Genomic DNA, 112,621 nt, shown 5'->3' on the forward strand with positions numbered 1-112,621 from the left:
GCGCCTGGAGTTCGAACCGGCCGGCCAACTCGGGCAGGATCCGGTAGAGCGCGTTGACGGTGCCCTGCCGGTCGCCGCCGGCGTCGTGCAGCAGGACGATCGATCCGGGTCGTACCTCGGCGACCACCATCGAGGCGATCTGGGTCGCGCCGGGCATCTGCCAGTCCGCGGGGTCGAGGGTCCAGTGCAGGGGCGTCATCCCCAGGTCACGGGAGACGGAGATGACCGGGTACGTCCAGGCGCCGCCAGGCTGCCGGTACCAGACGATGGGCGCGTCGGGCACCGCGGCGCGGATCGCGGCGTTGGTACGCAGCAGGTCGTCCCGGATCCGTTCCGGTGACCGCGCGCCCAGGCCCACGTCATGGTCCCAGCTGTGGTTGCACAGCGTGTGGCCCTCGGCGACGATCTGCTGGACGAGCCAGGGGTAGGCCTGGGCGTTCTGGCCGACTACGCAGAAGGTGGCCTTGACGTGGTACTCGCGCAGGATCGCGAGGACCTGCGGGGTGTAGTCCGGGTTCGGACCGTCGTCGAAGGTGAGTGCCACCTCCCCGGTGCCGGTGCTCAGCTGGGTGCCCATCGGACCGAAGTTCGGATCCGATCCGGGCCCGTCGGTGCGGTCCGGCGTGGGGGACGGACTCACCGACGGGCGGTCGGGGACGGCGTCGGCCCCGGACGGCGCGGATTGATCGGCGTACTCAGGATGGTCGGCGCCGGTGGCGGTGACCGCAGAATCCTTCTGCGACGGATCGGGCACCAGGTTGCGGCCAAGCAGGTACGCCGAGCCGAGTACCGCTGTCACGACGAGCGTGATGATGCCGATCGTTCGCCCCGTGCCCCCGTGGTAACCGCCCACCGCTACCCCTCCCGTTGGTCAACTCGGCAGTCACCATAAAACTGACGAGTTGCCCAAAACGGGCGTATGTGGGGATTAGCCCTCGATGGTGAGAGGTCGCATTGCGAGAGCTGCCGGCTCGGTGGCGTCGCTCAGCGCGGCCCGCGAGGATGGGACGACGAACTTGTAGCCCACCTGCCGCACCGTGCCGATCATCGACTCGTACTCGGAGCCGAGCTTGGCCCGCAGCCGCCGGACGTGCACGTCCACGGTCCGGGTGCCGCCGAAGTAGTCGTATCCCCAGACCTCGCGCAGCAGCTGGTCCCGGGTGAAGACCCGGCCCGGGTGCTGGGCGAGGAACTTGAGCAGCTCGAACTCCTTGTAGGTCAGGTCGAGCGGGCGGCCCTTGAGCTTCGCCGCGTAGGTGTCCGGGTCGATCATCAGCTCGCCGGCCCGGATGGAACCACCGACCCCGGCCGTCGCGTTGCTGAGTCGGCCGACCGCGAGCCGCAGTCGGGCCTCCACCTCGGCCGGACCGGCGGAGGCGAGGATGACGTCGTCCACTCCCCAGTCGGCGTTCAACGCGATCAACCCGGCCTCGGTCACCACCGCCACCAGCGGTACGCCCAGCCCGGTGGCGTGCAGCATCCGGCAGGTGGCCCGTGCCTCGCTCAGCTCGGAGCGGGCGTCGACCAGGACGGCGTCCGGGCTCGGGCCGGCGACCAGCGTGCGGACGTCGCGGGGTGCGGTGCGCACCGAGTGTGGCAGCAGGTCCAGTGCCGGTAGCACTGCGGATGGTTCGCCTGCCCGTGCGGTCACCAGCAGCAGGATCTCCACGATCACCTCCGTCCCGGCGGCCCCGTGCGGCCGCTCGCGACCAGCGGCACTCCGAACCGGTGTGGCGCTGGGAACATCCGTGGGTCCCGGCGTCGCTGACGGGCGGGTTTCGTCGTTGAGCGTAACCGATTGCCTGCGCCGGACCAGGACGTGATTTACCGTTTGCCCTATCTGCCCCTGATCGCGGCCCAGGTTTTAACCTGACGGAAACTGTGACACCCGCGATTTGCGGTCGGTCTGGCACGATCGGTGGGTGTTTCCCTCCAGCTCATCCGAGACCAGCCGCGACCGGTGGGCCGACGAACCGCCTGCGGCGGGTGGTGCGGCACCGTCGGCCGGTCCCGCCGTGGAGAACGACGAACGGTCCCGCTCCGGCGGCCCGCGACGCCTGCGTCGCGGCGGCTCGCCACGACGCCCCGACGAAGCCCTCGACGGTGACGACGAGGAGGAGACCGAGCCACCGGTCGAGGTACGCCGGCAACTCTCGCTCGCCATCGCCGGATTCGCCGCGTTGCTCGGCCTCGGCCTGGTGCTCGGAGCGCATACCTCCGGGCCCGACCACCGGCTGCCCTTCACCGTCGTGGTGCTCACCGTGCAGGTGCTGTTCGTACTGGCCTGGACGATGGTCACTCGGCCACCGGCCCTGGCGGTGGTGCTCGGCGTCGGCGCAGTGACCGCGCTGGTGGCCGACGTGGTGGCCATCCGCAGCGCCGAGGCGCGGCTCGGGCCGCTGCTCTACGTCGCGATCGGCGGGGTGCTCGTCGCGATCCTCGGTCAACTGGTCCGCCGGGTGGACCGGGTCCGGGTGACCGACTCGCTGCGCACCACCGCCACCATCGTGTTCGGGGTGGTCGCCTTCGCCACCCTCATCGTGCTCAGCCGGATCCCCGCCGGCACCCAGGCCATCGCCGTCTGTCTCACCGCCGGTGCGGTCGCCATCGCGGTGGCCCGAGCGACCGACGCCGTGGCCGCCTGGCCGCGACTCGCACCGCAGGTGCCCCGGGGCGCAGCGGGTGTGGTCGGCGGCGCGATGGTCGGTACCTTGGTCGGCGCGGTGCTCGGCAGCTACCTGGTCACCCCGTTCACGCCGACCCGGGCCGCGATCATCGGTCTGGCCGCGGCGGTCGTCGCCGTGCTGGCCGACCTCGCCGTCAGCTACGCCGAAGCCGGCCGGCTGATGGCCGGCGAACTGCCCACCGTGTGGGCGGCCCGGCACGTACAGGGGCCGCTGGGCGGGTTCGCGTTGGCGGCGCCGGCCGCGTACCTGATGTGCCGGCTGTTGCTGTGACCGGCCGCCCGCCGGGTGGTGATTGAGGAATTCGGACTCCGGGTAACACCGGTGCGCCGGAATCGGCGTACGACAAGACAGGAGACGGCGTGGACCACGAGCAGACGTACGGACGGCGACCGCGGCGACGGGGCCGCAAGATACTGATCGGGTTCGTCGTCCTGCTGCTCGTCCTCGCCGGGCTACTCGTGGTCGCCGACCGGGTGGCGGCCAACGTGGCCGAGCGCACCATCGCCGACGAGGTGAGCCAGCAGGTGGCCCGGCAGAACGCGCAGTCCTCGCCGCCCGAGGTCGAGGTCGGCGGCTTCCCGTTCCTCACCCAGGTCCTCGACGGTCGATACGAGCGCATCACCATCCGGATGCGCAACGTGCAGGGGGCGGTGCAGGGCGACTCGGTCTCCCTGCCCAGCCTCGACGTGGATGCCCGCAACGTGCGCGCCTCGCTGGACACCCTGCGTACCGGCCAGGGCGACGTGGTGGCCGAGACGGTCAACGGCACCGCCACCATCAGCTACCAGAGCCTGGCCGCCCTGCTCGACCGGGAAGGGCTGTCCCTCGGCGAGCGGGACGGGCAACTCGCCGTCACCGCGCCGGTGGACATCCTCGGCCAGCAGCTCACCGTCACCGGCCTGGCCGAGATCGTGGTCAGCGACCAGGGCCAGATCTCGCTGCGCTTCGAGGACCTGAACGCCGAAGGAATGCCCAACGTCCCGCTGGCCCGTACCCTGCTGAACAACTTCGCCCGCAGCATCTCGGTCGACGTACCGCTGCCGGAGTTGCCGTTCCAGCTCACCGTTCGGGAGGTCCGCCCGCAGCCCGAAGGGTTGACGGTGACCGCCGACGCGCGGGACGTACCGATCAACTCGGTTGGCTGACCTCGGGGCCGGCGTCTCGGATGCTGGTCGGCCCGGTGGAGAAAACTGGGATCGCTGGTAGGCTCCCTGCTCATGGGGACGCTCCTCACCAAACGGCGCGCGGTCGACCTGTGCCGCGTGGCCACCTGCCTGTGTCGCCCCGTCATCTGACGGCGGGGCTGCCTCCGGCCGCTTGACGGCCATCGGCACTCGGGGTTCGCGTACCTACATCCCGGTGCACCCACCGGACGCCCGGCAGCGGCGCCGTCGCACAAACCCGTGATCCGTTCCTAGCTATGGGTCCCGCGCGTGGTGCGACAGCTCAACACCCAACCACCTCCGCGCGCTGGCTCACCATCCATCCTCACCAGGGAGTGATCTGATGAGTCGCGACACCGCACTCGTCTCGGCCGACTGGGCCGAGAAGAACCTCGACGCCCCGGGCGTCGTCTTCGTCGAGGTCGACGAGGACACCTCGGCCTACGACGCCGGCCACATCGCCGGTGCCATCAAGCTCGACTGGAAGACCGACCTCCAGGACCCGATCCGTCGGGACTTCGTCAACAAGGCCCAGTTCGAGGCGCTGCTCTCCGAGCGGGGCATCAGCAACGACGACACCGTCATCCTCTACGGCGGCAACAACAACTGGTTCGCCGCGTACGCGTACTGGTACTTCAAGCTCTACGGCCACGGCGACGTCAAGCTGCTCGACGGTGGCCGCAAGAAGTGGGAGCTGGACGCCCGGCCGCTGGTCAAGGACGCGGTGACCCGCCCGGCCACCCAGTACGTCGCGAGCGAGCCGGACACCAGCATACGGGCCTTCCGGGACGAGGTCGTCGACGCGATCGGCACCAAGAACCTGGTCGACGTACGCAGCCCCGACGAGTACGCCGGCCGGCTGCTCGCCCCCGCCCACCTGCCGCAGGAGCAGGCGCAGCGCGGTGGCCACATCCCGACCGCGATCAGCGTGCCGTGGTCCAAGGCGGCGAACGAGGACGGCACCTTCAAGTCCGACGACGAGCTGCGCAAGATCTACGGCGAGGCCGGGCTGGACGACGGCAAGGAGACCATCGCCTACTGCCGGATCGGCGAGCGTTCCTCGCACACCTGGTTCGTGCTCCAGGAGCTGCTGGGCCACGCCAACGTGAAGAACTACGACGGATCCTGGACCGAGTACGGCTCGCTGGTCGGCGTGCCGGTGGCGCTCGGCGATGAGCCGGGGGAGGCCTGAGATGACCGCACCCACCGCCGCCGGTTGCGCCGCCCCGGACCAGGCCGCGCCGCTGCCCGCCAGCATCGACCTGGAGAAGGAAACCGTCATCACCGGTGTCGTCCACGCCGCGCAGGGCGAGGTGGTACCGGGCGCGTACGTCCGCCTGCTCGACTCGACCGGTGAGTTCACCGCCGAGGTGGTGACCTCGCCGGCCGGTCAGTTCCGGTTCTTCGCCGCCCCGGGCAACTGGACGCTGCGGGCGCTGTCCCGCCACGGCAACGGTGACGTCGCCGTGACGGCCGGCCGGGGCATCACCGAGGTGACCCTCACGGTCGCCGACTGACCCACGCTCTGATGGCCTCGTGGCCCGGATCCCCCGTTCCGTGGGGGATCCGGGCCACGAGCCGTCTCAGGACCCGGGCCGCTTCCACCGGGCTTGCGTCCACCGGCTGCGAGGCCGCCTTGGGTGCGGTTGTTGTCGTCAGGGCAGCGAGAAACGCACCCAAAGGGTGCTGGTTCGACTGGTGGCCTGCCCGGCGCGATGGTTACTGGGGCAGCGGGCGGAGCGGGTGGCGGGCTGTTCCCGCCACCCTGGGCGGGGAAGATCTTGGTACGAATCTGCCCCTTGAGGGGCGCACTCGTACCAAGATCTCGGATGCCTTGGCGTGGCAGCGAGCCTGCCAGATGGTTGCCTGGGGTCAGTGACGGGCCCCTGGGCATGTGCCCGGCCGCTCGACCTCCCGCTGCGTCACCACTACCAATTGCCGGCCGCTCTTAGATCAGCTGAGCTTGCGGCGGGTCTTGGCACCCCAGTTGGCGACGGTCACCAGCAGGGCGCCGAGCCCCAGCAGGATGCTGCCGACCAGGCCGACGGCGGCGGTCGAGGCGCCGGTCAGCGGGAGGTCCTGGTTTGCGGACATGTTTTCACCTCCCTCACCCCTTCGCGCCGACGGCGATGCGGGCGGGGGAGTCCCAGACGCACCGGTCGACCGTGGGCTGGCGGACCGCCTTCACCAGGGCGTGCACGAGAATCACCCGGTACAGCAGGTCAGCGACGATGATCACGGGTAGGAAGAGTGGGAGCTGCGGGTGGCGTAGCCGCCAGGCGGCGATGCCCACCCAGACGCCCTGACCGGCCAGCATGAGCAGCAGCCCGACGAGCAGGCCGGGACCGGCGGTGGCGAGCAGCCAGAGGGTCAACGGGCCGCCCGCCACGTACAGCACCCAGTGCAGCATCAGCAGGCCGTACGCGTAGTCGAAGCGGCTGACCTGTCGGCCGACGCGGTGGCCGATGATGCCCTGGAAGGTGCCCCACATCCAGCGCAGGTTCTGCCGGTACCAGTCGGGCAGCGTGGTCGGGTCCTGTAGGTGTGCCAGCGCGCGGGGCGCGTAGACGACCCGCCCGAGGTTGCGCCGGTGGGTTTCCAGCACCCAGTAGGTGTCGTCCACGATGTAGGGCGGCTGCTGGGGCAGCACGATGTCCAGCAGTTCCGTGCGGTAGACGGAGTTCGAGCCGGAGATGCAGTTCATCACGTTGAAGTGGCTCTGGATCCGGCGGATCACCGCCTGGTACATCCAGTAGCTGTACGCCCGCTTGGCCAGCCACGGGTTCCAGCGCCGTTCGGGTGGCCACCAGGTGACGTTGTGGCCCACCACGATGCCGACCTCGTCGGTCAGCTTGGCCAGGGCGGCGGTGACGAAATCCGGCGCGACCACCACGTCGTCGTCGAGGATGGCCACCGCGCGGTAGTACCTGCCGAGTTCGAAGCCTTCGTACGCGGCGTGCAGGGCGGCCGGCTTGCCGACGTTGCGGGACAGCGGCAGTACCCGGGCGCCGGCCGACGCGGCGAGGTGGACCGTGTCATCGGTGCTGGCGTCGGAGACCAGGTACACGTGGCTGCCGGTGGCCCGGGCGGCGCGTACCGTCTCGGCGATGGTCGCGGCGCCGTTGCGGCAGGCGATCAGGATGGCCACCTGGTCCGGGCGTACCGGCCCGTAGCGCGGGGGTCGGACCGCGTGGCGGGGGCGGTGGGTCGCTTCGGGGCGGAGGAAGCCGTATCCGAAGGACCCGACGACGAGGAGCAGTACGACACCACTCACGGTAATCGATGCGGTCAGAAATGCTTCCGGCATGGCAGGCCAATTCGCAGGCAGGAGGGGGTGCGAACGCCGCTCACGTTGAGGCGCGCCGATAACGCTAAGTGGTAGCCGGTAGATCGCCAAGGCTCTTGATCAAACTCGCCCGATCGGCCTATCCGCAGTTGGCTCGGCGGTCTGGCCAGCGGCGCGAACCAGCAGCCAGGGCCGGCCCGGCGGTCGGCCCCGGGGTCCGAGCAGCTCACCTGCCTGCCCAGGTGATCGGCTCGTCGGCGGTCAGTCGCAGCCGAACGGTGGGTCGGCCCGGGGCCAGGACTCGACCTTTCCGGACGCCACGTCCACCAGGTAGGCGGTCCGCTCTGCGTCGCTGTCGGCCAACCACAGCGCCATGCCGTCGCGCTCGTACCCGGTCGCCGCCGCATCCGGCGGAAGCGTCGCCTCCGCCTCGAAGGACTGTTGCAGCGCGGGCCGGTCCAGCGCGCCCTCCGGGTCACGGACGTACTGCCGCTGGCCGGGGGTGCCCGAGCCGGGTGGCCACGACAAATCCAGGAAACGGACGGACTGCCAACCGCAGTGGGCGAGGCCGGCATAGGACTCGATCTCGTTCATGTCGACCTGTCGCCCGTCGCGCGACCAGCGTTCGACCGGCGGCTCCGACGGCTCGCGGGCGCAGCCGCCGGTTGCCACCACGATGGCGACCGTGGCCGCGACGACCGCCATCATCCTGCCCGTCACCAGCCGCATGGCATCGCCTACTTTCGATCAGTGTGTCGTCAGCCAACCCGGTGATGTGCGGTCCGGTCAAGGACGGTGGTGGCCGCCGATCCGGAACGGACCGGCGGCCACCAGCGTGTCGGATCAGATGCCGGTTGCTCTGGTGCAGTTGGAAACCGGATCGAGGGCGAAGTCGAGGGTGCCCACGATCCCCGCCTCGATCTGGTGGCGTTGCACCTGCGGCACCCAGCCGTCCTTGGCCACGATCACCTCGTACCGGCCGCGCGGCAGCCACCAGGCGTACTTGCCATTGGCGTCGGCGGTCAGGGTGGTGCCGGTACCGGCCGAGATCAGGTTCACCCGGACGGTGGCCGGTATGCCGACCCGGACGCCGCCGCAGGTGGTACCGATGACGGTGCCCTGGATCTTGCCCCAGCTGGCCGGTGGCGACACGTTCATCTCCACCGACACCGGGGTCACCGGATAGGGAGTGTCCGAGGCGATGGCCAACTCACCGGCGTACCGGCCCGGTTGGGCGACGCCCGCCGCGGCGGTGGCGTCGAGCGTGACGGTCACCGTCCGAGACGCGCCCGGGGCCAGGGTGAAGGTGCTCGGAGAGCTGCTCAGCCAGGGCAGATCCGCCTCGGCCGCACAGCGCTCCAACCCACCGAGCCGCTCGCTGTCCGGGCTGCCCACGAACGAACTGGGCGAACCACCGATCTTGTACGCGCCGCACGCGGCGGCACCCCGGTACCGGCCGAACCGGGCGTTCGGCAGGTCACGCCAGGCCCCGGTGACCGGATCGAAGCCGACGGTGCGGTTGGTCACCGCCGTCGACCCGGCGGTCACCCCGCCGGCCAGCACCAGCAGCCCGCCGGCCGCCGCGTACTGCGAACCCCACAGCTCCAGCGGCAGGTCCGGCAGAGGACTCCAACTGTCGGCCGCCGGGTCGTACCGGTAGGCGTCGGTGTACTCGGTGCTGCCCGTACCACCGGCGCAGTAGACCGCGGCACCGATGCCGCCGCAGGACAGCCAGGACACCGGGTGCGGGTAGGCGGCGCCGGTGCGGAACGCGCCCGCAGCGGGGTCGAACACCACCAGCCGGTTGCTGTCGGTGCAGGTGGCGTCGGCGCAGCCACCCACCAGGTACACCTTTCCGCCGAGCACCGCCGTGCCGGCCGCCGCGACCGGCGCCGGGTTCGTCGCACCCGGCACGGTGCTCCACGTTCCGGCGGCCGGGTCGAAGACGTCGACCGTGGCGACCGTGCCGTCGTCGGCGCCCCACCCGCCGATCGCGTAGAGCTTGCCGCTGACCGCCGCCAGGCCCGGCTTGGACCGCGCCGTCGGCAGGTCGGGCAGGGCGGCCCAGGTGTTGGCCCCCGGGTCGTACGCCCATGCCTTGCGCTCGGTGCCGGTGCCACCGCCACCACCGACCGAATAGATCTTTCCGTCCAGCCACGCCGCCGCGTTGTCGTAGATCGACGCGGGCAGCTTGGCGATCTCGGTCCACGCGTCGTCGGCGGCGGTGGTGCCGGACTCCGGCGCGGCACCGCCGTACGCGATGCCGGTCCGTGCCTTGCTGATCCCCTTCATCTTCTGTTCACGCAGCGGGGCGCCACCCTGCTTGAGCAGCTCGAACTGGCCGGACCGCTCCAGCACGTCGACCATCGCCGGGGCGCTGCCGGTGTTGCGTACCGTCACCCGGGTGGTGCGGGTGCTGCCGTACGGCTGGTGCGCCTCGATGCTGGTCGGGCTGACGGTCAACCGCCCGGCGCCGAGCGCGAAGTTGGCCCGCTTCGCCCCGTCGGCGGCCACCGCGACGTCCTTGCTGACCGGTTGGTACGGCGTCCGGCTGGCGGTGAACGACCGGGTCCCGGTCAGCGTGGAGTAGAGCCAGTAGAAGCCGTCCGGCTCGGCGCTGTCCTCCGGGGTGGCCGCCGACACCGCGCGGTCCTCCGGCCGGTCGTCGCTGACCACCGTCACCCCGTTGACCGGCTCGCCGGTGTTGCGGTCGGTGGTGGTGCCCACCACCAGCCCACCCGGCACCGGCGTGCACTCCCGGTTGACCAACTCCACGTCGTCCACCTGCCACCACCAGGCAAAGGTGCCCTTGAACCGGAAGCGGACCAGTGCGGACTCGGCGTTCGCGGCCGGGGTCAGCGGGACCTCCTCGACCCGGGGGCCGCGCCGGCTGGCCGTCTGGTGCCAGACGTTGGTCCAGGTGGCGCCGGCATCGGTGGAGACGTCGATGTCGGCGGTGTCGCTGACCCCGACCGCCCGCCAGTCGCTGCGGAAACGCAGCACCGGCGCGGCCGAGCCGGACAGCTCCAGCGGCGGGCTGATCAGGTCAGTGTCCTGGGTGTTGCCGCTGCCGAGGGCATCGCTGTCGATGATGGCGAACCCGCCCGAGCCGCCGGTGAGGTTGCCACGCGAGCGTGGATCGTTGAAGACCCAGCCGCCGGAGGCGGTGCGGTTGGTGACCGTCCAGCCCGACGGCGCGCTCGTGCCGTCGAAGCTCTGGGTCAGCAGTGGCGGGCCGAACCGTCCGGTGTAGCCGGCGGCGACGCAGGCCGCCTCGACCGGTACCGCCACGTTGACCGTGACGTCCGCACCGGCCACCGGCACGTCGCGGGTGATCGTCCGGTAGCCGGGATACCGCGCGGTGACGGTGAGCCGGTACGACGTGCCACCCGGGACGGTGAACGAGTAACGCCCGGTGGCCGGGTCGGTGAAGACCGGCGCGCCGGGCCGACCGGCCACCTCGATCTTCGCGTACAGCGGCCAGCCGTGGCCGGAACCGTCGGTGACCTTGCCCTGCACGGTGACCGTCGGGTTGGCGGTCAGGGCGAAGTTGCGGGTGACGGCGCCGCCCTCGGCCACGGTGACGGTCGCCGACTGGCCGGCGTAGCCGTACGCGCTGACCGTCAGGGTGCTCTCGCCGGCCGGCACGCTCAACGCGTACCGACCGTCGGCGCCCGTGGTGGCGGTGCGGGTGCCGTCGGTCACGGTCGCCCCGGTGACCGGGTCGCCGTCGCCCGCGTCGGTCACCACGCCGGTGACCCGGCCGACCGAACCCCGGGGCGCGTCCCGCACCGCCGCGTACGCGTCGAGCCGGCCCTCACCGAAGACGTTGTTGTCGGCCGGGGTGCCGCCGCAGTTGGTGGCGTCGACGTCGCGTGCGGTGCGGTCCAGCAGTTCCTCGGTGCCGGCGATGTCCCCGCGCAGGCTCGGCGCGGCGGACCAGACCAGCGCCACCGTGCCGGCCACGTGCGGGGCGGCCATCGAGGTGCCGCTGAACGAGGCGTACCCGCCGTTGCGGACGCTGGAACGGACGTTGCTGCCGGGCGCCGCGATGTTCGGCTTGATCAGGGTGGTGCCGGAGCCGCGACCGGAGAAACCGGCGATGGTGTCGTTCACGTCGTAGGCCCCGACCGCGTACGCGTTCGGGTTGTCTCCGGGCGAGCCGGCGCTGCCACAGGCCGGGCCGTCGTTGCCGGCGGAGAAGACGGGGAACATCCCGGCGGCCCGCCACGCGGCGACGGTCTGCTGGTACCAGGGGTCGCCGCCGTCACCGCCCCAGGAGTTGTTGACGATGTCGGGGCGCAGGTCCGGCCGGGGGTTCTGACCGCTGGCGTCGGTGGGCGCGAGCACCCACTGACCGGCGGCGAGCAGGGAGGCGTCGGAGCAGGTCCGCGCCTCACAGCCCTTGGCGGCGATCCACTTCGCGCCCGGTGCGACGCCGATCTGGTTGCCGGCGCCGTCGTCGCCGACCATCGTGCCCATGGTGTGGGTGCCGTGGTCGTTGTTGTCGCAGGGCGCGGCGCCGGTGCAGACCCCGGCCGGATCGAACCAGTTGTACGCGTGGTCGAAGCCGCCGCCGAGGTTGCCCCGATAGGAGGCGACCAGGGCCGGATGGTCGTACCGGACACCGCTGTCGATGTTGGCCACCACGATGCCCTCACCGCGGTCGCCGAAGTCCTCCCAGACCCGGGGTGCCCCGATGTTGCTCAGTCCCCACTCGACGGCGGCGGTACGCGCCCGGGCCGCCTCGGCCGTCGCCGGCAGCACCAGCGGGTAGCTGCGGCTCGGCGCGATCCGGTCCACCTCGGGCCGGCGGGCGATCTCGTCGAGCAGCGCCTTGTCGCCCTCGACCCGTACCGCGTTGGCGATCCAGTACGCGGTGTGCGGCGCCTTCCGCTCGTCGAGCAGGGCGCGCAGGTCGCGCTGGGTGCGGGTGGCGGTGCTGGTGAGCAACCCGTGCACCGCGCGGGCCCGGTCGTCGGCATCGCGCATCTTGCCGGTCTCGGCCAACGCGGCGGTCTCCCGCAGGTAGACCAGGAACGCCGTGGTCGGGGTGGTGGCGAACTGGTCGAGCAGTGCCTGGTCGACGGTGGCCCGGTGCGGCGCCGGCTGCGGTGCCGGCGCGGCGACTGCGGGCTGGGCGGTGCAGGCCAGCAGGGCGACGGTCGACACCGCCACCGCCCGCCACCATGGCGACCGTGCGGATGGTCGTGTGAACAAAGGTTCCTCCCCCACGTCGTCGGTCCCGATCGGCTCGGGCCGGGCATCCGCGCGTCGGGCGCTGACGTCGCGGAGCGGTCGGACGATGTGGGTGGCTGGTGGTGGTGCCCGCCCGCTGAGAGTCATGCTCTTGCCCCGGCGATCGGTGATCAATGGACGGCGTCGGTCAGTACTCGGTCAGTGACGAGGCGCAATCCTGACCGTTAGGCTGAGTGGGGGGAGCCATCGGTGACCGTCGTTGTCGATTGCTGGGAAGTCGCAGGTCAGTGCAGGCTCTCGGGGAGGCAGCGTGTCCGGTGTGGAGATCCCGATCCTGGTCTGCGTCAGCTCCGACGCCACCGTCCGGCAGCGGGTGGTGCAGCGGCTCGACGGGGTGGGTCCGGTGGTGATCTGCGCCGACCTGGCCCAACTGCGGGCGGTGTTCCCCGAGCCACCGGGCGAGCCCGGCGGGCCGGACGCCCGCCCTCCCGACGGGCCGGTCGAGCGGCCGGGAAACTGGGGTGATCTCGCCATCGACCGGGCCGGGCACCTGGTCACCTGGCGGGGCGTACCGCTGGGGCTGACCCGTACCGAACGGGAACTACTCGCCCGGCTGGCCAGCTCGCCGGTCAGCCTGTGGAGCTACGAACGGCTGTTCGCCTCCGTGTGGGGTGGCGCCTACCTCGGTGACACGGCGATCCTGCACTCGGCGGTCAAGCGGCTGCGGCGCAAACTCCGCGCCCTGCCCGGCGGACCTCAGGTGCAGACCGTCCGTGGCGTCGGCTACCGCCTGACCTCGTCGCCGGAGCCGCCCGACGGCCTGCATCCCGCGCCCGACGGCCCGGCCTGACCTTCTGGTTTACCGCGCGTGACACCATGGCCCGGTGAGCAGTGCAGCCCAGCCGGGATACGCCCCGCCCAGCGGCCCCCAGCCACCCGAGCCCGGCCGTCGCTGGCCGCGGTGGTTGGTCGTGTCGACCGTGGCCTGGGCGGTGTTGCTCGCCGGCCTGACCTGGTATTCGGCGCGCAACGATCCGCCGACGGTGCGCGAGCAGCGCAGCATGGCCCAGGCCGCACCACGGGTCAACGGGGCCGTCGGCGAGCTGGTCGCGGCGGCCTCCGGCACGGTGTACGCGCTGCTGCCGGAGGAGTTCGAGCAGGGCTGCCGGGTCACCCCGTTCTCCGAAGGTGCGATCCTGCGCCGCCACGTCGAGTTGGCCGTACCGCCCGGTGAGGAGCGGGCCGCGCTGGAGCGGGTCGCCGACGGGCTGCCCCCGGCGTGGCGGGCCGGCGTCCGGCTCACCCCGGAGGGCCCCCGGCTGCGCGCCGACGCGGGGGAGTTCGTCGCCGTCCAGGGGCGGTCGGTCGCGGACGGCCGGATCCGCCTGACCGTCGAGACGGGCTGCCGCCCGAACGACGCCGACTCGGTCACGCTGCTGCCGCTGTACTCGCCGGGCGTCGAGTCCACGGCCCTGAACGACGCGCTGACCGCCCTCGGTGCCCCGCTGGCACAGGCCGAGACGGTGATGCAGGTGTCCTGCCCCGGCGGCGCGGTGGCCCGAACCGTCCGCGTCACCGCCGGTCCGGCGACGACGTCACCACAGGCCGCGCTGGCGCCGCTGGCCGGCGGCACACCGGCGGTGGCCACCCCTGAGCTGTACGCCTACCGGCGCGACGGCGTGTCCGTGCTGGTCGAGGTGAACCCGGACGGAATGGTGCTCTCGGCCACCACCGGGTGTGCGGGCTGAGCCTTCCGGTCGACCCGGCCGCGGCTACTCCTCCTCGCGGGTGCGGCTGCGGCCCAGCGCGTCCACCCGACCCCACCGGCCCGGAATGTCCAGCAGTTCCATCCGGCCCATCCCGTGCGGCACGTACGGGTCGATGATCAGATGCTCGCCCTCCGGTTCGAGCCCGAGCATCACCCGCAGCAGGAGCAGCGGAGTCCCCGCCGACCAGGCCTGCGGGCTGCACGCCGTCGGGTACTGCACCGGGTACTCGGTGAGGCTGCGCTCGTAGCCGGCGAACGCCTCCGGCAGCCGGCCGGCGAAGTAGCGCGAGGCGGCGAGAATCGACTCACAGATCTGCCCGGCCTCCTGCCGGAAGCCGTACTTCCACAGGCCCCAGGCGATGAGCGAGTTGTCGAACGGCCAGACGGTGCCGACGTGGTAGCCGATCGGGTTGTAGCGTCCCTGGTCATCGGCGAGGGTGCGGACGCCCCAACCGGAGAACAGGCGCGGCCCGAGCAGGTGTTCGGCGACCCGGGCCGCCCGCGACTCGTCGACGATGCCGCTCCACAGCAGGTGCCCGATGTTGGAGCTGAGCGCGTCCACCGGGGTGCCGTCGCTGTCCAGCGCCAGCGCGTAGTACTCCTTCTCCGGCAGCCAGAAATCCCGGTTGAACCGCTCCTTCAGCTCGGCGGCCTCCCGTTCCAGCCGGTCGGCGTACTGCGGGTCGTTCCAGAACAGCCGGGCCATCCGGGCGCCGCGTAGCTTCGCGTCGTAGGCGTAACCCTGCATCTCGCAGGTGGCCCGGGGGAAGCTCGGCAGGCGCCCGTCGGAGTAGGAGATCGCGTCCCAGGAGTCCTTCCAGCACTGGTTCTCCAGCCCGTTGCGGCTGTTGCGGGTCTGGTACCAGAGGTAGCCGGTGCCGAGCAGATCGCCGTACGTGTCGATCCAGGCCAGCGCCGCGCGGGCGGCGGACTCCAGCTGCTCGACCAACTGGCGGTCGCCGGTCCACCGCTCGTACTCGTCGAGCAGGATCACGAACAGCGGTGTCGAGTCGGCGGAGCCGTAGTAGGGCGAGTGTGGCTGCTCCTCGAATCCGGCGGTCTCGCCGTAGCGCAACTCGTGCAGGATCTTGCCGGGTTCCTCGTCGCGGAAGTCGTCGAGCCGGTGGCCCTGGAGACCGGCCAGCATCGTCAACGTCGGCGGGATGATCTCCGGCAGGAACGGCAGCACCTGGAGCGAGGTGATGATGCTGTCCCGCCCGAACAGCGTCATGAACCAGGGCAGCCCGGCGGCCATCAACCGGACGCCGAGGGCGATCGACTCGTACCGGAGCGCGGCCAGGTCCTCCAGGCTGCGCCGGTACGCACCGGCCAGGGGCTCGCAGTCGCAGCCGAGTTTCGGCGCGTTCGTGACGAACTCCGCGTGCTCGGCCTGGATGGCCGTCGTGCTCCGGCTGCCGGCCAGCGGCAGCCGGGTGCGTACGTCCTCGCCACGCGCGCCGTAGATGACCGTGGAGACCTTCAGCCGGGTGGTCCACTCGCCGTGCGGCCCGATCCGGACCGAGAAGGTCATCCCCATCTTGTCGACCGCGGCGGGTGCGCTGCTGCGCACCACCGTCTCGCGGTGGAACGCCTCCCGTCGGTACGTCAGGCGCAGCGCGTCCTGCTCGATCCGGACGGTGTGGTGGCCCTGCTTGCGCTGGGTGTCCTTGATCTCGAACAGGTCGGCGAAGTCCGCGCCGATCTCGACCCGGACCGTGAACGTCATCTCCTGACCGGAGTGGTTGAGCACGGTCAGTTCCTCGTCGAAGCTGTCGCCGATGGCCCGACTCCGGATGACCGAGACCTTGGTGTCCAGGAAGTGGTTGGGTTCGCCCGGTACGAGGAAGTAGCGGGTCCGGTAGGACTCGGCATCGTCGATGGACAGGGCATGCAACCGCTCGCCGTCGAGCATCAGCAGCCAGCTGGAGAGGAACCGGGTGTCGAAGGCGAACAGGCCGGTGGGGAAGTCCAGGGACGGTTCGATGTCCCCCCGGCGGTCACTGACCAGGAAGGTGTTGCCGTCCAGGATGCTGACGAGTTCCTTCACCGCGCTCGCCTGACGTGCTCGCGGGCCACCTCGCGCGGGTCCCGGGTCCCGGGCGCGGGCGGGAAGAACCGCCGGAACGCCAGGAGCAGCACCACGTTTCCGGTGTACGTGCTCTCGTTGCGAAACAGCGCGGCCAGCGCCTGCGCCCGGCCGGTCACCAGCCGTTCGAAGAGGTCCACGCCGCAGTACCAGATGGCATCGGCCTCGTCCGGCCCCTGGCTGACCTCGGCGTTGCCCGGACGCATTCGGATCACCCAGTGTGCGGTGCTGTGACCGTCGGAGAGGTCGATCCGCAGCGTGCCGCCGACCGGGGCGCGCAGGACCTGCGGGGCGCGGGCCGGCAAGGTCTCGAAGAACTGCTCGGTCGCCTCGGTCACACCCGAATCGTAGGCATTGGTCCGACTTGCCGGGCCGGTTCCGCCGCCTTGCCGAAGCCGATTCGGCTACCGGACCCGCAGGCTCTCAGTAGACGAGCGCCTGTGCGCCCTCGGCCATCGTCTCCTCCACGAACACCGCCGCGCCGGCGATCCGGATTCCTGGGATCACGTCGTCGGCGCCGATGTCCCGGCGGGCCGCGCACTGCGTGCAGGCGGTCACCGTCCCGGTGGCGAGGATCACGTGCAGCAGTTCGGCCAGCGGCGCCGAATGCGGCAACTCGAAGTTCTGCGCCCGCCCCGGCAGGGCGAACCAGGTCGATTCGCCGGTCAACCAGAGCGAGACGGGTACGCCAGCGGCGGCTGCGGTGGCCGCCACGGTGAACGCCTGGGCACAACGCTCGGGCGCATCGGCGCCAGCGGTGGCCTTGACGACGAGAGTGCGGGCCATGCCGCCCAGCATAGGATGGTGCCGATGGTCACCGAGATCGGGTTCGTCAGCCTGCTGGTCGCCGGCTTGGGCGCGCTCGCCGGTGGCCTGGTCTATCTGGCCGTCCGCATCGCAAGAGGCAAGTGGTGAGCCGGTTTTGCGAGCCCCGCAGTCGTGAGCAAGGGTGATTCCGTGAGCGCGAGGAGTGAGCCGGTTTTGCGAGCCCCGCAGTCGTGAGCAAGGGTGATTCCGTGAGTGACGACAACCCGCTGGCACCGCCGCCGTGGCTGAACGCCCCGCCGGTCGACCCGTACCCCTTCGAGGAGAGTCACGACCTGCGGGTGGGGCCGAAGCTGCACCCGGCGCTGGACGGCCTGCTGCCGTACATCGGGGTGTGGCGGGGCCGAGGCCGGGGCGGCTACCCCACCATCGAGGATTTCGACTTCGCCCAGGAAATCCGGATCAGCCACGACGGCCGGCCGTTCCTGTCCTACGAGTCGCGGGCGTGGATCCTGGACGAGCAGTCCCGCCCGGTGCGCCCGGCGGGTCGGGAGGTCGGCTGGTGGCGGCCGGTGCTCGACGGTGACCGGGCCACCGACGAACTGGAGGCGCTGCTGAGCACCCCGACGGGGGTGATGGAGCTGCACATCGGTCGCCGTAAGGGCACGCAGATCGAGTTCGTGACCGACGCGGTGGTGCGTACCGCCACCGCCAAGGAGGTCACCGCCGGGCACCGGCTGTTCGGCATCGTCGAGGGTGCCCTGCTGTACGCGCAGGACCTGGCCGCTGTGGGCCAGCCGCTGTCGCCGCACCTGTCCGCCCGGCTCATCCGGGTCGCCGGCTGACCCCGCCCGTCAGGGCAGCGGGAAACCGAGCAGTTCCCGCAGCGCGTCGGTACGCGCGCTGCGGGGCAGCGGCTCGCCGTCGAGGGCGCGTACCTCCACCAGGCCGCGTACGGACGAGGTGAGCCAGACGCCGTCGGCGTCCCGCAGCCCGGCCGGGGTGATCATGCGTTCGGCGGCGTGACAACCGATCTCGGCGGCGTTGGCGAGCAGCCAGGCGACGGTGGTGCCGGGCAGGATGCCGGTGCGTCGGGCCGGCACCGTGCAGAGCGTCTCGCCGGCCAGCCAGACCACGTTGGCGGTCGGCCCTTCCAGCACAAAGCCGTCGGAGGAGATCCAGAGCACGTCGTCCACCCCGGCCCGGGCGGCCCAGCGGCGGGCGGCGGTGCTCGCCCCGTACGACGTCGACTTGATGCCGGCCGGGAGCCAGTCCAGTTCCGGGCGGGCGTCGGCGGGCACGCCCAGGCTGAGCGTGGCCACCCGTACCCCGTCGCGCCGGGCCTGCCGGGCCGTCGTCGGCACTGCGGCGAGGGTCGCGTACACGGTGGGCGGGCCGCCGCCCTCGGGCCCCCGGGTGCAGACCAGCCGCAGCGCGCCCTCCACCTCGGCCGGCCAGCCGGCGGCGACGGTGTCCAGCAACTCGACCAGCGCCGCGTCGTCGGGCAGGGGCAGTTCCACGGCCGCCGCGCCGGCCCGCAGCCGGGCCAGATGCGCGTCGCGCAGCCATGGCCGCGCCGCACGCAGGTGCATCGTCTCGAACAGTCCGTCACCGCGCAGTACGCCGAGGTCGTCGGCGCGCAGCACCGGCTCGGTGGCCGGCAGCAGGCCCCGACCCAGTACGCCGATCCGGGTTGCCTCCACAACTGGGCAGAATAGTGCGTACCGTCGCCGCCGGACGCCCCCGAGATGGCCGAACTATGATCGGAGGGTGTCCGACTCCTCCCTCGCGGAACTGCTCCGCGCCCGTGGGCTGCGGCTGACGGCGCAGCGGCAGCTGATCCTCCAAGCGGTGCTGGATCTGGGGCACGCCACGCCGGAACAGGTGCACACGGCCGTACGCGAAGTGGCTGCCGGCGTCAACATCACCACCATCTACCGCACGCTGGAGCTGCTGGAACGGCTCGGCCTGGTCACCCACACCCACCTGTCGCACGGGTCGCCGACCTACCACGCGGCCGGCGAGGACCAGCACGTCCACCTGGTCTGCCGGGACTGTGGTGCGATCGACGAGATGGACCCCGAGCTGATGCGTCCGCTGGCGGAGCAGTTGGCGCGGGAACGCGGCTTCCGGGTGGACATCGGCCACGTCTCCTTCTTCGGCCACTGCGCACGCTGCGGGAACGGGAGCCAGGAATGATCGATATCGCGGGTGCGGTGGCCGTCGAGCGGATCGACGAGGCCAGCCGCGACCAGCCGGAGCCGGCCCACGCGGCGGCCGGGGTACGCGGCGTGGCCGCCCACTACGGCGACCCGATGCGCGAGCAGCGCCTGCTCGACACCGAGGTCGGCCTGGTGGACCGGTCCCACCGGGGCGTCATCGCGGTGCCGGGCGCGGACCGGATCACCTGGCTGCACACCGTCACCACCCAGCACCTGGCCGAGTTGAGCCCCGGGCAGGGCACCGAGTTGCTGGTGCTGTCGCCGCACGGGCACATCGAACAGCACGCCATGGTCGCCGAGGACGGCGTCACCACCTGGCTGGACACCGAACCCGGTGCCACCGGGGATCTGTTGACCTACCTGGAGAAGATGCGTTTCTTCAGCCAGGTCGAGCCGCGTGACGCCACCGCCGACCAGGCGCTGCTGTCGCTGGTCGGGCCCCGGGTGACCGAGGCGCTGGCCCTGCTCGACGTGCCCGCCCTGGCCGAACCGGACGTCACCGGCGTGCCCGGCCCCAAGTTCCGCACCGGCGAGGTGCCGGCCCGGCCGACCGCCCGTTACGACGTCACCGCGCTGCCGCTGGGCGGGTGGGCGCGGCGCGGGCCGCTGGGAGTCGACCTGCTGGTGCCCCGGGCCGCGATGGATCAGGTCGTCACCCGGTTGCGCGACGGCGGGGTGCCGCTCGCCGGGCTCTGGGCGTACGAGGCGGTGCGGGTGGCCGCCCGACGGGCCCGGGTGGGGGTGGACACCGACCACCGCACCATTCCCGCCGAGGTGAACCTGATCGCCCCGGCCGTACACCTGGACAAGGGCTGCTACCGGGGGCAGGAGACGGTGGCCCGGGTGCACAACATGGGTCGGCCACCCCGTCGGCTGGTCATGCTGCACCTGGACGGGGTGACCACCGACCAACTGCCGGTCGCCGGCACTCCGGTCGTCCTCGACGGCCGTACGGTCGGCTTCGTCGGCACCGCCGTACACCACTACGAGCTGGGCCAGATCGCGCTCGCGGTGATCAAGCGTTCGGTACCCGACGACGCCGCCCTCCGCGTCGCCGACAGCGCCGCCGCCATCGACCCGATGTAAGGAAGGGCACCTTATTAACGCCTGCGGTAGAGCCGGGGCCCCCTGTTAACACCGGCACCCCGAGCAGGCGTTCTAGGATCGCCGGCATGACAACAGGGACGTTGATCACGGTTGCCCCCACCGGCGCGGAGTCGGCCAAGACGGAGGTGCCGGCGCTGCCGGTGACCCTGGACGAGCTACTGCTCACCGCGAAGGAGTGCGAGGCGCTGGGCGCCTCGGTCATTCACGTCCACATCCGTGACGACGAGGCCCGGCCGACCCTCGACCAGGGCCGGCTGCGGGCGACGGTAGCGGCGTTGCGGGAGAGCACCGACCTGATCGTGCAGCTCTCCACCGGTGGCGCGGTCACCGACCCGGAGGGCCACCGGCTCGCCGTACTGGACGCGCAGCCGGACATGGCCTCCTGCACGATGGGCACCGTCAACTTCGGCGACGACGTCTTCCTCAACCGCTGGGAGTTCATCGTCGACCTGCACACCCGGATGCAGGAACGCGGCATCGTGCCCGAGTACGAGATCTTCGACCTCGGTCACCTGACCGCGCTGCGGCGGCTGCTCGACCGGTACGGGCTGCCGCACGGCGGCCACGTGCACGTGGACTTCGTGATGGGCGTACCGGGTGGCATGCCCGGCACCACGGCGACCCTGGTCGCGGCCCAGCAGATGCTCCGTGACCTGCCGGAGGGCACCACCTTCTCGGCGACCGGCATCGGCCGCAGCAGCATCCCGGTGATGCTGGCCTCGCTGTCCGCCGGGGGCCACCTGCGCGTCGGCATGGAGGACACGGTGACGTACGCCAAGGGGCGCCCGGTGGAATCGAACATGCAACTGGTGGCTCGGGCCGTCGGCTTCGCCCAGCTCGCCCAGCGTCCACCGCTGAACACCACGCAGGCCCGCGAACTGCTCGGCCTGTAAGGGCTGACCCCGCCGGGCGTTGCTTTACACCCGGAGGTGGAGTACCTGCTCACCCCGGTGCCGGCGCGCCGACGATCGTCGGTACCGTCCACCTCGTGGGAAAGACGTACGAGGGCGGCACGCCGCTTGCCGAGGTTGTCCGGTCCGGCTTCGTGGAGGGCATGCACCGCGGCTCGGTGGTGGTGCTCGACGCCACGGGTGCGCTGGTGGCCGCGGCCGGTGACGTGAGTTCGCCGATCTTCCCGCGCTCCTCGAACAAGCCGATGCAGGCGGTCGGCATGGTGCACGCCGGGCTGCCGCTGACCGACCCGGCCGATCTGGCGCTGGTGGCGGCGAGTCATGCCGGGGAGGCGTTCCACCTGGCCCGGGTCGCCCGGCTCCTCACCGGGGCCGGGCTCGGCGAGGAGGCGCTGCACTGCCCGCCGGAGCTTCCGGTCGGCGAGCAGGCGCGGACGGCGGTGCTGCGGGCCGGCGGTGGTCCCACCCGGATCCAGATGAACTGCTCCGGCAAACACGCCGGAATGCTGCTGACCTGCCGGGCGGCCGGCTGGCCGGTGGACGGGTACTGGCGTGCGGAACACCCGTTGCAGCAGCGGCTGCGGGGCGCGATCGAGGAACTCGCCGGAGAAGAGGCGGCGGCGGTCGGTGTGGACGGGTGCGGCGCCCCGGTGCTGGCGGTTTCCTTGACCGCGCTGGCCGGGGCGTACCTGCGGTTGGTGCAGGCCGAGGTCGGGACGGCGCCGCGCACGGTGGCCGACGCGATGCGGGCGTACCCGGAGATCGTCGGCGGCACCGAGGCCGACGACACCCGGCTGATGCGTGGCGTACCCGGATTGCTGGCCAAGGTGGGCGCGGAGGGTGTGATCGCCGCGGCGCTGCCCGGCGTCGGCGCCGTCGCGCTCAAGATCGACGACGGCGCTACCCGGCCCCGTATGCCGGCCCTGGTCTCGGCCCTGCGCCGCCTGGACATCGACGCCCCGGTCCTCACCGAGTTCGCCGAGACCCCCCTCTTCGGCGGCGGCCTCCCCGTCGGCATCACCCGCCCCGTCTGGTAACCACCCACCCCGCCGCGTCTCCCGCTCAACTCCGCCGCGCCGCGTCCGCGCTCAATCCCGCCGCGCCGCGTCCGCGCTCAATCCCGCCTCGCCGCGTCCGCGCTCAATCCCGCCTCGCCGCGTCCGCGCTCAATCCCGCCTCGCCGCGTCCCTGCTCGACCTCGCCGCGCCTCGCCGCGTCCGCGCTCAACCTCGCCGCGCCCTGCCCTGCCGCGTCCCGCTCAACCCTGCCGCGTTCTCGCTCAACCGCGCCCCGCCGCGTCCCCGCTGAACCTCGCCGATCTTGCACTTTTGGTCGCCGATTCGCCCCTTATTAGGGGTATTGCCCCGACAGAAAGTGCAAGATCGGCGCGGCGGGCGGGGTCGGCGCGGCGGGCGGGGTCGGCGCGGCGGGCGGGGTCGGCGCGGCGGGCGCGGTGCGGCGGGGCGGGGGTGGCGGGGCGGGGGTGGCGGGGCGGCGAATGCGGCGGGTGGGGCGGGCGTGACGGGTGGGGTGGGGGTTAGGGGAGGAAGGTGAGGAGGGGGGTGTTGATGAGGGTGGGGCGTTCGAGGGGGAGGAGGTGGGCGGCGTTGGGGGTGTCGGGGAGCCGGAGGGCCTGGGGGGCCTCGGTTGCGATGCGGTCGGCAAGGTGGCGGATGTCGGGTACGTCGGCGGCGCCTGCGGCGACCAGTATCGGCAGGTTCAGCTCGTTGAGCCGACCGATGGCCGGCGGGTCCAGTTCGGTCACGTCTACCGCGCTGAGTGCCAACTCGGCGGCGAGGGCACGCTCGTCCATGGCGGTGGCGAAGGCGACCAGGTCGCTGTCGACCTCCTCCGGAGTGCGTTCCGGGCCGATCACCCAGAACCGCACCTCGGCGGCGGCGGTGGCGGCGAAGTCCTCCGGGTCGACGTCGCCAACCAGGTTCTCCCACAGGTCGTTGGTCTGGTCGGACCAATCGTGGCCGGACACCGCCGTGCCGAACAGGGCCAGCGCGCTCACCCGGCCCGGGTGGGCCAGCGCCGTGTCGATCGCCACCGCCCCACCGAACGAGCAGCCGACCAGGGCGGCGCGGTCCAGGCCGAGCGCGTCGAGCAGGCCGACCACGTCGTCGTGGTGTGCGAACGCGGTGGGCGGCAGTTCGGACTCGCCGTAGCCGCGCAGGTCGACGGCGATCACCCGGTGCTTGGTCGCCAGTATGTCGACCTGCTCCCGCCACATCCGGCGGTCGGCGATGCCCGCGTGCAAAAGGACGACCGGGGATCCGCTGCCGGCCTCGTCGTACGCCAACAGTGCGCCATTTACTTCGATCTTGGTCACCGCAGGACCGTACGACCCGGTACGAGTGGCGCGCAACCGGACAGTGAGACGCTGCTAACTCCGGCAAGCACTTCGCTTGCAGCTGCTAGCACACCGAGCTAGCGTTGAGTCATGGCCACTCCCAAAGACCTTCCCGACGTCGGCGGGTTCATTCGTGACCTGCGGCGGAACGCGAAGATCTCGCTGCGCCAGCTTGCCGACCAGGCGGGGGTCAGCAACCCCTACCTGAGCCAGATCGAGCGAGGGCTGCGCCGGCCCAGCGCCGAGGTGCTCCAGCAACTCGCCAGCGCGCTGCGGGTCTCCACCCCGGCGATGTATCTGCGGGCTGGCCTGCTCGACGACAAGGAGGGCCAGGGGGTGCTGGCGGCCATCGCGGTCGATCCGGACCTGACGATGGCCCAGAAGCAGTCCCTGACCCAGATCTACGAGACGTTCCGCCGGGAGAACGCCCGGCTCGCCGAGGCGACCGCCGCCGCCGAGACGGCGACCGGACGGGCCGGTGGGGCCGCGACCGAACCAGCCCCGGGTGGTACGGACACCGCGACCGAGGCTGACGTCGTCACGCCGGTCACCGCCCCCGACCTGGCCAACCTGGCCGCGACGGGGCCGACCACCACCGAAGGCACCCCGACCGAGGCCGTCCTCGAATCGGTCGCCGTGACCGAGGCGGGTGCGGCTCCAGCGCCGACCCGCGCCCCTGCCAGGAAGGCCGCCCGCAAGGTGGTCCGCAAGGCCGCCACTGCGGCCGAAGAGGAGAAGTGATGACCCAGCCGAAGACCAACCGCATCCCCGCTCCGATCTATGCCGCCGCCGGTGCCGGCGAGTTGGCCCTGGAGCAGTTGCGCAAACTGCCCACCGTGGTCGGTGAGCTGCGCGACCGGGTAGTCAGTGACGGTGGCCGGGTTGTCAACGAGTTCGGCGGCAAGGCCGTCGTCACCGGCTTCGAGCTGCGCCAGAAGGCCAACGACACGCTGCGCGGCGCCAACCTGACCGCCGAGTCGCTGCGGCGCAACGCCGATCTCAACCGGCTCCGCGAGGCGGCCGACCTCAACCGCCTGCGCGAGGCCGCCGACCTGGGAAAGCTGCGCGAGGCCGCCGACCTGAACCGCCTGCGCGAGGCCGCCGACCTGGGAAAGCTGCGCGAGGTGGCCGACCTGAACCGCCTGCGCGAGGCGGCCGACCTGGGGAAGTTGCGCGAGAGCGCGGAATTCAACCGGTTGCGTGAGGCGGCCGACCTGGACCGGCTGCGTGGTCTGGCGGTCCGCAACGCGGCCGTGGTCGTCGCCGGTGCGCAGGCCGCACAGGAGCGGGCCCTGGCTGTGTACGGCAAGCTCGTCACGCGCGGCGAGCGGGTGGTCGGCGCGGGTGTCCTGGAGGCCGCCGACACGGTGAACGCCGACATCGAGGCCACCGAGGCCACCGCCGAGCCGGCCGCCACCAAGTCGGCCGCCACCGAGCCGGCCGCCACCAAGTCGGCCGCCACCAAGTCCGCCGTCACCGAGCCGGCCGTCACTGAGCCGGCCACCACCGAGTCGGCCGTCACCACCGAGTCGGCTGAGGTGCCGAGCCCGGCCGAGGTGGCCGAGATCGTGCAGGCCAAGCCGGCTGCCAAGAAGGCCACCCGGGCCAAGGCGACGACCCGGCAGCCCGCCGGCAAGCGGACCGCGACCCCGTCGGCGAAGCTGCCCGGGGCCACCAAGCGCCGCCGCCCGGCCGCCGAGTGACCAACAGCCGGCGATCCCGGTCACCGTCCTGACGGACGAATCCGGGGTCGCCGGCATAAGCTTGCCGTCATGGCCCACGCCGCGCCGATCTTCGCCTTCGATGTCCGCACCGTGATCGACCTGATCCTGTTCGTGTTCGCACTGATCGTGCAGGGGGTCGCTCTCGTACACGCCATCACCCAGCGCTCCGACGCCTTCCCTGCCATCGGCACCCTGCCGAAGGGCGGCTGGATCGCCATCCTCGCGGTCACCCTCCTGCTGACCCTGCTCACCCAGACATCGCTCAGCATCTTCGGGCTGATCGGCATCGCGGCGGCTCTGATCTATCTGCTCGACGTCCGGGTCGGCCTGCGTGAACTGGGTGACAACAGAGGGTCGTGGTGAGGGCCTTCCGCTGGCCACCACCACCCGACGGCGGGCCCCGGACGTGGGGTCCCGGCCCGGGTGGCCCGCGCAACGGGCGACCCGCACTACCTGAGCCGGACACCGAACTGGTCGCCACGCCACACGGCGTACGGCTGGAGCGGCTCGTCACCGGCGCCGGTGACCCGGTGACCGTGTTCGCGCACGGGCTGGGCAACGGCATCGCCGTCACCCGACCCTTCGGCAGCGGCGTCACCGGCCGGAAGGTCTTCTTCCAGTTCCGTGGCCACGGCCGCTCGGAGGCGCCCGACGGCCCGTGGAACTACCTCGATCTCGCCCGGGACCTGCGGGCGGTCGCCGACCTTTCCGGTGCGACCCGTGCCTTCGGCGCCAGTCTCGGCGCGGGCGCGCTGTGCCGGCTGCTGGTGGAGAGCCCGGAACGCTTCGACCGGCTCGTCTTCTTCCTACCTGCGGCGCTCGACCAGCCGCGCGGCCCGGCGGCCCGGACCCGGCTGCTCGAACTGCTGTCCGCAGTGGAGAGTGGGGATGCCTCGGCGGTGGCCGAGGTGGTCTCGGTCGAACTACCGCCAGCCGTACGCAACACTCCGGCCGGGTGGGCGTACCTGCGGCAGCGGCTCGACCATCTGCTGCGCGACGGCCTCGCCGCCGGGCTGGCCGACCTGCCCGAGCAGGCGCCCGTGCCCGATGCCGGGGCGCTCGCCGCGGTCACCGCCCCGGCCCTGGTCATCGCCGCTGAGGGAGACGACCTGCACCCGGTGGAGGTCGCCGAGCAGCTTGCCGCCGCGCTGCCCCGGGCGACCCTGCACCGGTACGCCCGGCCGGGTGTGCTCTGGACGGAACGCGCCGACATCCGAGGGCGCATCTCCGAGTTCCTCAACGTCGGCGTCTCGTAGCAGTCGTCGGGCAGCTCGGCAAAACCTGACTTCGACTGTCAGGTATTGCTGGCAGCGTGGCAGCCATGACGAAATCACTGACCGGCAAGGTGGCGCTGGTGGCCGGGGCAACCCGGGGCGCCGGCCGACAGATCGCCGTCCAACTCGGCGCCGTGGGCGCCACCGTCTACGTGACCGGCCGCAGCAGCCGCGCCGGCCGCTCGGAGTTGGACCGGCCGGAGACCATCGAGGAAACCGCCGAGTTGGTGACCGCCGCCGGTGGCACCGGCATCGCCGTCCGGGTGGACCACCTGAACCCCGACGAGGTACGCGCCCTGGTCGCCCGGATCGACGCCGAGCAGGGGCGGCTCGACGTGCTGGTCAACGACGTGTGGGGTGCCGACCCGCTGATCACCTGGGAGAAGCCGGTCTGGGAGCAGCCGCTGGACCCCGGCTTTCGTACGCTGCGGCTCGCGGTCGACACCCACATCATCACCAGCCACTTCGCGATGCCGCTGCTGATCCGCCAGCCGGGCGGGCTGGTGGTGGAGATCGGTGACGGCACGCAGGCGTACAACGAGAAGAACTACCGCCTGTCGGTCTTCTACGACCTGGCCAAGACCTCGGTCAACCGGCTCGCCTTCAGTTGGGCCCACGAGCTGAAGCCGTACGGCGGCAGCGCCGTCGCGCTCACTCCCGGCTGGCTGCGCTCGGAGGCGATGCTGGAGCACTTCGGCGTCACCGAGGCGAACTGGCGCGACGGCGCGGCGAAGGACCCGCACTTCCTCATCTCGGAAACCCCGGCGTTCGTCGGTCGGGCGGTCGCCGCACTGGCCGCCGACCCCGACCGCGACCGGTGGAGCGGCCGGTCCGTCTCCGCCGGTGATCTGGCCAAGGTGTACGGCTTCACCGACGTCGACGGCAGCCAACCGGACGCCTTCCGCTACATCACCGAGGTGGTCGACGCCGGCAAGTCAGCCGACGTCACCGGCTACCGCTGACCGACGCGATCGTCGCCGGCCACAGCCCTCGCCGGGGCCGGCGCCTGCGGGGTCAGGGGCCGTCGGGGTCGGTGTAGAGAGCGGCGGCCCGGGTCGCCGCCTCGGCCAGCCGGGCCCGCAGCTCGGGCGGGTCGAGCACCGCCACCTCCGGGCCCAGCCCCAGCAGTTGGGTGTACGCCACGTCGACGGACTCGACGGGCAGCCGGGTCGTCACCCAGCCCTGCCCGTCGGGTTCGCTGGCGGCGGCGACCGCCTCGGCGTACCCGAAGGGGATTTCGGTGTGGTGTCTGAGCTGGCGCAGACCGGCGGGGCTCAGCCGGATCCGCACCTCGGCCCGCAGCATTCCCCGCAGGAACGACTCCGCCTGCGCCCGCCAGTACGCCGGCAGGTCGAACTCCGGCTCCCGGTCGAAGGTCTCCTCGTGCTGCTCGACCCCGGCGATCCGGTCCACCCGGTAGGTGCGCATGTCCTCGCCCACCCGGCCGACGAGATACCAGATCCCACTCTTGAGGACCAGGCCGTACGGACGGACCTGGCGGACCACCTCGTCGTCCCCGCGCCGGTACCGCAGGGTCACCACCCGGTCCCGCCAGACCGCGCCGGCCAGTTCGGCCAGCCACGGCGGCGGCGTGCTCTGCGCGTACCAACCGGGCACGTCCAGGTGGAACCGTTGGCCGGTGCGGGCCGGGGCGTCGCGCAAACTCGGCGGCAACGCGGCGAGAACCTTCAGTTCGGCCGCCGCGACCGCGTCGGCCAGCCCCATGTCACCGGCCGGTCCGGGCAGTCCGGTGAGAAAGAGTGCCTCCGCCTCGTCCCGGGTCATCCCGGTCAGCCGGGTGCGGTAGCCGCCGAGCAGCCGGTAACCGCCGGCCCGCCCCCGGTCGGCGTAGACCGGCACCCCGGCGGCGGAGAGCGCCAGGATGTCGCGGTACACCGTGCGCTCGGAGACCTCCAGCTCGCGGGCGAGTTCCGCCGCCGTCATCGCCTCCCGCGCTTGCAACAGCAGCAGCAACGAGATCAGTCGCGCGGCCCGCATGGTCAGCGTCCGCCGGGGGTGAGCAGGCCCCGGTCGTACGCGACGGCCACCGCGGCGGCCCGGTCGTTGACCCCGAGCTTGGCGTAGACGTGCAGCAGGTGGGTCTTGACGGTGGCCTCGCTGATGAACAGTTGGGCGGCGGCCTCCCGGTTCGACGAGCCACGGGCGACCAGGGTGAGCACCTCCAGTTCGCGTTGGCTCAGCGGCTCCTCCGCCGGGGCGCGCAGTCGGCCCATCAGCCGACCGGCCACGGCGGGGGAGAGCACCGACTCACCCCGGGCGGCGGCCCGCACCGCCCGGACCAACTCGTCGCGGGGCGCGTCCTTGAGCAGGTAGCCGGTGGCGCCGGCCTCGATCGCGGGCAGCACGTCGGCGTCCGTGTCGTACGTGGTCAGCACCAGCACCTTCGCCGGGTTGCCGGAGCGGACCAGCCGGCCGATGGCGGTCACCCCGTCCATGCCGGGCATCCGCAGGTCCATCAGCACCACGTCGGGGCGGCAGTGGGCGGCCAGGGCCAACGCCTCGGCTCCGTCCGCGGCCTCGCCGACCACCTCGAACCCGGGGTCGCCGGTGAACATGCCGCGCAGCCCGTCCCGGACCACCGGGTGGTCGTCGACGATCAGCAGTCGTACCGGGTCGGTCAACCGGCACCTCCCGGCAACGCCGGCACGGAGGCCGAGATCGCGGTGCCGCCACCCGGCTCGGACTCCACGGCGAGGCGCCCGCCGACCCGGGCGACCCGCTGCCGCATCGCGGTCAGCCCGTAGCCGCCGTCCGGCTTCGGCGCCACCGCCCCGTTACCGGCGTCGAAGCCAGTGCCGTCGTCCCGAACATCCAGCGTGACCACATCCGACATGTACGACAGGGTCAGCCCGACCCGGGACGCCGCAGCGTGCCGGGCCACGTTCGCCAGCGCCTCCTGAGCCGCCCGTAGCAGGGTCACCTCGACCTCCGGATGCAGCGGCCGGGGCGTGCCGGTGGTGCTGACGTCGGCCCGTACGCCGTGCAGCGCCGACCAGCGTCCGCCCAGTTCGGCCAGGGCGTCGGGCAGCCGGGCGGTCTCCAGCGGCTCCGGGCGGATGGCGCGTACCGAGCGGCGGGCCTCGGTGAGGCTCTCCCGGGCCAGGGCCAGCGCGTTGTCCACGTGCCGCCGCCAGTCGCCGGAGCGGTCGCGGGTCTGCTCGGCCGCCTCCAGTTGGGTGATGATGCCGGTCAGCCCCTGCGCCAGGGTGTCGTGGATCTCCCGGGCCATCCGCTGCCGCTCGTCCAGCACGCCCGCCTCCCGGGCCTGGGTGACGAGCTGGGCGTGCAGCCCTTCGTTCTCCCGTACCGTCTCGGTGAGTTGCCGGTTGGCGGCGGCGAGTTCCGCGACCAACCGCTTGCGCTTGGCGTCCTCCCGCTCGGCGACGATGCTGAACCAGATCACCGCACCGGCGACGAGCATGTTGAACAGCACCAGCACCAGCCAGAGCTGCCAGTCCGAGCTGGCGGCGGCCACGCCGCCGCCCTGCGCGGTGGCGACCAGCACGGCGGTGACCGCCACCCCGGCGATCCGCCAGCGCCAGGACAGCACCGGAAACGCGTGCAGGTAGCCGATCCAGGCGAAGTAGCCGTACCACGGGCTGGCGACCACCAGCACCGCGCCGAACGTGAGCAGCCCCGCGTAGTAGACCGCCATCCGCACCCGGTGGACCTGCCAGCCGGGATGCAGGGTGATGAACCAGGCGACCCAGCCGGCGGCTGCCGCGACGACGGCCAGGGTGAGCGACAGCGGGAGGCCACGCGGCGCCGGGGTGACGACGGCCAGCAGGGTGCCCACGGCCAGCCCGCCGTAGGGCAGCACCCGGTAGAGAGCCGCCTCCCGGGCCTTCCAGGCGCTCAGGCGGTCGTCGCTTTCGCCGCTGCTGGTCATCGTGTCCCCGCTCACTGCCAGCGGAACAGTCTCGCCGCGCCGGCACCGGCGGCCACCGCGATCACCGCCATTATGACCAGGTGCAGCGGGTGCGGTGCGGTGCCCGTCCAGGCGTCCAGCAGAGCCTGCACGCCGGGCGGGGTGTAGGCGCCGACCTCGGCCAGGAAATCGGGCAGCAGAAACCTCGGCAGGTACACGCCGCCGAAGAACATGACCACCATGAACACCGGTACGGCCAGCGCCTGGGCCGACTTGGCGGTCGGCGCGACCGCCGCCACCAGCAGCCCCAGGGCGAGCAGCGCCGCGGTGCCGAGGACCAGGGCCGCCGCGAACCCGAGCGGGTGTTGCGGCAGCGGTACGCCGAAGGCCAGCCGGGCCACCACGGCGAGCAGTACCGCGCTGGCCAGGATGCCGGCCAGCGCCAGCACCAACTGGGCGACCAGCAGGGCCAGCGGGCTGGCCGGGGTGGTCGCCAGCCGGCGCAGGATGCCGCGTTCCCGGTAGGTGGCCAGCACGGTGGGCAGGGCGTTCACCCCGACCATGGCCAGCGTGACCACCAACAGCGACGGGGTGAAGTAGGTGACGAAGGACTGCTCGCCGAACTCCGGACTGGGCTCCCGGAGCGCGGGAATGAGCCCGAGCACCACCAGGATCAACGTGGGCAGTGCGACGGTGAGCAGCAGCGTCGGGATGTCCCGCAGGTGCAGCTTCGCCTCAGTCTTGAGGATCTGGCCGAAGGCGTGCATGGTGTTCCCCCTTCAGTCGGTGAGCCGGTGCCCGGTCAGCTCGACGAACGCGTCGTCCAACGTGGCCTGCTCCAACCGCAGGTCGGCGGCGATGATCTGGTTGCGGGCGAGGACCGAGGTGACCGCGTGCAGCACGTCGCCGGTGCCGGTCACCACCACCTGGGCGCCGCTGCGGGTCACGGCGGTCACCTGCGGTAGCTCGGTGAGGAGCCGGTCATCGAGGGGCGTGGACGGCCGGAACCGGATGCGCTGCTCGGGCGCCACGGCCGAGACCAGGCCCGCCGGACTGTCCAGCGCCACCACCCGGCCGCTGTCGATGACGGCCAGCCGGTCGCAGAGCCGCTCGGCCTCCTCCATGAAGTGCGTGACCAGCACGATGGTCACCCCGCTGTCGCGTACCCGTTCGATCAGGCTCCAGGTGTCCCGGCGGGCCTGCGGATCCAGCCCGGTGGTCAACTCGTCCAGGATGGCGATCTTCGGGTTGCCGACCAGTGCCAGCGCGATCGACAGCCGCTGCTTCTGGCCGCCGGAGAGCTTGTCGTACGGGGTGTTCCGCTTGGCGCCGAGGCCCAACTCGTCGATCAGCCGGGCCGGGTCGGCCGGCTCGCGGTAGAACGACGCGTAGAGGTCCAGCGCCTCCGCCACCCGGAGCCGGTCGGGCAGCTGGCTCTCCTGGAGTTGCACCCCCACCAGTTGGCGGAGCCGGGCGGCGTCCCGGCGAGGGTCGAGCCCGAGGACCGACACCTCGCCCCCGTCAGGGACGCGCAGCCCGGCGACGCACTCCACAGTGGTGGTCTTGCCCGCACCGTTCGGGCCGAGCACGCCGAAGATCTCGCCGGCCGCGACGTCGAACGACACGTCGTCCACCGCCACCGTCTCGCCGTACCGCTTGTGCAGGTTGGACACCTCGATGACCGGCATCGCCTCGCCTCTCGCGTCGCGTCTACGGTTACCCGCACAGCGTCGCCCCGGCCGGGCCGGCGGCGGATCGACCAGCCGTAGACGATCTTCATGGGCGCCGGTTGACCCGAACGGTCCATCAATCGGTTGATGCGGCGGGCGGTGACTAGGCTCGGCGACGTGAACGCATCCGGCATCTCCGGCACCGCGACGAGCACCGCACGGCGGTTCGCCGGTGGGGCCGCGTTACTGCTGCGCGGCATCGCTCTCTACGTACGCAATCCGGGTCTGATGCTGCTCGGCGTGGTGCCGGCACTCATCTCCGGCGTGCTCTTCCTCGCCGCGTACGCCACCCTGGTCGTCTTCGTCGGTGACCTGGCCGCCGTCGTGACGCCGTTCGCCGACGACTGGCCGGCGGCGGCCCGCAGCGCCGTCCGGGTGATCGCCGCGCTGGCCTTCCTCGGCCTCGGTGGCCTGCTCACCGTGCTCACCTTCACGGCCGTCACCCTGGTCATCGGGGACCCGTTCTACGAGAAGATCTCCGAGCGGGTGGAGCAGCGGTACGGCGGCACCCCCGACGCGGTCGAGGTGCCGTTCTGGCCGTCGCTACGCCGCAGCACCGTCGACTCGCTGCGCCTGGTCGCGCTGGCGGCGCTGTTCGGCCTCCCCCTGTTCGCGGCCGGGTTCATCCCGGTACTCGGCCAGACCGTGGTCCCGGTGATCGGCGCCGCCGTGGGGGGCTGGCTGCTCGCCGTGGAACTGGTCGGTGCCCCCTTCTACCGCCGGGGCAAGGGGCTGCGGGACCGTCGGGCCGTGTTGAAGGCCGACCGGCCCACCGCCCTCGGCTTCGGCGTGGCCGTGTTCGTCTGTTTTCTGATCCCGCTGGGCGCCGTCCTGCTGATGCCGGCGGCGGTGGCCGGTGCCGCACTACTGACCCGCCGCTCGCTGGGCCAACCGATCACGGAGGCATGACATGGACGGTAGGCAGGACAGCTGGGTGGCGACCTGCCGGTAGCCGAGCCGGGCGTTGATCGGTCCGCCGCCGGCTCCGCCCCAGGTTTATCGGGCAGGTGGGTACGTTTGTCGTCGGTGGGACGACGACAAACGTACCCACGTCAGTCTTGCCAGCCGGCGGCCTTCAGGGCCGCGCGGAGCTGTGCCGCGACCTCGGTCGGCCGGTGCCGGACGTCGAAGGCGGTGAAACGGAGGATCCGGTCGCCCTCGATCCAGATCCGGTTCTGTCGGCGAAGGTCAGCCGCCCAGTGCCGGACGTCCATGTGGTGTCCGCCGTCGACCTCCACGTGCAGCCGCCATCGGGGCCAGTAGGCGTCCAGGTAGCGCATCCGCCCGTCGGTGTCCCGGCGGCGCTGTTGTGCCTGCGGCGCCGGCAGCCCGTGTCGCCGGCACAGCCGGGCCAGGTCGATCTCGGAGAGGGCCTGCGCGCCACCGGCGATGTCGTCGAGCGTCTCTCGGATCAGCGCGCCCCGGTGGGCCTGGGGCATCCGGTCCAGCACCGCCCCGATCTCCGCCGGGGTCACCCGCCGCTGTTGGCAGCCGGCGGCGAGGATCTGTTGCGCCTCGTCGTCGGTACGCATCCACTGCGCCGCGTCGACCAGGGACCGTGCCATCGAGGTACGGTCGGGCCGGCCCCGCTGGCGGTCGCTGTCGGGCAGGTGCCGGGCTCGGCGTACCCGGACCGCCGGCAGGCCGAGCGGTAGTCGGCGTAGCAGGTCGGCGCGGCGGCGATGGTGCGGGACCAGCACGTCGACGGTCTCGTAACGCCAGGTGCCGCGCAGCCCGCCCACCATGGCCGAGGCCAGCCCGGCGAGCACCGCGCCCTCTCCGGCCGCGAGCACCGCCACCCACCCTGCCTGTGCCCGGGAGTACGGCCCACCGGGCGGCTCGGCCCGCAGGACGCCCCGGCACACCCTGCCCCATCGCTGCGACGCCACCAGGTGGCGCACCCGGGACGGGCTCAGCGCGGCGGTGGCCTGCGTCCAGGTGACGATCCCTGCCTGCTCGAACAGCAGCCACTGCAACGCGTCGGCGTCGTCTCGGGGCATCCGCACGGATCGATTGAACTGCAAGGTGGGTACGTTTGTTGTCACCCTGGCGACAACAAACGTACCCACCTTGCGTCCGAGCAGCGGCGGCACTGCCTGCGTACGGCCTGGACGGTCAGTCGGCCGGGACGGCGGCGATCGCCTCGACCTCGACGAGCTGGTCGCGATAGCCGAGCACGGCCACGCCGAGCAGGGTGCTGGGCGGGTCGTGGTCGCCGAAGGCGTCGCGTACCACCTGCCACACCGCGACCAGGTCGGCCTGCTCGGACGATGCCACGTACACGGTGCTCTTGACCACGTCGGTGAGGGTGGCACCGGCGGCGCGCAGGGCGGTCTCCAGGTTGGTCATGACCTGCCGGGCCTGGGCCACATGATCGCCGGGGGCGACGGTGCGCCCGTCGGCGTCCAGCGGGCAGGCGCCTGCGGTGAAGACCAGGCGGGTGGCGGGTGCCACGGTGGCCAGGTAGGCGTAGGGGGCAGCGCTGCCCTTCCTTACACCTCAGGCGGAGTCGCGGACGATCAGTTCGGTGGGGAGGATGAGGGCGGGCTCGACCTCCTCGCCGGCGGCGAGGCGCAGCAGCAGCCGGGTGCCCTGCCGGCCGAGTTCCAGTATCGGCTGCCGGACGGTGGTCAGCGGCGGGTCGGTGTAGGCGGCGGTCTCGATGTCGTCGAAGCCGATCACCGCGACGTCCTCCGGCACCCGCCGTCCCGCCTCGCGCAGGGTACGCAGGGCGGCGTGCGCCATCAGGTCCGACGCGGCGAAGACGGCGTCCAGGTCGGGGTGGGCGGTGAGCAGTTCGCGCATCGCCGCCGCGCCGGATTCCCGGGTGAAGTCGCCGACCGCCACCATCTCCGGCAGCCCGGCGGCGGCCACCGTGTCCCGGTAGCCGGCCAGCCGCTCGATTCCGGCGACCATGTCCTGCGGGCCGGCGATGGTGGCGATCCGGCGTCGCCCGCTGTCGATCAGGTGCCGCACCGCCCGGGTCACCCCACCGACCTGGTCGACGTCGACGTACGGCACGTCCGCGCCGTCGAGGGGCCGGCCGCTGCACACCACCGGGATGCCCAGCGCGGCGAGCTTGGCGGGCAGCGGGTCGGCGCCGTGCAGCGAGGCGAAGAGCACCCCGTCGACGTGCCGTCCGGTGGTGTACCGCTCGACCCGTTCGTGCCCGGCCGGCGAGCCGGCCAGCATCAGCACCAGCTGCTTGTCGGCGGCCTCCAACTCCTGTGCGGCGCCCCGGATGATGCCGGGGAAGACCTGGTCGTCGGAGAAGACCCGGGTCGCCTCCTCTGGCATCACCAGGGCGATCGAGTCGGTCCGCTGGGTGACGAGGGTGCGGGCGGCCAGGTTCGGCACGTATCCCAACTCGGCCACCGCACGGCGGACCGCCTCCCGGATCGGCTCGGCGACCGTGGTGGAACCGTTGACCACTCGGGAGACGGTGGCCCGGGACACCCCGGCCCGTCGCGCCACCGCTTCCAGAGTGGGCCGTTGCGCCCCCGTCATCGGAACTACCACCACCTCGTCACAGCCCGTTCCTGGAGATCACCTCCTGGTACCACCGGGCGCTGGACTTCGGTGTACGCCGCTGAGTGAGGTAGTCGACGTGCACGATCCCGAATCGCTTGCGGTACCCCTCGGCCCACTCGAAGTTGTCAAGCAATGACCATACGAGATAGCCGCGCAGGTCGACGCCCCGGGCGATGGCCTCGTGCGCGGCGCGCAGGTGCCCGTCGAGGTAGGCGATCCGGTCGTCGTCCTGCATCGGCCCGGTCGCGTCGGAGTTGCCCTTGTCAGGGAAGGCCGCCCCGTTCTCGGTGATCAACAACGGTACCGCCGGGTAGTCGGTGGCGATCCGCTCCAGCAGCCGGGTCAGCCCGGCCGGTTCGATCATCCAGCCCATGTCGGTCAGCGGGCCGACCGGTGGCAGGAACTCCACCGCTCCCGCCGTGCCCGGGTACGCGCCGCCGCCACCGGCGCCGTCCGGTCGCCCGGCCACGTAGGTCGGCGCGTAGTAGTTGATCCCGAGCAGGTCGATCGGCGCCGCGATGATCTTTTCGTCGCCGTCGTGCACGAACACCGGCTCGACCATCCGGGCCACGTGCTTGCGGACGTCGTCGGGGTAGCCGCCGACCAGCAACGGGTCCAGGAAGATCCGGTTGTGCAGCCCGTCGACCAGGCGTACTGCGGCGGCGTCGGCGGCGCTGTCCGCGTCGGCGGGGCGTACGTCGGCGGGGTTGAGGGTGATGCCGACCCGCCCGGCACCGGCCGCGAGCAGCGCCTGCGTGGCCAGGCCGTGCGCGAGCAGCAGATGGTGTACGGCGCTGAAGGCGGCGCCCGGATCCTGCACCCCGGGGGCGTGCACGCCGTTGCCGTAGCCCAGGTACGCCGAGCACCACGGCTCGTTGAGCGTGGTCCAGGTGCCGATCCGGTCACCGAGGCGGGCGTACACCGCGGCGGCGTAGGTGGCGAAGTGTTCGGCGGTCTCCCGCGCCGTCCAACCGCCCCGGTCCTGCAACGTCTGCGGCAGGTCCCAGTGGTACAGCGTGACGATCGGGTCGATTCCCCGGCCCAGCAGCGCGTCGGTCAGCCGGTCGTAGAAGTCCAGCCCACGCGGGTTGACCGGGCCGCTGCCGTCCGGCTGGATGCGGGGCCAGGACACCGAGAAGCGGTACGCGTGCAGGCCCAACTCGGCCATCATCGCCACGTCGTCGGCGTACCGGTGGTAGTGGTCGCAGGCGACGTCGCCGGTGTGCCCGGCGTACACCTTTCCCGGGGTGCGGCTGAAGGTGTCCCAGATCGACTCCCCGCGCCCGTCGTCCCGGGCCGCACCCTCGATCTGGTACGCGGCCGTCGCCGCCCCCCACAGGAAGTTCTCCGGAAACCGCAGCTCGCTCATGCCGGCACCGGCGTTGATTCGCTCGCTCATGACTTGACCGCACCTTCCATGATTCCGCCGATGATCTGACGTCCGAACAGTACGAACACCAGCAGCAGTGGCAGCGTGGCGATTGCCGTACCGGTGAACACCTGGGACATGTCCTGGTAGTAGCCGTCGGACAGGGCCCGCAGCGACAACTGCACGGTGGGATTCTCCGGGTCGTTGAGCACCGCGTACGGCCACAGGAAGTCGTTCCAGGTGGTCATGAAGGTGAGCAGCCCGAGCACTGCGGCGGCGGGCCGCAACGCGGGCAGCACCACGTTCCAGTAGATCCGCGCGGTGCCGCAGCCGTCCACCCGGGCCGCCTCGATCAGCTCGGTGCTGACCGCCTGGCCGGCGTACTGCCGCATCATGAACACGCCGAAGCCGGTGACCAGCGCGGGCAGGATCACCGCCGGCAGCCGGTCGTTGAGGTTCAGCTTCGTCATCAGCATGTACAGCGGGATGATGCCGAGTTGGGTGGGGATCATCATCGTGGCGACGATGAGCATCAGCAGCGCGTTGCTACCCCGGAAGCGCAGCTTGGCGAAGGCGAACCCGGCCAGCGAGGAGAAGAACACCACGGAGATGGTGACCGTGGTCGCCACGATGGCCGAGTTGATCAGGCCGGTCAGGAAGTACGCGTCGGTGTTGGCGAACAGCCGGGAGATGTTGGCGCCGAGGTTCCCGCCGGGTGTCATCGGCGGCGGCAGTTGCCCCATCACGTCGCTGGAGCGGCTGGCCACCACGAACATCCAGTAGATCGGGAAGATCGACAGCACTCCGGCGGCGATCAGCGCACCGTACGTCAGCGGGCTGGCCCGCCACAGCCGGCTCATCGCGCCACCTCGCTTCGCCCGGCGCCGCGACGAGGCACCACCGCACTGAGCCGAATGATTCGCTCGCTGCGCTCGCTCATCGGGAACCTCCCTTCCGCTTGCCCTCCGGTGGCCGGGCGCTGGAGCCGAGCCGGCGGATGATCAGTACGTTGATCGCCGCGACGATGGCGATCAGGGCGAAGAGCAGCCAGGCCACCGCCGAGCCGTAGCCGAAGTTGTAGTAGGGCGCGAAGGCGTTCTCGAACATGTACATGGTCATCGTCTGCGACTCGCGCATCGGCCCGCCCCGGATCGCGTTGGTGCCGGAGTGGAACAGCCGGGGCTCGGTGAACAGTTGGAGCCCGCCGATGGTGGAGATGATGACGCAGAAGATGATCGTCGGCTTGAGCAGCGGCACGGTGACCGACCAGAACTGCCGGGCCCGGTTCGCGCCGTCGATGGCGGCGGCCTCGTACAGGTCGCGGGGGATGGCCTGCATGGCGGCCAGGAAGATCAGGGCGTTGTAGCCGGTCCATCGCCAGTCGACCATGGCCGAGATGGCCACCCAGGAGGCGAGGCGGTTGGATTTCCACTCGATCCCGTCGACGCCGACCAGGTCGAGCATCCAGTTGATCATGCCGAACTCGCGGCCGAACAGCACCCCGAACACGATCGCCACGGCCGCGGTCGACGTGACGTTGGGTACCAGCACCGCCATCCGCCAGCCGGTCCGGAACCGTAGCTGCCGGTTGAGCAGGTTGGCCAGCCAGAGCGCCAGGAGCAGCTGCGGCACCGTACTGATCAGGAAGATGCCGAGGGTGTTGACCACCGAGTGCCAGAAGTCGCTGTCGGCAAGCAGTTGGGTGTAGTTGTCCGCGCCGATGAAGGCGGGATCGCTGCCGAGCAGGTCCCAGTCGTGCAGCGAAACCCAGAAGGTGTACGCGAGCGGCCAGGCCCCGAAGATCACGAAGATCACGAAGAACGGGGCGATGTAGAGGTAGGGCGAGTACTTCGCGTCGATCCGGCTGAGCCGGCCGGCCTGCGACGGACGGGGCCGGCCCGGCGTCGGTGTGGTCGGCCCTCGCGCGTCGAGCTGCAACGCCATGACCCGTTGACTCCTTTCCACGCCCCCGCCCCGCGCCGATCCAGGGCCGGTCGTCACGCGTACGTGGCGAGCGAGGCGGGCCTGGATCGGCGGCGGGGGTGGAGGCCGTCGGGCCGGTTACTTGGCGGCGGCCTTCTTGGCGTTGTTGACGGCGTCCTGCCAGCCCTGGTCAGGGCTGCGCTGGCCCAGCTCGACGGTGCGGACGGCGTTCTCGACCTCGGTGCGGACCGCCTGGTTCTTTGGGCCCATGTAGACCGGCTTCAGGGTCTTCGCGCCCGTACCGAAGATCTTCCCGACCGGCGCGTCCGAGAAGTACGCGTTGCTGGCCTCGGTGATCGCCGGGTCGTCCAGCGCCTGCGGCGACGACGGCAGCGGGCCCTTGGCCTTGAAGGCGCCGATGTGGCCCTGCGGGCTGGTCAGGAACTTGACCAGCTTGATCGCCTCTTCCTGGTGCTTGCTCTGCGCCGGCACGGCCAGGTGCGAGCCGCCCCAGTTGCCACCGTCGCCGGGCACCCGGGCGATGTCCCACTTGCCCTTGGCCTCCGGCCCGGCATAGCCCTCGATCACCCCGGTCATCCAGGCCGGGCAGGCGATGGTGGCGAACTTGGCCTGCTTGAAGGCCGAGACCCACTCCTCCGACCAGGAGCCGTACTTGCCGGAGAGGCCGGCGTTGATGATCTTCATCGTGGTGTCCCAGGCCTGCCTGACGGCCGGGTTGCTGTCCACCACCAGGTTCTCGCTGGTGTCGTAGTAGTGGTAGCCCGACGCGTTGCCGGCGGTCTGCAGGACGATGGTGTTGAACGTGTTGGTGGCCGCGTCCAGGAACGACGCCCCGGTGTTCTGCGCCTTGAACCGCTCACCGACCGCGATGTAGTCCTCCCAGGTCGGCCAGAGCTTGGAGACCTCTTCGCGGTCGGTCGGCAGCCCCGCCTTGGCGAACAGGTCGGTGCGGTAGCAGATCGCCATGCCGCCGACGTCGGTGCCGAGCCCGATCAGCTTCTGACCGTCGGCGGTCAGCCCCTGGTTCCACTTCCACTCCAGGAAGTTGCCCTTGAGCCCGGCGGCGTCGTGGTCGAGCAGATTGACGAAGTTGTCCGGGTTGGCCTTGTACTCGACCATCAGACCTTCTTCGATGGCGACGACGTCACCGGCGCCCTTGCCCGCGGCGAGCCACTGGGTCAGCTTCGGCGAGTACTCGTCGAGGTTGCCGCCGGTGCCCCGTTCGACGATCTTCACGCCGGGGTTGGCGTCCATGTACTCCTGGTAGAGCTGCTCGTAGCCGAACTGTCCGAAGACGTCGACGGTGAGCGTTATCTTGCCGTCGCTGGCGGCGTCGTCGCTGCCGCAGCCGCTGGTGACGAGTAGCGCGCCGGCGGCTGCCAGGGCGACCGCGGCGAGGCGGTGGCGCGGGAAAGTGGCCATGGTCTGGCGACCCCTCTCAGGTGGGGTGGTGGTGGAATGAGTCTGAGAGCGCTCTCACGTAGCCTGCTGTCCCTGTCCGGCACGTGTCAAGAGAGCGCTCTCTCGCCGCCGGTCACAGAATGGCCACGAGCCGGCGTGAGGGACTCCGCGTCGGGGTCGCCGTTATGGCGAAATGGCGGTCACCGAGGTCCTCGGTAACCGCCATTCGGCCGGAACTCCGGGCGGGGGCAGGTCGACGCCGGGGGTGCCCGATGGGCGTGGGGTCAGCCGGTGCGTACCCCGTCGAGCAGGGTCGGGTCGCCGGCCACGGTCAGGGTCTCGAAGCTGACCCGTCCCCAGAGCGCCAGCAGCAGGTCGCTCGCCGTACCGCTGACCTGCACCCGGGCGTGGTGCTCGTCGTGGTCGAGGATGGTGCCGGTGTCCAGCAGGGCCACCCCCTCGCCGCGCAGCCGCAGGTACCACTCCTGCGCGGCGTCGGTCGCCACCAGGCGTACCACCCCGTGCCACTGTCCGGTCGCCGTCCGCCGGCCGGCCGGCAGCCAGGTGTCGAGCACCTCGCTGACCCCGTCGGCCGCGAGCTTGGCTTCGATCGGCTCACCGGCAGCGATGGCGAGCTGGGCGTCCCAGCGGTGCACCGCCGTCTCGTGTGCCATCCGGCGTGGCCAGAAGCCGGCCTTCTTCGGCTGGGGCGCCCAGTTCCAGGCCGGCGCCTCCGGGTCCAGGGTGTCGAAGAGGGTCATCAGGTCGTCGTACGCCTGCTGCCACTGCTGCGCGGCGGTGAGGCCCGGCGTGGGGTCGGGACGCACCGACCGGGGCTGCTCCGGTGGCGTGCTCTGGCCGGACCCGGCGACGTTGCGCACCCACTGGTAGACGCCGGTGAGGTGCAGGGCAAGGTCGGTCACCGTCCAACCGGGGCAGGACAGCACGGGTGTCTCGGGCGGGGCCTCGGCCACTGCGGCGGCGAACGCCGGGCCCTCCGCCCGGAGCGCGCCGATCCAGAAGTCCTTGGTGCCGTGCATTCTGCTCATCGCCATCCTCCCGGGGGTGACCGGGCCACCAGTGGGTGCCACGGCTACCTCTCAGCCTAGGGTGAAAGACGTGCCTGACGTCTACGCCCAGCCGACAGCCGCCACCGAACCCGCCAGCACGGACAAACTGGCGCAATACACCACATTATGCCTCGGTGGTCCGGCCGGAAGCATCGTCACCGCAACCAGTGCCGAAGAGATCGTCGCCCGGGTACGCGAGGCGAAAGAGCAGGTCCTTCTGCTCGCCGGGGGCAGCAACGTGGTGATCGGCGACGCCGGCTTTCCCGGCACCGTGGTCCTCGTCCGCTCCCGGGGCCTGCGGGTGCTGGCCGAAAACGAGCAGACCGTGACCATCCGCGTCGAGGCCGGCGAACCGTGGGACGACCTGGTCGCCGCGACGGTGCACAACGGCTGGTCCGGGTTGGAGTGTCTCTCCGGCATCCCCGGCTCGACCGGCGCCACCCCGATCCAGAACGTCGGGGCGTACGGGCAGGAGGTCGCCGAAACCATCGTCGGCGTGCAGGTGTACGACCGCGTCGCCGGGACGGTGACCGAGGTCGCCGCCGCCGACTGCGGTTTCGCCTACCGGGCCAGCATCTTCAAGTACAGCGAGCGCTGGGTGGTGCTCGCGGTCGACTTCCGGCTGGCCCGCTCGCCGCTGTCCGGCCCGGTCCGGTACGCCGAACTGGCGCGGGCGCTCGGCGTCGAGGTCGGTGACCGGGTGCCGCTGGCGCAGGCGCGGGCCACCGTGCTCGGGCTGCGGGCGGGCAAGGGAATGGTGCTGGACGCGGCGGACCCGGACACCCGTTCGGTCGGCTCCTTCTTCACCAACCCGGTGCTGGACGGTGCGGGGTACGAGGTGCTGCGGCAGCGCGCCGCCGACATCGGCGAGCCGCCATCCTGGCCAACCGCCGGCGACCAGGTCAAGGTCAGCGCCGCCTGGTTGATCGACAAGGCCGGCTTCGGCAAGGGCCACCCCGGTCCCGACGGCGTCGCCATCTCCACCAAGCACACCCTCGCCCTCACCAACCAGACCGGCACCGCCACCACCGAGTCCCTGCTCACCCTGGCCCGCGAGATCCGCGACGGCGTCCACTCCCGCTTCGCCGTCCCCCTCCACCCCGAACCCGTCCTAATCAACTGCACCCTCTAACCCCACCCCCCACCCACGCCACCCCACCCCACCCCCACCCCCCGGCCTCAGGCGTTGATCAAGAGGTTTGCGTCGGGCGCAGGGGCGCGCCGCGACGCAAACCTCTTGATCAACCACGCGGGGGTGGGCGGTGGGGAGAGTGGGGGGTGGGGGTGGGGGTGGGGGTGGGGGCGATGGTGGGCCAGGGGAGGGTGAGTTCGCCCTGGCGCCAGCGGCGGGGGCGGTGGAGGATGGGCCAGCCCTGGGCATGGAGCGTGGTCACGGTTTTCAGCCAGCGCTGACGGGGGCCGTAGGGGGCGTACCCGGCGGCGGCGTGCCAGGCGTCGGTCAGCGCGCGGATCAGGTCGTGGATGGGTTCACCGGGGACGTTGCGGTGGATCAGTGCCTTGGGTAGGCGCTCGGCAAGCTCCGCCGGGGTCTGCATGGTGGCCAGCCGGGCGGCCAGGGTCAGCGAGCGCGGGCCAGTGGCGTCGAGCAGCACCCAACTGGCGAGGCGGCCCAACTCGTCGCAGGTGCCCTCGACCAGCAGCCCGCCGGGCGCCAACTGCCCGGTGACGGTGGCCCAGGCGCCGACCACCTCGCTCTCGTCGTACTGCCGCAGCACGTTGAACGCGCGCACCAGGGCGGGTCGGAGGCCGGCCAGTTCGAAGCCGCCCCGGGCGAAGGTCAGCCCGGGCGGATCGGCGGAGAACTGGGCGTCGGCGACGCGGACCGGATCGATCTCCAGCCCCACCACCCGTACGTCGGCGCGTACCCCCGTGGCCAGCCGGGCGCGAAGTTCCACGGCGGTCACCGGGCTCGCGCCGTATCCGAGGTCGACCACCAGCGGATCCGACGCGGCGCGCAGCGCGTCGCCGCAGGTCTCGACGATCCAGTTGTCCACCCGCCGGAGCCGGTTGGGATTGGTGGTGCCCCGGGTGACCACCCCGAGCGGCCGGGACGCCCACGTCGCCATGGCCGCGTTCCTCAGACTCCGCTCGCCCGGTGCACCTTGTGCTGGGCGGCCTGGGCCAGCGGGCGGACGACGAGACGGTCCACGTTGACGTGCTGCGGCCGGGTGGCGCACCAGGCGATGCAGTCGGCGACGTCCTCGGCGAGCAGTGGCTCGGCGACTCCGGCGTACACGGCCTGCGCGCGGTCGGCGTCTCCGCCGAAGCGGATCAGCGCGAACTCGTCGGTCTTCACCATGCCCGGGTCGATCTCGATCACCCGCACCGGACGGCCGCACAACTCCAGCCGCAAGGTGCCGGCGATCGCGGTCTGGGCGTGCTTGGCGGCGGTGTAGCCGCCACCGCCCTCGTAGACGGTGAAGCCCGCCGTCGACGAGACGATGACGATGGTCCCGGCGCCGGAGGACTCCAGCGCGGGCAGCAGCGCCTGGGTGACCCGCAGGGTGCCCAGCACGTTGACGTCGTACATCCATTGCCAGTCGCCGACCGCGCCGGCTTCCACCGGATCCATCCCACGGGCCCCACCGGCGTTGTTGACCAGGAGGGTGACCGGCCCGGGCGCCTGCTGCGCGGCCCGCGCGAGCGCCGCCACCGACTCGTCGGAGGTGACGTCGCAGGAGACCGCGGTGGCGGCGCCGCCGTCGGCGGTGATCTCGGCGATCAGCTGGGCCAGCCGGTCGGTACGCCGGGCCGCGGCCAGGACGTGGAAGCCCTCGCTGGCGAGTCGGCGGGCGGTGGCAGCGCCGATACCGCTGGATGCCCCGGTGACGATGGCGACACGACTCATCTGGCCATTCTCGCCCCTGCCCCGAGGGCTACGGGGCCGCCCCCGTGATGAAGTCGATCACGCCTGCGGGTCCGGACGACGTATTACCAGCCGCCTATCGGGAAGATGACATTCGGCGCGGAGGTTGACGCGAGAGGCACGCGGGTCGTGCAGGACGGCATCAACCCTGGCAAAGGGAGCAGAAGTGGCGGAATTGCACATCGGTGTCGGTCGTCAGCGAGGCGCCCTGCCGTGGCCGCGGCCACGGCGGATCGCGACGCTCTCGGTGCACACTTCTCCGCTGCACCAGCCCGGCACCGGGGACGCGGGTGGCATGAACGTCTACATCCTGGAGGTCGCCCGGCGGCTGGCCGAGGCCGACGTCGAGGTGGAGATCTTCACCCGGGCCACCTCGGGTGATCTCCCGCCGGTGGTGGAGATCGTCCCCGGGGTGCACGTCCGGCACGTGATGGCCGGCCCGTTGGAAGGGCTGACCAAGGAGGAGTTGCCCGGCCAGCTCTGCGCCTTCACCGCTGGCGTGCTGCGCGCCGAGGCGTCCCGCCCGCCGGGCCACTACGACCTCATCCACTCCCACTACTGGCTTTCCGGGCAGGTCGGCTGGCTGGCCAAGGACCGTTGGGGGGTGCCGCTGGTGCACAGCGCGCACACCCTGGCCAAGGTGAAGAACGCGCAGCTCGCCGCCGGGGACCGGCCGGAACCCAAGGCCCGCGTCATCGGCGAGGAGCAGGTCGTCGCCGAGGCCGACCGGCTGGTCGCGAACACCCGGGTCGAGGCGGGCGACCTGATCGAACGGTACGACGCCGACCCGACCCGGGTCGCGGTGGTCGAGCCCGGGGTCGACCTGGACCGGTTCTGCCCGCCGCCCGGCGACCGGGACGCCGCGACCAACGCGGCTCGGGCCCAACTGGGCCTGCCCACCACCGGTTACCTGGTCGCCTTCGTCGGACGCATCCAGCCGCTGAAGGCCCCGGACGTGCTGATCCGCGCGATCGCCGCGCTGCGCCAGCGGGATCCCGTGCTGGCCCGCGAGGTCTCCGTGGTGATCTGCGGTGGCCCCAGCGGCAGCGGGCTGGACCGGCCCACCGCCCTGATCGAGTTGGCCGCCTCGCTCGGCGTGGCCGACCGGGTGCACTTCCTGCCGCCGCGTACCGGCACCGAGCTGCCCCTGCTGTACCAGGCGGCCGACCTGGTCGCGGTGCCGTCGTACAACGAATCCTTCGGCCTGGTCGCACTGGAGGCCCAGGCCTGCGGTACGCCGGTGGTGGCCGCCGCCGTGGGTGGTCTGGTGACCGCGGTGCGGGACCAGGTCAGCGGGGTGCTGGTGCGCGGCCACGACCCGGTCGACTGGGCGCGCACCCTGGCCCGTCTGCTGCCCGACCGAGCCCGCCGGGCCGAGCTGTCGATCGGCGCCGCCCAGCATGCCCGCAACTTCTCCTGGCACCGCACGGCCGACGCCCTGCTCGCCGTGTACGGCGAGGCGATCGTCGCCCACCGCGCCCGCCTGACCTCCGAACTCGCCGCCTTCCGGTGACGACCGGCGGTGCTGAAAGGAAGGGCACCCTATTAACGCCTCGTGCATAGGAAGGGTCCCTTGCTAACACCTGGCTCGCCGCTAACACCTGGCTCGCCGCAGCCGGCAGCACCAGAGCGGCGGCCGTAGAGTTGATCCGATGAGTGACCTGAATGCCCTGATCGAGTCGGTCTGTGCCGAGCGGGAACTGGCCTGCGAGTCGACCGGCCCGGGGTCGTACGCGGTAACCCTGCCCGGCACCCACAAGCTCAAGACGATCTGCAACCTGATCGTCGGCGAGCACGCGCTGCGGATCGAGGCGTTCGTGATGCGTCAGCCGGACGAGCGCCGCGAGGAACTCTGGGCCTGGCTACTGCGGCGCAACGCCCGGATGTACGCCGTGTCCTTCTCCGTCGACGCCGTCGGCGACATCTACCTCACCGGCCGGGTCAACCCGGCCGGCATCGACGCCGACGAACTGGACCGCCTCTTCGGTGCGGTGCTGAGCTACGCCGACGAGTCCTTCGACACCATGCTGGAGATCGGCTTCGGCAGTTCGATCCGACGAGAGTGGGAGTGGCGGGTCAAGCGGGGCGAATCCACCGCAAACCTCGCGGCCTTCGCACACCTCTTCGAACCATCGGCCGCACCCGAACCATCGGCCGCACCCCAGCCGTAGGACAACGGCCGCGCCGCCGGCCGCACTCAAGCCAACGGCCGCACTCAAGCCAACGGCCGCGCCCGGGCCGCAGCCGTGGGACAACGGGGCGTACCCGAGCCAACCGCCGCACCCGGGCCAGCAGGCACTCGGCCCGCAGGTCACCCCCCGCAGCCGTGGTTCAGAGCGTTTCTGCTGGGTAAGCCGCACCGCGCGGTGCGGCGTTTGGGACCCGCCGCGCGCCGAGACTGAGTGTCGAGGAGCGTGAGCATCCATGGCTCAGCGAAACAGCTCGGGTCGCGGCGGGACCGCGACCAGGACCAGGCGGCAGACCGCCAACCAGACCCCGAACACGCCACGGATCTCCGAGTCGGAGATAGCCCGGATGCGGGTGGACGACATCCGTGGCCAACTGCGCCGGTACGGGGTCTCCGGCATCTCCGCGCTGCGCAAGCCGGAACTGGTGAAGCGGCTGGCCAGCACGCTCCGCTCGGGCGGGGCGGCGCGTCGCAGCAGCGGACCGGCCGGTCGTGCCAGCGCCACGAAGACGGCCGGTACGAAGCCGGCCCGTACCGCTGCGGGACGGGCGAAGGCGACGCCCGCCAAGCGGACCGGCCCGGCGCGGCAGGCGACGACGACCGGCACGGCCCGCAAGACCGGCACGGCCCGCAAGGCCGGAACCGCCCGTAAGACGACGACGGCCGCGCGCAAGACGACGGCGCCCGCCCGGCGGACCACCGCCGCTGTCGGGGCGAGGAAGGCGGCTGCGGGCAAGGCGCGGCCGGCGAAGACCACGTCGGCCAGCAGGACCACGGCAGCTGGCAGGACCACGTCGGCCAGCAAGGCCACGAATGCCCGTACGTCGGCACCGGCCCGGAAGAAGGCCACCACCGCCAGCAAGGCAGGTACGGCGACCCGCGCGGCCGGCCGGACCGCATCGGCCCGTACCGCGAAGGCCGCTCCGGCGCGTGGCGCCGCGAAGGCCGCCCCGGCGCGTGGCGCCGCGAAGGCCGCTCCGGCGCGTGGCGCGGCGAAGTCGGCCGGCGGTGGCGCGGTACGGACCGGGAGGTCCACGGCCCGGTCGTCCAGGTCCTCGCAGGTGATCTCGTCGATCCAGGACCGACCGGAGCGCCCGGGACGGAGCCTGGTCACCACCAACCACGACGTGATCCAGCGGTGGGCCCGGGAGCGTGGGGCCAAGCCGGCGACGATCAGTGGCACCGAGCGGGACGGTCGGGCCGGCGTGCTGACGTTCAACATTCCGGGTTACCGGGAGAGCAGCCGGATCCGTGAGATCAGTTGGGAGGAGTGGTTCCACACCTTCGACCTGCGCCGGCTGAACCTGATCTACCAGGAGCAGTTGCGCAACGGCCGGCAGAGCAACTTCTTCCGCACCGAGTCACCCGATCGCGAGGACGCGTGAGAGGTTTACGGGAATCCTCGCCGGGAACCCGCTGTTGGCGATGAACGAGCGGGACCGTGGGCGCTGTGACGGGGGAGACAGCCAGCCAGGTTGAATCCGTACCACGGGCCGAACTAGCTTTAATGAACCGCACCACGCTCGGAACCGTTCGGGGGAGCGGCGGATCGATCAGATCTGTGCAGCCGGGCGAGGTGTCGGGGGACGGGTGGATCCACACCGTTGGGGGACGGTGCCCACCTGTTTGGACCGGCGGCGCGAGCGGGCGTCGCTTACGGGGGTGAGTGCCGCCCGCCGCCGCCGGTCGTACGACCAGACGATGTGCCCGGCGGGTAACCGTGCCGGGCACATCGCGTTGTGCTCAGCCTGCCAGGGACGTCTCGGCGGGGCTGGCGGTGGCCCGGCGCAGCGCGGCCACCCGCCGCTCGCGAGGTGGCCCGGCGAGCAGGTGGCCACCGGCGGCCAGCAGGCCCAGTGCGCCGACGATCAGCCAGTGTGCGTCGCCCCACCATTGCAGGCTGAACCCGCCGAGCGTGGGTGCCACGAACGACGCGGCCGGGAAGGCCAGGTAGAACACCGACTGGTAGCGGGCCCGCAGGGTCGGTGGTGCCAGGTCCGCGTTGATCTGCGCGTTGGGTGGGGCGGCCAGCATCGAACCGACCGTCCAGACCACGCACGCGCCCAGGTAGACGGCGAGGCCGTCGGCCACGGCCAACGCACCGAAGCCGACCGCGAGCAGCGCCGTGGAGAGGGCGAGTACGTGCCCCTTGCGGTGCCGGTCGATGAGTCGGGGTACGAAGAGTTGCCCCAGTACGATCAGCACCCCGCCCAGCGCCACCACGGTGCCGTACGCCGATGGGCCGAGTCCGTCCGCGCGCATCGCCAGCGGCATGATCGTCGACGCCTGCGTGGTCAGCACGGCCAGTACGAAGGTCAGCCCGACGAAGACCAGGAAGTGCCGGTCGGTCAACGCGGTGTGCAGCCCGGGCCGGCGGGCCCGGCGTACGTCGATGGCCGGTGCCGACCGGCGGGTGAGCGTCTCTGGAACCTTCCAGGCGATCAGTGCCGCAGTGGCCAACGTGGCGGCGGCGTCCACCAGGAAGAGTGCCACGTAGCTCGCCTCGGCCAGCAGGCCAGCCAGCAGCGAGGCCACCGCCATGCCCAGGTTGAACGCCCAGAATTGCAGGTTGAACGCGCGGGAGCGGCGGTGTTCGGGCACCACGTCGACGATCGCCGCGACGAAGGCCGGGCTCGGCATCGAGTGGCTGACCCCGACCAGCAGGGCGAGCGCGGCGATCACCCCGAGGTGTTGGCTCAACGCCAGCGCGACCAGCAGCGCGGCGGTGACCAGGTGGGCTGCCACCAGGGTGGAGCGCCGGCCCCACCGGTCGGCCAGTACCCCGCCGAGCAGCATCCCGGCGGCGCCGCCCGCGCCGTAGGCGCCGACCACGACCCCGGCCAGGGACTCGCTGGCGCCACGGGCGGCGGTCAGGTAGAGCGACAGGAAGAGCAGCGCGAAGGCGCCGGCCCGGTTGATCAGTAGACCGACCCAGAGGTACCAGAAGGTCGCGGGCAGTCCACCTGCGGTGTCGGCGAACCAGCGGCGTACGGCTCCGGCCGCCCGGCGGTCGTGCTGGTCTGCGGCCCGCACTCCGACCTCCTGATCTGTTCGGTTACCTAACAGATCTTGCCGGAGCGGGATCGCGTGGGCGTGGGGAGGGGCCGTGGCCTACTGGCGGGTGGTCGCCACCGGCTCGGCCGCCTGTGGTGCGGCCGGCTGCGGCGCCGTCGACTGTGGCGTCACCACGGGCCCGACCCCGACGGTACGCAGCGCGACCGCGCGCCGCTCCCGGGCCGGCCCGGAGAGCAGGTGGCCCACCGCCATCACCAGGCCGATGACGGCGCAGCCCAGCCACAGTGTGGCGTTGCCGGCCTGTTCCCGCACCAGCCCGCCGAGGATCGGCGCGGCGGCCCCGGCCAACTGCCAGGAGAGGGAGAAGACGCCCTGGTAGCGGCCCCGCAACTCGCCCGGGGACAGTTCGGCGATGAGGGTGGCGTTGGACGGCGAGTTGAGCATTTCGCCGATCGTCCAGATCAGCACCGTCAGCCCGTAGAACCAGGCCGCGTCGGCGAACGCGGTCAGCCCGAAGCCGACCCCCATCACCACCGCCGCCAGGGCGAGTACGTGGGACCGGCTGCGGCCCCGGATCAGTCGGGGTACGAACAGTTGGCCGGCCACGATGAGTACGCCGTTGAGGGCGATCACCGAGCCGTACGTCGCCGGGCTCAGGCCCGAGTCGGACATCGCGATCGGCAGCATCGAGATGTGCTGGAGGAAGACCAGCGCGCCGAGCAGGTTCAGCGCCACGAACAGCAGGTACACCCGGTCGGTCAGGATCGTGCGTAGCGCGCCGACGGGGACGACACCGGTGGGCGCGCTGACCGTGATCGTCCGGGTCTCCTTGACCTTGACGAAGATGATCACGGCGGTGACCAGCGTGGTGCTCGCGTTGACCACGAAGAGCAGGAGATAGCCGGCCTGGGCGGCGAAGCCGGCGAGCACGGCGGCGCAGGCGAAGCCGAGATTGATCGCCCAGTAGTTGAGCGAGAAGGCCCGCAGCCGATCCCGCTCGGGCACCACGTCGACCATCATCGCGCCGAACGCGGGACGGGCCGCCTCGGCGAACAGGCCGAGCAGGAGGGCGCCCAACCCGACCGCCCACAGCTCGTGGGCGAAGCCCAGCGCGAGCATCATGACCGCGCCGCCCAGGTGGGCGGTGAGCAGGGTGGGACGCCGTCCCCATCGGTCGGTCAGGGTGCCGCCGACGGTGGTGCCGACCGCGCCGCCGACTCCCCAGAGGCCGAGCACGAGGCCCGCCTGGTAGGCGGAGAAGCCGCGCTCCTGGGTCAGGTAGATGGCGAGGAAGACGAGGACGAACGAGCCGAGCCGGTTGATCAGGGTGCCGGTCCAGAGATACCAGAATGTCCTCGGTAGCCCGCCTGTGGTGTCCCGGAACCATCCCCGTATCGCGCGCACGCCGGCGCCCCCGTTTCGTAATGACTGATGATCTAGCTGATCCTTACAACCTAGTGGCGGCCCGGAACCAAGGTCACCCCGATTTCCACGTGGTGGTCGTCACGACCCTTCCCGCGCGTGCCAACCCGGGTTGCGGCAGGATGATCGGCATGACAGCTAGCGAGGGACCCACCGTCGGGACGCTGGTCCTGCTGCGGCACGGCGAAAGCGACTGGAACGCCAAGAACCTCTTCACCGGCTGGGTCGACGTGGACCTGACCGAGAAGGGGGAGAACGAGGCGCGCCGCGGCGGCGAGCTGCTGCGCGAGCACAACCTGCTGCCGGACGTCGTGCACACCAGCGTGATGCGCCGCGCCATCCGGACCGCCGAACTGGCCCTCAACGCCGCCGACCGGCACTGGATCGCGGTGCGCCGGTCGTGGCGGCTCAACGAGCGCCACTACGGCGCCCTGCAGGGCAAGAACAAGAAGCAGACCCTGGACGAGTACGGCGAGGAGCAGTTCATGCTCTGGCGCCGTTCGTACGACACCCCGCCCCCGCCCATCGCCGACGACGACGAGTGGTCCCAGGTGGGCGACCCGCGGTACGCGTTGCTGCCGACCGAGCTGATGCCGCGTACCGAGTGCCTCAAGGACGTCGTCGAGCGGATGCTGCCGTACTGGTACGACTCGATCGTGCCGGACATCCTGGCGGGCCGTACGGTGCTGGTGGCGGCGCACGGAAACTCGCTGCGCGCCCTGGTCAAGCACCTGGACCAGATCAGCGACGAGGCGATCGCCAAGCTCAACATCCCGACCGGGATCCCGCTGCGCTACGACCTGGACCCGCTGCTGCGCCCGCAGACCCTGGGCGGCACCTACCTCGATCCGGTGGCGGCCAAGGAAGCCGCCGCCGCGGTCGCGAACCAGGGCCGCTGACTCGTCCAGACCGGTGGTTAACAGGGGCCCCCTGCTATACGCGAGGCGTTAACAGGGGGCCCTTCCTTACACCGGTTGGCCGGTGATCAGGTAGACGACGTGCTCGCCGCTGTTCACCGCGTGGTCGGCGAACCGCTCGTAGAAGCGGCCGAGCAGGGTGGCGTCGATCGCGGTTTCCACCCCGTACGGCCAGTCGGCGCCGAGCAGCACCTCGAACAGGCCCTTGTGCAGCTCGTCCATCGCGTCGTCGTCACTGTCCAGCTCGGCGGCGAGGTCGGCGTCCGGGTTCGCCAGCACCTTGGCGATCTTCTCCGCCATCCGGTCGGCGATGGCCGCCATGTCGACGAAGACCGGCCGCAACTCCGCCGGAACGGCGGGCGAGGGATGCCGGCGCAGCGCGGTCTTTGCGACGTGGTCGGCCAGGTCGCCCATGCGTTCCAGGTCCGCGGCCACGTGCAGGGCGGTGATCATGGCGCGCAGGTCGGAGGCGACCGGCGCCTGGCGGGCCAGCAGATCGCAGACCCGTTCCTCCACCTGTCGGTAGAGTTCGTCGATCTGGGCGTCCTGCTCGATGACGGACTCGGCCGCCCGTCGATCGGCGGTGAGCAGGGACCGGGTGGCCTGTCGTAGCGCCTCCCGCACGCCCTCGGCCATCTCCACCAGCAGTTGGCTGACGGCTTGCAGTTCGGCCCGGAACTCGTCGCGCATACTCACGTCCTGTCAGGGTTCGGTGCCGCCGGTACCGGCCGGCGGTGCTTTTGCGCAGGTCGCCGCCCAAGTTAGGGCGGGCGGGAGGCCCGGAGGTGAACGCCGGTGAACTGTGCCGGACGCAAAGGTGAACTTTCCCGGAAGTGAGCGTGCTTCGTCCCGTTCTGTTCGGTAGCTGGATGAACATTGACCCTACGATCACCGAGTGACGTGGGCGGTGACGGTGGGTGTGGCCGGGGCCCTGGCGGCCGGAGTGGTCGTCGGGTTGTGGCTGTCCCGGCTCGTTCCAACTGCACGTCGTCCGGCCAGTTCCACCCGCAGCGGGTGGGTCGGGCTCCGGTTCGGTAAGGGGAGGCACACGATCGTCGAGGATGTGCAGGCCGGGATCGGCCGACGCGCGATCGACTCGCTACGCGCGGGGGTCGTGGTGCTCGACGCCGACGACGTGCCGGTGCTCGTCAATCCCGCCGCGCGGGCGTTGGGGCTGCTGCGTACCGGTGCCCGACCGGGTTCGATGGTCGCGCACCCGCTGATCCGTACCCTGGCCGGGCAGGTCCGGCGCACCGGCGTGCGCCGCGAGATCGAGCTGGACCTGCCCCGAGGTCGCGACAGCGCGAGCGAGAACCCGCTGGGCGTGCACCTGCGGGCGATGGGCCTGGGCAACGGCTACGTCGCGGTGGAGGCGGCGGACGTGACCGAGTCGCACCGGCTCGCCCGGGTCCGCCGGGACTTCGTGGCCAACGTCAGCCACGAGCTGAAGACGCCGATCGGTGCGCTGCAACTGCTCGCCGAGGCACTGCTCGATGCCACCGAGCCGGCGGGTGCCGGGCCGCCCGACCTCTCCGAGGACCTGGTCGCCGCCCGCCGTTTCGCCGAGCGGATCCAGCACGAGTCGACCCGGCTGGGGCGGCTGGTGCAGGAGTTGCTGGAGCTGACCCGGCTCCAGGGCGCCGAGCCGCAGCCCGCCCCGGAGCCGGTCGCGGTGGACTGGGTGATCTCCGAGGTGGTCGACCGCACCCGGACCGCCGCCACCGCCCGACGGATCACCGTGGCGGTCGAGGCGGAGCGGGGGCTGACCGTGTACGGCAGCGACAGTCAGCTCGCCACGGCGTTGGCGAATCTGGTGGAGAACGCCATCAACTATTCGAGCGAGGACACGACGGTACGGGTCACCGCCCGTGCCGGCGCGGAGCACGTCGAGATCGCCGTCACCGACCAGGGCATCGGCATCGCCCCCACCGACGTCGACCGGATCTTCGAGCGGTTCTACCGGGCCGACCAGGCCCGCTCCCGCGCCACCGGCGGCACCGGGCTCGGACTGGCCATCGTCAAGCACATCGCCAGTAACCATGGCGGACGGGTCGAGGTGGCGAGCACTCTTGGTGGTGGGTCGACGTTCACCCTCCGGCTGCCCGCCAGTCCTCCGGAGGACCTGCTGTCGACACTGCCGTCGGTTGGTATCGAGTCCGGTCCGGCCGAGGCCCGGCAGGTCTGAGTGCACATGGGAAAGGAAACGCCGTTGAGTCGCGTTCTGGTGGTCGAGGACGAGGAGTCGTTCTCCGACGCCCTGTCGTACATGCTCCGCAAGGAGGGCTTCGAGGTCTCCGTGGCCGCCACGGGCACCTTGGCGCTCACCGAGTTCGACCGGACCGGCGCCGACATCGTGCTGCTCGATCTGATGCTGCCCGAAATGTCCGGCACCGAGGTGTGCCGGCAACTACGCCAGCGCTCGCACGTGCCGATCATCATGGTCACCGCCCGGGACAGTGAAATCGACAAGGTGGTCGGCCTGGAGATCGGTGCCGACGACTACGTCACCAAGCCGTACTCGCCCCGTGAGCTGGTGGCCCGGATCCGGGCGGTGCTGCGCCGGCAGAGTCCGGAGACCATCGAGTCGGGTACGCCGACGCTGGCCGCCGGCCCGGTCCGGATGGACATCGAACGGCACGTGGTGACGGTCGGCGGCGGTGCGGTGCAGTTGCCGCTCAAGGAGTTCGAGCTGTTGGAACTGCTGCTGCGCAACGCCGGGCGGGTGCTCACCCGGGGGCAGTTGATCGACCGCGTCTGGGGCGCCGACTACGTGGGCGACACCAAGACCCTGGACGTGCACGTCAAGCGCCTGCGTTCCAAGATCGAGCCGGAGCCGTCCACGCCGCGGCACATCGTCACCGTGCGGGGTCTCGGCTACAAGTTCGAGCCCTGATCCGCGTTCACGTTCCTCAGGCCGGGTCGGCGGGGTGCGGGGCGACCATGCCCTGCCGTAGCCGCACCGCGCACAGCTCGGCCAGCTTCGCGTACGCGGCCGCGCCGACCAGCGCGGTCAACTCCGGGCCGTACGACAGGTACATCGGCTCGGTCCCGACGTGCGCGTCCGTCGAGGACGTGCACCACCAGTCGAGGTCATGGCCGCCGGCGCCCCAACCCCGCCGGTCGAACTCGGCGAGCGTGGAGACCAGCACCTTGGTGTTGTCCGGCCGCTTGACCCACTCCTGATCCCGGCGGATCGGCAACTGCCAGCACACGTCCGGCTTGTACTCCAGCGGATGCACCCCGTCGCGCAGCGCCTGGGCGTGCAGCGCGCAACCGCCCCCACCGGCGAAGTTCGCGTCGTTCAGGAAGACGCACGGCCCCTCCGCCTCCTGGGTGGCGGTCCGTCGCGCCGGGTTCTTGCCGTCCACGGTGTCGTTCTCGGTCCAGTTCTTGAACCCGCGCCGGAAGTGCTGCCAGGTCGCCGGGGTGAGCCGCTTCACCGCCGCCCGGACGCGTTTCTCGTCGTCCGAGTCGGTGAAGAAGGCGCCGTGCGAGCAGCAGCCGTCGGCGGCCCGCCCGGCGATGATGCCGTGGCAGCCCTGGCCGAAGACGCAGGTCCAGCGGGAGAGCAACCAGGTGAGGTCGGCGCGTACCAGGTGCCGCTCGTCCGCCGGGTCGACGAATTCGATCCACTCCCGGGGAAAGTCCAGCGACACCTCGCGGCTGCGCGGGTCCGCCGGGTCGTCCACCAGCACGCGGAGTTCGATCTGCCCTGTCACTCGGCCCAGCGTACGCGTGGGACGCCGGTAAATCGGTCAAGTTGCCTCGGCAGCGCGCCCGATGGTGGTGCGGGGGCGGGCCGGGGGCCGGTCTGGGCAACGGCGGGCCAACGGGAGGCAACCAGGGCCCTGCGCTCGCTAGCTAGGGTGCTTCCATGCGACTGGGCGTCCTTGATGTCGGTTCCAACACGGTGCACCTGCTGGTGGTCGACGCCCACCGTGGCGCACACCCGTGGCCGGCACACTCCGAGAAGGCGGTGCTGCGGCTCGCCGAGCAGATCGCGCCGGACGGTGCGCTGCGCGCGGCCGGCGCAAGCGCCCTGGTCGAGGCGGTCGGCGTGGCCCGCGCCTCGGCCACCGCGCTGGAGGTCGACGAACTGCTCGCCTTCGCCACCTCCGCGGTCCGCGACGCGACCAACGCCGCCGAGGTGCTGGCCCAGGTGCGCGACGCCACCGGCGTACGCCTGGAGGTGCTCTCCGGCGCCGACGAGGCGCGGATGACCTTCCTCGCGGTCCGGCGGTGGTTCGGCTGGTCCGCCGGGCGGCTGCTGGTGCTGGACATCGGCGGCGGCTCGTTGGAGATCGCAGCTGGTGTCGACGAGGACCCCGACGTGGCGGTGTCCCTGCCGCTCGGCGCCGGCCGGCTGACCCGGGACCGGTTCGCCGTCGATCCGCAGAGCGCGGCGCCACCCGGCCCGCAGGCGGTGGAGGAGCTTCGGGAGTACGTCGACAGCCTGCTCGAACCGGTGGCCGAGCGGATGACCGAGGTGGGCTGGGAACGTGCGGTGGCGACCTCCAAGACCTTCCGTACGCTGGCTCGGCTCGCTGGTGCCGCCCCCAGCGGCGCCGGCCTCTGGGCCCGCCGAAGGCTCACCCGCGCCGGGCTGCGTCAGGTGCTCGGCTTCATCCGGCACATCGCACCCGCGCAGTTGGTCGAGTTGGAGGGGGTCAGCGCCGGGCGGGCGCACCAGTTGCTGGCCGGCGCGGTGGTCGCCGAGTCGGTCATGCGGCGGCTCGGTGTCGACTCGCTGGACGTCTGCCCGTGGGCGCTGCGTGAGGGCGTGATCCTCAGCCGGCTGGATCAACTGGTCCCAGAGTGACGCCGGCCGCCCTGGTCGCCCGGTTTGTGGGTTCTCGTCACGTTGGTTCAATCGACGGCGGCTACCCTCGGTGGTGTGACTTCCCGCGTCCCGGTGCTTCTCTCCAGTTCCTCGGTCTTCCCTGAGCGGACCGCGGCGGCGTTCCAGCTGGCCGCCGAGCTCGGCTACGACGGGATCGAGGTGATGGTGTGGACCGACGCCGTCAGCCAGGACGCCGGTGCGCTGCGTGGCTTGGCCGAGCACTACGGCGTGCCGGTGCTCTCCGTGCACGCACCCTGCCTGCTGGTGACGCAGCGGGTCTGGAGCCCGGATCCGTGGGAACGGCTGCGTCGGGCGGCCGTGCTGGCCGAGACGCTGGCGGCACCGACCGTGGTGGTGCATCCGCCGTTCACCTGGCAGCGGGACTACGCGCGCAACTTCGCCGACGGGCTGGACAAGGTGGCCGGCGAGTTCGGTGGACTGCGGTTCGCGGTGGAGAACATGTACCCGGTTCGGATGGCCGGCCGGCAGTTCGTGCCGTACGTGCCGGGCTGGGATCCGACCGAGGCCGGCTACCCCTCGTACACCCTCGACCTGTCGCACTGCGCCGCCTCGCACACCGACGCGATCGAGATGGCCGACCGGATGGGGGCCGGTCTGGCGCACGTGCATCTCGGCGACGGCACCGGGGAGGGGCGGGACGAGCACCTGGTGCCCGGTCGGGGCAACCAGCCCTGCGCGGAGCTGCTGCGTTCGCTGGCCGGTCGGGGCTTCACCGGATCGGTCGCGGTGGAGGTGACCACCCGGGGTGCGAAAAGCCGGCAGATTCGTGAGGCGGACCTGCGGGAGTCGCTCGCCTTCGCGCGCGAGCACCTCGGCGCCCCGTCGCCGGTCGAGGCCTGAACCTGCCGCCGGGCGGCGCAGGTCAGGAAACGGGGGTCAGCGGGTCGGTCTGGGTCGGGACGGCGGCCCGCTTGCGGGCCCGGTGCGCGGCCACGTGCGAGCGGGTGGCACAGCGCTCCGAGCAGAACCGGCGGCAGCAGTTCGACGACGTGTCCAGGTAGACGTTGCCGCAGCGGTCGTCCGCGCAGACGCCGAAGCGGGCGCTGCCGTACTCGCAGAGCCAGACCGACAGCCCCCACACCGCACCGGCGAGAAATTCCGAACTCACCGAGGCGCCCCGGCTGGTCACGTGCATGTGCCAGTCGCTGGAGTCGTGGCCCGAGATGCGTGGCTGCACCGGGAACGCCTCCAGCAGGGAGTTCAACTCGGCCACCGCCTGGGTGTCGCGCCCGGACGTGCCGTACTCGAAGACGTCGCGCAACCGCTTCTGCGCTCGCCGGAACACTGCCAGGTCGCGTTCCGCGACCTCGTCGCGCATCCACGCGTTGTCGTCGGGGAAGATGGCCCGTAGGTCGTCGAGGCCGTCCAGACGGGCATTGACAAGGTCAACCCCGGTCCGGGCGTACGCGTCGAAGTTCACCCTGCCAACGGTAGACGACTCATCCGCCCCGCGGCGTGTCGATGTAGTGCGGCAAGAACCGGGCGTAGCCGTCGGTGATCAGGCTCGCGCTCTCCCGTAGCCCGGCGCCGGCCGACTCGCCGTCGACTATCCAACTGCCCAGCACCAGCCGACTGCCGGCGAACTCGGGCAGCGCGCGGAACTCCTGATAACAGAAGCCCTCTTCGCCGTAGTCCCCCGGATTGCTGATCTCACCGGCGGCGGTGACGATCCGTACCGCCGCTCCCTCGCGGCCGAGCAGCGGCTTGGCGACGTACTCCGGCATGCCGCGCGGCGAGTCGAGGTACGCGGGCAGCAGCAGTTCGTGCTCGGGGTACAACTCCCAGAGCACCGCCAGCAACGCCTTGTTGGACAGCAGCAGCTTCCACGCCGGCTCGATCCAGGTGGTCGGCGTACCCGGCTCCAGAGCCAACGGCCCGTACGGCTCGGCGAGCATCCACTCCCACGGGTAGAGCTTGAAGCAGGTGGTGATCGGACGGTCGGCGGTGTCGACGAAGCGGCGGCCGTCCCAACCGATCTCCTGAACCGGCAGCAGTTCCACGTCCAGCCCGGCCTGGCGGGCGGTCTCGGCCAGGTAGCCGGCGGTCATGTGGTCCTCGCCGGTCTCCTCCTCATTCGACCAGGCCACGTGCACCCGCCGGTCGTGCAGCCCGGCGCCGATCTTCGCCCAGGCGGCGACGAGCCGCTCGTGCAGGCTGTTCCACTGGTCCAGTTCCGGCCGGGTGTGCTCCAGCCAGTACCACTGGATGATGCTCGCCTCGACCAGCGCGGTCGGGGTGTCCGCGTTGTACTCCAGCAGCTTCGGTGGCCAACTGCCGTCGTACCAGAGATCGAACCGGCCGTACAGCGTGGGCGGCGCCTCCCGAAGTGACCGGGCGACCGCCTCGGCCGCCCAGGCGGGGATGCCGAACTCGGCGTACCGGTTGCGGGCGACCACGTGCGCGGCGGCGGCCACCGACATCCGGTGCAACTCCTCGGTGGCCTCCTCCAACCGCAGCACCTCCGCCAGGTCGAAGGCGTAGGCGGCGGTCTCGTCCCAGTACGACATCACTGCGCCGTCGGGCAGCTCGGTGTCCACGTACACCAGGCCCTGAGCGCGGATGGTGGCATCCCAGTCGGGGCGCGGGTCGACCCGCTCGCGGCGCATCTCAGCCCCCGCAGGAGGCCAGGTGGGAGCCGAAGCCGCCGCGCTCGGGCACGGCCGAGCCGACCGGTTCCGGTGCGGCGCGGTTGACGGCCGGCTCGGCGGCGGGGGCCGGGATCCGCATCGCCAACGCCACGGTGTCACCGCCACCGGTCGGGCCCATGGCGCAGTCGTCATCGTCGTCGGAGGACATGTTGCAGCCGGACAGGGCGAGCGCCAGGGCGGTGAGCGCGCCAAGCTGCACGGAGGCCGATCGGAGTCGGCGGCGGGGGTGTTGTTCCACGCCATCGTTGTAGCCGATGAACGCCAGATTCACCGCCCCGCAGGCGGTGCGTACGGGGGCGGCACCCGTGGGCCGGGTGGGCGTTACGCTCGGCTCATGCTCCGTTCCGTCATTCTCGCCGCCTCCCGGTCATCCCGGGTTGAGCAGCTCGTCGCGACGGCCCCGTTCTCGCGGGACGTCGTGCGCCGGTTCGTCGCCGGCGCCCAGACCGCCGACGCGTTGCGCGTGACCCGCGAACTCGTCGACGGCGGCCTCGCGGTCACCCTCGACAACCTCGGCGAGGACACCGTCACTCCCGAGCAGGCCACCGCCACCCGGGACGAGTACCTCACCCTGCTGCGGCAGCTCGCCGAGGCGGAGCTGACCCCGGGCGCCGAGGTGAGCGTCAAGTTGTCCGCGCTCGGCCAGGCGTTCGACGAGCAGCTCGCCTACGACAACGCGCGGGCGATCTGCGCCGCCGCCGACGCCGCGCGGACCACGGTCACCCTGGACATGGAGGACCACACCACCACCGACTCGACCCTCGACATCCTGGCCAAGCTGCGCAAGGACTACCCGTCGACCGGGGCGGTGCTCCAGGCGTACCTGCGGCGCACCGAGTCGGACTGCCGCGAGCTGGCCTCGGCCGGGTCCCGGGTACGGCTGTGCAAGGGGGCGTACAAGGAGCCCGAGTCGGTGGCCTACCAGTCGACCCGCGAGGTGGACAAGTCGTACGTCCGGTGCCTGAACATCCTGATGTCCGGCGACGGCTACCCGATGCTGGCCACCCACGATCCACGACTGATCGCCATCGGTGAGGACCGGGCCCGCTGGTTCGACCGTGGTCCGGAGCGTTTCGAGTTCCAGATGCTCTACGGCATTCGGCCCGAGGAGCAGGCCCGGCTGGTCGGCGAGGGCTACACGGTGCGCACCTACGTGCCGTACGGCGACGACTGGTACGGCTACCTGATGCGCCGGCTCGCCGAGCGCCCGGCCAACCTCGCCTTCTTCGCCCGCGCCCTGGCCTCCCGCAAGTAGCGGGCGGCAGCCGCAGCCTCGGCTTGACGTGCGAAGCTAAGCACGCTAGCTTTCTGGCTATGGTTACTAGCTTCGTGGGGCGGGACGGCGGACGGATCGCGTACGAGGTGCACGGTCAGGGGCCGTTGGTGGTTCTCTCCCACGGCATGGGGGAGAACCGCCACTCCTACCGCCACCTGATCCCGCTGCTGGTGGCGGCGGGCTACCGGGTGGCCTCGGTCGACGTGCGGGGGCACGGCGACTCCACCGCCGGCTGGCCGACGTACGCCCCGGCCGACGTGGGCGGCGACCTGCTGGCGGTGGTACGTGATCTCGGGGGCGGGCCGGCCACCCTGGTCGGCAACTCGTCCAGTGCCGCGGCAGTCGTCTTCGCCGCCGCCGAGGCACCCGAACTGGTCGGCGGGCTCGTGCTCGTCGGTGCGTTCGTCGCGCCGCCGAAGCTCAACCCCGTCCTGCGGCTGGCCGTCTGGGCGGTGGTCCGCAGCCCTCGGCTGTTCGGCATGTTCCACCGCACCCTCTTCCCGGTCCACCGGCCACCGGACGACGCCGAGTACCGCAAGTCGATGGTGGCCGGGCTGCGCCGGCCCGGCCGGATGGTGCCGGTGCGGGAGGTGGCCGCCCCGGTGGAGCCGCACTGGAGCACCCTCGCCCCGCAGGTGCGCCAGCCGGTGCTGGTGCTGATGGGTACGAAGGACCCCGACTTCCCCGACCCCGGAGCCGAGGCCCGCGCCGCCCGGCGGCTCTTTCCGCTCGCCGAGGCGCGGATGATCACCGACGCCGGGCACTACCCGCACGCCGACCGGCCCGAGGCCATGGCCACCGAGTTGACCGGCTTCCTGGCGGTGACCGACGGTGCCTAGAGCCGGGCTCAACCAGCAGGTCGTGGTGCGCGAGGCGGCCCTGCTCGCCGACGAGGTCGGATATCACAAGCTCACCCTCGCCGCACTGGCGAGCCGGCTCGGCGTCGCGCTGCCCAGCCTCTACAAGCACGTCAAGGGCGCCGACGACCTGGCGCAGAAGCTTGCCGCGCTGGCCCTGGCCGAACTCGTCGAAGAGATGAACACTGCCGCCGCCGGCCGCAGCGGCGGGGACGCACTACGGGCCGTCTCCACCGCCTACCGGTCGTACGCGCACCGGCACCCGGGCCGCTACCCGGCGGCACAGCGGGTGCCCGATCCGACCGATCCGGCACACGTGGTCGCCGCCGAGCGCGCGGTCGGCGTCGGCTACGCCATGCTGCGTGGGTACGGCATCGAGGGCGACAGCGCGGTCGACGCGCTACGCATGTTCCGGGCCGCCATGCACGGCTTCGTCACGCTGGAGGCGGCCGGCGACTTCGGCCTGCCCCGCGAGGTCGACCGCTCCTTCGACCAGATGATCGAGGCCCTGGGCGCGGCCTTCGCCGCCTGGCCGACGTCCGCGCGTACCGACGCCGGCTGACCAGCCGGCGCGCGGAGTTCCGACACTTCCCCGGAAGTGGCCGGGGGTCGTACCCTTCGCCCGTGACACACGGGGGGCCTACGGCCGACGACCAGCCGATGCCGAGTGACCCGACACCAAGCGACGTGACACCCGCCGGACCACCGGCCGTGGTGCCGCTGGCCGCCGAGCCGCCGGCCGTGGAGCCCCTGGCCGCCGAGCCGCTGGCCGTGGTGCCGGTCGCCGCTGCGCCGGCAGGTCCCGGTGCGGTGCCGCCGGTTGGTGCGGTGCCCGCCGGGAACGGGCGGCGTCGACGCTGGCCGTTGTGGGCCGCGCTCGTCGCGGTCGTCCTGGTGTTGAGCTGTGGCGTGCCGGCAGCGCTGCTCGTCGGCGGGTTCCGGGATGCCGGGGGCGGCGAGCCGTCGCCGAGCGCCTCGGTGACCGAGAATCCGACCACTGTGGCCGCACGGCAGGTCGCCGAGCGGATCAAGGCGCAGTTGGACAAGCAGTCCGCGGCGCTGCTCGGCGGAGATCGGGCCGGCTTCCTGGAGATCGCGCAACCCGCCGCGCACAAGGATCTCCGTGGCCGGTACGCGGCGCTGCGGGCGTTGAAGGTGACCCGTTGGGAGGGGCATCCGAGCGGCCTGCCCACCACGGCCGCCCGGCCCGGCGAATGGCGGTTGCCGGTCGAGTTCCGGTACTGCTTCGTGTTGCCGCAGTGCCAGACGAGCCCGGTGGTCATCGAGACCCGGTGGCGGGACGGGGCACAACCCCGCCTGCTCGCGCTGGGCAGGTCGAAGACCTCGCCGTACGTGGTCGGCCGGATGAACGGGCAGCCCGGCAACCTGCCGTGGGAGCTGAGTGAACTGGTCAGCGCGGTGGGAAAGCGCACGATGGTGGCCACCACCCCGGCGTACCGGCACCGGCTGCCGGGGCTGTTGAAGCGGGCCGAAGCGGCGGCGAAGGTGGCCGACTCGTACACGGCGACCGGTGCCGCACCCGACCGGTACCGGATCTTCTACGCCGGCCCGAAGGAGTGGAAGCGCTGGTACGGGGGTGAACAGCCGTCGTGGGGAGCCGGGTACGCCATCAACGTCGGCGGCGGCCACTACGAGATCGTGCTCGGGCCGGAGAGCTTCGAGTACGGCCCCTACCTGGACGAACTGCTCCGGCACGAGCTGGCCCACGCCGCCTCCCTGCCGGAGAAGGACTACACGGACGAGTCGACGTGGTGGTTGACCGAAGGGCTGGCCGAACAGGCGGGAGCCGACGGGCGACCGGTCCGCCGGTACGAGGGTCTGGCCGAGACCCGGCGGTTGGTCCGGGGTGACTGGAACGGCAAGCTGGACACCCTCTCGCCCGACCACGACACCTCGGATGAACGGGTGGCCGGCAGTTACGGCATCGCCTACCTCGCCGTCCGGTACCTGGTCGACCGCTTCGGCGAGGAACGGGTCCTGGCCTTCGTCAAGGCTGTGGTGCACGACCTGCGGATCCCCAGGCAGACCAGCGAGGAGATCTTCGACGAGAAATGGGCCGACCTGCACAAGGCGTGTGTGGCGTACATCCGCTCGGCCGTGCGCTGACCGGCATGGCGGGTCCGCGCCCGGTCCGACCGGGCTCGTAGCATGAGTCGGTGCGCCGCACCGACTCGCCGCGGCTGCTTGCAGTCACGCGGCCCCGCCTGTTCACCGCCCTGCTCGCCGTCATCGTCCTGACCTTCACCACCGCCGCCTCCTGCGGTGGCGACGCACCGCCGATCGCGTTCGCCTCGGCGGTGCGGGCCCCGGTGACCGAGGAGATCGATGCTCCCGCCACGGTCGTCGCCCGGGCGGCGGCCACCATCACCGCCCCCGCCGACGGGACGCTGCGCAGCCTCCGGGTCGAGCCGGGGCAGCGGGTCAAGCGCGGTCAGGTGCTCGCCGTGGTCGACTCGCCGTCGGCGCGGGAGCGGCTCCGGCAGGCCCGCGCCGCGCTCGACGCCGCCAAGCGGGCCGGCGGTGGCGGTGGTGGCGGCAACCTCACCGGCTCGTTGCGGGGTACCGACCGCGCGGCGGCGCAGGCGCACGACGCGGCCCGCGCCGCCGCCGCGAAGATCAGCGATCCGGAGCTGCGTAAGGCACTGCTCGCGCAGGTCGAGTCCGCGCAGCGGCAGTACGACGCCGCCGCCCGTGCCGCCGACCGCGCGGTACGCGAGGTGCAGCGCGGCGTACGCAACCTGAACTCCGCGGTCGGCGCGCTCGCCACCGCCCAACGCATCCAGGCCCAGCAGGCGTACGACCTGGCCAAGGCGACTGTCGACGCGTTGACCCTGCGGGCACCGATCGCCGGCGTGGTGCAACCGGGCGGTGTCAGCACCGGCGGCGGCTCGGCCGGTGCCCTCGCCGGGCTGCTCGACGCCGCTGGCCCGATGCCGGCCGGGATCGACCCGGGCGCCCTCGCCGCCCCGCCGGCAGGCCCGCCCCCCGGGGTGGACACGGCGGTCCCGGTGGGTGGTCGGGTCACCGCCGGCACTCCGGTGCTGACCGTGGTGGACACCGGCGCGCTGGGGCTGCTGGCCGAGGTGGACGAGACCGACGTGCTGCTGGTCCGGGTCGGTCTCACCGGCACGGTCGAGTTGGACGCGGTCACCGGCGCGAGCTACGAGGCGACGGTCCGCTCGATCGACGTACTGCCCAGCACCTCGGCCCGGGGCGGGGTCAGTTACCGGGTCCGGCTCTCGCTCGGCGCTGGCCGGTTCGGCGAGGCGGAACCGGCGCCGACCCCGCGACCCGGGATGAACGCGGTGCTGCGGCTGCGGGTCCGCGAGGCGGCGGACGCGGTGACCGTACCCGCCTCCGCGATCTTCTCCGCCGACGGGCGGGACACCGTCTGGGTGGTACGCGACGGCCGGGCCGGTCGGGCAGCGGTCACCGTCGGGGTCCAGGGCCAGGATCTGGTGCAGATCGTCGACGGGGTGCAGCCCGGCGACCGGGTGGTGATTCGCGGCGCCGACCAGGTGCGCGACGGCCAGGAGGTCGGGTGAGCCGTACCCTCGGCCCGGTACTCGGCGTGGCCGCGATCGAGGCGGTCGACGTCTCCCGGACGTACCAGCTCGACGGCGTTTCCGTACCGGCCCTGCGCGGTGTGACGCTGACCGTCGAGGCCGGCGACTACGTGGCGTTGATCGGGCCGTCCGGGTCCGGCAAGTCCACCCTCATGCATCTGCTCGGCGGTCTCGACCGGCCGACCGGTGGCCGGCTGGTGATCGGTGGGCGGGAGGTGAGCGGGCTCTCCGCGCCCGAGTTGGCCCGCCTGCGTAACGAGACGATCGGCTTCGTCTTCCAGGCGTTCCACCTGCTGCCGCGTACCACGGCGGTGGACAACGTGGCGCTGCCCCTGGTGTACCGGGGGGTGGGCGCCCGCCAGCGGCGTGAGCGGGCCGCCGCGATGCTCGGGCGGGTCGGCCTGGGGCACCGCCTGGACCACCGACCCAACCAGCTCTCCGGCGGTGAGCAGCAGCGGGTGGCGATCGCCCGGGCGCTGGTCACCGATCCGACCGTGCTGCTCGCCGACGAGCCGACCGGCAACCTGGACAGCACCACCGGCGCCGCCGTGCTGGAACTGTTGGAGCGGCTCAACGCCGAGTCGGGAGTGGCGCTGGTGATGGTCACCCACGACGGGGAGGTGGCGGCCCGGGCCCGCCGCCGGATCACGATGCGCGACGGCGTCGTCGTGGCCGACACCGCAACCGGGCCGGGCGGGGTCGGCTCGTGAGGCTGGCCGAGGCGTGGCGGGTGGCGGCGGACGCGTTGCGGGCCAACCGGATGCGCAGCCTGCTGACCATGCTCGGGGTGATCATCGGGGTCGCCTCGGTGGTGCTGCTGGTGGCGATCGGAACCGGCACCAAACAGACCGTCGAACAGCAGGTCGAAGGGCTCGGCTCGAACCTGCTGTTGGTCGTACCGGGGCGGCTGGACGTGGGGTCGGCCCCGGCGGTCTCTCCGCTGACCCTGCAGGACGTGGAGGCCGTCGGTCGGGTGGTCGGCGACCCGGCGCGGGTCGCCGTGACGGTCGCCTCGGGCGCGACCGTCCGGGCCGGCAACCGGCAGGACTTCACCACCGTGCAGGGGGTGCTGGAGACCACCCCGACGGTCTTCGCCCGGGAGTTGGCCCGGGGCCGTTACCTGACCCGCTCCGACGTGGACACCGGCCGCCGGGTCGCGGTGCTCGGTGACTCGGTCGCCCGGGTCCTCTTCCCCGACCGGGAGGCGGTCGGCCAGCAGATCAACGTCGCCGGGGTCCGGTTCCGGGTGATCGGGGTCTTCACCCCGCTCGGGCAGAGCCTCGGGGTCGACCGGGACGACGAGGTGCACATCCCGGTGACCGCGGCCCAGCGGCTGTACGGCACCCAGCGGGTGGACGCGATCGCGGTGAAGGCGCCGGACCGGGACCGGATCGACGACCTGGGCCAGCGGATCGTGGCCGAGCTGAACGGTCGGCACCCGGGCACCGAGTTCAGCGCCGTCACCCAGGAGCAGATCCTCGGCGTACTGGGCGACATCCTCGGCATCCTGACCGGCGTCCTGGCCGCCATCGCCGGCATCTCGCTGCTGGTCGGCGGGGTGGGCGTCTCCAACATCATGCTCGTCTCGGTACGCGAACGGACCAGGGAGATCGGTCTGCGCAAGGCGGTCGGTGCCCGTCCTCGGGACATCGGCGTGCAGTTCCTGCTGGAGGCGGTGCTGCTCACCTCGATCGGCGGGCTGACCGGGATGGCCCTCGGGGTGGGCGGAGCGCTGCTGGTGGCCGCTGTCTCACCCATCCCGGCGGCGGTGACCTGGTGGTCGCTGGCGCTGGCCTTCGGCGTATCGGCGGCGGTGGGGATCGTCTTCGGGGTGGTACCCGCCCAACGGGCCGGCCGGCTCGACCCGGTGGTCGCCCTGCGGGCCGAGTGAGACCGCCGACGGCGTTGGCCGAAGACGATCATTGTGGGTGATTCGGGTACAGGCCACCCGACCAGGGGTTTTTCCCGGGCGACCCGGATCTGGATCGTGATCAGTTGCAGGAAGGGATCGCGCCGGTCACAGCCGTCCCGCTACCGTACTGGTAACACGCGCGTCGCCGGCCGCGCGGGAGGACCCGTGGGGCGGCACGCGCCGGGCATGGGATGGGTCGGGTGAGCCATGGCCGGGTCACCGTCCGACGGTCGGCTGTCGGATGTCAAGTTCCTGACCGTCGCTGAGGTGGCGACGGTCATGCGGGTGTCGAAGATGACGGTCTACCGTCTCGTGCACAGCGGTGAGCTGGCCGCAGTGCGGGTCGGCAGGTCGTTCCGGGTGCCGGAGCACGCGGTGCACGAGTACCTTCGCGGTGCCTTCCAGGAGACCGCCTGACCCGCGCGTCAGGTCGGCCGGTAGGCCCGCGCAACGGGCATCGACCGGGGGCGCGTTGGTCCTGTTGACGCGGTCCCGCTAGGCTGGACTTCGATCGTGACCGCTGGTGCGCCCCGCCGCCCACCCCGCCGGTCCGGTCCTTGTCCGTAAGCGGTCGCCGACGTCACCGGTTCGTGGCGTCTTACCGGTCGCGCCGCACGTTGCATCGAAAGGCTTTCGTATGGGCTCGGTGGTCAAGAAGCGCCGCAAGCGCATGGCTAAGAAGAAGCACCGCAAGCTGCTGCGCAAGACCCGCGTCCAGCGTCGCCGTCTCGGCAAGTGACTGGTGCCGGGCGTGGCCCGGCATTCGTCGCTTGCCTAACTGTCGACCCTCGGAGGCTCAGGTGATCAGGCCGTGGCTGTCCCGGCTCGGTCCCAGACGTCGGGGTAGGTGCCAGACATGACCCCCGGTGGCTCGTCGAGCCCTCCGGGGGTTGTCGTCGTGACCGGGGTCAGCCGCTACCTCGGCGCCCACGTCGCCGCCCGGCTGGTCGCCGATCCTCGGATCGAGCGGGTCATCGGCATCGACCTGGCCGACCCGAGTCCTGATCTGGGTGGCCTGCTGGAACGGGTCGAGCGGATTCGGGTCGATGCCGGGTCGGTCGGCGGACTCCTCGCCGACCTCGACGTCGACACGGTGGTGCACCTGGCACTGGTCAGCGCGCCGGATGCCCAGCAGGGCGGCCGGGCGGCGATGAAGGAACAGAACGTCATCGGCACCATGCAACTGCTCGCCGCCTGCCAACGGGCACCTCGGCTGAGCAAGATCGTGGTCCGGTCCTCGACCGCGGCGTACGGCGCCTCGTTCCGCGATCCGGCCGTCTTCACCGAGGAGACCGAGCCGCGTGAGGTGCCGCGCGGCGGTTTCGGCCGGGACATCCTCGACATCGAGGGGTACGTCCGCGGGTTCCGACGGCGGCGGCCCGACGTCACCGCCACCGTGCTGCGCTTCGCCCCGTTCATTGGCTCGACCGCCGACACCACGCTGACCCGCTACCTGTCGCAGCCGGTGGTGCCCACGATTCTCGGCCGGGACGCCCGGTTGCAGTTCCTGCACTTCGACGACGCCCTTGAGGTGGTGCACCGCTCGGTCACCGAGGACCACCCGGGGACGTACAACGTCGCCGGGCCCGGGGTGCTCGCGTTGTCCCAGGCGATCCGCCGGGCCGGTCGGGTGGCCGTACCGGTGCTGGAGCCGGGCCTGTCCGGTGCGGTGGCGCTCGCCCGGACCATGGGCTTCGGTCGGTACGGACTCGACCAGGTCGACCTCTTCGTGCACGGCCGGGTGGTGGACACCACCCGCCTGGAGCGCGAGTACGGCTTCACTCCCCGCTCCACCGCCGCCGCCTTCGACGACTTCATCCGCGCCCATCAGGGTCGGGCCGTGGTGACCCGGGAACAACTCGCCGTCGCCGAGCAGCTCGTGCTCGACCGCATCCGGCAGGTGCGTGCGGCCGTCCGGGAGCAGCCGTGAGCGAGTCACAGTCGCGCCGCGACGAGGCGCGCCCGGAAGACCGGCAGGCGGTCCCGGAGGCCGACCCCGCCCGGCACAACGGGCACCACCCGACCGGGCCGTTGCCGCCGGCCGTGGCGGACCAACCGGGCGACGTGTGGGACCAGCGGATCGCGGGTGGGCTGGCGTTCCTCCGTCGCCGGCTGGCCGGCGACTACGAGGTGGACGAGTTCGGCTTCGACCCGGAGTTGACCGAGGCGGTGTTCCATCCGCCACTGCGACGGCTCTACCGGGACTGGTTCCGTACCGAGGTCACCGGCCTGGAGAACGTGCCCGCCGACGGGGCGGGACTGGTGGTCGGCAACCACTCCGGCACGGTGGCCCTGGATGCGCTGATCCTCTCCACCGCCCTGCACCACGAACACCCGGCCCACCGTTACCTGCGGCTGCTCGCCGCGGATCTGGTCTTCCGGATGCCGGTGATCTCCGAGCTTGCCCGCAAGACCGGGGGCACCGTGGCCTGCAACCCGGACGCCGAACGGCTGCTGCGCACCGGTGAGCTGGTGGGCGTGTTTCCGGAGGGCTTCAAGGGCATCGGCAAGTTGTACGCGGAGCGCTACAAGCTGCAACGCTTCGGCCGGGGCGGCTTCGTCTCGGCGGCGCTGCGTACCGGCACCCCGATCATTCCGGTCGCCATCGTCGGTGGCGAGGAGATCTATCCGATGCTCGCCGACCTCAAGCCGCTCGCCCGGCTACTCAAGCTGCCCTATTTCCCGGTGACGCCGACCTTTCCCTGGCTCGGCCCGCTGGGCATGGTGCCGCTGCCGAGCAAGTGGCTGATCGAGTTCTGCCCGCCGATTCCGACGGCCCACCTGGTCGACTCGGCGGACGACCCGCTGGTCGTGTTCAACCTCGCGGACCAGGTGCGGGAGACCATCCAGCAGACCCTGCACGAACTGCTCGAACGGCGCCCGGACCCGTTCGGCCCCTAGGTTCTGTCTCGCGGATCTTGGTACGAAACCGCCCTCATGGGTGCCGTTTCGTACCAAGATCCGCTCGGGTCAGCTTTCGCGAGGCAGGGTGCTGGCGGCGCGGCGCCGGCGCTGCAACGCCACGCCCGCGGTGACCGCTCCGGCCACCAGCCCCGCCGCGGCAGTGGACGGCAGAGCGATCTTGACCGCCCGGCGGCCGGTGCGGAAGTCGCGTACCTCCCAGCCGCGCCGCCGGGCCTGGCGCAGCAGGGTGCTGTCCGGGTTGACGGCCACCGCGCGACCCACCAGCGACAACATCGGCAGGTCGTTGACGGAGTCGCTGTAGGCGGCGCACCGGCCCAGGTCCAGGCCCTCCACGGCGGCGAGCTGGGTGACCGCCTCGGCCTTGGCCGGCCCGTGCATCAGGTCGCCGACCAGCCGGCCGGTGTACGCCCCGTCGACGATCTCGGCGACGGTGCCGACCGCACCGGTCAGTTCGAGCCGCGCGGCGATCACCCGGCCGATCTCCACCGGGGCGGCACTGACCAGCCAGACCCGCTCACCGGCATCGAGGTGACGCTGCGCCAGCCGCCGGGTCCCCGCCCAGATCCGGGGCGCCATCAGCTCGTCGAAGATCTCCTCCGCGAGGCGCTCGACATCGTCCACCCGCCAACCCTCGATGAAGGCCAGCGCGGCCTCCTTCGCCTGGGACATGTCTCCGGCGTGCTCGCGGGCGAGCAGCCGGAAACGTAGCTGTTGCCAGGCGAACCGGGCCACGTCGCCGGTGGTGAAGTAGTTGCGCGCGGCGAGGCCACGGGCCAGCCAGTAGATGGACGCGCCCTGGAGCATCGTGTTGTCCACGTCGAAGAAGGCCGCGGCGCGTGGATCCGGCGCGACCGGGGGAGCCGGCTCGGTCTGGGCCCAACCTGCGGTGTGCCCGTGCACGTCGGTGCTGACGGTCACCTTCCGGCTGCGCGCCACCCACTCCCCCTCACGTCGTCCGATCTGCTGCCCTCCGCGAGGGTAGCCGGCGACCCGGCCTACCGGCCGGGCCGCGACGTGTTGTGCACTGCTCAGGGGCAGGTGGCGGGGATCGGCCCGAGGCCGTCGCTGGCCGAGCCGACCGGCTGGCCGCAGCCGATCGCCGCACGCAGCGCGTCGGCGCGCTCGGTCACCGACGCCAACAGCGCCAGCGACTGCGTGGTCCGTTCGCGGTCGGCGCGGGAGCCGTTGTCGGCCAGCGCGTCGAGAGCCCGGCGCTGCCGGATGAGGAAGGCGTCGACCGAGTCGAGCGCCGCCGCATCCGAACGCTGCGCCGCAGCCGCGGTCAGCAGGCGTACGCCCTGCTGGGTGTCGGCGTCCATGTCGTCCAGCACCGCGCCGTAGCCGGAGCGGTTGCCCCGCAGGGCGGACGCCTCGGTCAGGCGGGTACGGGCGAAGTCGAGGAAGAGCTGACCTCGACTGATCTCGGAACTGGCGAGGGCGAGCTGGGCCCGCTCGGTGCTGCGCTTCATCCCGTACAGCGCGTCGCCGGGAACGGCGTTCTCGCTGGCGGCCGAGATGCCGGAGACGGCGATGGCGCCGGCCGCGATCCCGACCAGGACGGCACCCCGGGCGCGGGCCCGGCGGGCGGTGACGGCCGGCAGCAGCGCACCCCGGTTGTTGTTGGCCTTCTCGGCCGGGGCCGGGGCGCCGATGCCATCGCGGGCGGCGGTGGCCAGCAGCATCGCCCGCAGGCCGGTCCGGAACTCCGGATCCACCTCGGGCTCGGGCGGGTTCGCGCCCAGTCGTCGGCCGAGCCCGACCAACGGCGTGAGCTGGTCGTCGACTCGAGAGCGGACGTGATGGCGTCGGCCACCGTTCGCTTCGTCGAGAAGCTGCGCGAAGCGCTCGGCGCGCCGACGGGAAAAGAGGGCGTTGTCCACCGCGGCACCTCCTCTCGCTGGGCGCGGCCGGTCGGCCGCGGTCACCGCCAGCGACCGATGACCGCGTGACACCACGGCGGACGTCGTGAGCGCCGTTGCCCGTCATCCGTGACCCGGGTCTGGCCTGTCACCGGTCGCACCCGGAGAAACGCGCCGTGCCGGGCTCCGGTTACGGGCCAGCAGGAGGCGAAATCACCCAAAGTGATCGCTGTGAGTCTGCCGCACGGGGGCGCAACCGTCGGTGCAGGCGTCCCGGGTGGCTACGGCTGGAAGCCGTCGGGAAGCAGCCGGGCCAGGGCACGCACCGCCCGATACTGGAGTGCCTTGATCGCGCCCTCGTTCTTGCCCATCGCCCGCGCCGTCTCGGCCACCGAGAAGCCCTGGAGGAAGCGGAGCACGATGCACTCCTGCTGCTCGGGGTTGAGTCGTTTGACGGCGGTCAGCAGTGCGACGTTGGTGATGTGTTCCACCACGGCCGCCTCCGGGCTGCCCTCCGGGCCGCGATCCTCGCGGTCGGCGTCGAGCACGTCGCCGGTGGTCACTTCGAGCCGGTAACGGCCCGACTTGAAGTGGTCCGCGACCAGGTTGCGTGCGATGGTGACCAGCCAGGCGCCAAGGTCACGGCCCTGCCAGGTGAAGCTGCCGATCCGCTTGAGCGCCCGCAGGAACGTGTCGGAGGTGAGGTCCTCGGCGAGTTGCCGGTTGCCGACCCGGAAGTAGACGAAGCGGAACACGGTGTCGACGTAGCGGTCGTAGATCAACCCGAACGCCTCGGCCTCGCCGGCCTGGGCGCGCTCGACCAGGGCCCACACCTCGGTGGCCGGGTCGGACGGGTCCGGGCGGCTCGGGTAGCCGGTGGAGGCGGAAACCGCCGGAATCACCGCCGTCTCGGCCGCTGGCAGGTCGGTGACGGGCGTGTCGCCGCTGCGTCGGGCCTGGGCCGGCATGGTCGGTCGGCTCGGGGTGACGACTCCGCTGCCGGTCGGCTTCGCGTTGCCGCCCGGCACCGATGGTCGAGGTGGTGGCTCGTTCTGGTGCGGTCGGTTACCCACCCGCCGCGCGGTGCCCTCGCCCCGGCCGGTCAGGTTTCCCGTCGCGTTCTGCTGGGCGTGCACGTCCCCGCGTTCGTTGACCGGGATCCGCGCCGCCGGACCGGTCAGGCCGGTTGGACGTGGTACGAAGCCGAAGGTGGTCATCGGGCCCCCTCCGTTCCATCGCTGCCCGCGATGCCGGCGGTGGCCGGTCGATCGGTCAGGTCACCGCCGGGCAGGGCGGCTCCGGGGTGTGCCGACTGGCGGCAGATCCCCTTGAGGTGCTGGTCCAATGCGCTGACGGGCACGGGGGCCTCCTCGGGCTGAGGGGTGTCGACTCACGGCAAATGGGGTGAGCCGACCCGAGTGATGATAGGGCCAACGTCACCCGCGCGTGGCAAGTCCGTTACACAGGGCCGAAGTATTTACCGACGCGTCGCACCACTGCCGGACCGGTTGTCCGTCGAGTGTGGTTGACAATCGGACGTCCGCCTGATCTGCGGAGGATGTGCAGGTCAGATCGGTGGTGGAGGCCGCCGGCAGGGGCCGCCGTGGGCGTCGTCGTGGCCGGTGTTCGGGGCTGTCCGGCGGGCGTCGGCGGCCGACCGCGACGCACCCTCGGTGACGCCGGACCGGTTCCGTGAACGGGACTGTGCCGGTTCCGGTGGCGACGACGGCGCGCCGGCTTGGTGAGACCGTGCCGTGTGGGCCGCGAGGCGTGGCCAGCCGGGCCGGGCTGTGCCAAACTCAGCGTCCGTGCAGGACGCATCGGATGCCCCCGGGCCGACCCTCGCCGATCGCCTCCGTCGAGCGGCGACACTCCACCCCGGCAAACCGGCGCTGCACTGGCAGCACCGGGCGATCACCTGGTCCGAACTGGACGGCATGGTCGACGACTGTGCCCGTGGACTGGTCCGGACGGTGCCGACCGGTGACCCGGGCCGACCAGCGCGCGTCGCCGTGGTGTTGCCCAACTCGCCGGAGTTCGTGGTCAGCCTGCTCGGCACGCTGCGGGCCGGACTGACGGCGCTGCCGGTGAACCCCGGTCTCACCGGCCGGGAACTGCGGCATGTCCTGGTCGACTCGGGTGCCTCGGTGGTGATCGGCACCGAGCGGATTCGTGATCTGCTGGCCGGGATGGACCTGCCGGCACTCGACGCGGTCCACACCGCGCCACCGACCGCCGCAGGCGCGGAGAGCTTTCCGGCCCGCAGCGCGGACGACCTCGCGATGCTGCTCTACACGTCCGGCACCGAGGGCTGGCCGAAGGGCGCCATGCTGTCGCACGGCGCGCTGGCGGCCAACCACGAACAGATCGGCCGGATCGCGCCGCCGGTGGTCGGTCCGGACGACACCGTGCTGCTGGCGTTGCCGCTGTTCCACGCCTACGCGCTGAACACCGGGCTCGGCGCGGTGCTCCACCATGGGGCGACCGGGGTGCTGGTGGACGACCCGGGCGCCGACGCGGCGCTGACCGAGATCGCCCGGCACCGGGTGAGCGTGCTGGTCGGCGTACCGTCGATGGTGCAGGCCTGGTCCCGCGCGGACGCCGACACCCTGGCCGCCGCGATGGCCGCCGTGCGGGTCGTGGTCTGTGGTGCGGCACCGCTGGAACCGGCGGAGGCGGCCCGCTTCGCGGAGGTCACCGGGCGGCCGGTGCACATCGGGTACGGGCTCACCGAGACCGCGCCGGTGCTCACCTCGACGCTGGTCGGCGCAGGCGCAGAGCCGAAGGCCGGCTCGATCGGCCGACCGTTGCCCGGAGTCGAGCTGCGGCTGGTCGGCGCCGACCACGGCGAGCTGTGGCGCGACGGGGTGGCCACGCCCGAGGACGACCCGGACGAGTTGGACCTCTCCGATCCCGCCACCGGCACCGACCCCGGCCAGATCGTGGTGCGCGGTGCGAACCTCTTCTCCGGATACTGGCCGGACGGCGCGGGCGGGCCGGACGCGGCCGGCTGGTGGGCCACCGGCGACATCGCGTACGCCGACGCCGACGGCGACCTCTTCCTGGTGGACCGGCTCGGCGAGCTGATCCTGGTCAACGGGTTCAACGTGTATCCGCACGAGGTCGAGCTGGTGCTCTCGGCGCACCCGGCGGTGGCGGAGTCCGCGGTAGTGGGAGTGCCGCACCCGCGGACCGGGGAGACTGTCCGGGCGTACGTGGTGCCGGCGCCGGGTATCCGGGTGACCAGCGCGGAGCTGATCGCCCACTGCGCGCGTAACCTGGCCAGGTTCAAGTGCCCGACCGACGTCGAACTCGTCGACGTGCTGCCGCGTTCGGCGATCGGGAAGGTGCGCAAGACGCTGCTCCGGCCGTGACCGGAGGCAACGGACCGGGTGCGGCCCTGGTGCCGCCCCCGCCCGGAAGCAACCAGCCGGCACCGCCCGGCACGACGGAGGAGAGCGATGCGTGAGCCCCGCCTGACCCTGATCACCCGACCCGGCTGTCACCTGTGCGAGGACGCCAAGGCGGCGCTCGACCGGGTGGTCGCGGTCACCGGCGACCGGTGGACCGAGCGGGACGTCAGCGGTGACGTCGAGTTGGAACGCGAGTACGGCGACCGGCTGCCGGTGGTGCTGCTCGACGGCAAGGAGCACGGCTACTGGCGGGTCGAGGAGGAGCGGCTGCTGCGCGACCTGACCACCCCGCAGCTCTAGCTTGATCTTCAACCGGTTCGGCGGCGACAGCCGCCGGGCCGGCGTCGCGGATAGAGTGCGGCGATGACGCCTGCGTACCCCCATCTGGTGTGGGACTGGAACGGGACTCTGCTCAACGATCTGAGCCTGGTGGTCGCCTGCACCAACGCCGTCTTCAGCAGCGAGGGCGGGCCGACGGTGACGGCGGAGGAGCACCGGGTCCGGTTCCGGCGGCCGATCGCGGACTACTACGCGGAGGTGCTCGGCCGGGCGGTGGACGACGAGGCGTTCGGCCGGCTCGACAAGATCTTCCACGATGCGTACCGGCTCGGTCTGACCAGCTGTGAGCTGGCTCATGACGCGGTGGACGCGATGGCGGCCTGGCCGGGCAGCCAGTCGCTGCTGTCCATGTGGTTTCACGACGAGCTGGTGCCGACGATCCAGACGTACGGCCTGACCGGCCGGTTCGCCCGGGTCGACGGGCTGCGAGCCACGGTCGGCGGCGACCGTAAGGCCGAGTCGCTGGCCCGGCACCTGGCCGACCTCGGCGTCGACGGCCACTCGGTCGTGCTGATCGGCGACTCGCTGGACGACGCCGACGCGGCCCGCTCCGTCGGCGGTCGCGCCGTGCTCTACACCGGCGGCTTCACCGACCGTGCCCGCCTGCTCGCATCCGGTCACCCGATCGCCGACACCCTCACCGAAGCGGTGACCCTCGCCACCACCCTCGCCGAGCCGTCGCGTCGATCGTGAATCGCTGTGTCAGGCGATAAGACCATGATCAACCAATTGGAATCGACCCACGTGGCGCGTGTGATTGGTCAGCTAAGTCGGGATTGAGGGATAATCGCGCGGGCGACCGTGGGGTGGGCGCCCGTCGATCTTGTCGGACGGAGGGGCTGGTGAGGACGGGGGGCAAGACAGCAAGATCGCGATTTGTGCACGTCTTCACAAGCGCCTACTCTGTAATTCCGACGCGCCCTGCTAGCACAGCCGGCAATTTCGGTCGCCAGCGGGAGTCCCCAAACGGCCGGCCGGTGGAGTCGGTCGAGGATCGCACCGCACGGAGTCTCATGAGTCAGCACCGTCACCCTGGCGCGCCCGGCCGCGCCGGTGCCGTACCGGCGCTCCCGGACCTCCCCGAGGCGACGGTGGCCCGGCTCCCCGAGTACCTCCGTGCCCTGCACAACCTGGCCGAAACCGGTAACGAGACGGTTTCCAGCGAAGGGCTCGCCAACGCCGCCGGGGTGAACTCGGCCAAGCTCCGCAAGGACCTGTCCCAGCTCGGCTCGTACGGCACCCGTGGGGTCGGCTACGACGTGGCGCTGCTGATCGAGCAGATCGAGTACGTCCTCGGGCTGACCCAGCGTCGGGCGGTCGCCCTGGTCGGCGTGGGTAACCTCGGTCACGCCCTGGCCGGCTACGACGGCTTCGCCAGCCGTGGCTTCCGGATCGCCGCACTGCTCGACGCCGACCCCGGGCGGGTCGGCGAGGAGATCAACGGGATGGTCGTCCGGCACGTCGACGAGTTGCCCCGGGTGGCAGCCGAGGAGTCGATCGCGATCGGTGTCATCGCCACCCCCGCGTCGGCCGCCCAGCGGGTGGCGGACCAACTCGTGGCCGTCGGCGTGACGAGCATCCTGAACTTCGCGCCGTGCGTACTCTCGGTCCCGGACGGGGTCGACGTGCGCAAGGTCGACCTCGCCATCGAGTTGCAGATTCTGTCGTTCCACGAGCACCGCAAGGCGTCCCTGACCGCGCTGCCCAGCACCGGCGGGTCCGCCCTGACCGCCCTGCCGGGTGGTCTCGCGGTCACCGAGAGCCAGGAGGCGATCGGCACGTGAAACTCCTCGTCGTGGGTGCCTCCTACCGCACCGCGCCGGTCGCCACCCTGGAGCGGCTCGCGGTCGCCCCGGAGGGCCTCACCCGCACCCTGGACCGCCTGGTCGCCCAGCCGTACGTGAGTGAGGCCGTGCTGGTCTCCACCTGCAACCGGGTGGAGGTCTACGCGGCGGTGTCCGGCTTCCACGGCGGCCTCGGCGACATCTGCGCCGTCCTGGCCGAGCAGGCCGGCTGCCAGCCGGCGGCGCTGGCCAACCACCTCTACGTGCACTTCGACTCCGCCGCGGTGAACCACGTCTTCCGGGTCGCCGCCGGCCTGGACTCGATGGTGATCGGCGAGGCACAGATCCTCGGCCAGCTCCGCGACGCCTACCACTGGGCCAGCGGGGCGGACACCGCCGGGCGGCTGCTGCACGAGCTGATGCAGCAGGCGCTGCGGGTGGGCAAGCGGGCCCACTCCGAGACCGGCATCGACCGGGCCGGCCAGAGCGTGGTCACCGCCGCGCTGGGGTTGGCCGCCGGCCATCTCGGCGACGAACTCGCCGACCGGCCCGCACTGATCGTCGGGGCCGGGGCGATGGGCTCGCTGGGCGTGGCGACGCTGTCCCGGCTCGGCGCCGGCCCGTTGACCGTCACCAACCGGAGCACCGACCGGGCGGTACGGCTGGCCGAGTCGTACGGCGCCGCCGCGCGACCGATGGCCGAGCTGGCCGACACGCTCTCCACAGTGGACATCGTAGTGGCCGCCACCGCCTCCACCGAGCCGGTCCTCACCCGCGCGATCGTCGCCGACGCGGTGGTCGCCCGCGCCCCGGAGCGCGGGCCGCTGGTCCTGCTCGACCTGGCCGTACCGCGCGACGTCGGGCCCGGCGTGGCCGAGCTGCCCGGCGTCGAGGTGATCGACATCGACCGGATGGCCACCCTGCTCGCCGACGGCCCGGCCGCCGCCGAAGCCGCCGCCGTCGAACGGATCGTGGCCAGCGAGGTCGAGTCCTTCCTCACCTGGCTGCGTGGCGCCGACGTGGCACCGACCGTGGCCGCCCTGCGAGGCCGGGCCGACGACGTGGTCAGCGCCGAACTGCGCCGGCTCGCGCAGCGGCGCCCCGATCTCACCGACGACCAGCGCGCCGAGGTGGCCCGTACCGTGCACCGGGTGGTCCAGCGGCTGCTGCACCAGCCGACCGTACGGGTCCGCCAACTCGCCGCCGAGCCCGGCGGCGACCAGTACGCGGCGCTGCTGCGCGAGCTGTTCGACCTGGAGGTACCACAGACCTCCCCGGTGGACACGGTTCCCGACATCAACCCCACCACCGGAGGTGAGCGATGAGCACGCCGCTACGCCTCGGCACCCGGGGCAGCAAGCTGGCGCTGGCCCAGTCCGGGCAGGTCGCCGAGGCCCTGACCGCGCGCACCGGGCGACCGGTCGAACTGGTCGAGGTGGTCACCGCCGGTGACCGGTCCAACGCGCCGGTGCACCGGCTCGGCGTCGGGGTGTTCGTCTCCGCGCTGCGCGACGCGCTGGTCGCCGGGGAGATCGACTTCGCGGTCCACTCGTACAAGGACCTGCCGACCGCGGCGGCGGCCGGGCTGCACATCGCCGCGGTGCCGCCGCGCCAGGACCCGCGCGACGCGCTGGTCGCCCGCGACGGGAAGACCCTGGCCGAACTCGCGCCCGGAGCCTCCGTCGGCACCGGCGCGCTGCGCCGGATCGCCCAGCTGCACGCGCTGGGCCTGCAACTGTCGGTCACCCCGATCCGAGGCAACATCGACACCCGGCTGGCCCGGGTGCTCGGCCCGGAGGCCGACCTGGACGCCGTCGTCCTGGCCCGAGCGGGGCTGGCCCGCATCGGCCAGGTCGACGTCATCACCGAGACACTCGACCCGATGCTGATGCTGCCGGCCCCCGCCCAGGGCGCGCTGGCGGTGGAGTGCCGGGTCGACGACCAGGAACTGGTCGAACTGCTCGGTACGCTCGACCACGCACCGTCACGCGCCGCGATCACCGCGGAGCGCGCGATGCTCGCCACGCTGGAGGCCGGATGCTCCGCACCGGTCGCCGCCTACGCCGTCGTCGCCGAAGGCGAGCCAACCGGCTCCGGCGCCGAAGGCGATGTTGTCCAGGAGATCTACCTGCGCGGGGCGGTGATCAGCCCGGACGGCACCCGTGACATCCGGCTGTCCCGCACCGGAACGCCCGCCGACGCGGCGGAGATCGGTAAGGCACTCGCCACCGAACTCCTCGACCTCGGCGCCGACTCGATCCTCGGCCCGCAAGGACACGACGGCCCGGGGACCCAGCAATTTGGGAGCACAGAATGACCCGCACCCGTAAGCCCGTAGGCCGTATCGCGTTCGTCGGGGCTGGACCCGGCGACCCGGGCCTGCTGACCCGCCGGGCGCACGACGCCCTGGTCGACGCCGACCAGGTGGTGTACGACCGGGGAGTCCCCGAGTCGTTGCTCGACGTCGTCCGGGCCGAGGCCAAGGCCGAAACCCAGTTCACCCCGGCCGAAGGCGTGCCGGGCGATGTGGCGAAGGTGCTGATCTCGGCCGCCCGCTCCGGGCAGAACGCGGTGCACCTGGTGGCCGGCGACCCGTTCGGCCACGACTCGGTGGTCAAGGAGGTGCAGGCGGTGGCGCGTACCGCCGCGCACTTCGAGGTGGTACCCGGCGTCAGCCAGGCCGAGGGGGTGGCCACCTACGCCGGTGTGCCCCTGCCCGGCGTACGGACCGCCGCCGACGTCGAGGACGTCGGCACCCTGGACTTCGACGCGCTGGCCGCAGCGGTGCAGCGCGGCTCGCTGGCGCTCGCCGTGGACGCCGGTGACCTGGCCGCTGTCCGGGACGGGCTGCTCGCCGCCGGAGTGGACGGCGGCACCGCCGTCGGGGTGACCGGTGACGGCACCGGGGAGACCCAGTACACCACCACGTCGACCGTCGACTCGTTCGTCGCGGCGGCACTCGGCTTCACCGGCCGGGTGGTGCTGACCGTCGGTGACGGCGTGGGTCAGCGGGACAAGCTCAGCTGGTGGGAGAACCGCCCGCTGTACGGCTGGAAGGTGCTGGTTCCCCGGACCAAGGAGCAGGCCGGGGTGATGAGTGCCCGGCTGCGCGCGTACGGCGCGATCCCGTGCGAGGTGCCGACCATCGCGGTGGAGCCGCCGCGTACCCCGGCCCAGATGGAGCGGGCGGTCAAGGGCCTGGTCGACGGCCGGTACGCCTGGGTGATCTTCACCTCGGTCAACGCGGTACGCGCGGTCTGGGAGAAGTTCGCCGAGCACGGTCTCGACGCCCGGCACTTCGGCGGCGTGAAGATCGCCTGTATCGGTGAGGCCACCGCCGACGCGGTCCGCGCCTTCGGCATCCAGCCGGAACTGATCCCCGCCGGGGAGCAGTCCTCCGAGGGGCTGCTGGCCGAATTCTCGCCGCACGACGAGGTGCTCGACCCGGTCGGCCGGGTGCTGCTGCCGCGCGCCGACATCGCCACCGAGACCCTCGCCGCCGGGCTCACCGAGCGCGGCTGGGAGGTCGACGACGTGACCGCCTACCGGACGGTCCGGGCCGCCCCGCCGCCCGCCGAGATCCGGGACGCGATCAAGTCCGGTGGTTTCGACGCCGTGCTCTTCACGTCAAGCTCGACAGTGCGCAATCTCGTCGGTATCGCCGGCAAGCCGCACGCGCGTACCGTTGTCGCCGTGATCGGGCCCAAGACCGCGGAGACCGCGACGGAGTTCGGCCTGCGGGTCGACGTCCAGCCGCCGCACGCCTCGGTGCCCGACCTGGTGGAGGCGCTCGCCGGCTACGCCGTCGAGCTGCGGGAGAAGCTCGCCGCGATGCCGGCGAAGCAGCGCCGTGGTTCGAAGGTGCAGGGGCCGACCGCGCTGAGGTTCCGGTAGTCGTCACGGAGGCTTGCCATGCCGTACCCCGAGCACCGGCCCCGCCGGCTGCGTAGCACCGCAGCCGTGCGGCGGCTGGTCGCCGAGACCCGACCCGCCCCGGCCGAGCTGGTCGTACCGATGTTCGTCAAGGAGGGGCTGACCGAGCCGCGTCCGATCCGTTCGCTGCCCGGCGTGCTCCAACACTCGCGCGACTCGCTGCGCAAGGCCGCGGTGGAGGCGGTGCAGGCCGGCGTCGGCGGGATCATGCTCTTCGGGGTGCCGGCGTCGCGGGACGAGTTCGGCAGCGGTGGCCTCGACCCGGACGGCATCCTCAACGTGGCGATCCGGGACGTGGTCTCCGAGGTGGGCGATGCCACCGTCGTGATGAGTGACCTCTGTCTGGACGAGTTCACCTCGCACGGACACTGTGGGCTGCTCACCCCCGACGGCGCGGTGGACAACGACGCCACCCTCGCCGCGTACGCCGAGATGGCGGTCGCCCAGGCCGCCGCCGGGGTGTCGGTGGTCGGCCCGTCCGGCATGATGGACGGCCAGGTGGGCGTGGTACGCCGAGCGCTGGACGCGGCCGGGCACACCGACGTCGCGGTCCTGGCCTACGCCGCCAAGTACGCTTCGGCCTTCTTCGGCCCGTTCCGGGACGCCGTCGAGTCGGCGTTGGAGGGGGACCGGCGCAGCTACCAGCAGGACCCGGCGAACCTGCGCGAGTCGCTGCGTGAGGTGGAACTGGACGTGGCCGAGGGCGCCGACATGGTGATGGTCAAGCCCGCCCTGCCGTATCTCGACGTGGTCTCGGCGGTCCGCGCCGCGGTGCACGTCCCGGTCGCCGCCTACCAGGTCTCCGGCGAGTACGCGATGGTCGAAGCCGCCGCCGCGAACGGCTGGATCGACCGGGAACTGGTCATGCTGGAGACGCTCACCTCGATCCGACGCGCAGGCGCCCAGATCATCCTCACCTACTGGGCCGTGGAAGCCGCCGAACTCCTCCGCCAGCGCTACTGACCAGCCTCACCCCTCACCCCTCACTCGCAAGAGCACCCGCCTGCGCCCGGCCACTGCCCTGCGCCCGGGGAAATGCCCTGAGCATGGGCACCTGCCTGCGCACGGGGAACGCTCGAACGGCGACCGCCGTCCCTGTCGGTTCGCCTGAGACCCCTACCCTCCTCCAGCCCCTTTGCTCTGCTTCAACCCACGCACCGGTTCTGCGCCAATTTCGATGCGTGGGGTGAAGCAGAGCAAAGGGGCGCTACCTGGGGGTGGGTGGGAGGGGGAGGTTGCCGTTGAGCGGGGGTTGTCCACAGGGTTATCCACAGGGGTCGCGGGGTGGGGGTGGTGGTCGGCAGGGTGGGCGAATGGCTTCCGTTTTCGAACCTCCGGATCTTGGCCCGACGCTGGGGTGGTTCCCGATTGCCGGTCTGGTGCGCCGCGCCCGGCGCATCGTCGGGCTGAGCCAGTCACGCATGGCGCGCTTCGCGAAGGTCGCGCCGTCCACCGTCGCGCGGGTCGAGGCCGGGACGCTGACGCCGAGTCTGGCGGTGCTGGAGCGGTTGCTCGGCGCCGCCGGGCTCTACCTCGTGGCCGTCGATCAGGAGGGGCGGGTCGTCCTGCCGATGGAGGTCTGGGATGACACCCGCGACGGCGCGGACCGCCGCTACCCGGCGCATTTGAACACCATTCTCGATCCGAAGCCGGGCGAGTGGTGGGCGGACATCTACGGGCTGGCCCGCCCGCCGGAGACGTTCCATCGCTGCCGGGTCGAGCGGGAGGCGCGGCGGCGGCGCAGCCAGTGGGAGGTGCGGGTGGCGAAATACCGCAACGTGCCCCCGCCTCCGGATCCTCGGAACTGGGGTTACTGAGCGGTGTCCCGCCGGGTCAGCGGGAGTTGTCCAGGCGGTGTACCAGCTCGGCCACGTCCACGCTGTATTCGCACCACTCGCGGTCGGGCAGATATCCCAGCTCGGCGTTGACCTTGAGCATCGCCTCGTTGGCTTGGGCGTTCCAGGTCTGGACCTCGGTCAGCTGCGGCTCGGCCGAACGCAGCTCCAGCAGCATCCGGGCCTTGATCGCACGATCGATGCCGTAGCCACGGTGATCCTGCACCACGATCGTGTCGTACTGGTCGGCCCGGGTGGGGTGCTGAACCGGCACCACCACCTCGGTCAGCCCGGCCACCTCGCCGGTCTGCTCGTGCAGGGCGAGCACGATGTAGGGCTTCATGCCCCGCCGGTGCAGGCAGTCCAGGCTGTCGCGCAGTCGCTGCGGGTCGTACGAACTCGGCCGCAGTTCGCCGTCCTCGACGTCCCGGATCTCGGCCTTGGCCCGCGCGTACGCCTCGATCAGCTCGTCCGGCGGCCCGCCCGGGTGGAACTGGACGTGGTAGCCCGCCCCGACACCGGTCGACATCTCGGCCAACTCGGCCCAGTCGACGCCGGACAGGTCGAGCACGCTGCGGGTCTCGACGTACTCCCGGGCGAAGCCCAGCGACTCGTAGAAGGCGATGGCAGGAGTGCCGCCGACCACCTCCACCCCGATCGACTCGAAGCCCTCCTGGTAGACCCGGCGGGCGGCGCGCAGGACTAGGTCGCGACCGAGCCCGCCACGCCGGAGGGTGGGGTGTACCAGCACCTCCAGCACGCCGATGCTGCCGAGCAGCAGCACGTGCACATGCCCCAGGATCGGGCCGGGCGTGCCGTCGGCGGCCGGCTCGGCCTGGGCCACCCAGGAGATCCGCCGCTCGCCCGGCATCACCTCGGCGAGGTACTCCCGCATGCAGGTCTCACGCCAGGGCGGATCCTGCGGGAGATCGGTCGCCAGAACCGCGTTCAGCGTGTCCAACAGCGACGCGATCTCGGCGGAGGACGCGTTCCGGGGGTCCCACTCGCGCACCATCACCCGTCTAGCTTGCCGTTAACGGCAGCCTGGGGGAAGTGTCCAGTTCTCCAATGTATGCGGACGATCACTTCACGTGCGACTGGCCTGTCCGTATCGATTAGCCGTGTTGAACACGTCCTGGGCGTACGGTCGGACGTTGTTGTACGACAGGATCGCGTTCCACCAGTCGCCCGGGATCGTCAGGTTGCGGTTGCCCTTGCAGAGGTAGATCCCGGCGGCCAGCGCGGCGTCGTGGATGTTGTGCGGGTCCTTGCGGCCGTCGAGGTCCGCGTCGGCGCCGACCTCCTGCCACGTCGTCGGGATGAACTGCATCGGCCCGATCGCCCGGTCGTAGGTGGTGTCCCCGTCGAGCTCGCCCCGGTCGGTGTCGGCGATCCGCATCCGACCACCCTGGCCGTCCAGCGGCAGGCCGATGATCTCCGGGATGGCCCGACCGTCCGGGCTCAGGCGGGCGTTGTTGGCCTGCCCGTGGCGGGACTCGACGAAGCCGATCGCGGCCAGCGTGGTCCAGCTCAGACCGCAGCTGCGGTTGGTTTCGGCGAGCACCAGCTCGGCATAGCCGTACGCCTGCATGGCGATCGGGTCGATGCCGGCCTTGGCGCCGACCTCACGGGCCCAACCGGCGAGCGCGTCGGAGGGACGCCCGGTGATCGGCACGACGCCGCCCGGAGCGGTCGGCGCGGTGGTACCCGGCATGTTCGGCGGTGTCGCACCCGGCGGCAGCGGCACCTCGGGTGGTGGGGCGGCGCCGGGCGGGGGTGCCTCGCTGGATGGCGGCAGGCCGCCCGCCCCGGGCCCGCCGGCGGTGGCGTCGGCCGCGACCGGCCGCGGTGCGCCGATGGTGGCCGGTACCACCTTCGCCCCGGCCATGACGGTCGCGGCCACCAGGGCGAGGAGGAACACCCCGGGCAGGGTCAGTCGTCCGCTCGGCCGCCGCGACCAGTCCCGGGTCGCCCGCGCCGCAGCACGCGGGCCCGGCAGGCGTACGGCGTGCGCGAACCGCGTCCGGCGTCGCCGGACGCTCGACGGCGCCGAGTCCGGTGTGGACACCGCAGCCGTACCGTCCGGCCCGCCCTCGCCGTCGACCCTGCCGGCCGGTTCGCCGTCGACCTTGGTTGCGGGCGCGTCGTCGGCCTTGGTGGTCGGTTCGCCGTCGCTGCCGGGTGCGCTGGGGGCGGCGTCTTTCCGGGCCGTGGGTCGGTCGTCGGACGCCGGGACGGCGGAGTCGCCACCTGGTGCCGCAGCTGATCCGCTGGTGGGCTCGGCCGAGCGCAGCCAGGGCCGACGAGGTCGGGGCAACCTGCTGACCGGGCCGTCCGGGGCGGCGCCGGCAAGCGGCGTGGCCGGCCGGAGTGGGCGTAGGGGTATGCGCTCTTCGCCGTCTGCCACCCGTCGAGTATCACCCATGTACCGGCGAACGTCAGGTCCGGTCGTACCCTGATGTCATGCCCCGGTACGAGTTTCGTTGCCGCGCCTGCGGCGACACCTTCGAGGTCAACCGTCCGATGGCCCGGGCCGGCGAGCCGGCGCCCTGTCCGCAGGGCCACGACGACACCGTCAAGCTGCTCTCCACGATCGCGGTCACCGGTCGCGGTGGAGGCGTTCCCGGTGGTGCGCCCGCGCCCTCCGGTGGTGGTGGCTGCTGCGGTGGTGGCTGCGGCTGTTAGGGCGGGTGCCGCACGGTCAGTTGATGGGACGGATGATGGCCGCCTTGCCCGGATGCCGGGTCCGATGGCACCTTGGGGCGGAGTCTCGGCCGACCGTTCTCACGATGCGTGACGATCTGGCTTCGTGAAGTATGAGGTCGAGGCCAGGGGGGAGGTGCCACGCATGTCGTCACGGATGCACCTCCCGGCCGGCTGGGTGACTTTCGTCTTCACCGACATCGAGGGCTCGACCCGGCTGGCGCAGTTGCTCGGCTCCGGCTACCGGCCGGTGCTGGCGGAACACCGGCGGTTGCTGCGTCGGACCATCGCCGCCACCGAGGGCGCGGAACTGCTGACCGAGGGCGACTCGTTCTTCCTGGCCTTCGACGACGCGAGTGCCGCGCTGACCGCGTGCCTGACAGCTCAGCGTGCGCTCGGCGAGCACGAGTGGCCCACCCCGGAGGCGGCGCCCCGGGTACGGATGGGCCTGCACACCGGCTGGGCCGAGCCGCGCGACGGTGAGTACGCCAGCCCGGAGGTGCATCGGGCCGCGCGGGTGGCCGCCGCCGCGCACGGTGGGCAGGTGCTCTGCTCGGCGGCGACGGCGCGGCATGCCGACCCGTTGCCGACCGGTGCGTCCCTGCTCGACCTCGGGCTGCACCGGTTGCGCGGCTTCGACGACCGGGAACGACTGTTCCAGCTCGTCGCGTCCGGATTGGAGCAGCAGTTCCCACGCCCGCGTACCGCCGACGCGGTGGCGCACAACCTGCCCGTGCAGGTCACCTCGTTCGTCGGCCGCCAGGCCGAGCGAGCCGAACTCCGGCAACTCGTCGCCCGGCACCGGCTGGTCACCGTCCTTGGTGCTGGCGGTGGCGGCAAGACCCGACTGGCCGTGGAACTCGCCACCGACCTGGTCGAGGAGCACCCGGACGGAGTCTGGTTCGTCGACATCGCCTCGGTCACCGACCCGGGGCTGGTGGCCTTCGCGATCGCCGCCGTGCTCGGGCTGCGTCCCGAGCCGGGGCGTCCGATGGTCGACACGTTGGTCGAGTACGCGGCCGCTCGCCGGATGCTGATCGTGTTGGACACCTGCGATGCCCAGCCGGCGGCCTGCGCGGACGCGGTCACCCGGCTGCTGGCCGGCGGGGGCGGGGTCCGGGTGCTGGCGACCACCCGGGAGCCGCTGGTGCTACCCGGCGAGGTGGTGTGGCGGATCCCGCCGCTGTCGGTCGATCCGCCGCCTGACGGTTCCGAGAGCGACGCGGTCGCGCTGCTGCTGGACCGCACGGCGGCGGCCCGGGGCGGCCGACAGCCGGATTCGGCCGAGTCCGCCGACCTGCGTCGGGTGGTACGGCGGCTGGACGGCCTGCCACTGGCCATAGAGTTGGCCGCCGCGCGGCTGCGGGTGCTCTCGGTCGGGCAACTCGCCGAACGCCTCGACGACGTGCTCGGCACCCTCGACGCCGGTCGGGAGGATCCGCCGCCACCACCGGTCGACGACGCGCTCACCGGGGCTCGGGGCGTCGACCCGGAGGTGACCGGCGCGAACCCGCCGGCCGCGCTGGCGCGTACGGCGATCGAACGGCACCTGACCATTCAGGCGACCGTGACCTGGTCGTACCGGACGCTCGGTCCGCGCGCCGCGCGGCTGCTGCGGTGGCTGGCGGTCTTCGCCGGGCCGGTCGATCTGGAAACGGTGGAGTGGCTGCTCGGCGACGATCCACTCGATCCGCTCTCGGTGCTGGTGGACAAGTCCCTGGTCCTGGCGGAACCGCACGCCTCGGGCTGCACCTACCGGATGCTCGATCCGATTCGGGCGTACGCGGCCCGCCGGCTGGCCGAGGCCGGCGAGGAGCAGGCGGCCAGGAACCGGCACGTGGCCTGGTCCGCGCACGCCCTGGCGCAGGCCCATCTGGGCCCGGACGGGCAACCGGTGACCCTCTCGCTGTACGCGTTGGATCCGCTCGCCGGTGAGCTGCGCGCCGCCCTGCGTTGGTGCGCCACCGGTGGCAGTGCCCGGACCGGGCTGCGGTTGGCCGGCGGGCTGGAACAGTGGTGGCGCGAGCGTGGGCTGGCGCGGGAGGGCCGGCTCTGGCTGTTCCGGCTGTACAGCCGGATCGCCGAGACCGGCGAGACGATTCCGGAAGGGGAACTGGCGGCGGCGTACCACCTGCATTCACTGCATGCCGGCGCCGACGGCGAGTACGCCGAGGAGTTGCGGTATTCGCAGCGGGCGGAGGCGGCGGCCCGGCAGGCGGGCGACGCCGGACTGCTGGCCCGGGTGCTTGCCGGGCGGGCCGCGCCGCTGGTCGACATGGGGCAGTTCGCCGAGGCCGAGCGGGTCTGCCGGGAGGTCATCGACTGGGCGTACGACCAGGGGGTCGACTCCGAGGCGCTGTTCGCCGTGTTCCGTCTCGCCGAGTTGTTGTGGTTGCGGGGGGCGTTGGACGAGGCGGCGGAGTTGCTGGGTGCGGCTCGTCCGGTCGAGGCGGCCCGGCCGGTCGAGCGGGGCCGCCGGTCGGTGGACATGCTGCTCGGCATGGTGGCGTTGGCCCGGGGTGACCTGGTGGCGGCGCACGAACACCTGCTCGCGGCGTTGCGGTCTCGGATGAACCACGGCTTCCACGGGCGTGCCTGCGACACGCTGAACGCCATCGCGGTGCGGTGTGCCGTCGGGGATGCGCCACTGACCGCGGCCCGGCTCTTCGGCGCGGCGCAGGTGACCCGGGCGAGTCTGCGGTCCACGCCGGGGATCTACGACGCCTACTGGAGGCAGCAGCAGGCGGCCCTGCGTCGGATTCTGGGTGACGCCGCCTTCGACGAGGCGTACGGCGAGGGTGCCGAGTTCGGCCTGGACGAGGCGGTCGCGCTGGCACTCGGCGTGGAGCATCCGGACCTGGCCGCCGACTCTGGCCGGTTCACGGCGCAGGCCGGTCGGCGCGCACCCCGCCAGTCGACCGCCACCGCTGACCGGCACAGCGAACACGCCTGACGGCGGTCACCTCTTCGTTCGGCCTGCTCGCGCCACAGCGGACGCCCCACCGACTGGTCGGCTGGGCGTCCGCTGTCGGCTGGTGTGCGGTCAGGTCCGGGCGTGGCGTTCGGCCTCGGTCTTCATCTTGGCGGCCCGGTCGAGGTCGGACTGCTGGACGGCGGCGACCGAGCCGAAGATGGCGACCGCCTGGTAGTAGGTCCAGGCCAGGCTGTAGCAGGCCGGCCGGACGACGGCGTTGTATGTGGCGCAGACCCGCTTCAGATCCTCGTAGAAGGCACTGTCCAGGCGCGACTTGTTGGCGCTGAACTGGCCGACCGCCTTGTAGTTGCGGTAGCCGAAGTCGTGCCGGAAGCAGGAGAGGGAGAAGCTGAACCCGAGTGGGTTGTCCGGGCTGGACGAGCAGTAGTCGGTTGACCAGTCGAAGTTGTAGTCCGCCCAGGCGGCCCGGTTCTGGCGGGCCGAGTTCCAGGCGTTGTAGCTGCTGGCGCTGGTCTGCGTCCAGCTGGACAGCACGGAGAGCTTCTGCTGCGGGGTGACGGCGGCGGCTGCGGGGGATGCGACGGCGAGCGCCGTGAGCAGCGCGAGTACGCCCGACGCGAGGAGGGTGGCGGGTCGTCTGGACACGATGGGGACCTCCGCTGGGGGTGTGCGGTGGACGGTGGTTACCGGCGAGTCACCGGCGCCATCAGTGTCGATCAATGCATTGACGAGGTGGTGTTACCTGTTGGAAATATTGATGACCTCTGCTCAAACAGACGAATGCCCCGGGAGCACGATGCTTCCGGGGCATTTGCCACGAAGGTGGCCGCCGGGCGCTAGTCGAAGAAGCGCGCCAGATGGGTGGGGGAGGGGCCCTCGTCGTCCGGCCCGAGCGGGGTCAGGTCCGCGAAGATCGAGGCGCCGTCGGTGCCGGCGTGCAGTGGGTACCAGCGCGGCGTACCCGGTGGACGCATGACGCAGACGCCCTTGATCGTCTGTACGTCCAGCAGCCGGACGTGGGTCGGATCGGCCACCGCGTTCACGTGCCCCCACCAGGGGCTCATCACGTGCAGCACGCCGCCCGGGCGGAGCACCCGGTGGCACTCGTCCAGCAGCGGCAGGAAGTCGATCAGGTGCTCCAGGATGTGCACCGCGAACAGCACGTCCACCGAGTCGTCCGCCAGCGGCAGTGAGCCGGACAGGTCGGCCACCGCGTCCACGCCGGGCGCCGGGAAGATGTCCAGCCCCAGGTTGCCCGACCACTGTTTGGTGGCGCCGCACCCGAGGTCGACCACCACCGGATCGCGTCCGCCCACCCGTACCCGGCACCAGACGCCGAAGACGCCGGCCAGTCGGCCCACCTGATCCCGGACCAGCCGTAGCTGCGCCAGGTCGTCGACCTCGCCGCTCAGATGGGCGACGCCGCGATCGAAGCGGACCTCGATCCGCAGCGGGCGGAGTCGATCGTCGTGCCGGACCTGGTCCGCCCACGCCTCGGTGAGGAATCCGTCTACCGCCCGCAGCCGCTCGGCCGAGGGCGGAGTGTGTGCCAACGCCACCATCCCGGCCACCTCCGGCCGGCCCGTTACCCGGATCTCTGACCGTTATGCGTTGCTTATCCCGAAAACTTGCATTCCGGCCGGTGAAGTCGGCCCGGCACCCGGGTTACCGAGGCCGGCAATGCCCGCAGTGGCCGTGCCCGCGCCCCGGATCACGACTCCACGATCCGCCCGGCGGTCACCCGCAAGCGGCGGTCGAGGCGTACCGCGTCGAGCATCCGCCGGTCGTGGGTCACCAGCAGCAGCGTGCCCGGGTAGCTGGCCAACGCCGCTTCCAACTGCTCGATCGCCGGCAGGTCCAGATGGTTGGTCGGCTCGTCCAACACCAGCAGGTTGACCCCGCGCCCCTGCAACAACGCCAGCGCCGCCCGGGTCCGCTCACCGGGCGACAACGTCGCGGCCGGCCGCAGCACGTGCTGCGCCCGCAGGCCGAACTTGGCCAGCAGCGTCCGTGCGTCGGCGGGTGACAGATCCGGTACGGCCACCCGGAAGGCGTCCAGCAGCGGCGCGTCCCCGAGGAACAGTCCACGGGCCTGGTCCACCTCGCCGACCACCACCCCCGGGCCGAGCGCGGCCTGGCCGGCGGCCAGCGGCAGCCGGCCGAGCAGGGCGCCCAGCAGGGTGGACTTGCCCGACCCGTTGGCCCCGGTCACCGCCACCCGGTCGGCCCAGTCGATCTGGAGATTCACCGGGCCGAGGGTGAAGTCGCCACGGCGTACCACGGCGTCACGGAGGGTGGCCACCACGGCGCCGGCGCGGGGCGCGGCGGCGATCTCCATCCGTAGCTCCCACTCCTTGCGTGGCTCCTCGACCACATCCAGCCGCTCGATCAGCCGCTCGGTCTGCCGGGCCTTCGCCGCCTGCTTCTCGGTCGACTCGGACCGGAACTTGCGGCCCACCTTGTCGTTGTCGGTGGCCTTGCGCCGGGCGTTGCGGACACCCTTCTCCATCCAGGATCGCTGGGTCCGGGCCCGTGCCTCCAGCGACGCCTTCGTGTCGGCGTACTCCTCGAAGTCGGCGCGTGCCTGGCGGCGCGCCACCTCCCGCTCCTCCAGGTACGCCGCGTAGCCCCCGCCGAACTGGTTGACCTGCTGCTGGTGCAGATCCAACTCCAGCACCCGGGTCACCGTCCGGGCCAGGAACTCCCGGTCGTGGCTGACCAGCACCGTGCCCGCCCGCAGCCCGGTGACGAACTGCTCCAGGCGGTCCAGGCCGGCCAGGTCCAGGTCGTTGGTGGGCTCATCGAGCAGGAAGACGTCGTACCGGCTGAGCAGCAGCGAGGCCAGTCCCGCCCGGGCCGCCTGGCCGCCGGAGAGGCCGGTCATCTCATGATCGAGGTCGACGGTCAGCCCCAGCTCGGCGGCCACCTCCTCGGCCCGCTCGTCCAGGTCCGCCCCGCCCAGGCCGAGCCAGCCCTCCAGGGCGCTGGCGTAGGCGTCGTCCGCGCCCGGCAGGCCGGCGGTCAGCGCCTCCGTCGCCGCGTCGAGGGCGGCCTGGGCGGCGGCCACCCCGGTGCGCCGGGCCAGGAACGCCCGTACCGTCTCGCCGGGGCGCCGCTCCGGCTCCTGCGGCAGGTGCCCGACGCTCGCGCCGGGCGGACTCACCGTGACGCTGCCGGCCTCCACCGGAAGCAACCCGGCGAGGGTACGCAGCAGCGTCGACTTGCCCGCCCCGTTCGGGCCGACCAGGCCGATCACGTCCCCCGGTGCCACCACCAGGTCCAGCCCGGCGAACAGGGTCCGGTCTCCGTGACCTGCGGCAAGGTCCTTGACGATCAGCGTGGCGCTCACAAGCAGCCGAGCCTACCTGCGGCGGCCGGGCGTACGAGGCAGACTCACGGTCGTGCAGACCACTCTCGCGATCGACTGCGGCGGCGGCGGGATCAAGGCATCCGTCCTCGACGGCGCGGGCACCATGCGGGCGCAACCGCTGCGGGTACCGACGCCGTATCCCCTGCCGCCGGAGCTGTTCGTCAAGACCCTGCTCGACCTGGGCGCCCAGCTACCCTCGGCGGACCGGGTGACGGTCGGGCTGCCGGGCATGATCCGGCACGGGGTGGTGGTGGCCACCCCGCACTACGTGACCCGCTCCGGCCCGCGCAGCCGGGTCGACCCGACGTTGCTCGCCGACTGGTCCGGGTACGACGCCCGGAGCGCCCTCGCCACCGCGTTCGGGCTGCCCACGCTGGTACTCAACGACGCCGAGGTGCACGGCGCCGGGGTGGTCGCCGGCACCGGCTGCGAACTGGTGTTGACCCTCGGCACCGGGCTGGGCAGCGCACTGTTCGACGGCGGGGTGCTCGCCCCGCACCTGGAGCTGTCGCATGCCCCGGTCCGCTGGGGCACCACCTACGACACCTATGTCGGTGAACCGGAGCGCCGCCGGCTGGGCGACGCCTTCTGGTCCCGGCGAATCCGGCAGGTGGTGGAGGGGCTGCGCCCGGTGTTCCGCTGGGACCGGCTCTACCTCGGCGGCGGCAACTCCCGACTGATCCGGCCCGAACAGCTCGCCCGGATGGGCGACGACGTGGTCGTCGTCCCCAACAGCGCCGGCATAGTAGGCGGCGTCCGCGCCTGGGACCTCGCCCCGGTGTAAGGAAGGGCACCCTGTTAACGCCTCGTGTATAGGAAGGGCCCCTGCTTAACAACCCGGCGGGGGAGCACGGCGCCGACCGGCCCGAGACGGAAAAAGCGCGCGGGAACAGTCGCGGTACGGCCGGTGTTGTGCCAGCGTCGGAGGAGTGCTGCGACACGGAGGGGGTGGGCGGAATGGATCTTCTGGCCGAGTACCGGCGGGCGACCCTGTTCTTCGAGTCGGGTGACCCGAGCGGAGCGGCGCGACTGCTCGAACCGATCGTCGAGGCCGAGCCGGACAACGCCGCCGTACGCCAGCTGCTGGCTCGGGCGTACTTCCAGTCCGCCCAGCTCGGGCGGGCCGAGGAGCAGCTGCGGGAGCTGGTCGACCGTAACCCCAGCGACCACTACGCCCACCACGTGTTGGGCCGGACGCTGGAGCGGCTGAACCGGTACGCCGACGCGCTGCGCCACCTGCGTATCGCGGCGGCCATGCACGCCGCCAACGACGACTACACGACCGCCCTGCGCCGGGTCGAAACCCGGGTCGGCGGCGGTCGCTGACGCGGCACGACGACGAAGGGCGGCCCGGTTCGGGCCGCCCTTCGTCGTCGCATCGGCCGTACCGCCCGCCTGCCTACCATGGCCGCATGGGAACCGACCGGACGGTGGACGTGGCATGAAGCTGAAGCTGGACCTGCACGACATCTTCAACAAGGGCCACGACATCGACCGGGCGCTGCGCGGGATCATGGACGAGGCGGTGGCGAAGAAGGCCACCCTGGTCGAGATCATCCCCGGCAAGGGCTCCGGCCAGCTCAAGAAGCGCGTGCTGCGCTTCCTCGACCAGAAGGACGTCAAGCAGCTCTACCACCGGGTCGAGAAGGACTCCAAGAACTTCGGCCGCCTCTTCGTCCACTTCCGCTGGAAGTAGTGACGGAAGCACCCTTGACCTGCACTTTCGGGCGCTGGCAGGGCCGCTGAACCATGATCATGCCGTCTCCAGGCCGTCAGTGGCGCTGGAGTCTGGTCCTCGCCGAGTGCCCTGTCGATGGCGCGTCTGGTGCGGTCCTCACTGGCTGGCAGCAGGTGTGTGTAGGTCCGGAGGGTGAAGCCGGGGTCGGCGTGGCCCAGGTACGCCGACAGAGCCTTGGTGCTCTCTCCGGCGTCGAGCAGTACCGAGGCGTAGGTGTGCCGGAGTACGTGCATCCCGTTGTGCCGGTCGTCGGGGATGCCGGTCGCGCGGATCGCCGGCTTCCAGACTCCGGAGTTGAACATCGAGCGCGTGAGCGCCGTCCCGGCCGGGTTCGTCAGGTACAGCTCGACGGTCCGTGGCTCGCCGGCCAGAGAGCCCCACGGCAGCGTCACCGCAACGGGTGGGCAGTCCTGAGCGTGTTTCCGGAGCCTGCCCGCGACCGAACTTGGCAGGGGACTTGCCGCCCTTGGGTGGAGCGAAGATCAGCACGCCACGAGCTTGATCTGACGGGTGACGTGTAGAACCGGCCGTGTCGGGTCGATGTCGCCGGGACTGACCGCGAAGATCTCGCCCTGCCATAGGCCACAGCCCGCGCCCAGGTCCACCGCCACCCGATACCGGAGAGGCAGGTTCTCGCGGAACGCGGCCAGGCAGTCGACGGACCACGGCACGACCTTGGTGGGGGCGGGTTTGGGGCGGCGGATGCTCTTGGCCGAGAACGGGTTGCTGACGATCTTCCGGTCATCAAACGGCCGCGTTGAAAATCATCGACACGTCCGTGAAGCGTGCCCATGGCCGGGGCCAGTGGGCGCAGACGTCAACGCATGCCAGAGCCGTTGGTACTCGGCTGGTTCGCCGATCGCCGCCCGGTGCTGCGGGTGGTCGACGTAGTGCCGGATCGTGTCGGCGAGGAACCACGGGTGGACGTTGTCGATGCGCAGCCGACGCCGGCCCAGGGGGAGGATGCCGCGACGGCGTACCAGTTCCGGTTGTGCGTAGGTCAGGGCCAGGGTGGAGGCCCCGACTGCGGGCCGGAACGGGCGGCCGGGTGCCAGGGCCTCCCACGGCACCATCAAGGAGCCGGTGATGTCGCGTTGACAGACACCGTCCGGTCGCAGCTCGAACGAAACGCCGCGCCAGCCGCTGGCAACGTGTACACCGACGCCGACGAGGAGCAGGAACGGCAACACCAGGAACAGGCCCCCGACGACTTCGCCAAGGTGGCCAGTCACCAGCAACTGCGAGGCCATGAGCGTGAGCATCACGGCGATGAGGATCTGGGACGCGCCCGGCTCAGTGGCGAACGCCCGAACCTCAGGCTTGACCAGCAAGGCCGCCGGACGCGATCGACCAAGGGCAAGCACGCCCAGCACGCCCACGAGGATGGTCGCAATGATCAGGATCAACCCCAGCCAGCCGGACAGCCGACGGCCCCAGGCCAGACCCACAGCCAGGACAAACGAAAGGCTGAGGATCAGCCGCCGGTAGCGGACTGTGACGGCGAAGAGCGAGGCCAACATGGCAGGAGCGTAGTCGACCTCATCCAGGCCGTTGGCCCCTCATTTCCGGATCTCGTCAAACAGCTGGTGGGACGCCACTGTCAAGCATCTCCCGTGACGGGACAGGGAGGACAGGTCCGCTTTGGTCGGTGATGCTTGACAGGGAGATCAATACCGCTGGAAGTAACCCCCGCCCCACCGATCACCCCGGCCCCCACCCCGCTGACCACCCTGCCCGCCCCGCCCCCAGCCCTTGTCGATCTTGCACTTCTGGTCGCCTCTTTGCGTGAATTGCACCTTTCGCGGGGACCGAAAGTGCAAGATCGGCGGGGCTGGAGGGCGGGGGGCGAGGGGCGGGGGGTGGGGTGGGTGGGTTAGAGGGGGTAGGTGCGGGCTATGGCGAGCATTTCGGAGGTGTGGGAGCCGGCCACGCCGACGTGTGGGGGGCGGGGGCGGAAGCCGGGTAGGGCGTCGAGGCCGTCGCTGGCGTCCATCGCGCGCAGCGCGACCTGCGCCGCCTTCGGTACGACGGTCAGGGTGATCTCGATGCCCTCGGGTGGCGGGGCGTGGAAGACGACTCCGAAGCCCCATCGGCCCTCGCGGTTCTCGACCGGCACCGGTCGGCCGGCCACCTGAGCGCTGCGCACAGTTGCCGTCGAGGTGTCGACGTGCAGGGTGGTCAGGCGTGCCGGGCGTTGTGGGGTGAGCCGTAGCCGCAGGGTGCGCTCGCCGGCCGTGGTGGTGTCGGCCAGCACCTCCAGCCGGGGTGCGGGCAGGGTGGCCGCCTGGGCGGGGCCGCCGAGCAACTCGCCGCGGCCGAGGCCGGGGAAGTCGTCGGCGACGGAGACCGGACCGTCGACGTACCCGGCGGTCCAGGGCTGCGGGTCGGATTCGTGGCTGAGCCAGCGGGCCTGTCCGGTGCCGGCGTCCAGCGCGTACATCAGGTGGGTGGGCGCGGGATGTGCGGCGTCGAACCGGTCGACGGAGAGCCCGACCCCGGCGAGCACCACCGCCGCCACTGCGGCGGCGCCGGCGGGCAGCGCACCGAGCCGGCGGGCCCGCAACGCCACCATGCCCCGCTGGCCGCCGGCCTGCGGATGCAGCAGGTCCACCACCGGCAGCGCGGCCAGGCCGAGCAGCACCGCGAAGAGCGCCGCGACGCCGCCCATCCCCATACCCAGCGCTGGGAAGAGCAGCACCACCGTCGGCAGCAGGATGACCACCGCCACCGCCCCGGCCAGGGTCACCGCGATCACCGGCACCGGACCGTCGACGCGGGTGGTCACCGCGACCAGGCCGGCGAGCGCGCCGGCCAGGGCCGGCAGGGTCGCCAGGTACGCCCCGCCGGGCACCAGAACCGCGAGTAGTACGCCGAGCAGCGCCAGCCAGCCCAGCCCGCCGATGGCCAGCGCGGCGGGGCCGACCCGGCGACGGGTCAGCGCGTACCAGGCGAACAGTACGGCGGCGGCGAGCGCCAGCACGGCCAGCCGGTACCAGGTGGGCCGGTACGGGTCGAGCAGTTCGGCGTAGCCGGGCCGGATGGCGGTGATCGCTGCCCAGAGCAACTGCGCGCCCAGCGGGGCGAGGACGATCGGCAGCAGCGCCAACCCGAATCCGGCGGCCAGCCGGCCACCGGTGACCCGGCCCCGGCGTCGGGCCATCCAGCCGAGGGCGATCACCCCGGCCAGCGCGAGCAGGGCCAGCGGCAGCACCAGCGGGCCCGGGTAGCGGGCCAGGCCACCGGGGACCGGGAAGTAGGTGGCGTCGTGTCCGGCGTCCAGGTCGTCCAGGTCGATCCGGCCGAACTCGCGGGCCAGACCGAGCGCGTTGTCGCCGTGGTGCTGGAGGCTGGCCCGGTCCATCGAGTCGGGGGTGTCCAGCGGGGTGTGGTAGATCGCGCCGCCGTCGAGGTAGGCCGAGTTCAGCCCGACGAACCCCTGGTCGAGGAAGGCGGTGAAGTCGGTGTCGTTGGGCAGCGCGCGGTAGACCTCCACGGCGAACGACGTGCCCACCGGGTGTGGCGCGGCCCGACCGAACACGTCGACCAGCGCCGCGTTCTCCGGCGAGGTCTCGAACATGATCACCGGTCCGGTGCGGCCCCGGGCCTCCAGGTTGAGCACCACGCCCTTACCGGCGGCCAGCGGATGGTCGGCGGCGAACGCCGAGGCTCCGCAGAGGCACGCCTCCTCGGCGTCGGTGAGGACGAACACCACGTCGTTGCGGGGCGTCGGGCCGTTGGTCAGCGCCCGGGCCACCTCCAGGATGGTGGCGACGCCCGCACCGTCGTCGTTGCCGCCCGGCCCGGTCTGCACCGCGTCGTAGTGGGCGACCAGGAACACCGTGCCGGTCGGGTCGGCGCCGGCCAGCCGGGCCACCACGTTGCGTACCCGGGCCAGGGTGGCGCCACCCGCCGCCCCGCTGAGCTGACCGGCCTCCTCGGCGATCGTGTCCTGCACCTCGGTTTCCAGGCCCAGCCCGCGCAACTCGGCCTCCAGGTGGTCGCGGACCGCGTCGTTGGCCGGGCTGCCCGCGACGTGCGGCTGGCCGGCGATGATCGGCACATGCGCGTACGCCCGGTCGGCGCTGAATTCCCCGACCGGCGCGTCGGTCGACCTTGGCGCCGGGGGACGGATGTCGAGCAGCGCGAGTGTGCCGACGGCTACGAGCGCGACCACGGCCGCCAGCGCGGCGATCAGGCGGCGGCGCGGTCGGGAGAGGGCACGATCGGCGGCGGGGCTGGGGGGTGCGCCCACGGAAGGCTCCTCGGGGGGTGGGACCTGGGGTGCACATCATCCTCCACGTCACCCCAGGGCGCCCCGTCGTGTTGTGTGCGAACGTTGTCTAATACAGGATCAGCAGGGCACTCGGAAGGAGCCCGACATCACCAGCGATCTCCCGCCCGTCGCGGCGGTGACCCGGCCGCACCGGGGGACCGGCACGACCGGTCCCTCCGTCGTGTCGTGGCCGTACCCGCAGGGGGGCCTGGGCGGTAATCCGAATCTGCCGCCGGGGGAGCGGCTGCGGGTGCTGCTGGTCGAGGACGACGAGGGTGACGCCTTCCTCGTCGGTGAGCTGCTGGCCGAGACGAACTCGGGAATCGATCTGCTGGTCGCCACCAGCCTCAGCGAGGCCCGCCAGCGGATGGTGGGCGTGGACTGCGTACTGCTGGACCTGGGCCTGCCCGACGCGCAGGGGCTGGACGGTCTGCGGTGGGTCCTGGAGATGTCCGGCAGCGCCGCCGTCTGCGTGCTGACCGGCCGTTCCGACGAGCACCTGGGCATCGTCGCGGTCGCTGAGGGTGCGCAGGACTATCTGGTCAAGGGCCAGGTCGACGGGGTGTTGCTGACCCGGGCGCTGCGCTACGCGGTGGAGCGCAAGCGCGCCGACGAGAACGCCCGCCGGCTGCGCGAGGTGGAGTTGCGGCAGGCCGAGTCGGCCCGGCTGGAACGCGGCCTGCTGCCCCAGCCGCTGATGTCGACCGACGTGATCGCCGTGCACACGTTCTACCGGCCGGGCCGGCATGCCGCCCTGATCGGTGGCGACTTCTTCGACGTGGTGCAGACCCGTCCCGATCGGGTCGATCTGATCGTCGGTGACGTGTGCGGGCACGGGGTGGACGAGGCGGCGCTCGGGGTCGAGCTTCGGGTGGCCTGGCGGGCGTTGGTCCTGGCCGGGGTGCCGGACGACGAGGTGCTGCCCGCGCTGGAGCAGGTGCTGATGAGCGAGCGGCGCCTTCAGGAGATCTTCGCTACGGTCGCTACGGCCCGGCTCGACCTCGGCGCCAACCGGGCGACCGTACGGCTGGCCGGCCATCCGCCGCCGGTCCTGCTCGCCGGAGGGCGGGTGGCGCCGGTGCCGGCCCCCGGCGGCCTGCTGCTCGGCGTACGGCCACGCCGCCCGGTCGCGTTCGATCTGGAGTTCGACACCGATGACTGGTCTCTGCTGATGTACACCGATGGTCTGATCGAGGGCCGGGTGGGCGACGGCGACGAGCGTCTCGACGTACCCGGCCTGACCCGGTTGCTTGAGGAGCCGGACAGCCGCAGCGTCGCGCTGCCCGAACTGCCGGCCTGGCTGGTCGGGCGGGCCGAGCAGCTCAACGGCGGCCCGTTCGCCGACGACGTGGCGATGTTGCTGGTCACCCGGGGCGGTGGCCGATGAGCCTCGGGCTCGGCCGGTGGACGCTGCGCCACCGGGTGTTGGCGCTGCTCGGTGTGGTCGGCGTGATGCTGTTCAGCGTCGCCGTGGCCGAGGCGATCGTGGCCACCAAGAACCGCGACTACACCGACGTGCTGCTCACCGAGGTCGGCCCGCTGCGGGTGCAGGGCCAGGAGATGCTCAACGCGCTGCTCGACCAGGAGACCGGGGTCCGGGGGTACGCGGTGACCGCCGACCCGGAGGATCTCGCCCCGTACGAGCAGGGCCTGGCCCGGGAGCGGACGACCGCGCAGGAGATCCGGCTGCTGTCCGCCAAGTACCCCGCCGTCGAGGCGGATCTGCTGGTGGTCGAGCAGTTGGCGGACGAGTGGCGGCGCAGCGTCGCCCAGCCGGTGATCGACACGACCAGGACCAGCGGCACCGCCGCCGGTCAGGCGCTGCTGACCGACGAGACTCGACAGCGTTTCGATGAGGTGCGCGGCGCGGTCGCCGCCCTCCAGGACGAGATCTTCACCGCGCGGGAGGCCACCGCCCGGAACGTGGAGCGGACCGGCAACCTGCTGGTCGTCCTGCTCATCGTCGCCGGGCTGGTGGTGGCGTTGGCCGGCATCGCCCTGCTGCTCGCGCTGGACCGGATGGTGCTGCGCCCGTTGACCGCCCTGGCCGGGCAGGTGCGGGAGGTCGTCACGGGTGACTACGCGCACCGGATCGTCGGCGCCGGGCCTCCGGAGTTCCAACGCCTCGGTACGGACGTGGACGCCATGCGCCAGCGGATCGCGGCGGACCTCGCCGAGGTACGCGAGGCGCGGGAGCGGATCGAGTGGGTCAACACCCAGTTGCAGAAGCAGGCTGAGGAGCTGACCCGGTCCAACCGTGACCTGGAGCAGTTCGCCTACGTCGCCTCACACGACCTGCAGGAGCCGCTGCGCAAGGTGGCCAGCTTCTGCCAGTTGCTGCAACGCCGGTACGCGGGCCGGCTCGACGAGCGGGCCGACCAGTACATCGCGTTCGCGGTGGACGGCGCGCAGCGGATGCAGCGGTTGATCAACGACCTGTTGGCGTTCTCCAGGATCGGTCGGCTCACCGCCGGCTTCACCGATGTCGACCTGAATCAGTTGATGGGTGAGGTGGCCGCGCAGACCGAGCCGGCCCGCCAGTACGCCGACGCGGAACTGACCTGGGGCGACCTGCCGGTGATCCGGGGCGAGGAACCGCTGCTGACCAACCTGCTGGTGAACCTGGTCAGCAACTCGGTCAAGTTCCGCCGGCCCGACGTGGCGCCGAAGGTGCATGTCTCGGCCCGCCTGGTCGGCGACGAGTGGGAGATCACCTGTCAGGACAACGGCATCGGGATCGAGCCGGAGTTCGCCGACAAGATTTTCGTGATCTTCCAGCGGTTGCACGCGAAGGACGCGTACCCGGGGACCGGCATCGGGCTGGCCATCGTCAAGAAGATCGTGGAATACCACGGTGGCCGGGTCTGGGTGGACACGGACGTACCGGAGGGGACCGCGATCCGGTTCGCCCTGCCCGCCCTTCCCCGCGACGTCGAGGCCGCTGGTGGGGCTGGCGCGCCGGAGGCGGACGCGGCCAGCCCGGCCGGGTCACCGGCCGGGGACGAGCGGCCCACCGGTGACGGTACGGTCAGCGCGGGGGCCGACGCCGATTCGACGGTCCGGCCGCCGGCCGATGACCGGGCCGCTGACGCCGGCACGGCGCAGCGGACCGGGGTGGCTCGCCAGGGCGGCGGGGCACCCGGGGATCCTGGAAAGTCGGGCAGCGGTGACACAGGCGGAATGAAGGAGGCGGTGGGATGACCGCGCCGGCGGACGGCAACAGCCCGATCGAGGTGCTGCTCGTCGAGGACGATCCGGGTGACGTGCTGATGACCCGGGAGGCGTTCGAGGAGCACAAGCTGCGCAACCGGCTCAACGTCGTCTCCGACGGTGCCGAGGCGCTGGCCTACCTGCGCCGCGAGGGCGAGTACGCGGACGCGGTGCTGCCCGATCTGATCCTGCTCGACCTGAACCTGCCCCGCCGGGACGGCCGGGAGGTGCTGGAGGAGATCAAGAAGGACGAGCAGCTCTGCCGCATTCCGGTGGTGGTGCTGACCACGTCCCAAGCCGACGAGGACATCCTGCGCAGCTACCAGCTGCACGCGAACGCGTACGTGACCAAGCCGGTCGACTTCGAGCGGTTCATCGCGGTGGTCCGGCAGATCGACGAGTTCTTCGTCAGCGTGGTGAAGCTGCCGCCGCGTGGCTGACACCCTGCTCGACGACGTCGCCGGACTGCTGCGGGAGACCGCCGACCGGGTCGTACTGCCGTTCTTCCGTCACCTCGGGGCCGCCGACGTGACCGAAAAGGCGCCCGGTGAGCTGGTCACCGTCGCCGACCGCCGCGCCGAGGAGGCGATCACGGCCGGGCTGCACCGGCTGCGGCCGGGTTCGGTGGTCATCGGCGAGGAGGCGGTGTCCGAGGATCCGGGCCTGCTGCGCCACCTACGATCCGCCGGAGACGTGTGGCTGGTCGACCCGATCGACGGCACCGCCAACTTCGTGGCCGGTCGTCGCCCCTTCGCGTTGATGATCTCCCTGCTCTCCGGCGGTGAGCCGGTAGCCGGCTGGATCTTCGACCCGCTGGCGGACACCCTGGCGACCGGCTGGCTGGAGACCGGTAGCTACCTCAACGGCCGTTCGCTGCGCCTGCCGGCCGAGGCACCGCCCATCGGCGAGCTGCGGGGCGCCGCGATGACGAAGTTCCTGCCGCCCTCGTTGCGGCGGACGGCCGAGTCCGGCGGCGCGCGAATCGGGAAACTGCTGCCCGGCCAGCACTGCGCCGGCCGCGAATATCTCGACCTGCTCACCGGTGACCAGCAGTTCGTGCTCTTCTGGCGCACCCTGCCCTGGGACCACGGCCCCGGCACCCTGCTGGTGCGGGCCGCTGGTGGAGTGGCCCGGCGCTTCGACGGCACCGACTACCACCCGGCCGACACCGACCACGGCCTCCTGGTAGCCATCAACGACCAGATCTGGCACCAAGTCCACACCACCCTCCTCCCCACCTAACCCCCCCCGCCCTCCACCTCCCGCCCCAGCCTGGCCGCCCCCAGCCTGGCCGCCCCCAGCGTGGCCCGAGCCCCGCCGAGGGCACGGCCCGCCGCGAAAGCCGCCATCAGTGTTGCCCGCGAGTCGGTTCGCGGCACCCCGTACCCCCAGCACCGACCCCCCACCCCCACCCCACCCCCGCCGGCCGCTCACCAACGCCGCACCGCCGCGTTGATCAAGAGCTTTCGGTCGGCCTCAGCTCAGATCCCGACCAAAACCTCTTGATCACCCGCCTTGGGCCGGGCGCGGGCCCGGCGGGGCCCGGACCAGCGCGGTGCGGTCGGGCCCGGACCAGCGCGGTGCGGTCGGGCCCGGACCAGCGCGGTGCGGTCGGGCCCGGACCAGCGCGGTGCGGTCGGGCCCGGACCAGCGCGGTGCGGTCGGGCCCGGACCCTGGGTCTGGGCGTGGGCCGGGGTCTGGGCATGGGGCGGGGTGGGGTGGGGGGTGGGCGGAGGGTTAGGTGGGGGTTGCGGTGGGTTGAGGATTGACGGGGTGTGGGGGCTGGGGGAGTGGTCGGGGGCGTTGGTTCCGGTATCCTGACCGGCGGTCTACCGCCAGCAGGCCGCCGACCGGCGCCGGCGGGGGCCGCCGCCGCGAAGTGATCTCACCGGGGGTCGGCGGCCGACGAAAGGATGCTTTCGTGCGCAGGTCCATGCCCGTCCGGCGGCGCGTTCACCGGCCGCTGATCGCCCTGCTCGCCGCTGCGGCGCTGCTGCTCGGCGTCGGTGCCGTGCCGGCGTACGCCGAGCCCAACGAGGGGGGCAGCAAGAAGCTGCGAGACGCCCTGGAGGCCACCGCCAAGGCGCACATCGAGGCCAAGCGCAAGCTCGACGGCTCCAAGAAGCGGCAGAAGGCGATGGCCAAGGAGTTGTCCGAGATGGAGGGGCGGCTGGACGAGCTGAGCCTGATGGTCGGTGAGGTGGCCGCGCAGTCCTACCGGATCGGTCGGCTGAGCGCCGCCGCCGCGTTGCTGGACAGCGGCACCCCGGAGGCGTTCGTGCAGCGGGCCGCCAACCTCGACATGATGGCCCAACGGGACGGGCGTCGGGTGCGCGAGTTGACCGAGGCCCGCGAGCAGGCCCGGCAGGCCAAGCTCGCGATCAACGCCGAGGTACGCGAGCAGACCAAGCAACTGGCCGTGATGGCGAAGAAGAAGAAGGAGGCCGAGACGGCCCTGGCCGCGGTCAGCTCCGGCAGCAGCGGCGGGTTCAGCGGCGGCAGTTCCACCTCGGCGCGGCCGGCACCGCGCAACTCCGACGGCTCCTGGCCCGGCGAGTCGTGCTCGGTGAACGACCCGACCACCTCCGGCTGCATCACCGCACGCACCCTGCACATGCTCAATCAGACCAAGGCCGCCGGTTACAAGCGGCACACCTCCTGCTACCGCAGCGGCGGATCGGGCGAGCACCCGAAGGGCCGGGCCTGCGACTTCTCCGCGGCCACCAACGGGTTCGAGAACCGCACGGCGACCGGCGGCGACAAGGCGTACGGGGACAGCCTGGCCGCCTGGCACGTACGCAACGCGGACCGGCTCGGGGTGCTGTACGTGATCTGGTACCGGCAGATCTGGCACCCGGGTACCGGCTGGCGGGCGTACGGCGGCAGCGGCAGTCCGGCAGCCGATCACACGAACCACGTTCACACCTCGATGTACTGACTCGTGCCCGTCGACCGTTGCGTACCATCGCCACGATGAACTCTCCATCGCCTGACCTCGTGGAGCCGGCGGCGCCGGCCGAGTCGGCGGCCCCACGGGCGCTGCCCAACGGGCTCGCCGCGTTCCTGGTCTTCTACTCCAGCGGTGCCGTCCTGGTGCTGGAGACCGCCGCACTGCGCCTGGTCGGGCCGTACGTCGGGGTCACCCTGCAGGTGACCAGCTCGGTCATCGGCATCGCGCTGGCCGCCATCGCGTACGGTGCGTGGGCCGGTGGCTGGCTGGCCGACCGGCGCAACCCGCGTACGCTGCTCGCGCCCGCGCTGGTGCTCTCCGGCATCGCCACCGCGATCACCCTGCCCGCCGTGCGGTACGCGGGCGAGGTGCTGCGCGGCGGGGCGACCAGCGGCATCCTGTTGCTGGTCGCGGTCGCCGTGTTCGCGCCCGCGATGCTGCTCTCCGCGGTCAGCCCGCTGGTGATCAAGCTTCAGCTCGCCGACCTGCGTCGCACCGGCCAGGTGGTCGGCCGGCTCTCCGGCATCGGCACGCTGGGCGCGGTCACGGCCACCCTGGTCACCGGCTTCGTGCTGGTGGCCGCCCTGCCCAGCACGGTCATCCTGTTCGGCCTGGCGGCCTCGCTCGGCATCACCGGGATCGCCCTCGGCGTCTACCTGCACCGGCAGGACCGGGCCGCGCTGCCGGGCCCGGCGCGGCTCAAGGCCGCGCTGGCGGTGCTCGGCCTGGCCGGCGCCGGGCTGACCATGGTCGCGCCGAACCCGTGCGACGTGGAGACGGCGTACCACTGCGCCCGGGTCGAGACCGACCCTGGCCGGGAGACCGGGCGGGCGCTGCTGCTCAACTCGGCCCAGCACTCGTACGTGGATCTCGCCGACCCGACTCACCTTGAGTACGCGTACACCCGGTGGATCGGGGCGGTGGCAAACGTCATCGCCCCGCCCCAGCAGCGGCTGGACGCGCTGCACCTGGGCGGCGGCGGTTTCACCATGCCGCGCTACCTGACCGCCACCCGGCCCGGCACCGACAACCTGGTCTTCGAGATCGACGGCGGGCTGGTCGACCTGGGTGAGCAGCGGCTCGGCGTACGCCAGGGGCCGGACCTGCGGGCGGTGGTGGGCGACGCACGGCTGTTGGTGGCCAACGAGGCGACCGACAGCCGGGACTTCGTGGTCGGTGACGCGTTCGGGCACCTGGTGGTGCCCTGGCACCTGGCCACCCGGGAGATGGCGGCCGACATCCGACGGGTCACCCGGCCCGCCGGAGTGTACGTGCAGAATGTGATCGACTACCCGCCGCTACGGTTCATCCGTAGCGAGGTGGCCACTGTTGCCGCCGAATTCCAGCACGTGGCGTTGATCGCGCCGCCCGAGGCGCTGGCCGGTGAGCGTGGGGCGAACTTCCTCATCGTGGCCTCCGACGCGCCGCTGCCGCTGGCGGCCGTGCGGGCCGAACTGGACGCCGGCAACGAGCCGGTCAGCCTGCTCAGCGGCGGTGATCTGACCGACTTCGTCGGCGAGGCGCTGGTGCTGACCGACGATTACGCTCCGGTGGACCAACTGCTCGCCACCGCCTGATCGGGTGAAATCGCTGACCGAATCCGACCAGAAAGGTGTAGGTACCCTCACGTCGGGCAACAACGCCGACCATGGGTCCAGGGGCAGGCAAGGGCGCTCAGCTGCTTGGTGAGCGGTACCGGTTGATCGAGCAACTCGGCACGGGCGGGATGTCCGTGGTCTGGCGTGGCTACGACGAGGTGCTCGGTCGGCAGGTCGCGGTCAAGGTCCTCGCCTCGCGGCTGGCCAGCGATCGGGTGTTCCGGCACCGGATCCGCAGCGAGGCCCAGGCGGCGGCCCGGCTCTGCCACCCCAACATCACCAACGTGTACGACTACGGCGAGTCCCAGCAGGTCGGACTGACCGTGCCGTACGTGGTGATGGAGCTGGTCGACGGCGTTGCGCTGACCGCGCGGCTCGCCGGGCAGGGCAGCGTGCCGTGGCGGGAGGCGGTGACGATCGCGGCCGAGGTGGCGTCCGCGCTGGCCACCGCACACGCCCGTGGGGTGGTGCACCGCGACGTCACCCCCGGCAACGTGATGCTCACCTCGACCGGAGTGAAGGTGGTCGACTTCGGCATCTCGGCGTTGGTCGGGGAGAGCGAGAAGGGCGCGGACGGCACCCTGCTCGGTACGCCCGCCTACCTCGCCCCGGAACGGCTCGACAACGGCCAGGTCAGCCCCGCCACCGACGTGTACGCGGTGGGACTGCTGCTCTACCGGATGCTGACCGGACGGCTGCCCTGGCAGGCGGAGACCACCACGCAGATGCTGCGGGCCCACCTGTACCGCGAACCCGAGCCGATGCCGACGATGCCGGAGTTGCCCGCCGGGGTCGCCGACCTGGTCCACCGCTGTCTGGCCAAACGGCCGGCGGACCGGCCGGGCACGGCCGAGCTGGCCCGGACCCTCGCCGAGGCGGTCGGCAAGGTGCCGAGCGTGCCGGTGCCCGTTGCCGGCCAGCGGACCCATCCGATACTGCTGTCCAGCGTCGGCACCACGATCCTGCCCTGGTCGGTGGCGACCGACGCGCTGCCGCTCGCCGGCCTGCGTACCGGCCGGCGGTTGGACCGCCGACGGCGGGTCGAGGCGGCGGTGGCCGCCGTCGCGTTGATGGCCGTCACGGCGGCGGTGTGGGGGGTGACCTCGCGCAGCCCGGCCAGCGGCGGCATCGACCAGCCGGCCCAGGCCCGCATCGGTGGCGAGCAGCGGATTCCGTGCCAGGTCTCGTACGCCCTGCGCAAGGATTCCGGCAAGGACTTCACCGCCGAGTTGAGCCTGACCAACACCAGCGACCGGGAGTTGCCGGACTGGACGGTGCGGTTCGCCTTTCCTGGCGGCCAGCAGGTGACCGGCGCGAGCCCGGGGCCGGCCCGCCAGCAGGGGCAGGCGGTCGCGGTGCAGCCCGCCCCGGGGCGTCCCGGCCTGGCGCCCGGTGCCACCGAGAAGCTGCACCTGACCGGGACCTACACCGGTACGAACCCGCTGCCGGTGGAGTTCCGGCTGGGTGAGGTGCGATGTGGGGTGCAGGTGTCCGGCATCGCCGGCAGCGCCCCGACTCCGGCGAAGCCGGTGCAGGCCGCCGCCGGTAAGGCCGGTTCGGGCGGCTCGGACAAACCCAAAGACAAGCCCAAAGACAAGCCCAAAGACAAGCCGAAGGAGAAGCCCGGGAAGAAGGGCAAATCTGAGAAGGATCAGCCGGAGAAGGGCAAGCCGGCCAAGGGCACCCCGGCGAAGGGGAAACCGGAGCAGGCCAAGGCGGGCAGGCGGGGCAAGCCGGACCGGACTCCACCGGGCCGGGGTGCCTAGCGCGGTTGGTCAGGCCAGCGCGGCGAAGCCCTGGACGTGCTCGATCGTCCCCTCGACGATGAGGATGTCGTCGGAACCGAGTTCCAGGCCGTCGGAGACGTAGCGGTACTGGTGGTCGGTCGGCGGCTTGATCCCGATGATCCGTACCCCGTAACGGTCGAGTAGCCGTATCTCGCTGACGGTCCGTCCGACCAGCGGTGGGGGGACGCGCATCTTGGCGATGGCGAAGGCGTCACCGAACTCCACGAAGTCGAGCATCCGGCTGACGATCAGGTGGGCCAGTCGCTCCCCGGTCTCCTTCTCGGGAAAGATCACGTGTTGGGCGCCGACCGCGGACAGGATCTTCGAGTGCTGCGTCGAGGTGGCCCGCGCCCAGATCTGCGGTACGCCCAGTTCGACGAGCGCGAGCACGGTGAGCACGCTGGCCTCCACCGAGGCGCCGATGGCCACCACGACCCGGTTCAGGTCGGCCACGCCGAGTTGGCGCAGCGCCAACTCGTCGGTGGAGTCGGCCTGTGCCACCTGGTCGAGTTGAGCCGACCACCGCTGCACCTGTTGCGGATTGCGGTCGATGGCCAGCACCTGGTGACCCAGCGCGCTGAGCGATTCGGCCAGGCGGGAGCCGAACCGACCGAGGCCGATCACGGCGATCCCGCCGGAGTCCGGGTTCTTATCCGACAATGGGACGCTCCTCTGGGTAGCGGTAGAGCCGGCGCCGCGTGTTCAGGGCGATCGCCGAGCCGAGGGTGAGGGGCCCGACCCGGCCGATGTACATCAGCGCGATCAGCAGGAGATGACCGGCGTCGGACAGGGCCGCCGTCACGCCGACCGAGAGGCCGGTGGTGCTGAACGCCGAGGTCACCTCGAACAGCGCCGCGTAGAACGGCAGGTGGTTGGTGAGCGCGATCAGCACGGCGGTGCCGGCGGCCACGATCGCGACGCTCAGCAGGGCGACCGTGAGTGCCTGCCGCTGGCTGGCGGTGGCCAGCCGGCGGTGCCCGACAGTGACGTCCGGCTCGCCGCGAAGCTCCGTCCAGATGACGAACGCGAGCAGGAAGAAGGTGGAGACCTTGATCCCGCCGGCGGTGCTCGCGCTGCCGCCACCGATGAACATCAACCCGGTCAGCAGCGGATAACTCTCCTCGCGGAGCATGGTGGGCGGCACCACCTCGATCCCGCCGGTACGGGACAGCGCGATCTGGCTGAACGCGGCGAGCACCTTGTCGGGGATGGTGTATCGGCCGATGGTCCGCGGGTTGGCCCACTCGATCAGCAGGAAGACCACGAAGCCGAGGAGCACCAGGACCGCGCTGCCCCAGATGGTCAGCTTCGTGGCGACTGCCCAACGCGCCGGTCGGCGCCACTCGCGGACCGCCTCGAACAGGGCCGGGAAGCCGAGCCCACCGATGATGCTGCCCATCGCCAGCGGCAGGCTGACCCACGGGTCGCGGGAGAAGGCCAGCAGTCCGTCGGGGTAGAGCGAGAAGCCGGAGTTGTTGAACGCCTGGATGGCGTGGAAGCTGGCCGACCAGAGGGCGCGCCCCAGCGAGTAGTCGTAGCTCAGCCAGAGCCGCGCGGTGACGATGGCCGTCATCACCGTCTCGCAGGCCAGCACCGTCGCCCCGATGTGCAGCAGCAGGCGACGCAGGTTGCCGAGCCCGTACTCCAGGGTTTCGGCCTGCACCAGCATCCGGTTGTGCAGGCCGAGCCGCCGGGACACGGTCAGGATCACCAACGCGGCGCCGGTCAGGATGCCGAGCCCGCCGAGTTGGGTGAGCACGGTGATGACCACCAGACCGGAGTCGGACCAGTAGTGCGGGGTGTCGACGACGGCCAGCCCGGTCACCGAAACCGCCGAGGTGGAAGTGAACAGGGCGGTGACGAACGGCGTGTACTCGTGGTGGGTCGTCATCGGGGACAGCATCAGCAGGCCGGTGCCGATCAGGATCGCCACCAGGAAGCCGAACGGCACCAGCCGGACGGGGTGACGAAGTAACCGGCGCACCTAACAATCTTCTGATTTCACCTGATTTCGGGTCGCGGAAATCAGAATCCCGAGGATTCACCGAATGGTCAGGCGTGGACCAACTTTCGGTCAGCCCGGCCCGGTCTGCTGAGCCGGTTCCCCTTCGACATCAAGGAGACCGCGTTGCGACGTACCCTTTCCGCCCTCGGTGTCTCGGTGGCCCTGCTCGCCGCCGCCGTGGTCACGCCCACCGTGGTCGCCTCCGCGAAGCCGGCGGCCGACCCGGACCGGGCCCGAGTCGGCGACCAGCCCATCGTCATCGCCCACCGGGGCGCCAGCGGCTACCGGCCGGAGCACACTCTGGAGGCGTACCGGTTGGCGATCCGGATGGGCGCCGACTACATCGAACCGGACCTGGTCACGACCGCCGACGGCGTGCTGGTCGCCCGGCACGAGAACGAGATCAGCGGTACGACCGACGTGGCGACCCGCCCCGAGTTCGCCGACCGTAGGACGACGAAGACCATCGACGGCGTGCCGGTGACCGGCTGGTTCACCGAGGACTTCACCCTGACCGAGCTGCGTACGCTGCGGGCCAAGGAGCGGCTGCCGCAGGTACGGGTCGCCAACACCGCCTTCGACGGGCAGTTCCAGGTGCCCACCTTCCAGGAGGTGATCGACCTGGCCAAGGCCGAGAGTGCGGCGCGCGGCCGGGTGATCGGGGTCTACCCGGAGACCAAGCACCCGACGTACTTCGCCTCGATCGGGCGGCCGCTGGAGGAGCCCCTGGTCGAGGTGCTGCGCCGGGCCGGCTGGGCGACGCGGAACGCGCCGGTCATCATCCAGTCCTTCGAGACCGCGAACCTGCGACGGCTGGACCGGATGACCGACGTCAAACTGGTGCAGTTGCTCGACGCCTCCGGCCGCCCGTACGACTTCACCGTCTCCGGCGACGCCCGCACCTACCGTGACCTGGCCACCCCCACCGGCCTCAAGTGGATCGCCCGGTACGCCGACGGCATCGGCGCGAACAAGAACCTGATCGTGCCGCGTGACCCGGCCGGCAAGCTGCTCGCCCCGACCACCGTGGTGCGGGACGCGCACCGGGAGAAGCTCGTCGTGCACGCCTGGACCTTCCGGGCGGAGAACCAGTTCCTGCCGGTGGACTTCCGTATCGGCACCGACCCGAACGCCCGCGGCGATATCCAGGCCGAGTACGAGTTGTTCTACCGCCTCGGCCTGGACGGCGTCTTCGCCGACCACCCCGACACCGCAGTGGCCGCCCGCGCCGGTCTACCCCGCCGCTGACCTCCGCTGCCGCATGATCACGCTCGATCCGGTCGCCCTCCCGCTGATAACCACGGCGGTGCTGGCCAGGTTGCGGGAGGCCCGGCGGTGGGCGTACGGCGCTCGATCGTGATCGTGTTCCCACTCGGCGCCAGCGGCTGCCAACTCGCTACGCCGCCCCGCTAAATCTTGGACAGTTTCCGTTGGCCGCTAACGGAAACTGTCCAAGATTGCGCGTGCCCCGCGCCGGGATCGCGCAGCATCCGGGCCACAGATCCACCGAGGTGGAGACCAGCAAGATCCTGTTCCCGCGCAGTGGGCCGGCGGGCATGAGGACGAGGTGACCATCGGGTCGGCCCGGCCTGACCGGGCCTCGACGGCGAGGAGCACTCAGCGCCGCGACTCTCGATCGTCCGATCCGGATTTCAGGCCGGCGTTGACGAACGTGATGCCGAGGAGCACGCCGATGCCGGCCAGGACCATCGCGGCCGTGATGATGTCGATCGTGAGCGCCAGGCCGACCAGCGCCAGCCCACAAACTGCGACCAGGAACGCGCCGCCTCTGACCAGGTTGTTGTCGACCAAGGTCGACCTCCACTCAACAGGAGGATCGTCACGACTTCGGGGTAACGGGCGGTCGGCGTCAGTCGGGGGAGGGTTGTCGCCGCGACCCTATCGTGCGAGGTGCCTCCAACCGCACGGCCGCCGGGCTGCCGGGCTGCTTCGAGCCGCACGGCCGCCGGGTTGCCGGGCTGCTTCGAGCCGCACGGCCACCGGGTTGCCGGGCTGCTTCGAGCCGCACGGCCGCCGGGCTGCTTCGAGCCGCGCGGCCGCCGGGTTGCCGACTCGATCGGGCGCGTGCGCCGGCGGTAGTGGGGGGTGGCGACACAGGGGTGCCGGGGGCCGTGGGACGGCTGGCCATGGTCTCGCCGGTTGGTCACTGTCTTGTCATCGTCGTTGTCACCGGGCGCCATCCACCTCCGGTTACTTGTGTGTTTCCGCCACATAGCTCGTGGGTGACGTCACTTCTAGCGTGAGCCGACACATAAGGTTTCCCTCCCTCTGAGTCCTCACGTGGAGTCGCAATGACGGTCCGGACGACACGGCGGGTGTTCCTGTCCGCCGCAACGATGATGGCCGCGGCGATGGTCGCCACGGCCTGTGGCAGCCCGCAGGACACCGCCAACGGCGGTGGCGACAGCGCCGCGCCGGTGAAGGTTGGTCTGGTCTACTCCCAGTCGGGAGCGCTGGCCAGTTACGGAAAGCAATATATTGAAGGGTTTCGGGCTGGCCTGGACTTCGCCACCGGTGGCACCAACAAGGTGGGCGACCGGGCGATCGAGATCACCGAGGTCGACGACGCCGGTGACCCGGCCAAGGCGGTCTCCGCGGCCAAGGACCTGATCGGCAAGGGCAACAAGATCATTGCTGGTTCGACCGCGTCGGGTGTGGCGCTCCAGGTCGCCCCGATCGCCGCGCAGAACAAGGTGCTGTTCATCTCCGGCCCGGCGGCCACCGACGCGGTGACCGGCGCGAACAAGTACACGTTCCGCTCCGGGCGGCAGTCGTACCAGGACGTGGTGACCGCCAAGTCGTTCATCGGCGACCCGACCGGCAAGAAGGTCGTGGTCTTCGCCCAGGACGGTGCGTTCGGCGACGCCAACGAGGCGGCCGTCAAGGCCGT

The 112,621-nt window shown here is 71.8% G+C and carries 109 protein-coding genes and 2 pseudogenes (2 of these 111 cut by a window edge); 62 read left to right on the top strand and 49 right to left on the bottom strand.

What is annotated here, in order from left to right; all coding sequences use genetic code 11:
• Positions 1-853, bottom strand: partial view of a polysaccharide deacetylase family protein gene (locus E0H26_RS06610; RefSeq protein ID WP_131302080.1) — the 5' portion only. 20 nt of this gene lie to the left of the window's left edge; only the first 853 of its 873 coding nucleotides appear in the window; its start codon is at positions 851-853; its stop codon lies beyond the left edge, outside the window.
• A 75-nt stretch (positions 854-928) separates the two neighbouring features.
• Positions 929-1,669 carry a winged helix-turn-helix transcriptional regulator gene (locus E0H26_RS06615; RefSeq protein WP_240742034.1) on the bottom strand — a complete coding sequence of 247 codons (741 nt, stop codon included), beginning with the start codon at positions 1,667-1,669 and terminating at the stop codon, positions 929-931.
• 253 nt (positions 1,670-1,922) lie between these two features.
• On the opposite strand from E0H26_RS06615, the gene E0H26_RS06620 reads away from it, so the two are divergent.
• From E0H26_RS06620 to E0H26_RS06635, 5 genes are all read left to right on the top strand, one after another.
• The gene (locus tag E0H26_RS06620; protein ID WP_131302086.1) at positions 1,923-2,957 is read left to right on the top strand and encodes a hypothetical protein; all 1,035 of its coding nucleotides are present in this window, start codon (positions 1,923-1,925) and stop codon (positions 2,955-2,957) included.
• Between the two features lie 89 nt (positions 2,958-3,046).
• Positions 3,047-3,832: an LmeA family phospholipid-binding protein gene (locus E0H26_RS06625; protein WP_131302089.1), complete on the top strand. Its 786-nt coding sequence runs from the start codon at positions 3,047-3,049 to the stop codon at positions 3,830-3,832.
• A 72-nt stretch (positions 3,833-3,904) separates the two neighbouring features.
• On the top strand, positions 3,905-3,982 hold the full coding sequence (locus tag E0H26_RS30390) for an Ms5788A family Cys-rich leader peptide (RefSeq protein ID WP_311202345.1): 78 nt from the start codon (positions 3,905-3,907) through the stop codon (positions 3,980-3,982).
• Between the two features lie 211 nt (positions 3,983-4,193).
• Positions 4,194-5,042 carry a sulfurtransferase gene (locus tag E0H26_RS06630; protein WP_131302092.1) on the top strand — a complete coding sequence of 283 codons (849 nt, stop codon included), beginning with the start codon at positions 4,194-4,196 and terminating at the stop codon, positions 5,040-5,042.
• 1 nt (position 5,043) lies between these two features.
• Positions 5,044-5,367, top strand: coding sequence for a DUF1416 domain-containing protein (locus E0H26_RS06635; RefSeq protein WP_131302095.1), 324 nt, complete (start codon positions 5,044-5,046; stop codon positions 5,365-5,367).
• 436 nt (positions 5,368-5,803) lie between these two features.
• On the opposite strand, the gene E0H26_RS29165 is transcribed toward E0H26_RS06635, so the two are convergent.
• The 4 genes from E0H26_RS29165 to E0H26_RS06650 all read right to left on the bottom strand — a co-directional run bounded on the left by E0H26_RS29165 (position 5,804) and on the right by E0H26_RS06650 (position 12,356).
• A complete protein-coding gene (locus E0H26_RS29165) occupies positions 5,804-5,944 on the bottom strand; it encodes a hypothetical protein (protein WP_165521771.1) in 141 nt (46 codons plus the stop codon).
• 13 nt (positions 5,945-5,957) lie between these two features.
• Positions 5,958-7,124, bottom strand: a complete 1,167-nt coding sequence (locus E0H26_RS06640) for a glycosyltransferase family 2 protein (protein ID WP_131302098.1) — start codon at positions 7,122-7,124, stop codon at positions 5,958-5,960.
• Between the two features lie 273 nt (positions 7,125-7,397).
• Positions 7,398-7,865 (bottom strand): hypothetical protein, encoded by a 468-nt coding sequence (locus E0H26_RS06645; protein WP_131302101.1) that lies wholly within the window; start codon positions 7,863-7,865, stop codon positions 7,398-7,400.
• A 114-nt stretch (positions 7,866-7,979) separates the two neighbouring features.
• On the bottom strand, positions 7,980-12,356 hold the full coding sequence (locus E0H26_RS06650; protein WP_131302104.1) for a S8 family serine peptidase: 4,377 nt from the start codon (positions 12,354-12,356) through the stop codon (positions 7,980-7,982).
• Positions 12,357-12,645: 289 nt separating this feature from the next.
• Between E0H26_RS06650 and E0H26_RS06655 the strand changes: the two genes are divergently transcribed.
• Both E0H26_RS06655 and E0H26_RS06660 read left to right on the top strand, forming a co-directional pair.
• A complete protein-coding gene (locus tag E0H26_RS06655; RefSeq protein WP_131302107.1) occupies positions 12,646-13,185 on the top strand; it encodes a winged helix-turn-helix domain-containing protein in 540 nt (179 codons plus the stop codon).
• Between the two features lie 34 nt (positions 13,186-13,219).
• The gene (locus tag E0H26_RS06660; RefSeq protein ID WP_131302110.1) at positions 13,220-14,083 is read left to right on the top strand and encodes a hypothetical protein; all 864 of its coding nucleotides are present in this window, start codon (positions 13,220-13,222) and stop codon (positions 14,081-14,083) included.
• A 24-nt stretch (positions 14,084-14,107) separates the two neighbouring features.
• Here E0H26_RS06660 and E0H26_RS06665 read toward each other — a convergent pair whose 3' ends face one another.
• From E0H26_RS06665 to E0H26_RS06675, 3 genes are all read right to left on the bottom strand, one after another.
• Positions 14,108-16,150 carry an amylo-alpha-1,6-glucosidase gene (locus tag E0H26_RS06665; protein WP_131302114.1) on the bottom strand — a complete coding sequence of 681 codons (2,043 nt, stop codon included), beginning with the start codon at positions 16,148-16,150 and terminating at the stop codon, positions 14,108-14,110.
• Complete coding sequence (locus E0H26_RS06670) at positions 16,147-16,527, bottom strand: SCP2 sterol-binding domain-containing protein (RefSeq protein WP_131302117.1); 381 nt, start codon at positions 16,525-16,527, stop codon at positions 16,147-16,149. Before E0H26_RS06670 ends, E0H26_RS06665 begins: the two co-directional genes overlap by 4 nt.
• 85 nt (positions 16,528-16,612) lie before the next feature.
• Positions 16,613-16,987 (bottom strand): DsrE family protein, encoded by a 375-nt coding sequence (locus E0H26_RS06675; protein ID WP_131302120.1) that lies wholly within the window; start codon positions 16,985-16,987, stop codon positions 16,613-16,615.
• Positions 16,988-16,999: 12 nt separating this feature from the next.
• Between E0H26_RS06675 and mtfM the strand changes: the two genes are divergently transcribed.
• Together mtfM and E0H26_RS06680 are read left to right on the top strand one after the other, a co-directional pair.
• Positions 17,000-17,104, top strand: coding sequence for a small membrane protein MtfM (mtfM, locus tag E0H26_RS30275; RefSeq protein ID WP_030504452.1), 105 nt, complete (start codon positions 17,000-17,002; stop codon positions 17,102-17,104).
• 101 nt (positions 17,105-17,205) lie between these two features.
• A complete protein-coding gene (locus E0H26_RS06680; protein ID WP_131302123.1) occupies positions 17,206-17,799 on the top strand; it encodes a heme-binding beta-barrel domain-containing protein in 594 nt (197 codons plus the stop codon).
• Positions 17,800-17,808: 9 nt separating this feature from the next.
• On the opposite strand, the gene E0H26_RS06685 is transcribed toward E0H26_RS06680, so the two are convergent.
• Positions 17,809-18,657, bottom strand: coding sequence for an aminotransferase class IV (locus E0H26_RS06685; protein ID WP_131302126.1), 849 nt, complete (start codon positions 18,655-18,657; stop codon positions 17,809-17,811).
• 67 nt (positions 18,658-18,724) lie between these two features.
• Here E0H26_RS06685 and E0H26_RS06690 point away from each other — a divergent pair, with 67 nt between their 5' ends.
• From E0H26_RS06690 to E0H26_RS06705, 4 genes are all read left to right on the top strand, one after another.
• A complete protein-coding gene (locus tag E0H26_RS06690) occupies positions 18,725-19,153 on the top strand; it encodes a Fur family transcriptional regulator (RefSeq protein ID WP_131302129.1) in 429 nt (142 codons plus the stop codon).
• The gene (gene ygfZ / locus E0H26_RS06695; RefSeq protein ID WP_131302132.1) at positions 19,150-20,262 is read left to right on the top strand and encodes a CAF17-like 4Fe-4S cluster assembly/insertion protein YgfZ; all 1,113 of its coding nucleotides are present in this window, start codon (positions 19,150-19,152) and stop codon (positions 20,260-20,262) included. Before E0H26_RS06690 ends, ygfZ begins: the two co-directional genes overlap by 4 nt.
• 86 nt (positions 20,263-20,348) lie before the next feature.
• Positions 20,349-21,176, top strand: coding sequence for a beta-keto acid cleavage family enzyme (locus tag E0H26_RS06700; RefSeq protein WP_131302136.1), 828 nt, complete (start codon positions 20,349-20,351; stop codon positions 21,174-21,176).
• Between the two features lie 74 nt (positions 21,177-21,250).
• The gene (locus E0H26_RS06705; RefSeq protein WP_131302139.1) at positions 21,251-22,231 is read left to right on the top strand and encodes an asparaginase; all 981 of its coding nucleotides are present in this window, start codon (positions 21,251-21,253) and stop codon (positions 22,229-22,231) included.
• 500 nt (positions 22,232-22,731) lie between these two features.
• Here E0H26_RS06705 and E0H26_RS06715 read toward each other — a convergent pair whose 3' ends face one another.
• Complete coding sequence (locus E0H26_RS06715) at positions 22,732-23,529, bottom strand: alpha/beta fold hydrolase (RefSeq protein ID WP_131302142.1); 798 nt, start codon at positions 23,527-23,529, stop codon at positions 22,732-22,734.
• A 111-nt stretch (positions 23,530-23,640) separates the two neighbouring features.
• Between E0H26_RS06715 and E0H26_RS06720 the strand changes: the two genes are divergently transcribed.
• The 5 genes from E0H26_RS06720 (at position 23,641) to E0H26_RS06740 (ending at position 27,510) form a co-directional block, all read left to right on the top strand.
• Complete coding sequence (locus E0H26_RS06720; protein WP_131302146.1) at positions 23,641-24,291, top strand: helix-turn-helix domain-containing protein; 651 nt, start codon at positions 23,641-23,643, stop codon at positions 24,289-24,291.
• Positions 24,291-25,253, top strand: a complete 963-nt coding sequence (locus tag E0H26_RS06725; RefSeq protein ID WP_240742036.1) for a hypothetical protein — start codon at positions 24,291-24,293, stop codon at positions 25,251-25,253. The genes E0H26_RS06720 and E0H26_RS06725 overlap by 1 nt, the downstream gene beginning before the upstream one ends.
• 69 nt (positions 25,254-25,322) lie before the next feature.
• Positions 25,323-25,637: a DUF2516 family protein gene (locus E0H26_RS06730; protein WP_131302153.1), complete on the top strand. Its 315-nt coding sequence runs from the start codon at positions 25,323-25,325 to the stop codon at positions 25,635-25,637.
• The gene (locus E0H26_RS06735; protein WP_131302156.1) at positions 25,634-26,530 is read left to right on the top strand and encodes an alpha/beta fold hydrolase; all 897 of its coding nucleotides are present in this window, start codon (positions 25,634-25,636) and stop codon (positions 26,528-26,530) included. The genes E0H26_RS06730 and E0H26_RS06735 overlap by 4 nt, the downstream gene beginning before the upstream one ends.
• A gap of 65 nt (positions 26,531-26,595) precedes the next feature.
• On the top strand, positions 26,596-27,510 hold the full coding sequence (locus tag E0H26_RS06740; protein ID WP_131302159.1) for an SDR family oxidoreductase: 915 nt from the start codon (positions 26,596-26,598) through the stop codon (positions 27,508-27,510).
• A 52-nt stretch (positions 27,511-27,562) separates the two neighbouring features.
• Here E0H26_RS06740 and E0H26_RS06745 read toward each other — a convergent pair whose 3' ends face one another.
• Genes E0H26_RS06745 through E0H26_RS06765 form a run of 5 tightly spaced genes read right to left on the bottom strand, consistent with a single transcriptional unit; the run spans position 27,563 to position 32,125 of the window.
• Positions 27,563-28,546 carry a helix-turn-helix transcriptional regulator gene (locus E0H26_RS06745; RefSeq protein ID WP_131302162.1) on the bottom strand — a complete coding sequence of 328 codons (984 nt, stop codon included), beginning with the start codon at positions 28,544-28,546 and terminating at the stop codon, positions 27,563-27,565.
• A gap of 2 nt (positions 28,547-28,548) precedes the next feature.
• Complete coding sequence (locus tag E0H26_RS06750; protein WP_131302165.1) at positions 28,549-29,190, bottom strand: response regulator; 642 nt, start codon at positions 29,188-29,190, stop codon at positions 28,549-28,551.
• Positions 29,187-30,458 carry a sensor histidine kinase gene (locus tag E0H26_RS06755; RefSeq protein ID WP_240742037.1) on the bottom strand — a complete coding sequence of 424 codons (1,272 nt, stop codon included), beginning with the start codon at positions 30,456-30,458 and terminating at the stop codon, positions 29,187-29,189. Before E0H26_RS06755 ends, E0H26_RS06750 begins: the two co-directional genes overlap by 4 nt.
• A gap of 11 nt (positions 30,459-30,469) precedes the next feature.
• Positions 30,470-31,204 (bottom strand): ABC transporter permease, encoded by a 735-nt coding sequence (locus E0H26_RS06760; protein WP_131302172.1) that lies wholly within the window; start codon positions 31,202-31,204, stop codon positions 30,470-30,472.
• 12 nt (positions 31,205-31,216) lie between these two features.
• Positions 31,217-32,125 (bottom strand): ABC transporter ATP-binding protein, encoded by a 909-nt coding sequence (locus E0H26_RS06765; RefSeq protein WP_131302175.1) that lies wholly within the window; start codon positions 32,123-32,125, stop codon positions 31,217-31,219.
• 159 nt (positions 32,126-32,284) lie between these two features.
• Between E0H26_RS06765 and E0H26_RS06770 the strand changes: the two genes are divergently transcribed.
• Positions 32,285-33,076 carry an EI24 domain-containing protein gene (locus E0H26_RS06770; protein ID WP_420812793.1) on the top strand — a complete coding sequence of 264 codons (792 nt, stop codon included), beginning with the start codon at positions 32,285-32,287 and terminating at the stop codon, positions 33,074-33,076.
• Positions 33,077-33,219: 143 nt separating this feature from the next.
• Here E0H26_RS06770 and E0H26_RS06775 read toward each other — a convergent pair whose 3' ends face one another.
• From E0H26_RS06775 to E0H26_RS06810, 8 genes and pseudogenes are all read right to left on the bottom strand, one after another.
• Complete coding sequence (locus E0H26_RS06775; protein ID WP_131302616.1) at positions 33,220-34,167, bottom strand: endonuclease domain-containing protein; 948 nt, start codon at positions 34,165-34,167, stop codon at positions 33,220-33,222.
• 115 nt (positions 34,168-34,282) lie between these two features.
• Positions 34,283-34,645 (bottom strand): annotated as a pseudogene (locus E0H26_RS06780) (RidA family protein); the annotation flags it as partial.
• A 21-nt stretch (positions 34,646-34,666) separates the two neighbouring features.
• A complete protein-coding gene (locus tag E0H26_RS06785; protein WP_131302184.1) occupies positions 34,667-35,674 on the bottom strand; it encodes a LacI family DNA-binding transcriptional regulator in 1,008 nt (335 codons plus the stop codon).
• Positions 35,675-35,693: 19 nt separating this feature from the next.
• Entirely contained in the window at positions 35,694-37,067 is a 1,374-nt protein-coding gene (locus E0H26_RS06790; RefSeq protein ID WP_131302618.1) for a GH1 family beta-glucosidase, read from the bottom strand.
• 26 nt (positions 37,068-37,093) lie between these two features.
• Entirely contained in the window at positions 37,094-37,927 is an 834-nt protein-coding gene (locus tag E0H26_RS06795; protein ID WP_131302187.1) for a carbohydrate ABC transporter permease, read from the bottom strand.
• Between the two features lie 76 nt (positions 37,928-38,003).
• A complete protein-coding gene (locus tag E0H26_RS06800; RefSeq protein ID WP_131302190.1) occupies positions 38,004-39,011 on the bottom strand; it encodes a carbohydrate ABC transporter permease in 1,008 nt (335 codons plus the stop codon).
• 117 nt (positions 39,012-39,128) lie between these two features.
• Complete coding sequence (locus tag E0H26_RS06805) at positions 39,129-40,433, bottom strand: ABC transporter substrate-binding protein (RefSeq protein WP_131302193.1); 1,305 nt, start codon at positions 40,431-40,433, stop codon at positions 39,129-39,131.
• 263 nt (positions 40,434-40,696) lie between these two features.
• Positions 40,697-41,461 (bottom strand): maleylpyruvate isomerase family mycothiol-dependent enzyme, encoded by a 765-nt coding sequence (locus tag E0H26_RS06810; RefSeq protein ID WP_131302195.1) that lies wholly within the window; start codon positions 41,459-41,461, stop codon positions 40,697-40,699.
• 70 nt (positions 41,462-41,531) lie between these two features.
• On the opposite strand from E0H26_RS06810, the gene E0H26_RS06815 reads away from it, so the two are divergent.
• Positions 41,532-42,614: a UDP-N-acetylmuramate dehydrogenase gene (locus E0H26_RS06815; protein ID WP_131302198.1), complete on the top strand. Its 1,083-nt coding sequence runs from the start codon at positions 41,532-41,534 to the stop codon at positions 42,612-42,614.
• A 109-nt stretch (positions 42,615-42,723) separates the two neighbouring features.
• On the opposite strand, the gene E0H26_RS06820 is transcribed toward E0H26_RS06815, so the two are convergent.
• Together E0H26_RS06820 and E0H26_RS06825 are read right to left on the bottom strand one after the other, a co-directional pair.
• Positions 42,724-43,569 (bottom strand): class I SAM-dependent methyltransferase, encoded by an 846-nt coding sequence (locus E0H26_RS06820; RefSeq protein ID WP_131302201.1) that lies wholly within the window; start codon positions 43,567-43,569, stop codon positions 42,724-42,726.
• 11 nt (positions 43,570-43,580) lie between these two features.
• On the bottom strand, positions 43,581-44,351 hold the full coding sequence (locus tag E0H26_RS06825) for an SDR family NAD(P)-dependent oxidoreductase (protein WP_131302204.1): 771 nt from the start codon (positions 44,349-44,351) through the stop codon (positions 43,581-43,583).
• Between the two features lie 184 nt (positions 44,352-44,535).
• Here E0H26_RS06825 and mshA point away from each other — a divergent pair, with 184 nt between their 5' ends.
• Positions 44,536-45,882: a D-inositol-3-phosphate glycosyltransferase gene (gene mshA / locus E0H26_RS06830; protein ID WP_131302208.1), complete on the top strand. Its 1,347-nt coding sequence runs from the start codon at positions 44,536-44,538 to the stop codon at positions 45,880-45,882.
• A gap of 139 nt (positions 45,883-46,021) precedes the next feature.
• Positions 46,022-46,540, top strand: coding sequence for a type III secretion system chaperone family protein (locus E0H26_RS06835; protein ID WP_131302211.1), 519 nt, complete (start codon positions 46,022-46,024; stop codon positions 46,538-46,540).
• A gap of 258 nt (positions 46,541-46,798) precedes the next feature.
• Here E0H26_RS06835 and E0H26_RS30555 read toward each other — a convergent pair whose 3' ends face one another.
• A complete protein-coding gene (locus E0H26_RS30555; protein WP_240742038.1) occupies positions 46,799-47,671 on the bottom strand; it encodes a hypothetical protein in 873 nt (290 codons plus the stop codon).
• On the opposite strand from E0H26_RS30555, the pseudogene E0H26_RS30560 reads away from it, so the two are divergent.
• A pseudogene (locus E0H26_RS30560) lies at positions 47,553-47,942 on the top strand (hypothetical protein); the annotation flags it as partial. The gene E0H26_RS30555 and the pseudogene E0H26_RS30560 overlap by 119 nt on opposite strands.
• A 358-nt stretch (positions 47,943-48,300) precedes the next feature.
• On the opposite strand, the gene E0H26_RS06845 reads toward E0H26_RS30560, so the two are convergent.
• Both E0H26_RS06845 and E0H26_RS06850 read right to left on the bottom strand, forming a co-directional pair.
• Complete coding sequence (locus E0H26_RS06845; protein ID WP_131302217.1) at positions 48,301-49,590, bottom strand: MFS transporter; 1,290 nt, start codon at positions 49,588-49,590, stop codon at positions 48,301-48,303.
• Between the two features lie 78 nt (positions 49,591-49,668).
• Positions 49,669-50,976, bottom strand: a complete 1,308-nt coding sequence (locus E0H26_RS06850; RefSeq protein WP_131302220.1) for an MDR family MFS transporter — start codon at positions 50,974-50,976, stop codon at positions 49,669-49,671.
• A 149-nt stretch (positions 50,977-51,125) separates the two neighbouring features.
• On the opposite strand from E0H26_RS06850, the gene E0H26_RS06855 reads away from it, so the two are divergent.
• Complete coding sequence (locus E0H26_RS06855; protein ID WP_131302225.1) at positions 51,126-51,893, top strand: phosphoglyceromutase; 768 nt, start codon at positions 51,126-51,128, stop codon at positions 51,891-51,893.
• Between the two features lie 66 nt (positions 51,894-51,959).
• Here E0H26_RS06855 and phoU read toward each other — a convergent pair whose 3' ends face one another.
• On the bottom strand, positions 51,960-52,601 hold the full coding sequence (phoU, locus tag E0H26_RS06860) for a phosphate signaling complex protein PhoU (protein ID WP_131302620.1): 642 nt from the start codon (positions 52,599-52,601) through the stop codon (positions 51,960-51,962).
• A gap of 205 nt (positions 52,602-52,806) precedes the next feature.
• On the opposite strand from phoU, the gene E0H26_RS06865 reads away from it, so the two are divergent.
• Together E0H26_RS06865 and E0H26_RS06870 are read left to right on the top strand one after the other, a co-directional pair.
• On the top strand, positions 52,807-54,096 hold the full coding sequence (locus tag E0H26_RS06865; RefSeq protein WP_206024909.1) for an ATP-binding protein: 1,290 nt from the start codon (positions 52,807-52,809) through the stop codon (positions 54,094-54,096).
• A 24-nt stretch (positions 54,097-54,120) separates the two neighbouring features.
• Entirely contained in the window at positions 54,121-54,804 is a 684-nt protein-coding gene (locus tag E0H26_RS06870; RefSeq protein ID WP_131302228.1) for a response regulator transcription factor, read from the top strand.
• Between the two features lie 16 nt (positions 54,805-54,820).
• Here E0H26_RS06870 and E0H26_RS06875 read toward each other — a convergent pair whose 3' ends face one another.
• Entirely contained in the window at positions 54,821-55,630 is an 810-nt protein-coding gene (locus E0H26_RS06875) for a DUF3109 family protein (RefSeq protein ID WP_131302231.1), read from the bottom strand.
• A 155-nt stretch (positions 55,631-55,785) separates the two neighbouring features.
• On the opposite strand from E0H26_RS06875, the gene E0H26_RS06880 reads away from it, so the two are divergent.
• On the top strand, positions 55,786-56,730 hold the full coding sequence (locus E0H26_RS06880) for a Ppx/GppA phosphatase family protein (protein ID WP_131302235.1): 945 nt from the start codon (positions 55,786-55,788) through the stop codon (positions 56,728-56,730).
• Positions 56,731-56,805: 75 nt separating this feature from the next.
• A complete protein-coding gene (locus E0H26_RS06885) occupies positions 56,806-57,612 on the top strand; it encodes a sugar phosphate isomerase/epimerase family protein (protein ID WP_206024911.1) in 807 nt (268 codons plus the stop codon).
• A gap of 22 nt (positions 57,613-57,634) precedes the next feature.
• Here the strand turns inward: E0H26_RS06885 and E0H26_RS06890 are convergent, their stop codons facing one another.
• From E0H26_RS06890 to E0H26_RS06900, 3 genes are read right to left on the bottom strand one after another with little or no spacing between them, the layout of a single operon-like run.
• Complete coding sequence (locus E0H26_RS06890; RefSeq protein WP_131302239.1) at positions 57,635-58,192, bottom strand: CGNR zinc finger domain-containing protein; 558 nt, start codon at positions 58,190-58,192, stop codon at positions 57,635-57,637.
• A gap of 19 nt (positions 58,193-58,211) precedes the next feature.
• Positions 58,212-59,378, bottom strand: a complete 1,167-nt coding sequence (locus E0H26_RS06895; RefSeq protein ID WP_131302242.1) for a glutathionylspermidine synthase family protein — start codon at positions 59,376-59,378, stop codon at positions 58,212-58,214.
• Position 59,379: 1 nt separating this feature from the next.
• Positions 59,380-59,691 carry a hypothetical protein gene (locus tag E0H26_RS06900; protein WP_240742040.1) on the bottom strand — a complete coding sequence of 104 codons (312 nt, stop codon included), beginning with the start codon at positions 59,689-59,691 and terminating at the stop codon, positions 59,380-59,382.
• Positions 59,692-59,754: 63 nt separating this feature from the next.
• On the opposite strand from E0H26_RS06900, the gene E0H26_RS06905 reads away from it, so the two are divergent.
• From E0H26_RS06905 to E0H26_RS06960, 11 genes are all read left to right on the top strand, one after another.
• Entirely contained in the window at positions 59,755-60,675 is a 921-nt protein-coding gene (locus tag E0H26_RS06905; protein WP_131302245.1) for a proline dehydrogenase family protein, read from the top strand.
• 59 nt (positions 60,676-60,734) lie between these two features.
• Entirely contained in the window at positions 60,735-61,535 is an 801-nt protein-coding gene (locus E0H26_RS06910; protein ID WP_131302248.1) for an alpha/beta fold hydrolase, read from the top strand.
• The gene (locus E0H26_RS06915) at positions 61,528-62,115 is read left to right on the top strand and encodes a TetR/AcrR family transcriptional regulator (RefSeq protein WP_131302251.1); all 588 of its coding nucleotides are present in this window, start codon (positions 61,528-61,530) and stop codon (positions 62,113-62,115) included. Before E0H26_RS06910 ends, E0H26_RS06915 begins: the two co-directional genes overlap by 8 nt.
• Before the next feature lie 62 nt (positions 62,116-62,177).
• A complete protein-coding gene (locus E0H26_RS06925; protein WP_240742041.1) occupies positions 62,178-63,680 on the top strand; it encodes a hypothetical protein in 1,503 nt (500 codons plus the stop codon).
• A 50-nt stretch (positions 63,681-63,730) separates the two neighbouring features.
• A complete protein-coding gene (locus tag E0H26_RS06930; protein WP_131302254.1) occupies positions 63,731-65,119 on the top strand; it encodes an efflux RND transporter periplasmic adaptor subunit in 1,389 nt (462 codons plus the stop codon).
• Between the two features lie 26 nt (positions 65,120-65,145).
• Positions 65,146-65,850 (top strand): ABC transporter ATP-binding protein, encoded by a 705-nt coding sequence (locus tag E0H26_RS06935; RefSeq protein ID WP_420812799.1) that lies wholly within the window; start codon positions 65,146-65,148, stop codon positions 65,848-65,850.
• Positions 65,847-67,031 carry an ABC transporter permease gene (locus tag E0H26_RS06940; protein ID WP_131302260.1) on the top strand — a complete coding sequence of 395 codons (1,185 nt, stop codon included), beginning with the start codon at positions 65,847-65,849 and terminating at the stop codon, positions 67,029-67,031. The genes E0H26_RS06935 and E0H26_RS06940 overlap by 4 nt, the downstream gene beginning before the upstream one ends.
• A gap of 228 nt (positions 67,032-67,259) precedes the next feature.
• Positions 67,260-67,469 (top strand): helix-turn-helix domain-containing protein, encoded by a 210-nt coding sequence (locus tag E0H26_RS06945; RefSeq protein WP_013736082.1) that lies wholly within the window; start codon positions 67,260-67,262, stop codon positions 67,467-67,469.
• Positions 67,470-67,689: 220 nt separating this feature from the next.
• Positions 67,690-67,791 (top strand): 30S ribosomal protein bS22, encoded by a 102-nt coding sequence (locus E0H26_RS06950; RefSeq protein ID WP_007465623.1) that lies wholly within the window; start codon positions 67,690-67,692, stop codon positions 67,789-67,791.
• A gap of 117 nt (positions 67,792-67,908) precedes the next feature.
• Positions 67,909-68,982, top strand: a complete 1,074-nt coding sequence (locus tag E0H26_RS06955) for an NAD-dependent epimerase/dehydratase family protein (protein WP_131302264.1) — start codon at positions 67,909-67,911, stop codon at positions 68,980-68,982.
• 101 nt (positions 68,983-69,083) lie between these two features.
• Entirely contained in the window at positions 69,084-69,953 is an 870-nt protein-coding gene (locus tag E0H26_RS06960; protein ID WP_131302630.1) for a lysophospholipid acyltransferase family protein, read from the top strand.
• A 69-nt stretch (positions 69,954-70,022) separates the two neighbouring features.
• Here the strand turns inward: E0H26_RS06960 and E0H26_RS06965 are convergent, their stop codons facing one another.
• The 4 genes from E0H26_RS06965 to E0H26_RS29170 form a co-directional block, all read right to left on the bottom strand.
• Entirely contained in the window at positions 70,023-70,937 is a 915-nt protein-coding gene (locus E0H26_RS06965; RefSeq protein ID WP_206024935.1) for an HAD family hydrolase, read from the bottom strand.
• A 68-nt stretch (positions 70,938-71,005) separates the two neighbouring features.
• Complete coding sequence (locus E0H26_RS06970) at positions 71,006-71,857, bottom strand: DUF5667 domain-containing protein (RefSeq protein WP_131302270.1); 852 nt, start codon at positions 71,855-71,857, stop codon at positions 71,006-71,008.
• A gap of 260 nt (positions 71,858-72,117) precedes the next feature.
• Positions 72,118-73,053: an ECF subfamily RNA polymerase sigma factor, BldN family gene (locus tag E0H26_RS06975; protein WP_131302273.1), complete on the bottom strand. Its 936-nt coding sequence runs from the start codon at positions 73,051-73,053 to the stop codon at positions 72,118-72,120.
• Entirely contained in the window at positions 73,050-73,196 is a 147-nt protein-coding gene (locus tag E0H26_RS29170; RefSeq protein ID WP_165521772.1) for a hypothetical protein, read from the bottom strand. The genes E0H26_RS06975 and E0H26_RS29170 overlap by 4 nt, the downstream gene beginning before the upstream one ends.
• A 448-nt stretch (positions 73,197-73,644) precedes the next feature.
• Between E0H26_RS29170 and E0H26_RS06980 the strand changes: the two genes are divergently transcribed.
• The 9 genes from E0H26_RS06980 (at position 73,645) to E0H26_RS07020 (ending at position 83,122) form a co-directional block, all read left to right on the top strand.
• Positions 73,645-75,210, top strand: coding sequence for an AMP-binding protein (locus E0H26_RS06980; RefSeq protein WP_131302275.1), 1,566 nt, complete (start codon positions 73,645-73,647; stop codon positions 75,208-75,210).
• Positions 75,211-75,297: 87 nt separating this feature from the next.
• A complete protein-coding gene (locus E0H26_RS06985) occupies positions 75,298-75,549 on the top strand; it encodes a glutaredoxin family protein (RefSeq protein WP_131302278.1) in 252 nt (83 codons plus the stop codon).
• Between the two features lie 63 nt (positions 75,550-75,612).
• Positions 75,613-76,281, top strand: coding sequence for an HAD family hydrolase (locus E0H26_RS06990; RefSeq protein ID WP_131302281.1), 669 nt, complete (start codon positions 75,613-75,615; stop codon positions 76,279-76,281).
• A 320-nt stretch (positions 76,282-76,601) separates the two neighbouring features.
• The gene (locus tag E0H26_RS06995) at positions 76,602-77,372 is read left to right on the top strand and encodes a redox-sensing transcriptional repressor Rex (RefSeq protein WP_131302284.1); all 771 of its coding nucleotides are present in this window, start codon (positions 76,602-76,604) and stop codon (positions 77,370-77,372) included.
• Positions 77,369-78,697 carry a glutamyl-tRNA reductase gene (locus E0H26_RS07000; RefSeq protein WP_131302287.1) on the top strand — a complete coding sequence of 443 codons (1,329 nt, stop codon included), beginning with the start codon at positions 77,369-77,371 and terminating at the stop codon, positions 78,695-78,697. Before E0H26_RS06995 ends, E0H26_RS07000 begins: the two co-directional genes overlap by 4 nt.
• Positions 78,694-79,689: a hydroxymethylbilane synthase gene (gene hemC / locus E0H26_RS07005; RefSeq protein ID WP_131302291.1), complete on the top strand. Its 996-nt coding sequence runs from the start codon at positions 78,694-78,696 to the stop codon at positions 79,687-79,689. The genes E0H26_RS07000 and hemC overlap by 4 nt, the downstream gene beginning before the upstream one ends.
• Complete coding sequence (locus tag E0H26_RS07010) at positions 79,686-81,266, top strand: bifunctional uroporphyrinogen-III C-methyltransferase/uroporphyrinogen-III synthase (protein WP_131302295.1); 1,581 nt, start codon at positions 79,686-79,688, stop codon at positions 81,264-81,266. Before hemC ends, E0H26_RS07010 begins: the two co-directional genes overlap by 4 nt.
• 18 nt (positions 81,267-81,284) lie before the next feature.
• A complete protein-coding gene (hemB, locus tag E0H26_RS07015; protein WP_131302298.1) occupies positions 81,285-82,268 on the top strand; it encodes a porphobilinogen synthase in 984 nt (327 codons plus the stop codon).
• Positions 82,269-82,618: 350 nt separating this feature from the next.
• A complete protein-coding gene (locus tag E0H26_RS07020) occupies positions 82,619-83,122 on the top strand; it encodes a helix-turn-helix domain-containing protein (protein ID WP_131302301.1) in 504 nt (167 codons plus the stop codon).
• Between the two features lie 16 nt (positions 83,123-83,138).
• Here the strand turns inward: E0H26_RS07020 and E0H26_RS07025 are convergent, their stop codons facing one another.
• The gene (locus E0H26_RS07025; protein ID WP_131302633.1) at positions 83,139-84,155 is read right to left on the bottom strand and encodes a GNAT family N-acetyltransferase; all 1,017 of its coding nucleotides are present in this window, start codon (positions 84,153-84,155) and stop codon (positions 83,139-83,141) included.
• Positions 84,156-84,227: 72 nt separating this feature from the next.
• A complete protein-coding gene (locus E0H26_RS07030; protein ID WP_131302305.1) occupies positions 84,228-85,547 on the bottom strand; it encodes a lytic transglycosylase domain-containing protein in 1,320 nt (439 codons plus the stop codon).
• A 56-nt stretch (positions 85,548-85,603) separates the two neighbouring features.
• Here E0H26_RS07030 and E0H26_RS07035 point away from each other — a divergent pair, with 56 nt between their 5' ends.
• Together E0H26_RS07035 and E0H26_RS07040 are read left to right on the top strand one after the other, a co-directional pair.
• The gene (locus E0H26_RS07035; RefSeq protein ID WP_131302308.1) at positions 85,604-85,825 is read left to right on the top strand and encodes an FmdB family zinc ribbon protein; all 222 of its coding nucleotides are present in this window, start codon (positions 85,604-85,606) and stop codon (positions 85,823-85,825) included.
• Between the two features lie 163 nt (positions 85,826-85,988).
• On the top strand, positions 85,989-88,796 hold the full coding sequence (locus tag E0H26_RS07040; RefSeq protein WP_131302311.1) for an ATP-binding protein: 2,808 nt from the start codon (positions 85,989-85,991) through the stop codon (positions 88,794-88,796).
• Between the two features lie 90 nt (positions 88,797-88,886).
• Here the strand turns inward: E0H26_RS07040 and E0H26_RS07045 are convergent, their stop codons facing one another.
• From E0H26_RS07045 to E0H26_RS07055, 3 genes are all read right to left on the bottom strand, one after another.
• Entirely contained in the window at positions 88,887-89,423 is a 537-nt protein-coding gene (locus E0H26_RS07045; RefSeq protein ID WP_131302314.1) for a phospholipase, read from the bottom strand.
• A 191-nt stretch (positions 89,424-89,614) separates the two neighbouring features.
• Positions 89,615-90,340 (bottom strand): methyltransferase domain-containing protein, encoded by a 726-nt coding sequence (locus E0H26_RS07050; protein ID WP_131302317.1) that lies wholly within the window; start codon positions 90,338-90,340, stop codon positions 89,615-89,617.
• A 149-nt stretch (positions 90,341-90,489) separates the two neighbouring features.
• A complete protein-coding gene (locus E0H26_RS07055) occupies positions 90,490-92,127 on the bottom strand; it encodes an ABC-F family ATP-binding cassette domain-containing protein (RefSeq protein WP_131302321.1) in 1,638 nt (545 codons plus the stop codon).
• 52 nt (positions 92,128-92,179) lie between these two features.
• On the opposite strand from E0H26_RS07055, the gene E0H26_RS07060 reads away from it, so the two are divergent.
• The 3 genes from E0H26_RS07060 to E0H26_RS07070 all read left to right on the top strand — a co-directional run bounded on the left by E0H26_RS07060 (position 92,180) and on the right by E0H26_RS07070 (position 93,844).
• Positions 92,180-92,932 (top strand): ROK family protein, encoded by a 753-nt coding sequence (locus E0H26_RS07060; RefSeq protein ID WP_131302325.1) that lies wholly within the window; start codon positions 92,180-92,182, stop codon positions 92,930-92,932.
• A gap of 173 nt (positions 92,933-93,105) precedes the next feature.
• Positions 93,106-93,474 carry a tetratricopeptide repeat protein gene (locus tag E0H26_RS07065; RefSeq protein WP_131302328.1) on the top strand — a complete coding sequence of 123 codons (369 nt, stop codon included), beginning with the start codon at positions 93,106-93,108 and terminating at the stop codon, positions 93,472-93,474.
• A 115-nt stretch (positions 93,475-93,589) separates the two neighbouring features.
• Positions 93,590-93,844: a Smr/MutS family protein gene (locus E0H26_RS07070; RefSeq protein ID WP_013736060.1), complete on the top strand. Its 255-nt coding sequence runs from the start codon at positions 93,590-93,592 to the stop codon at positions 93,842-93,844.
• On the opposite strand, the gene E0H26_RS07075 is transcribed toward E0H26_RS07070, so the two are convergent.
• The 3 genes from E0H26_RS07075 to E0H26_RS07085 form a co-directional block, all read right to left on the bottom strand.
• Complete coding sequence (locus tag E0H26_RS07075; protein ID WP_165521777.1) at positions 93,778-94,188, bottom strand: tyrosine-type recombinase/integrase; 411 nt, start codon at positions 94,186-94,188, stop codon at positions 93,778-93,780. The two genes, E0H26_RS07070 and E0H26_RS07075, sit on opposite strands and share 67 nt — an antisense overlap.
• A 462-nt stretch (positions 94,189-94,650) precedes the next feature.
• Positions 94,651-95,406, bottom strand: a complete 756-nt coding sequence (locus E0H26_RS07080; RefSeq protein ID WP_131302334.1) for an HAD family hydrolase — start codon at positions 95,404-95,406, stop codon at positions 94,651-94,653.
• Between the two features lie 353 nt (positions 95,407-95,759).
• Entirely contained in the window at positions 95,760-98,138 is a 2,379-nt protein-coding gene (locus tag E0H26_RS07085) for a M28 family peptidase (RefSeq protein WP_131302337.1), read from the bottom strand.
• Positions 98,139-98,340: 202 nt separating this feature from the next.
• On the opposite strand from E0H26_RS07085, the gene E0H26_RS07090 reads away from it, so the two are divergent.
• From E0H26_RS07090 to E0H26_RS07120, 7 genes are all read left to right on the top strand, one after another.
• Positions 98,341-99,546 (top strand): PP2C family protein-serine/threonine phosphatase, encoded by a 1,206-nt coding sequence (locus E0H26_RS07090; RefSeq protein ID WP_131302339.1) that lies wholly within the window; start codon positions 98,341-98,343, stop codon positions 99,544-99,546.
• Entirely contained in the window at positions 99,543-101,360 is a 1,818-nt protein-coding gene (locus E0H26_RS07095) for a sensor histidine kinase (RefSeq protein ID WP_131302342.1), read from the top strand. Before E0H26_RS07090 ends, E0H26_RS07095 begins: the two co-directional genes overlap by 4 nt.
• On the top strand, positions 101,357-101,809 hold the full coding sequence (locus E0H26_RS07100; RefSeq protein WP_131302345.1) for a response regulator: 453 nt from the start codon (positions 101,357-101,359) through the stop codon (positions 101,807-101,809). The genes E0H26_RS07095 and E0H26_RS07100 overlap by 4 nt, the downstream gene beginning before the upstream one ends.
• On the top strand, positions 101,802-102,611 hold the full coding sequence (locus E0H26_RS07105) for an inositol monophosphatase family protein (RefSeq protein WP_131302348.1): 810 nt from the start codon (positions 101,802-101,804) through the stop codon (positions 102,609-102,611). Before E0H26_RS07100 ends, E0H26_RS07105 begins: the two co-directional genes overlap by 8 nt.
• Before the next feature lie 692 nt (positions 102,612-103,303).
• A complete protein-coding gene (locus E0H26_RS07110; RefSeq protein WP_131302635.1) occupies positions 103,304-104,308 on the top strand; it encodes a coiled-coil domain-containing protein in 1,005 nt (334 codons plus the stop codon).
• 35 nt (positions 104,309-104,343) lie between these two features.
• Positions 104,344-105,897 carry a fused MFS/spermidine synthase gene (locus E0H26_RS07115; RefSeq protein WP_131302351.1) on the top strand — a complete coding sequence of 518 codons (1,554 nt, stop codon included), beginning with the start codon at positions 104,344-104,346 and terminating at the stop codon, positions 105,895-105,897.
• Between the two features lie 71 nt (positions 105,898-105,968).
• The gene (locus E0H26_RS07120) at positions 105,969-107,684 is read left to right on the top strand and encodes a serine/threonine-protein kinase (RefSeq protein WP_131302354.1); all 1,716 of its coding nucleotides are present in this window, start codon (positions 105,969-105,971) and stop codon (positions 107,682-107,684) included.
• 9 nt (positions 107,685-107,693) lie between these two features.
• Here the strand turns inward: E0H26_RS07120 and E0H26_RS07125 are convergent, their stop codons facing one another.
• Together E0H26_RS07125 and E0H26_RS07130 are read right to left on the bottom strand one after the other, a co-directional pair.
• Positions 107,694-108,365, bottom strand: coding sequence for a potassium channel family protein (locus E0H26_RS07125; RefSeq protein ID WP_131302357.1), 672 nt, complete (start codon positions 108,363-108,365; stop codon positions 107,694-107,696).
• On the bottom strand, positions 108,355-109,689 hold the full coding sequence (locus E0H26_RS07130) for a TrkH family potassium uptake protein (RefSeq protein ID WP_131302360.1): 1,335 nt from the start codon (positions 109,687-109,689) through the stop codon (positions 108,355-108,357). The genes E0H26_RS07125 and E0H26_RS07130 overlap by 11 nt, the downstream gene beginning before the upstream one ends.
• A gap of 144 nt (positions 109,690-109,833) precedes the next feature.
• Between E0H26_RS07130 and E0H26_RS07135 the strand changes: the two genes are divergently transcribed.
• Complete coding sequence (locus E0H26_RS07135; RefSeq protein WP_131302363.1) at positions 109,834-110,958, top strand: glycerophosphodiester phosphodiesterase; 1,125 nt, start codon at positions 109,834-109,836, stop codon at positions 110,956-110,958.
• 369 nt (positions 110,959-111,327) lie between these two features.
• Here the strand turns inward: E0H26_RS07135 and E0H26_RS07140 are convergent, their stop codons facing one another.
• Entirely contained in the window at positions 111,328-111,522 is a 195-nt protein-coding gene (locus E0H26_RS07140; protein WP_131302366.1) for a hypothetical protein, read from the bottom strand.
• A gap of 500 nt (positions 111,523-112,022) precedes the next feature.
• Between E0H26_RS07140 and E0H26_RS07145 the strand changes: the two genes are divergently transcribed.
• Positions 112,023-112,621 carry the 5' end (the start) of a substrate-binding domain-containing protein gene (locus E0H26_RS07145; protein ID WP_131302369.1) on the top strand. The gene runs 607 nt beyond the window's last position, so only the first 599 of its 1,206 coding nucleotides appear in the window; the start codon lies at positions 112,023-112,025; its stop codon lies beyond the right edge, outside the window.

It is taken from the genome of Micromonospora zingiberis (assembly GCF_004331455.1).
In the GTDB taxonomy this organism is placed as follows: Bacteria; Actinomycetota; Actinomycetes; order Mycobacteriales; family Micromonosporaceae; genus Micromonospora; species Micromonospora zingiberis.

What these genes read in the sequence shown, in the direction of transcription:
- E0H26_RS30390 (WP_311202345.1), top strand. Translation starts at nt 3,905, where the DNA reads ATGGGGACGCTCCTCACCAAACGGCGCGCGGTCGACCTGTGCCGCGTG.
- E0H26_RS06630 (WP_131302092.1), top strand. Translation starts at nt 4,194, where the DNA reads ATGAGTCGCGACACCGCACTCGTCTCGGCCGACTGGGCCGAGAAGAAC.
- E0H26_RS06635 (WP_131302095.1), top strand. Translation starts at nt 5,044, where the DNA reads ATGACCGCACCCACCGCCGCCGGTTGCGCCGCCCCGGACCAGGCCGCG.
- E0H26_RS29165 (WP_165521771.1), bottom strand. Translation starts at nt 5,944, where the DNA reads ATGTCCGCAAACCAGGACCTCCCGCTGACCGGCGCCTCGACCGCCGCC.
- E0H26_RS06645 (WP_131302101.1), bottom strand. Translation starts at nt 7,865, where the DNA reads ATGCGGCTGGTGACGGGCAGGATGATGGCGGTCGTCGCGGCCACGGTC.
- E0H26_RS06675 (WP_131302120.1), bottom strand. Translation starts at nt 16,987, where the DNA reads ATGCTGGGCGGCATGGCCCGCACTCTCGTCGTCAAGGCCACCGCTGGC.
- mtfM (WP_030504452.1), top strand. Translation starts at nt 17,000, where the DNA reads ATGGTCACCGAGATCGGGTTCGTCAGCCTGCTGGTCGCCGGCTTGGGC.
- ygfZ (WP_131302132.1), top strand. Translation starts at nt 19,150, where the DNA reads ATGATCGATATCGCGGGTGCGGTGGCCGTCGAGCGGATCGACGAGGCC.
- E0H26_RS06700 (WP_131302136.1), top strand. Translation starts at nt 20,349, where the DNA reads ATGACAACAGGGACGTTGATCACGGTTGCCCCCACCGGCGCGGAGTCG.
- E0H26_RS06720 (WP_131302146.1), top strand. Translation starts at nt 23,641, where the DNA reads ATGGCCACTCCCAAAGACCTTCCCGACGTCGGCGGGTTCATTCGTGAC.
- E0H26_RS06725 (WP_240742036.1), top strand. Translation starts at nt 24,291, where the DNA reads ATGACCCAGCCGAAGACCAACCGCATCCCCGCTCCGATCTATGCCGCC.
- E0H26_RS06730 (WP_131302153.1), top strand. Translation starts at nt 25,323, where the DNA reads ATGGCCCACGCCGCGCCGATCTTCGCCTTCGATGTCCGCACCGTGATC.
- E0H26_RS06740 (WP_131302159.1), top strand. Translation starts at nt 26,596, where the DNA reads ATGACGAAATCACTGACCGGCAAGGTGGCGCTGGTGGCCGGGGCAACC.
- E0H26_RS06745 (WP_131302162.1), bottom strand. Translation starts at nt 28,546, where the DNA reads ATGCGGGCCGCGCGACTGATCTCGTTGCTGCTGCTGTTGCAAGCGCGG.
- E0H26_RS06755 (WP_240742037.1), bottom strand. Translation starts at nt 30,458, where the DNA reads ATGACCAGCAGCGGCGAAAGCGACGACCGCCTGAGCGCCTGGAAGGCC.
- E0H26_RS06760 (WP_131302172.1), bottom strand. Translation starts at nt 31,204, where the DNA reads ATGCACGCCTTCGGCCAGATCCTCAAGACTGAGGCGAAGCTGCACCTG.
- E0H26_RS06765 (WP_131302175.1), bottom strand. Translation starts at nt 32,125, where the DNA reads ATGCCGGTCATCGAGGTGTCCAACCTGCACAAGCGGTACGGCGAGACG.
- E0H26_RS06775 (WP_131302616.1), bottom strand. Translation starts at nt 34,167, where the DNA reads ATGCCCCGAGACGACGCCGACGCGTTGCAGTGGCTGCTGTTCGAGCAG.
- E0H26_RS06785 (WP_131302184.1), bottom strand. Translation starts at nt 35,674, where the DNA reads ATGACGGGGGCGCAACGGCCCACTCTGGAAGCGGTGGCGCGACGGGCC.
- E0H26_RS06790 (WP_131302618.1), bottom strand. Translation starts at nt 37,067, where the DNA reads ATGAGCGAGCTGCGGTTTCCGGAGAACTTCCTGTGGGGGGCGGCGACG.
- E0H26_RS06795 (WP_131302187.1), bottom strand. Translation starts at nt 37,927, where the DNA reads ATGAGCCGGCTGTGGCGGGCCAGCCCGCTGACGTACGGTGCGCTGATC.
- E0H26_RS06800 (WP_131302190.1), bottom strand. Translation starts at nt 39,011, where the DNA reads ATGGCGTTGCAGCTCGACGCGCGAGGGCCGACCACACCGACGCCGGGC.
- E0H26_RS06805 (WP_131302193.1), bottom strand. Translation starts at nt 40,433, where the DNA reads ATGGCCACTTTCCCGCGCCACCGCCTCGCCGCGGTCGCCCTGGCAGCC.
- E0H26_RS06810 (WP_131302195.1), bottom strand. Translation starts at nt 41,461, where the DNA reads ATGAGCAGAATGCACGGCACCAAGGACTTCTGGATCGGCGCGCTCCGG.
- E0H26_RS06820 (WP_131302201.1), bottom strand. Translation starts at nt 43,569, where the DNA reads ATGGCGACGTGGGCGTCCCGGCCGCTCGGGGTGGTCACCCGGGGCACC.
- E0H26_RS06825 (WP_131302204.1), bottom strand. Translation starts at nt 44,351, where the DNA reads ATGAGTCGTGTCGCCATCGTCACCGGGGCATCCAGCGGTATCGGCGCT.
- E0H26_RS06835 (WP_131302211.1), top strand. Translation starts at nt 46,022, where the DNA reads ATGAGTGACCTGAATGCCCTGATCGAGTCGGTCTGTGCCGAGCGGGAA.
- E0H26_RS06855 (WP_131302225.1), top strand. Translation starts at nt 51,126, where the DNA reads ATGACAGCTAGCGAGGGACCCACCGTCGGGACGCTGGTCCTGCTGCGG.
- phoU (WP_131302620.1), bottom strand. Translation starts at nt 52,601, where the DNA reads ATGCGCGACGAGTTCCGGGCCGAACTGCAAGCCGTCAGCCAACTGCTG.
- E0H26_RS06880 (WP_131302235.1), top strand. Translation starts at nt 55,786, where the DNA reads ATGCGACTGGGCGTCCTTGATGTCGGTTCCAACACGGTGCACCTGCTG.
- E0H26_RS06895 (WP_131302242.1), bottom strand. Translation starts at nt 59,378, where the DNA reads ATGCGCCGCGAGCGGGTCGACCCGCGCCCCGACTGGGATGCCACCATC.
- E0H26_RS06905 (WP_131302245.1), top strand. Translation starts at nt 59,755, where the DNA reads ATGCTCCGTTCCGTCATTCTCGCCGCCTCCCGGTCATCCCGGGTTGAG.
- E0H26_RS06910 (WP_131302248.1), top strand. Translation starts at nt 60,735, where the DNA reads ATGGTTACTAGCTTCGTGGGGCGGGACGGCGGACGGATCGCGTACGAG.
- E0H26_RS06945 (WP_013736082.1), top strand. Translation starts at nt 67,260, where the DNA reads ATGGCCGGGTCACCGTCCGACGGTCGGCTGTCGGATGTCAAGTTCCTG.
- E0H26_RS06950 (WP_007465623.1), top strand. Translation starts at nt 67,690, where the DNA reads ATGGGCTCGGTGGTCAAGAAGCGCCGCAAGCGCATGGCTAAGAAGAAG.
- E0H26_RS06955 (WP_131302264.1), top strand. Translation starts at nt 67,909, where the DNA reads ATGACCCCCGGTGGCTCGTCGAGCCCTCCGGGGGTTGTCGTCGTGACC.
- E0H26_RS06975 (WP_131302273.1), bottom strand. Translation starts at nt 73,053, where the DNA reads ATGACCACCTTCGGCTTCGTACCACGTCCAACCGGCCTGACCGGTCCG.
- E0H26_RS06985 (WP_131302278.1), top strand. Translation starts at nt 75,298, where the DNA reads ATGCGTGAGCCCCGCCTGACCCTGATCACCCGACCCGGCTGTCACCTG.
- E0H26_RS06990 (WP_131302281.1), top strand. Translation starts at nt 75,613, where the DNA reads ATGACGCCTGCGTACCCCCATCTGGTGTGGGACTGGAACGGGACTCTG.
- E0H26_RS06995 (WP_131302284.1), top strand. Translation starts at nt 76,602, where the DNA reads ATGAGTCAGCACCGTCACCCTGGCGCGCCCGGCCGCGCCGGTGCCGTA.
- hemC (WP_131302291.1), top strand. Translation starts at nt 78,694, where the DNA reads ATGAGCACGCCGCTACGCCTCGGCACCCGGGGCAGCAAGCTGGCGCTG.
- E0H26_RS07010 (WP_131302295.1), top strand. Translation starts at nt 79,686, where the DNA reads ATGACCCGCACCCGTAAGCCCGTAGGCCGTATCGCGTTCGTCGGGGCT.
- hemB (WP_131302298.1), top strand. Translation starts at nt 81,285, where the DNA reads ATGCCGTACCCCGAGCACCGGCCCCGCCGGCTGCGTAGCACCGCAGCC.
- E0H26_RS07020 (WP_131302301.1), top strand. Translation starts at nt 82,619, where the DNA reads ATGGCTTCCGTTTTCGAACCTCCGGATCTTGGCCCGACGCTGGGGTGG.
- E0H26_RS07025 (WP_131302633.1), bottom strand. Translation starts at nt 84,155, where the DNA reads ATGGTGCGCGAGTGGGACCCCCGGAACGCGTCCTCCGCCGAGATCGCG.
- E0H26_RS07035 (WP_131302308.1), top strand. Translation starts at nt 85,604, where the DNA reads ATGCCCCGGTACGAGTTTCGTTGCCGCGCCTGCGGCGACACCTTCGAG.
- E0H26_RS07040 (WP_131302311.1), top strand. Translation starts at nt 85,989, where the DNA reads ATGTCGTCACGGATGCACCTCCCGGCCGGCTGGGTGACTTTCGTCTTC.
- E0H26_RS07050 (WP_131302317.1), bottom strand. Translation starts at nt 90,340, where the DNA reads ATGGTGGCGTTGGCACACACTCCGCCCTCGGCCGAGCGGCTGCGGGCG.
- E0H26_RS07065 (WP_131302328.1), top strand. Translation starts at nt 93,106, where the DNA reads ATGGATCTTCTGGCCGAGTACCGGCGGGCGACCCTGTTCTTCGAGTCG.
- E0H26_RS07070 (WP_013736060.1), top strand. Translation starts at nt 93,590, where the DNA reads ATGAAGCTGAAGCTGGACCTGCACGACATCTTCAACAAGGGCCACGAC.
- E0H26_RS07075 (WP_165521777.1), bottom strand. Translation starts at nt 94,188, where the DNA reads ATGTTCAACTCCGGAGTCTGGAAGCCGGCGATCCGCGCGACCGGCATC.
- E0H26_RS07080 (WP_131302334.1), bottom strand. Translation starts at nt 95,406, where the DNA reads ATGTTGGCCTCGCTCTTCGCCGTCACAGTCCGCTACCGGCGGCTGATC.
- E0H26_RS07095 (WP_131302342.1), top strand. Translation starts at nt 99,543, where the DNA reads ATGAGCCTCGGGCTCGGCCGGTGGACGCTGCGCCACCGGGTGTTGGCG.
- E0H26_RS07100 (WP_131302345.1), top strand. Translation starts at nt 101,357, where the DNA reads ATGACCGCGCCGGCGGACGGCAACAGCCCGATCGAGGTGCTGCTCGTC.
- E0H26_RS07110 (WP_131302635.1), top strand. Translation starts at nt 103,304, where the DNA reads ATGCCCGTCCGGCGGCGCGTTCACCGGCCGCTGATCGCCCTGCTCGCC.
- E0H26_RS07115 (WP_131302351.1), top strand. Translation starts at nt 104,344, where the DNA reads ATGAACTCTCCATCGCCTGACCTCGTGGAGCCGGCGGCGCCGGCCGAG.
- E0H26_RS07120 (WP_131302354.1), top strand. Translation starts at nt 105,969, where the DNA reads ATGGGTCCAGGGGCAGGCAAGGGCGCTCAGCTGCTTGGTGAGCGGTAC.